This is a genomic window from Bradyrhizobium sp. Pha-3 (assembly GCF_042258325.1).
Classification (GTDB): Bacteria; Pseudomonadota; Alphaproteobacteria; order Rhizobiales; family Xanthobacteraceae; genus Bradyrhizobium; species Bradyrhizobium elkanii.
In genome coordinates, this window is sequence record NZ_CP170151.1 from 7012437 (window position 1) to 7124687 (window position 112251).

At 65.0% G+C, this 112251-nt stretch carries 112 protein-coding genes, 1 tRNA gene and 1 pseudogene (1 of these 114 cut by a window edge); 48 read left to right on the plus strand and 66 right to left on the minus strand.

The annotated features are described in order from the left end of the window. The 5 genes in view from ACE10X_RS33480 to ACE10X_RS33500 are tightly spaced (at most 58 nt apart) and all read right to left on the minus strand, a layout consistent with a single transcriptional unit that may run on beyond the window. Nucleotides 1-228, minus strand: the 5' portion of a protein-coding gene (locus tag ACE10X_RS33480) for an ABC transporter ATP-binding protein (protein ID WP_304556660.1). Its footprint begins 846 nt before the window's first position; the window shows 228 of its 1074 coding nt (coding positions 1-228); it begins with the start codon at nt 226-228; its stop codon lies off the left edge, out of view. A 6-nt stretch (nt 229-234) separates the two neighbouring features. Continuing rightward, on the minus strand, nt 235-1239 hold the full coding sequence (locus ACE10X_RS33485; RefSeq protein WP_038382895.1) for a zinc-binding dehydrogenase: 1005 nt from the start codon (nt 1237-1239) through the stop codon (nt 235-237). A 7-nt stretch (nt 1240-1246) separates the two neighbouring features. Then, entirely contained in the window at nt 1247-2074 is an 828-nt protein-coding gene (locus ACE10X_RS33490) for a carbohydrate ABC transporter permease (protein ID WP_016848476.1), read from the minus strand. A 4-nt stretch (nt 2075-2078) separates the two neighbouring features. Next, on the minus strand, nt 2079-2966 hold the full coding sequence (locus tag ACE10X_RS33495; protein WP_038382894.1) for a carbohydrate ABC transporter permease: 888 nt from the start codon (nt 2964-2966) through the stop codon (nt 2079-2081). Between the two features lie 58 nt (nt 2967-3024). Continuing rightward, nucleotides 3025-4326, minus strand: a complete 1302-nt coding sequence (locus tag ACE10X_RS33500) for an ABC transporter substrate-binding protein (RefSeq protein ID WP_038382897.1) — start codon at nt 4324-4326, stop codon at nt 3025-3027. 181 nt (nt 4327-4507) lie between these two features. On the opposite strand from ACE10X_RS33500, the gene ACE10X_RS33505 reads away from it, so the two are divergent. The 4 genes from ACE10X_RS33505 to ACE10X_RS33520 are packed head-to-tail and all read left to right on the plus strand — an operon-like array spanning nt 4508 to nt 8347. Next, the gene (locus tag ACE10X_RS33505) at nt 4508-5542 is read left to right on the plus strand and encodes a LacI family DNA-binding transcriptional regulator (RefSeq protein WP_038382893.1); all 1035 of its coding nucleotides are present in this window, start codon (nt 4508-4510) and stop codon (nt 5540-5542) included. A gap of 15 nt (nt 5543-5557) precedes the next feature. Further along, complete coding sequence (locus ACE10X_RS33510; protein ID WP_038382892.1) at nt 5558-6292, plus strand: SDR family NAD(P)-dependent oxidoreductase; 735 nt, start codon at nt 5558-5560, stop codon at nt 6290-6292. After that, nucleotides 6289-6555 (plus strand): SUMF1/EgtB/PvdO family nonheme iron enzyme, encoded by a 267-nt coding sequence (locus ACE10X_RS33515; RefSeq protein WP_038382891.1) that lies wholly within the window; start codon nt 6289-6291, stop codon nt 6553-6555. The genes ACE10X_RS33510 and ACE10X_RS33515 overlap by 4 nt, the downstream gene beginning before the upstream one ends. Before the next feature lies 1 nt (nt 6556). After that, nucleotides 6557-8347, plus strand: coding sequence for a chloride channel protein (locus ACE10X_RS33520; RefSeq protein WP_375763412.1), 1791 nt, complete (start codon nt 6557-6559; stop codon nt 8345-8347). 10 nt (nt 8348-8357) lie between these two features. On the opposite strand, the gene ACE10X_RS33525 is transcribed toward ACE10X_RS33520, so the two are convergent. Genes ACE10X_RS33525 through ACE10X_RS33535 form a run of 3 tightly spaced genes read right to left on the minus strand, consistent with a single transcriptional unit; the run spans nt 8358 to nt 11829 of the window. After that, nucleotides 8358-9080: a GntR family transcriptional regulator gene (locus tag ACE10X_RS33525; protein WP_038382889.1), complete on the minus strand. Its 723-nt coding sequence runs from the start codon at nt 9078-9080 to the stop codon at nt 8358-8360. A gap of 26 nt (nt 9081-9106) precedes the next feature. Continuing rightward, on the minus strand, nt 9107-10702 hold the full coding sequence (locus ACE10X_RS33530) for a GMC family oxidoreductase (protein WP_375763413.1): 1596 nt from the start codon (nt 10700-10702) through the stop codon (nt 9107-9109). After that, nucleotides 10702-11829, minus strand: coding sequence for a mandelate racemase/muconate lactonizing enzyme family protein (locus tag ACE10X_RS33535; RefSeq protein WP_038382885.1), 1128 nt, complete (start codon nt 11827-11829; stop codon nt 10702-10704). The genes ACE10X_RS33530 and ACE10X_RS33535 overlap by 1 nt, the downstream gene beginning before the upstream one ends. 122 nt (nt 11830-11951) lie before the next feature. Here ACE10X_RS33535 and ACE10X_RS33540 point away from each other — a divergent pair, with 122 nt between their 5' ends. The 3 genes from ACE10X_RS33540 to ACE10X_RS33550 are packed head-to-tail and all read left to right on the plus strand — an operon-like array spanning nt 11952 to nt 14531. Continuing rightward, nucleotides 11952-12707, plus strand: a complete 756-nt coding sequence (locus ACE10X_RS33540) for an ABC transporter permease (protein WP_375763414.1) — start codon at nt 11952-11954, stop codon at nt 12705-12707. Beyond that, nucleotides 12704-13513, plus strand: coding sequence for an ABC transporter ATP-binding protein (locus ACE10X_RS33545; protein ID WP_028341191.1), 810 nt, complete (start codon nt 12704-12706; stop codon nt 13511-13513). Before ACE10X_RS33540 ends, ACE10X_RS33545 begins: the two co-directional genes overlap by 4 nt. 22 nt (nt 13514-13535) lie before the next feature. Then, entirely contained in the window at nt 13536-14531 is a 996-nt protein-coding gene (locus ACE10X_RS33550; protein ID WP_028335663.1) for an ABC transporter substrate-binding protein, read from the plus strand. Nucleotides 14532-14554: 23 nt separating this feature from the next. Here the strand turns inward: ACE10X_RS33550 and ACE10X_RS33555 are convergent, their stop codons facing one another. The 10 genes from ACE10X_RS33555 to ACE10X_RS33600 form a co-directional block, all read right to left on the minus strand. Continuing rightward, nucleotides 14555-16063: a glycerol-3-phosphate dehydrogenase gene (locus ACE10X_RS33555; protein ID WP_038382883.1), complete on the minus strand. Its 1509-nt coding sequence runs from the start codon at nt 16061-16063 to the stop codon at nt 14555-14557. Continuing rightward, nucleotides 16060-16788: a class II aldolase/adducin family protein gene (locus ACE10X_RS33560; protein WP_038382882.1), complete on the minus strand. Its 729-nt coding sequence runs from the start codon at nt 16786-16788 to the stop codon at nt 16060-16062. Before ACE10X_RS33560 ends, ACE10X_RS33555 begins: the two co-directional genes overlap by 4 nt. 17 nt (nt 16789-16805) lie before the next feature. Next, a complete protein-coding gene (locus tag ACE10X_RS33565; protein WP_038382881.1) occupies nt 16806-17846 on the minus strand; it encodes a 2-hydroxyacid dehydrogenase in 1041 nt (346 codons plus the stop codon). Next, nucleotides 17839-19419 (minus strand): FGGY-family carbohydrate kinase, encoded by a 1581-nt coding sequence (locus ACE10X_RS33570; protein ID WP_038382880.1) that lies wholly within the window; start codon nt 19417-19419, stop codon nt 17839-17841. Before ACE10X_RS33570 ends, ACE10X_RS33565 begins: the two co-directional genes overlap by 8 nt. A gap of 2 nt (nt 19420-19421) precedes the next feature. Further along, complete coding sequence (locus tag ACE10X_RS33575) at nt 19422-20537, minus strand: ABC transporter ATP-binding protein (RefSeq protein WP_375763415.1); 1116 nt, start codon at nt 20535-20537, stop codon at nt 19422-19424. Between the two features lie 12 nt (nt 20538-20549). Then, nucleotides 20550-21653 carry an ABC transporter ATP-binding protein gene (locus ACE10X_RS33580; protein ID WP_038382879.1) on the minus strand — a complete coding sequence of 368 codons (1104 nt, stop codon included), beginning with the start codon at nt 21651-21653 and terminating at the stop codon, nt 20550-20552. A gap of 4 nt (nt 21654-21657) precedes the next feature. Beyond that, a complete protein-coding gene (locus ACE10X_RS33585; RefSeq protein ID WP_018273209.1) occupies nt 21658-22515 on the minus strand; it encodes a carbohydrate ABC transporter permease in 858 nt (285 codons plus the stop codon). Between the two features lie 14 nt (nt 22516-22529). Continuing rightward, entirely contained in the window at nt 22530-23459 is a 930-nt protein-coding gene (locus ACE10X_RS33590; RefSeq protein ID WP_028341200.1) for a carbohydrate ABC transporter permease, read from the minus strand. A 117-nt stretch (nt 23460-23576) separates the two neighbouring features. Further along, on the minus strand, nt 23577-25016 hold the full coding sequence (locus tag ACE10X_RS33595) for an extracellular solute-binding protein (protein ID WP_016846935.1): 1440 nt from the start codon (nt 25014-25016) through the stop codon (nt 23577-23579). A gap of 28 nt (nt 25017-25044) precedes the next feature. After that, the gene (locus ACE10X_RS33600) at nt 25045-26061 is read right to left on the minus strand and encodes a sugar-binding transcriptional regulator (RefSeq protein ID WP_038382875.1); all 1017 of its coding nucleotides are present in this window, start codon (nt 26059-26061) and stop codon (nt 25045-25047) included. 134 nt (nt 26062-26195) lie between these two features. Here ACE10X_RS33600 and ACE10X_RS33605 point away from each other — a divergent pair, with 134 nt between their 5' ends. The 3 genes from ACE10X_RS33605 to ACE10X_RS33615 are packed head-to-tail and all read left to right on the plus strand — an operon-like array spanning nt 26196 to nt 29382. After that, nucleotides 26196-27476, plus strand: coding sequence for an FGGY-family carbohydrate kinase (locus tag ACE10X_RS33605; RefSeq protein WP_038382874.1), 1281 nt, complete (start codon nt 26196-26198; stop codon nt 27474-27476). Next, nucleotides 27473-28342: a TIGR01459 family HAD-type hydrolase gene (locus ACE10X_RS33610; protein WP_038382873.1), complete on the plus strand. Its 870-nt coding sequence runs from the start codon at nt 27473-27475 to the stop codon at nt 28340-28342. Before ACE10X_RS33605 ends, ACE10X_RS33610 begins: the two co-directional genes overlap by 4 nt. Before the next feature lie 11 nt (nt 28343-28353). Continuing rightward, nucleotides 28354-29382: a class II aldolase/adducin family protein gene (locus ACE10X_RS33615; protein ID WP_038382872.1), complete on the plus strand. Its 1029-nt coding sequence runs from the start codon at nt 28354-28356 to the stop codon at nt 29380-29382. Between the two features lie 28 nt (nt 29383-29410). On the opposite strand, the gene ilvA is transcribed toward ACE10X_RS33615, so the two are convergent. From ilvA to ACE10X_RS33640, 5 genes are all read right to left on the minus strand, one after another. Then, nucleotides 29411-30952 (minus strand): threonine ammonia-lyase, biosynthetic, encoded by a 1542-nt coding sequence (gene ilvA / locus ACE10X_RS33620; RefSeq protein WP_038382871.1) that lies wholly within the window; start codon nt 30950-30952, stop codon nt 29411-29413. A 389-nt stretch (nt 30953-31341) separates the two neighbouring features. Continuing rightward, complete coding sequence (locus tag ACE10X_RS33625) at nt 31342-32532, minus strand: Xaa-Pro peptidase family protein (RefSeq protein ID WP_038382870.1); 1191 nt, start codon at nt 32530-32532, stop codon at nt 31342-31344. Nucleotides 32533-32551: 19 nt separating this feature from the next. Next, nucleotides 32552-33970, minus strand: coding sequence for an MFS transporter (locus tag ACE10X_RS33630; RefSeq protein WP_038382869.1), 1419 nt, complete (start codon nt 33968-33970; stop codon nt 32552-32554). 18 nt (nt 33971-33988) lie between these two features. After that, nucleotides 33989-34780 carry an alpha/beta fold hydrolase gene (locus ACE10X_RS33635; RefSeq protein WP_051002806.1) on the minus strand — a complete coding sequence of 264 codons (792 nt, stop codon included), beginning with the start codon at nt 34778-34780 and terminating at the stop codon, nt 33989-33991. Nucleotides 34781-34791: 11 nt separating this feature from the next. Beyond that, on the minus strand, nt 34792-36411 hold the full coding sequence (locus ACE10X_RS33640; RefSeq protein ID WP_375763416.1) for an FAD-dependent monooxygenase: 1620 nt from the start codon (nt 36409-36411) through the stop codon (nt 34792-34794). Nucleotides 36412-36520: 109 nt separating this feature from the next. Here ACE10X_RS33640 and ACE10X_RS33645 point away from each other — a divergent pair, with 109 nt between their 5' ends. From ACE10X_RS33645 to ACE10X_RS33675, 7 genes are all read left to right on the plus strand, one after another. After that, complete coding sequence (locus ACE10X_RS33645; protein WP_051002802.1) at nt 36521-37417, plus strand: LysR family transcriptional regulator; 897 nt, start codon at nt 36521-36523, stop codon at nt 37415-37417. A gap of 248 nt (nt 37418-37665) precedes the next feature. Beyond that, on the plus strand, nt 37666-39039 hold the full coding sequence (locus tag ACE10X_RS33650; protein WP_038382865.1) for an SRPBCC family protein: 1374 nt from the start codon (nt 37666-37668) through the stop codon (nt 39037-39039). After that, the gene (locus ACE10X_RS33655) at nt 39039-39554 is read left to right on the plus strand and encodes an aromatic-ring-hydroxylating dioxygenase subunit beta (protein ID WP_051002799.1); all 516 of its coding nucleotides are present in this window, start codon (nt 39039-39041) and stop codon (nt 39552-39554) included. The genes ACE10X_RS33650 and ACE10X_RS33655 overlap by 1 nt, the downstream gene beginning before the upstream one ends. Before the next feature lie 8 nt (nt 39555-39562). Next, nucleotides 39563-39886, plus strand: coding sequence for a non-heme iron oxygenase ferredoxin subunit (locus ACE10X_RS33660; RefSeq protein WP_038382864.1), 324 nt, complete (start codon nt 39563-39565; stop codon nt 39884-39886). Nucleotides 39887-39926: 40 nt separating this feature from the next. After that, nucleotides 39927-41240: an MFS transporter gene (locus tag ACE10X_RS33665; RefSeq protein ID WP_038382863.1), complete on the plus strand. Its 1314-nt coding sequence runs from the start codon at nt 39927-39929 to the stop codon at nt 41238-41240. 77 nt (nt 41241-41317) lie between these two features. Next, nucleotides 41318-41830, plus strand: coding sequence for a MarR family winged helix-turn-helix transcriptional regulator (locus ACE10X_RS33670; RefSeq protein ID WP_028341210.1), 513 nt, complete (start codon nt 41318-41320; stop codon nt 41828-41830). A 196-nt stretch (nt 41831-42026) separates the two neighbouring features. After that, nucleotides 42027-42308, plus strand: a complete 282-nt coding sequence (locus ACE10X_RS33675; protein ID WP_028341211.1) for a hypothetical protein — start codon at nt 42027-42029, stop codon at nt 42306-42308. A gap of 151 nt (nt 42309-42459) precedes the next feature. Here ACE10X_RS33675 and ACE10X_RS33680 read toward each other — a convergent pair whose 3' ends face one another. Genes ACE10X_RS33680 through ACE10X_RS33690 form a run of 3 tightly spaced genes read right to left on the minus strand, consistent with a single transcriptional unit; the run spans nt 42460 to nt 44249 of the window. After that, nucleotides 42460-42678, minus strand: coding sequence for a hypothetical protein (locus ACE10X_RS33680; protein ID WP_157787876.1), 219 nt, complete (start codon nt 42676-42678; stop codon nt 42460-42462). Between the two features lie 17 nt (nt 42679-42695). Then, complete coding sequence (locus tag ACE10X_RS33685; protein WP_038382861.1) at nt 42696-43688, minus strand: formylglycine-generating enzyme family protein; 993 nt, start codon at nt 43686-43688, stop codon at nt 42696-42698. A gap of 21 nt (nt 43689-43709) precedes the next feature. Beyond that, a complete protein-coding gene (locus tag ACE10X_RS33690; RefSeq protein WP_038382860.1) occupies nt 43710-44249 on the minus strand; it encodes a hypothetical protein in 540 nt (179 codons plus the stop codon). 452 nt (nt 44250-44701) lie between these two features. On the opposite strand from ACE10X_RS33690, the gene ACE10X_RS33695 reads away from it, so the two are divergent. Then, complete coding sequence (locus tag ACE10X_RS33695; protein ID WP_304556686.1) at nt 44702-45655, plus strand: helix-turn-helix domain-containing protein; 954 nt, start codon at nt 44702-44704, stop codon at nt 45653-45655. Between the two features lie 27 nt (nt 45656-45682). Here the strand turns inward: ACE10X_RS33695 and ACE10X_RS33700 are convergent, their stop codons facing one another. Further along, nucleotides 45683-46552 (minus strand): DUF2066 domain-containing protein, encoded by an 870-nt coding sequence (locus ACE10X_RS33700; RefSeq protein ID WP_038382857.1) that lies wholly within the window; start codon nt 46550-46552, stop codon nt 45683-45685. 202 nt (nt 46553-46754) lie between these two features. Here ACE10X_RS33700 and ACE10X_RS33705 point away from each other — a divergent pair, with 202 nt between their 5' ends. Continuing rightward, complete coding sequence (locus ACE10X_RS33705; RefSeq protein WP_038382856.1) at nt 46755-47768, plus strand: NAD(P)-dependent alcohol dehydrogenase; 1014 nt, start codon at nt 46755-46757, stop codon at nt 47766-47768. Nucleotides 47769-48031: 263 nt separating this feature from the next. Here ACE10X_RS33705 and ACE10X_RS33710 read toward each other — a convergent pair whose 3' ends face one another. After that, on the minus strand, nt 48032-48805 hold the full coding sequence (locus ACE10X_RS33710) for an enoyl-CoA hydratase-related protein (RefSeq protein WP_038382855.1): 774 nt from the start codon (nt 48803-48805) through the stop codon (nt 48032-48034). A 104-nt stretch (nt 48806-48909) separates the two neighbouring features. Here ACE10X_RS33710 and ACE10X_RS33715 point away from each other — a divergent pair, with 104 nt between their 5' ends. Together ACE10X_RS33715 and ACE10X_RS33720 are read left to right on the plus strand one after the other, a co-directional pair. Further along, nucleotides 48910-50499 (plus strand): gamma-glutamyltransferase, encoded by a 1590-nt coding sequence (locus ACE10X_RS33715; RefSeq protein WP_304556691.1) that lies wholly within the window; start codon nt 48910-48912, stop codon nt 50497-50499. 123 nt (nt 50500-50622) lie between these two features. Then, nucleotides 50623-51024 (plus strand): PaaI family thioesterase, encoded by a 402-nt coding sequence (locus ACE10X_RS33720; RefSeq protein WP_028335707.1) that lies wholly within the window; start codon nt 50623-50625, stop codon nt 51022-51024. 12 nt (nt 51025-51036) lie between these two features. Here the strand turns inward: ACE10X_RS33720 and ACE10X_RS33725 are convergent, their stop codons facing one another. The 8 genes from ACE10X_RS33725 to ACE10X_RS33760 form a co-directional block, all read right to left on the minus strand. Continuing rightward, nucleotides 51037-51726, minus strand: a complete 690-nt coding sequence (locus tag ACE10X_RS33725) for a trans-aconitate 2-methyltransferase (RefSeq protein ID WP_304556694.1) — start codon at nt 51724-51726, stop codon at nt 51037-51039. Nucleotides 51727-51733: 7 nt separating this feature from the next. Further along, nucleotides 51734-52228: a hypothetical protein gene (locus tag ACE10X_RS33730; RefSeq protein WP_038382850.1), complete on the minus strand. Its 495-nt coding sequence runs from the start codon at nt 52226-52228 to the stop codon at nt 51734-51736. A 48-nt stretch (nt 52229-52276) separates the two neighbouring features. After that, entirely contained in the window at nt 52277-55507 is a 3231-nt protein-coding gene (locus ACE10X_RS33735; RefSeq protein WP_304556697.1) for an adenylate/guanylate cyclase domain-containing protein, read from the minus strand. A gap of 80 nt (nt 55508-55587) precedes the next feature. Next, nucleotides 55588-56880 (minus strand): NAD(P)/FAD-dependent oxidoreductase, encoded by a 1293-nt coding sequence (locus ACE10X_RS33740; protein ID WP_375763417.1) that lies wholly within the window; start codon nt 56878-56880, stop codon nt 55588-55590. Nucleotides 56881-57082: 202 nt separating this feature from the next. After that, the gene (locus ACE10X_RS33745; RefSeq protein ID WP_304557374.1) at nt 57083-58096 is read right to left on the minus strand and encodes an IS5 family transposase; all 1014 of its coding nucleotides are present in this window, start codon (nt 58094-58096) and stop codon (nt 57083-57085) included. A gap of 124 nt (nt 58097-58220) precedes the next feature. Next, the gene (locus ACE10X_RS33750) at nt 58221-58952 is read right to left on the minus strand and encodes an amino acid ABC transporter ATP-binding protein (protein ID WP_038382842.1); all 732 of its coding nucleotides are present in this window, start codon (nt 58950-58952) and stop codon (nt 58221-58223) included. Next, complete coding sequence (locus ACE10X_RS33755) at nt 58949-59602, minus strand: amino acid ABC transporter permease (protein WP_028341235.1); 654 nt, start codon at nt 59600-59602, stop codon at nt 58949-58951. The genes ACE10X_RS33750 and ACE10X_RS33755 overlap by 4 nt, the downstream gene beginning before the upstream one ends. A gap of 197 nt (nt 59603-59799) precedes the next feature. Then, nucleotides 59800-60567, minus strand: a complete 768-nt coding sequence (locus ACE10X_RS33760; RefSeq protein ID WP_375763418.1) for an ABC transporter substrate-binding protein — start codon at nt 60565-60567, stop codon at nt 59800-59802. A gap of 182 nt (nt 60568-60749) precedes the next feature. Between ACE10X_RS33760 and ACE10X_RS33765 the strand changes: the two genes are divergently transcribed. Next, on the plus strand, nt 60750-61397 hold the full coding sequence (locus ACE10X_RS33765) for a cupin domain-containing protein (RefSeq protein WP_038382847.1): 648 nt from the start codon (nt 60750-60752) through the stop codon (nt 61395-61397). A gap of 198 nt (nt 61398-61595) precedes the next feature. On the opposite strand, the gene ACE10X_RS33770 is transcribed toward ACE10X_RS33765, so the two are convergent. From ACE10X_RS33770 to ACE10X_RS33780, 3 genes are read right to left on the minus strand one after another with little or no spacing between them, the layout of a single operon-like run. Continuing rightward, nucleotides 61596-63863 (minus strand): xanthine dehydrogenase family protein molybdopterin-binding subunit, encoded by a 2268-nt coding sequence (locus tag ACE10X_RS33770; RefSeq protein ID WP_375763419.1) that lies wholly within the window; start codon nt 63861-63863, stop codon nt 61596-61598. Nucleotides 63864-63866: 3 nt separating this feature from the next. Beyond that, complete coding sequence (locus ACE10X_RS33775) at nt 63867-64913, minus strand: xanthine dehydrogenase family protein subunit M (protein ID WP_038382839.1); 1047 nt, start codon at nt 64911-64913, stop codon at nt 63867-63869. Further along, complete coding sequence (locus ACE10X_RS33780; protein ID WP_038382838.1) at nt 64910-65407, minus strand: (2Fe-2S)-binding protein; 498 nt, start codon at nt 65405-65407, stop codon at nt 64910-64912. The genes ACE10X_RS33775 and ACE10X_RS33780 overlap by 4 nt, the downstream gene beginning before the upstream one ends. A 153-nt stretch (nt 65408-65560) precedes the next feature. Here ACE10X_RS33780 and ACE10X_RS33785 point away from each other — a divergent pair, with 153 nt between their 5' ends. Further along, on the plus strand, nt 65561-66220 hold the full coding sequence (locus ACE10X_RS33785) for a TetR/AcrR family transcriptional regulator (RefSeq protein ID WP_085970505.1): 660 nt from the start codon (nt 65561-65563) through the stop codon (nt 66218-66220). Nucleotides 66221-66268: 48 nt separating this feature from the next. On the opposite strand, the gene ACE10X_RS33790 is transcribed toward ACE10X_RS33785, so the two are convergent. Both ACE10X_RS33790 and ACE10X_RS33795 read right to left on the minus strand, forming a co-directional pair. Next, entirely contained in the window at nt 66269-66685 is a 417-nt protein-coding gene (locus tag ACE10X_RS33790) for a cupin domain-containing protein (protein ID WP_375763420.1), read from the minus strand. Nucleotides 66686-66958: 273 nt separating this feature from the next. Beyond that, complete coding sequence (locus tag ACE10X_RS33795; RefSeq protein ID WP_038382836.1) at nt 66959-67288, minus strand: hypothetical protein; 330 nt, start codon at nt 67286-67288, stop codon at nt 66959-66961. A gap of 158 nt (nt 67289-67446) precedes the next feature. Between ACE10X_RS33795 and ACE10X_RS33800 the strand changes: the two genes are divergently transcribed. Together ACE10X_RS33800 and ACE10X_RS33805 are read left to right on the plus strand one after the other, a co-directional pair. After that, nucleotides 67447-67650, plus strand: coding sequence for a hypothetical protein (locus ACE10X_RS33800; protein ID WP_038382835.1), 204 nt, complete (start codon nt 67447-67449; stop codon nt 67648-67650). Between the two features lie 383 nt (nt 67651-68033). Beyond that, nucleotides 68034-71165 (plus strand): multidrug efflux RND transporter permease subunit, encoded by a 3132-nt coding sequence (locus ACE10X_RS33805; protein ID WP_375763421.1) that lies wholly within the window; start codon nt 68034-68036, stop codon nt 71163-71165. A gap of 48 nt (nt 71166-71213) precedes the next feature. Here the strand turns inward: ACE10X_RS33805 and ACE10X_RS33810 are convergent, their stop codons facing one another. The 3 genes from ACE10X_RS33810 to ACE10X_RS33820 all read right to left on the minus strand — a co-directional run bounded on the left by ACE10X_RS33810 (nt 71214) and on the right by ACE10X_RS33820 (nt 74484). Further along, on the minus strand, nt 71214-71660 hold the full coding sequence (locus ACE10X_RS33810; RefSeq protein WP_202948911.1) for a GNAT family N-acetyltransferase: 447 nt from the start codon (nt 71658-71660) through the stop codon (nt 71214-71216). 123 nt (nt 71661-71783) lie between these two features. After that, nucleotides 71784-73049 carry a D-amino acid dehydrogenase gene (locus tag ACE10X_RS33815; RefSeq protein ID WP_038382834.1) on the minus strand — a complete coding sequence of 422 codons (1266 nt, stop codon included), beginning with the start codon at nt 73047-73049 and terminating at the stop codon, nt 71784-71786. Nucleotides 73050-73155: 106 nt separating this feature from the next. Next, a complete protein-coding gene (locus ACE10X_RS33820) occupies nt 73156-74484 on the minus strand; it encodes an aspartate aminotransferase family protein (RefSeq protein WP_038382833.1) in 1329 nt (442 codons plus the stop codon). A 160-nt stretch (nt 74485-74644) separates the two neighbouring features. Between ACE10X_RS33820 and ACE10X_RS33825 the strand changes: the two genes are divergently transcribed. From ACE10X_RS33825 to ACE10X_RS33840, 4 genes are all read left to right on the plus strand, one after another. Then, nucleotides 74645-75193, plus strand: a complete 549-nt coding sequence (locus ACE10X_RS33825) for a cupin domain-containing protein (protein ID WP_018273259.1) — start codon at nt 74645-74647, stop codon at nt 75191-75193. Between the two features lie 58 nt (nt 75194-75251). After that, nucleotides 75252-75773, plus strand: a complete 522-nt coding sequence (locus ACE10X_RS33830; RefSeq protein WP_304556710.1) for a hypothetical protein — start codon at nt 75252-75254, stop codon at nt 75771-75773. 159 nt (nt 75774-75932) lie between these two features. Next, entirely contained in the window at nt 75933-76259 is a 327-nt protein-coding gene (locus tag ACE10X_RS33835) for a lysozyme inhibitor LprI family protein (protein WP_304556712.1), read from the plus strand. Nucleotides 76260-76340: 81 nt separating this feature from the next. Continuing rightward, nucleotides 76341-76784 (plus strand): hypothetical protein, encoded by a 444-nt coding sequence (locus ACE10X_RS33840; RefSeq protein WP_038382826.1) that lies wholly within the window; start codon nt 76341-76343, stop codon nt 76782-76784. Between the two features lie 301 nt (nt 76785-77085). Here the strand turns inward: ACE10X_RS33840 and ACE10X_RS33845 are convergent, their stop codons facing one another. Next, nucleotides 77086-77838 carry a Crp/Fnr family transcriptional regulator gene (locus ACE10X_RS33845; RefSeq protein ID WP_038382825.1) on the minus strand — a complete coding sequence of 251 codons (753 nt, stop codon included), beginning with the start codon at nt 77836-77838 and terminating at the stop codon, nt 77086-77088. A 138-nt stretch (nt 77839-77976) separates the two neighbouring features. Between ACE10X_RS33845 and ACE10X_RS33850 the strand changes: the two genes are divergently transcribed. Further along, complete coding sequence (locus tag ACE10X_RS33850) at nt 77977-78408, plus strand: hypothetical protein (RefSeq protein ID WP_051002792.1); 432 nt, start codon at nt 77977-77979, stop codon at nt 78406-78408. Nucleotides 78409-78528: 120 nt separating this feature from the next. Next, nucleotides 78529-78932: pseudogene (locus tag ACE10X_RS33855) on the plus strand (DUF4864 domain-containing protein). Between the two features lie 22 nt (nt 78933-78954). Here the strand turns inward: ACE10X_RS33855 and ACE10X_RS33860 are convergent. The 3 genes from ACE10X_RS33860 to ACE10X_RS33870 all read right to left on the minus strand — a co-directional run bounded on the left by ACE10X_RS33860 (nt 78955) and on the right by ACE10X_RS33870 (nt 83101). Further along, on the minus strand, nt 78955-80097 hold the full coding sequence (locus tag ACE10X_RS33860) for a dienelactone hydrolase (protein ID WP_157787874.1): 1143 nt from the start codon (nt 80095-80097) through the stop codon (nt 78955-78957). Nucleotides 80098-80513: 416 nt separating this feature from the next. Further along, complete coding sequence (locus ACE10X_RS33865) at nt 80514-80987, minus strand: MarR family winged helix-turn-helix transcriptional regulator (RefSeq protein WP_051002790.1); 474 nt, start codon at nt 80985-80987, stop codon at nt 80514-80516. Nucleotides 80988-81544: 557 nt separating this feature from the next. Continuing rightward, nucleotides 81545-83101 (minus strand): porin, encoded by a 1557-nt coding sequence (locus tag ACE10X_RS33870; RefSeq protein WP_038382822.1) that lies wholly within the window; start codon nt 83099-83101, stop codon nt 81545-81547. A 286-nt stretch (nt 83102-83387) separates the two neighbouring features. Here ACE10X_RS33870 and ACE10X_RS33875 point away from each other — a divergent pair, with 286 nt between their 5' ends. Then, complete coding sequence (locus ACE10X_RS33875) at nt 83388-83921, plus strand: MarR family winged helix-turn-helix transcriptional regulator (protein WP_375763422.1); 534 nt, start codon at nt 83388-83390, stop codon at nt 83919-83921. A gap of 28 nt (nt 83922-83949) precedes the next feature. Here the strand turns inward: ACE10X_RS33875 and ACE10X_RS33880 are convergent, their stop codons facing one another. Then, entirely contained in the window at nt 83950-85185 is a 1236-nt protein-coding gene (locus tag ACE10X_RS33880) for an MFS transporter (RefSeq protein ID WP_051002794.1), read from the minus strand. A gap of 109 nt (nt 85186-85294) precedes the next feature. Beyond that, a complete protein-coding gene (locus ACE10X_RS33885; RefSeq protein WP_038382828.1) occupies nt 85295-85741 on the minus strand; it encodes a hypothetical protein in 447 nt (148 codons plus the stop codon). 254 nt (nt 85742-85995) lie between these two features. Between ACE10X_RS33885 and ACE10X_RS33890 the strand changes: the two genes are divergently transcribed. The 4 genes from ACE10X_RS33890 (at nt 85996) to ACE10X_RS33905 (ending at nt 89740) form a co-directional block, all read left to right on the plus strand. After that, nucleotides 85996-86205: a hypothetical protein gene (locus ACE10X_RS33890; RefSeq protein WP_038382820.1), complete on the plus strand. Its 210-nt coding sequence runs from the start codon at nt 85996-85998 to the stop codon at nt 86203-86205. 101 nt (nt 86206-86306) lie between these two features. Further along, the gene (locus ACE10X_RS33895; RefSeq protein ID WP_038382819.1) at nt 86307-86603 is read left to right on the plus strand and encodes a hypothetical protein; all 297 of its coding nucleotides are present in this window, start codon (nt 86307-86309) and stop codon (nt 86601-86603) included. Nucleotides 86604-87021: 418 nt separating this feature from the next. Next, the gene (gene flhA, locus ACE10X_RS33900; protein WP_304496722.1) at nt 87022-89154 is read left to right on the plus strand and encodes a flagellar biosynthesis protein FlhA; all 2133 of its coding nucleotides are present in this window, start codon (nt 87022-87024) and stop codon (nt 89152-89154) included. Between the two features lie 385 nt (nt 89155-89539). Then, nucleotides 89540-89740 carry a hypothetical protein gene (locus ACE10X_RS33905; protein WP_028341260.1) on the plus strand — a complete coding sequence of 67 codons (201 nt, stop codon included), beginning with the start codon at nt 89540-89542 and terminating at the stop codon, nt 89738-89740. A 204-nt stretch (nt 89741-89944) separates the two neighbouring features. Here the strand turns inward: ACE10X_RS33905 and ACE10X_RS33910 are convergent, their stop codons facing one another. The 4 genes from ACE10X_RS33910 to fliI form a co-directional block, all read right to left on the minus strand. Further along, nucleotides 89945-90916 carry an anti-sigma factor domain-containing protein gene (locus ACE10X_RS33910; protein WP_038382815.1) on the minus strand — a complete coding sequence of 324 codons (972 nt, stop codon included), beginning with the start codon at nt 90914-90916 and terminating at the stop codon, nt 89945-89947. A gap of 3 nt (nt 90917-90919) precedes the next feature. Then, complete coding sequence (locus ACE10X_RS33915) at nt 90920-91465, minus strand: sigma-70 family RNA polymerase sigma factor (RefSeq protein WP_038382814.1); 546 nt, start codon at nt 91463-91465, stop codon at nt 90920-90922. A 203-nt stretch (nt 91466-91668) separates the two neighbouring features. Next, a complete protein-coding gene (gene fliJ, locus ACE10X_RS33920; protein ID WP_016848565.1) occupies nt 91669-92088 on the minus strand; it encodes a flagellar export protein FliJ in 420 nt (139 codons plus the stop codon). Between the two features lie 108 nt (nt 92089-92196). Further along, on the minus strand, nt 92197-93522 hold the full coding sequence (gene fliI, locus ACE10X_RS33925; protein ID WP_304556722.1) for a flagellar protein export ATPase FliI: 1326 nt from the start codon (nt 93520-93522) through the stop codon (nt 92197-92199). A gap of 367 nt (nt 93523-93889) precedes the next feature. Here fliI and ctrA point away from each other — a divergent pair, with 367 nt between their 5' ends. The 5 genes from ctrA (at nt 93890) to ACE10X_RS33950 (ending at nt 97107) form a co-directional block, all read left to right on the plus strand. Then, entirely contained in the window at nt 93890-94591 is a 702-nt protein-coding gene (gene ctrA, locus ACE10X_RS33930) for a response regulator transcription factor CtrA (RefSeq protein WP_016848562.1), read from the plus strand. A 167-nt stretch (nt 94592-94758) separates the two neighbouring features. After that, nucleotides 94759-95163 (plus strand): DUF350 domain-containing protein, encoded by a 405-nt coding sequence (locus ACE10X_RS33935; protein ID WP_016848561.1) that lies wholly within the window; start codon nt 94759-94761, stop codon nt 95161-95163. A 16-nt stretch (nt 95164-95179) separates the two neighbouring features. Beyond that, a complete protein-coding gene (locus ACE10X_RS33940) occupies nt 95180-95584 on the plus strand; it encodes a hypothetical protein (protein ID WP_038382811.1) in 405 nt (134 codons plus the stop codon). Continuing rightward, on the plus strand, nt 95584-95916 hold the full coding sequence (locus ACE10X_RS33945; RefSeq protein WP_038382810.1) for a hypothetical protein: 333 nt from the start codon (nt 95584-95586) through the stop codon (nt 95914-95916). Before ACE10X_RS33940 ends, ACE10X_RS33945 begins: the two co-directional genes overlap by 1 nt. Nucleotides 95917-95949: 33 nt before the next feature. Beyond that, nucleotides 95950-97107: a glutathionylspermidine synthase family protein gene (locus tag ACE10X_RS33950; protein WP_038382809.1), complete on the plus strand. Its 1158-nt coding sequence runs from the start codon at nt 95950-95952 to the stop codon at nt 97105-97107. Nucleotides 97108-97257: 150 nt separating this feature from the next. Here the strand turns inward: ACE10X_RS33950 and ACE10X_RS33955 are convergent, their stop codons facing one another. The 5 genes from ACE10X_RS33955 to ACE10X_RS33975 form a co-directional block, all read right to left on the minus strand. Further along, complete coding sequence (locus ACE10X_RS33955; RefSeq protein ID WP_038382808.1) at nt 97258-98130, minus strand: protein-glutamate O-methyltransferase CheR; 873 nt, start codon at nt 98128-98130, stop codon at nt 97258-97260. Next, nucleotides 98127-99293 (minus strand): chemotaxis response regulator protein-glutamate methylesterase, encoded by a 1167-nt coding sequence (locus ACE10X_RS33960; RefSeq protein ID WP_038382807.1) that lies wholly within the window; start codon nt 99291-99293, stop codon nt 98127-98129. The genes ACE10X_RS33955 and ACE10X_RS33960 overlap by 4 nt, the downstream gene beginning before the upstream one ends. Before the next feature lie 130 nt (nt 99294-99423). Beyond that, nucleotides 99424-99789 carry a PleD family two-component system response regulator gene (locus tag ACE10X_RS33965; protein ID WP_304556727.1) on the minus strand — a complete coding sequence of 122 codons (366 nt, stop codon included), beginning with the start codon at nt 99787-99789 and terminating at the stop codon, nt 99424-99426. A 63-nt stretch (nt 99790-99852) separates the two neighbouring features. Next, nucleotides 99853-100323, minus strand: coding sequence for a chemotaxis protein CheW (locus ACE10X_RS33970; protein WP_155262142.1), 471 nt, complete (start codon nt 100321-100323; stop codon nt 99853-99855). 22 nt (nt 100324-100345) lie between these two features. After that, nucleotides 100346-103105 (minus strand): chemotaxis protein CheW, encoded by a 2760-nt coding sequence (locus tag ACE10X_RS33975; RefSeq protein ID WP_375763423.1) that lies wholly within the window; start codon nt 103103-103105, stop codon nt 100346-100348. Here ACE10X_RS33975 and ACE10X_RS33980 point away from each other — a divergent pair. Then, nucleotides 103104-103286: a hypothetical protein gene (locus tag ACE10X_RS33980; protein ID WP_157788041.1), complete on the plus strand. Its 183-nt coding sequence runs from the start codon at nt 103104-103106 to the stop codon at nt 103284-103286. The two genes, ACE10X_RS33975 and ACE10X_RS33980, sit on opposite strands and share 2 nt — an antisense overlap. Nucleotides 103287-103306: 20 nt before the next feature. Here ACE10X_RS33980 and chpT read toward each other — a convergent pair whose 3' ends face one another. Continuing rightward, a complete protein-coding gene (gene chpT / locus ACE10X_RS33985; RefSeq protein ID WP_038386301.1) occupies nt 103307-103954 on the minus strand; it encodes a histidine phosphotransferase ChpT in 648 nt (215 codons plus the stop codon). Between the two features lie 155 nt (nt 103955-104109). Here chpT and cysQ point away from each other — a divergent pair, with 155 nt between their 5' ends. Further along, nucleotides 104110-104937, plus strand: coding sequence for a 3'(2'),5'-bisphosphate nucleotidase CysQ (gene cysQ / locus ACE10X_RS33990; protein WP_038386295.1), 828 nt, complete (start codon nt 104110-104112; stop codon nt 104935-104937). Here cysQ and ACE10X_RS33995 read toward each other — a convergent pair whose 3' ends face one another. Then, a complete protein-coding gene (locus ACE10X_RS33995) occupies nt 104938-105402 on the minus strand; it encodes a YHS domain-containing (seleno)protein (RefSeq protein WP_038386294.1) in 465 nt (154 codons plus the stop codon). Between the two features lie 153 nt (nt 105403-105555). Here ACE10X_RS33995 and ACE10X_RS34000 point away from each other — a divergent pair, with 153 nt between their 5' ends. The 3 genes from ACE10X_RS34000 (at nt 105556) to ACE10X_RS34010 (ending at nt 107870) form a co-directional block, all read left to right on the plus strand. Continuing rightward, entirely contained in the window at nt 105556-106161 is a 606-nt protein-coding gene (locus ACE10X_RS34000) for a DUF1134 domain-containing protein (RefSeq protein ID WP_016843676.1), read from the plus strand. Between the two features lie 237 nt (nt 106162-106398). Continuing rightward, the gene (locus tag ACE10X_RS34005) at nt 106399-107682 is read left to right on the plus strand and encodes a hypothetical protein (RefSeq protein WP_038386293.1); all 1284 of its coding nucleotides are present in this window, start codon (nt 106399-106401) and stop codon (nt 107680-107682) included. A gap of 113 nt (nt 107683-107795) precedes the next feature. Continuing rightward, a tRNA-Val gene (locus ACE10X_RS34010) sits at nt 107796-107870 on the plus strand. Between the two features lie 90 nt (nt 107871-107960). On the opposite strand, the gene ACE10X_RS34015 is transcribed toward ACE10X_RS34010, so the two are convergent. Beyond that, on the minus strand, nt 107961-108266 hold the full coding sequence (locus ACE10X_RS34015) for a hypothetical protein (RefSeq protein ID WP_375763424.1): 306 nt from the start codon (nt 108264-108266) through the stop codon (nt 107961-107963). A gap of 179 nt (nt 108267-108445) precedes the next feature. Here ACE10X_RS34015 and ACE10X_RS34020 point away from each other — a divergent pair, with 179 nt between their 5' ends. Further along, on the plus strand, nt 108446-108817 hold the full coding sequence (locus tag ACE10X_RS34020; RefSeq protein WP_038386291.1) for a DUF4118 domain-containing protein: 372 nt from the start codon (nt 108446-108448) through the stop codon (nt 108815-108817). A 68-nt stretch (nt 108818-108885) separates the two neighbouring features. Here ACE10X_RS34020 and ACE10X_RS34025 read toward each other — a convergent pair whose 3' ends face one another. Beyond that, a complete protein-coding gene (locus ACE10X_RS34025) occupies nt 108886-109026 on the minus strand; it encodes a hypothetical protein (protein WP_016843686.1) in 141 nt (46 codons plus the stop codon). Between the two features lie 180 nt (nt 109027-109206). On the opposite strand from ACE10X_RS34025, the gene ACE10X_RS34030 reads away from it, so the two are divergent. Next, nucleotides 109207-109446, plus strand: coding sequence for a hypothetical protein (locus tag ACE10X_RS34030; protein ID WP_244435883.1), 240 nt, complete (start codon nt 109207-109209; stop codon nt 109444-109446). Between the two features lie 170 nt (nt 109447-109616). On the opposite strand, the gene ACE10X_RS34035 is transcribed toward ACE10X_RS34030, so the two are convergent. The 3 genes from ACE10X_RS34035 to ACE10X_RS34045 are packed head-to-tail and all read right to left on the minus strand — an operon-like array spanning nt 109617 to nt 112032. Beyond that, the gene (locus ACE10X_RS34035; protein ID WP_157788040.1) at nt 109617-109844 is read right to left on the minus strand and encodes a hypothetical protein; all 228 of its coding nucleotides are present in this window, start codon (nt 109842-109844) and stop codon (nt 109617-109619) included. Nucleotides 109845-109897: 53 nt separating this feature from the next. Continuing rightward, nucleotides 109898-110434 carry a hypothetical protein gene (locus ACE10X_RS34040; RefSeq protein ID WP_038386288.1) on the minus strand — a complete coding sequence of 179 codons (537 nt, stop codon included), beginning with the start codon at nt 110432-110434 and terminating at the stop codon, nt 109898-109900. Between the two features lie 50 nt (nt 110435-110484). Further along, complete coding sequence (locus tag ACE10X_RS34045) at nt 110485-112032, minus strand: acetolactate synthase large subunit (protein WP_038386287.1); 1548 nt, start codon at nt 112030-112032, stop codon at nt 110485-110487. Between the last annotated feature and the right edge of the window lie 219 nt (nt 112033-112251).

Below are 112251 nucleotides of genomic sequence, written 5' to 3' on the forward strand. Positions count from 1 at the left end.
GTCGCGCTGTGCAGCTTGCACGCCGTTGACGCGCTTGTCGCCGATGTAGAGGTCTCCGGACGTGATCGGCTCAAGACCCGCGATGATTCTTAGCAGTGTCGACTTGCCACATCCGGATGGCCCTACAAAGACGACGAATTCATGGTCCGCGATCTCCAGATTGAGATCGGGGATCACGGTGAAACTGCCGTAGCGCTTGACGAGGTTGCGGATCGAGATCGAGGCCATGATCGCTTAATCCAGCGCCAGTACCGGCTTGATCAGCTCGCCCTTGGCAAAGCGGGCGAAATTCTCAGGCAGGGCCGACAGGCCGAACTCGCCGTCGACGAGGACGCGGTATTCGTCCTTGAACCTGCGCAGCAGCTCGATGTTCGGCTCGAAATCCGAGACCGGGAAGTAGAAGGTCCGGATCATGTAGAAGTCCTTGCGGCGGAACACCTTGCCTTCCTCGATGGTCCAGGGCGCGGCGTTCTCGCCGACCAGCACCAGCGCACCGCGCGGCAGGACAAGTTCGATGCCGAGATTGCGCGCCGCATGCGCGCCGGAGCATTCCATGATGAGAGCGAAGCGCTTCGAGGTGTCGCCTACGGGATGCGCCTTCGCGCCGAAGGATTGCGCGATCTTCAACCGCGTCGCATTGGGGTCGGCGACGTAGATGTCGTTGTAGCCGAGCGCACGCAGCGCCAGCACGACGCCGAGACCGACTGGCCCCGCGCCCATGACAAGAACAGGTCCGGCCTCACCCGGCGACACCACGCGGCTGACGAAGCGCACGGCGTGGCCCGACGTGCCGATGGTGTCGAGCAGCAGCGGCGCGAGGCTGTCCTCGATATCGTCAGGCACCGGCAGCAGACAGTTTTCCGGCACCGGTACATATTCGGCATAGCCGCCCGGCCGGTTCCAGCCGATCAGGCTGGAGACTTCCAGGCACATCTGGGTGTCGCCGCGTTTGCAGGCCGCGCAATAGTCGCAGTGGAGCGGAATATAGACGGCACAGCGGCGACCATGCAGCCGATGACCGGGCTGCTCGACCACGCCAAAGATTTCGTGTCCGGCGGTGAACTCGGCGCCCTTGTGCCAGAGCTTGAAGTCGGAGCCGCACAATGCGGTGCGCGAAACGCGCACGAGCACTTCACCCGTGCCGACGTCGGGCATTGCCACGCGCTCGATGGTGATGCGGTCGTTGCCGTGGAAGACCGCGGCCTGCATGATCGAATTCGGACGGGGTGACACGTTCATCAGATACCTAGCCTTTCACCGCACCGAGCGTCAGTCCGGACACCAGCCAGCGCTGCACCAGGGCAGCCAGCACCAGCGGCGGCAGCGCGATCAGCGTCGCCGCGGCCATGAGGGCGCCCCATTGCGTCGAGCCTTCGCCGATGAAGTTGAAGGCCGCCGCGATCAGCGTCTTGGTGTCGCCGTTGGAGAGCACCAGCGCAAACAGGAAGTAGTTCCACGAGAAGACGAAGGCGAGGATCGCCGAGACGGCGACGCCTGATGCCACCAGCGGCAGCGCGATGCGCCAGAGGATGCGCGTGACGCTGCACCCGTCGACCTGCGCCGCTTCGAAGACGCTGCGCGGGATGCCGTCGAAGGATGGCAGCAGCACCCAGATCACGATCGGCAGCGTGATAACGGCGTGGCTCAGGATGAGCGCGGTGTAGGAGCCGATCATGCCGATTTGCCGGAACATGACGTACCACGGCAGCAGGAACAGCGTGCCGGGCGCCATGCGCGCGGCGAGCGTCAGGATCGCCGGCCACGATATCCGTGTCCAGGACACGGCGAACGCGGCGGGGATACCAAACAGTAGGCCGAGCGCTGTCGAGCCGACGGTGACGATGAGGCTGTTGAGCGCATAGCTGAGGAACGGCGTGGTCTTCGTCAGCTCGACATAATTGTCGAGCGTTGGCGTGAAGATCAGCGTCGGCGGATAGGCCGTCACCTCGAACGACGGCTTGAACGAGGACAGCACCATCCAGACCGTCGGGGCCATAATGAGCACGCCGGCCAGCACGAGCTGCACGGTGTTGAGCCAGCGGATCCAGCGGTCGGTGTTGGCGGCATCCGTCATGACATCACCACGCCACTGCGCCGCGCAGGCGGTTGAAGGCGAGCACGGCGCCGAACACGATCGCCGTCAGCGTCAGCATCAGGGCGCTGGCATAGCCGATGTTGAAGAACTCGAAACCCACCCGGAAGCCGTAGATGTTGAGCGTGTTCGAGGCGTTGCCGGGGCCGCCCTGGGTCGTGATGTAGATGATGTCGAAGAAGCGCAGGAGATCGACGCTGCGCAGGATGGCCGCGGTGACGATGGTCGGCAAGAGCAGCGGCAGCGTGATGCGCTGGAAGGTCTTGAACGGCGAAGCCCCGTCGATCTGCGCCGCCTCGTAGACGCTCGGCGGCAGGGATTGCAGGCCGCCCAGCACGATCAAGGCGACGTATGGTGTCCACTGCCAGCTGTCGATCAGAGCGACGGTCGGGATAACCCATGTCGGCGACGCCAGCCAGTCCGACGGCGGCAGGCCGAACGACTGGAGGATGTAATTGGCCGCGCCCAGCGAGGGATCGAGGATCACCAGCCACATCATGCCCGCCACTACCGGCGGCATCATGAAGGGGGAGATGAACAGCGAGCGCACGATTCCCGGCAGGCGCTTGGCGTGAAACAACACCAGAGCCAGCCACACGCCGAAGACGAGCTGGAGCACCAACGACAGTACATAGAGCGCGATGGTGACCCAGAGCCCGTGCCAAAACTCGTAGTCGGAGATCAGCTTTGAGTAGTTGGCGAGACCCGCAAAGGACTGCTTGCCGGTCGAGGAGAATGTCTGGAAGCCGAGCCAGATCGTATAGACGACCGGAAACGCGATCATTGCGACCGTGAAGATCACGGCCGGCGCCGATAGCGCCGCCATTTCCAGCTTTTGCCGGTCCTGCGTCAGTGTCGCAGCCGCGTCCGACATGCATCCGTTTCCTTGAGAGTGAGGCGCCGGCAGGCACAAGCCTGCCAGCGTCAAGCAGTTACTTCTGGGCGATCAGCGCATCGAGCGCCTTGTCGGCATCAGCACAGGCTTGGTCGATCGGCTTCTGCTTCAAGATCAGGTCCTGCACGGCCTGGCCGATGAACTCGCGCGATTCCGGGTTAGCGATGATGGGATAGCCGACCTCGGAGGAGCCCTTCGTGGCCAGCACGTCGAGCGCAGCCTGCCATTCCTTGCGCACCGGTTCCTCGTCGATCCACTTGCGATACTCGGGATCCTTGGCAACCGATGGCCGCGGCGGGGCAATGCCCTGGAGCGCCATTTTCTTCTGCACCTCGGGGCTGGTCGCCCACTGCACGAAGTACCACGCCGCGTCCGGCTGTTTGCTGTGCGAGGACACCGCCATGCCCCAGCCGATCGTTGTCGGCACCTGGCCGGCTTCGCCTGCCGGGAACGGCAACAGGCCGGTGTCTTTCAGCCGCGCGCCACCCTCCATCACCGTGCGCAACTCATTCGAGGATTCGAACGCCATCGCGGCGCGGCCGCTGCGGTAAAGCGCCGAAATCTGCTGGAAGCTGTAGTTGACCACACCCGGCGGACCGAAGTCGCGCAGCAGCCGGCTATAGGTGTCGAGTGCTTCCTTGCCCTTGGCCGAGCAGAGGTTCGACTTGCCGCCTGCGACGTAGCTGCCTCCGATGTTGTGCAGCATGTTGCTGAAGGTGTAGGCGACCGCGGGCTTGAGGCCACGCGAGACAAACGGCGTGACAGCGCTGTCGCAGGTCTTGATCTTCTCGGCGGCCGCCTCGACATCCTTGATGGTCTTTGGCGCCTCAAGGCCGCACTTCTTGAAAATGTCGGTGCGGTAGTAGAAGATCGGACCTTCGATGTTCATCGGCATGCTGGTCAGCTTGCCGCCGAAGGTCGCAGCCTTGAGCAGGGCCTGGCTCAAGCCGGCCGGGTCGTATTCCCTGGCCACCTCGCTCTTGGCCATCGCAGTGAGATCGCCGTACCAGCCGGCCGCGGCGAACTGCTCGCCCTCGCGCGAAGGCAGCGTCATGAACACGTCAACCTCGTCGCTGTTCGCATTCATGACGGTGACCAGACGCTGGCGCATCTGCTGTTCCTGATAGCCGTCGACCTTCAGGGTCATGCCGGTCAGTTTCTCGAAATCGGCCTTGTAGGTCAGCAGCGCCTGCGCGACCGGATTGTTATTGGCGAGAAAGGTGACGGTCCTGCCCTTGAACTTCATCCAGTCGAAATCGGCCGCATGAGCCTGCGCGCTGGCGGCGACGATCGCGAGAACGGGCAACGCGACGTGCGTCGCGAGCATCCTGACCTTCATCGAACTCTCCTCCCGGCTGGCCGCCTTAAGCTGGCGGGCCATTTGAACGCGACTTGAAAACGGTTACAATCTAGACCTCACATCGGTTGTGTCAAGCAATGGACAAACCGAATATTCTGCGGCAAATTTACGAGATTACCGCTCCCACGCGGTTTGCCTCATCGAATGTAACGTTACATTGATGCGATTGACCAACGCCAAATCCGTGAAACAGGGCATTCGCGCCGTAGCGGCCCGCGCCGGCGTCTCAACGGCCTCGGTGTCGCGCGCACTCAACAATCCCGATGCGGTAAGCCCTTCCTTGCGGGCGCGCATCGAACAGGCCATCGACGCGCTCGGCTACATCCCGCATGCGCCGGCGCGCATCCTGTCGTCACGGCGCTCGCGCACGCTTGGCGCGATCGTTCCGACAATCGACAACACGATGTTCGCGCGCGGCATCGCCTCGCTCCAGCAGTATCTCTCCTCGGTCGGATACATGCTGTTTCTCACCACGAGCGGCTACGATCTCGACGTCGAATTGCAGCAAGCGCGCAATTTGATCAGCCGCGGCGTCGATGGACTTGTGCTGCGCGGTGATTGCCATCACGACGGACTGCGCAAATTGCTTGCGGACAATGTGGTTCCCTTCATCAATGTCGGCATCTACCAGCCTGACCGACCCCACCCTTGCGTCGGAACGAACAACGAAGCGGCCGCCCATCGCGCCGCCGCGCACGTCATCGAACTTGGCCACCGCCGCATCGGGATCGTCTCGGCGCTCCAGCGCAACAACGACCGCGCCAGCGCTCGCGTCGCCGGCTTTCGCCGCGCGCTCACCGAGAACGGCCTGGAGCTTCCGCCGCAATGGCATGTCGAGGTGCCCTACACGCTGGACGACGCGCGCGAAGCGGCCCGCTATCTCCTCAACCTGAAGGATCGTCCGACCGCCGTCGTCTGCGGCAACGATGTGATCGCCTACGGCGTGTTGCTCGAGGCGGAGCGCGATGGATTTTCGGTGCCGCGCGACCTGTCGGTGGTCGGCTTCGACGATCTCGACTGGAGCCGCCATTTGCGGCCGAGCCTGACCACGATCCACGTACCGACCGGAGAAACCTGGCAGCGCGCCGGGGAATATCTGGTGCGCAGCCTCGCCGGCGAGCAGACCATCATGCATCGCGAGATCGACTTCTCCCTGGTGGTCCGTGAATCGACGGCTCCTCCTCTCAAATCCTGAAGCGAGACCCCTCCAATGCGCTCAAACTTTTCTCTTGCGCCCGGCTTCCATGCCGTGGTGATCGGCGGCGCCGGCGACATTGGCGCCGCAATCAGCAATCAGTTTTGCGACCTCGGCGCGACGGTGACCGCAACGGCAGCCAACGAGACCGATCTGGCGCGCACTTTGCTGAAATCGCGTCCCGGACTCACGCTCGCAACGCTCGACGTCACGAACGACGACGCTGTCGTCTCTTTCGCGCGACAGCACAAGCGCGTCGATGCGCTGGTCAACTGCGCGGGAATTCTCGCCCGCGACAAGGAATACGAGATCGAGACCTTCATGAAGGTGCTCGACGTCAATCTCACGGGCACCTTTCGAACCTGCATGGCGTTCCGTCCGCTTCTCGCCGAGAGCAAGGGCTCGATCGTCAATCTTGCCTCGATGAACGCGACATTGGCGCTGCCGCGAATCCCCGCCTATTGCGCCAGCAAGGGCGGTGTCGTGATGCTGACCAAGGCGCTCGCCTTGGCATGGGCCGAGCAAGGCATCCGGGTCAATGCGGTTGCGCCCGGCTATATCGAAACGGCGATCAATGCAGCCGGCCGCACCGATCGCGCGCATTATCAGCGCATCGCCGACCGCACCGCGTTCAAGCGCTGGGGTCAGCCGGAGGACATTGCGGGAGCCGTCGCGTTCCTCTGCATGCCGGCATCACAATACGCGACCGGCACCGTCGTCGCGGTGGATGGTGGGTTTCTTGCCGGATGAGCCAGGAAACCAACGAATACGGCCTGCATAATGTCGCCGGAAATGTCTGGGACTGGTACGAGGACCGCCTCGCACCGCCGGGAGTCCCCTTGAATCGCGAGCCTGCACCGAACCGCTCGACGCGCGGTGAATCCTTCCTCAGCGACGAGTCCTGCGGCAGCCGCCACCACTTCGCGGCACGAAACCCCAACGCGTCGGTCGGCTCGTCGAGCAAGATCGGCTTTCCTGTCGCGCGCACGGGGCCGCTGCGGAGCCCGGCATAGGATGACGCTGGCGACAAATGCCGCGAAGCCGGCCCCTGCTCCCGGCACCCGTCTGTTGCCGCAGTTCTTGCGCAATTTCGTGCGCAATCGCGAGACTGGCCTCGTGCTGGTCGGCATTGTCGTCGGGTTGCTGAGCGGCGTCCTCGTTGCCGCGATCTCGGGCCTCAGCCAGGTTTCGCACGCGCTGCTGTTCGACATTCCCCTCGACGCGCATCTCAGCGCCACCGGCGTGATTTCCTGGCAGCGCACGCTGCTGATCCCGGCAGTTGGCGGCCTGGTCCTGGCGCTGATCGGGCTGTACTTCGCGCGGCGCGTGAAGGGACAGCAGCTCGCTGACGCCATCGAAGCCAACGCGCTCTATGGCGGCCGGGTGTCCTTCCGCGGCAGCCTGCTGATCTCGATCCAGACGCTGCTGTCCAACGGGTTCGGTGGATCGGTCGGACTGGAAGCGGGATACACGCAGATCTGCTCGATGTTTGGCTCCCATGTCGGCCAGCGCCTCGCCGCCCGCCGCAACGACATGCGGCTATTGGTGGCCTGCGGCGCGGCGGGGGCGATCAGCACAGCGTTTTCAGCTCCGCTGGCCGGCGCCTTCTATGCCTTCGAGGTCGTGCTGGGAGCCTACACTTCGGCCGCTCTCGTGCCCGTCATCGCCAGCGCCGTCACGGCCTGGCTGGTGGCGCGGGAGTTGACGCATCAGTCCTTTCTGATGGTGCCCGGCTTCCCATCGCCCGTGTCCGTCGAGATGATCGGACAGACCGTGCTGATCGGCATCATTTGCGCATTCGTCAGCATCCTCGTCATGCTCGCGGTCGCATTTTCCGAACGTTGCTTTCAGCGCGTCACGCTTTTCAGCGGCTTCATGCGTCCGATCCTCGGCGGCCTGCTCCTCGGCGGCCTCGCCCTGCTGACGCCGACCGTGCTCGGCGCCGGCCATGGCGCAATGCAGATCCTGCTGGTCAGCAATCCGACCTGGCTCCTGCTCACGACGACCATCGTGCTCAAGATCCTGGCGTCGGCCGTCTCGCTCGGCTCCGGCTTTCGCGGCGGCCTGTTCTTCGCCTCGCTGCTGCTCGGCGCGCTGATCGGGCAGCTTTACAGCGTCGTGCTGACCGGCCCCTTCCCCACGCTCGCGCTTCAGCCCGGCACCGCCGCCATCGCGGCTCTCGCCGCACTCGGTACCGGTGTGCTCGGCGCACCGTTCAGCATGGTTTGTCTCGCGCTCGAGATCACCGGCGATTTCTCCGTGACTGTCGGGGCCGTGGTCGCATCATCGGTCTGCGCGCTCATCGTCCGCGAGTTGTTCGGCTACAGCTTTGCGACATGGCGCTTCCACCTGCGCGGCGAGGTGATCCGCGGTCCGCAGGACATCGGTTGGGTCCGTCAGATGAGCGCGGCTTCCCTGATGCGCGCCGACTTCGAGAATGCACTGACGACAATGCCGATCGGCGAGGCACAGAAGCTGTTCTCGCCGGCCCAGGTCCGGCAGGTCGTGCTGCGCGATCCGAACGGCAGCTATGCCGGCATCGTTGCGGCGGCGACGCTGCATTCCGTCACCAATCGGGACGACGATCCGCTCGGGTCGCTGGCCCAGCAGCAGGATGAGTACCTGCTTCCGACCACGTCGGTTCGCGAGATCCTGAAGGCCTTTGAACGGAGCGAAGCCGACGTCCTCGCGGTCATTGACCGTGCCGACCATCGCGTCACGATCGGTACCTTAAGCGAATCCCATGTGCTGCGCACCTATGGGGAAGAGCTCGAACGCCGGAATCAGGAGCTGTTTTCGCGGTGATCCTCGCGCGCTATGGCCTCAGATCCATATCGATCCGCACAAAATCGCCGCGATAGGTGACTTCACCGAGATAGATCACGGTGCGATCGCTGGTCGTGAAGACACGGCGGACTTCGGCAACCGGCGAGTTCAAAGGCACGCGCAGCAGCCGCGCCGCTTCGATGTCTGCGGTTCCGATGGTCAATGTCTGGCGGGCGCTGGCAATCGCCGGCTCCCTGAGATCGTTGAGGATCGGTATCACCGTCTCGTTGCGAAAACGCTTGGGAGACCTGCGAAAGATCTTCTCATCGAGGTAGATGGAAATGACGCAGTAAGGCTGCTTCTGCCACGAGTGCAGACGGCGCATGAAGACATATTTCTCGGCCGGCTTGCCGTCTTCGGGAAGCAACGGCGCATCGCTCCGGCTTTCCGAGATGTTGATGATCTCCGGCGAGGTGTCGCGGTACATGTCCGCGAGATCGGACAGGGTGGTCTCTACCTTGAGCCAGCGGTCCTGCCGTACGGTGCCGGTGACGAAGGTGCCGCGGCCCTGCTGCGCCTCGATGACACCGTCGCGGGCGAGCAGTTCGACGGCCTGCCTGATCGTGACGCGCGAGACGCCGAATTCGGCCGCCAGCTCCTCGTTGGCCGGCAGGCGAAAACCTTGACTCCAGACACCGCGCGCAATCCTTTGGCGAAAAATATCGGCAATCTGCGCGTATTTGGGGACGTGACTGTCGGAACTCAATTCCATCTCGCCCTCCAGAAATCAAGCGGCCATCACGGCATGACAAGGGCTGCACCGCGTTCGCCGATCATCAGGCTGGTCGCATTGGTGTTGGCCGAGGTGATCTGCGGCATCACCGAGGCGTCGATCACGCGCAGCCGCTCGACGCCGCGCACCCGCAGCTGCGGATCGAGTACCGCCCGCTCGTCGCTGCCCATGCGGCAGGTCCCGACGCAGTGAAACACCGTGCCGCCGGTGTTGCGCGCGAAATCCCACAGCCCGGCATCATTGCTTGCGGCCTCGCCCGGCACCATCTCGACATCCCAGAGCGGGCGGAACGCCTTTTGCCGATAGATCTCGCGCAAGATCTTCAGGCCGGCAACGATGGTCTTGCGGTCGATCTCCTCGGCGAAATAGTTGGGCGCGATCAGCGGCTGCTCGAACGGATCGGCCGAGCGGATCGCGAGCTGTCCGCGCGACCGGCCGTGGCATTGCCAGACCGAAGCCGTGAAGCCGGAATAGCTATGCAGGGGTTCGCCGGGCTTGTCGACGGAGAGCGGCATCACGTTGAACTGCACGTCCGGACGGCCACCGACCGCATATTCGGTACAGGCCGCTCCGCCCACCTGTCCCGCCCCCACCGTCAACGGCCCCCGCCCGGCCAGCATCCATTGCAGCCCCATCTTCGCGAGCTCGACCGGATGGCGGACCTGGTCATTGAGCGAGATCCGCTCCTTCAGGCGCACGATCAGCCGTGCCTGGTAATGGTCCTGCAGATTGGAGCCGACTTCGGGCGAGTCGGTGACGACGGCAATACCGTGCTTGCGAAGCAGATCGGCCGGACCGATCCCGGAAAGCTGGAGGATTTGCGGCGATTGCAATGCGCCGCCAGACAGGATGACCTCGCGATCGGCTGTCGCGCGATGAACCTGCCCCTTGCTGATCCACTCGACGCCGGTCGCGACGCGGCCGTTGAAAGTGACTTTGCTCACCTGCGCGTGCGTGATTACGGTCAGGTTGCGCCGGTCGGCGATCGGTCGAAGAAAGGCGGATGCCGAGCTGGTCCGCCAATGCCGCCCGATGCCGAGCTGATAGGACCCGACGCCAAGCGTCGTCGCGCCGTTGAAATCGGAATTGCGCGGAAGGCCGAACTGCACGCCCGCCTCCACCCAGGCCCTCGACGCCGGGTTGTCGTTCCGGAGATCGGAGACCTCGAACTCACCGAGGCCGCCGTGAAACTGGCTCTCGCCACCGCGATAGCGCTCGTAGCGCCGGAAATAGGGCAGGACGTCGCGATAGCTCCAGCCGGCGGCGCCGAGACGTTTCCAGTCGTCAAAATCCTCGTGCTGGCCGCGGATGAAGATCAGGCCGTTGATCGACGACGATCCGCCGAGCACGCGGCCGCGCGGCCAGACGATGGCGCGGCCGCCGCTTCCTTCCGATGGCTCGGTCGTGAACAGGCGCGAGAAGCGCTCGTCGTAGATGGTCCGGTAGTACCCGACCGGCAGCTTGAGCCAGAAATTCCGGTCCGATCCGCCGGCTTCGAGCAGCAGCACGCGGCAGGCAGGATCGGCCGACAGTCTGTTTGCGACCATACAGCCGGCCGACCCCGCACCGACGATGATGTAATCGTAGCCAAGCCCCGACATCAGGCGGTCCGGTATTGTTCGATCGAGGCAAGATCGGGCGTGATGCCGAGACCCGCCTCGTCGCCGAGCTCGATCATGCCATCGCTGACATCAAGCACGGGGCCGCAGAATTGATCCCGCAGCGGGTTCTCATTGCTGTCGACCTCCAGCAATCCCTCGCCGCCGACGCCCGCCAGCAGATGCGCCGAGGCCAACAGGCCGATGCCGGCGCCGAGATAGTGCGGGCAGAACATCTTGCCTGACGTCAGGATGTCGCGGGCGATGCCGGCGCAAGCCGAAAGCCCGCCCCACTTGGCGATGTCAGGCTGGACGACACCGAGAACCGGCTCGCTCAGCATCTCGGCAAAGCCGGCGTGGCTCGCGATGTTCTCACCGGCCGCCAGCGGAAAACGGATCGTCTCGTGCAGCTGCTTCCATTCCCGCCGCGGACGGTCCGCGCGGATCGGCTCCTCGAGCCAGGCAAGGCCGAACGGCTCGAGCTGCGGCGCACGCTCGAGCGCCTGCGCGATGGTCCAACCCTGGTTGACATCGGCCGCAAGCATGCCATCGCCGACGAGGCGGCGCAGCGCGGCGAGGTTGGCCCGGTCGTCTGCCGGATCGAAGCCGATCTTCAGCTTCAAGGCGCGGTAGCCGCGGCCGAGGGCTGCTTCCGCCGCCCGCTCGGATCCGACTGGATTGATGCCGCTGGCATAGACCTTGATCCGCTTCCGCGATCCGCCGAGCAGTTTCCACAACGCAACGTTCCGGCGGCGCGCATGGAGATCCCAGACGGCGAGATCGATGCCGGCGATCGATTGCGCGAACGGGCCCGCTTCGCCGGATTGCAACGCGAGCACCGAAGTTCCCCGCGTCAATCGCTCGAATGCGGCATCAGGTTCGCTTGCCCTGAATCCGACAAGCGCCGGTGCCAGTACCTCGTTGACCAGCCGAACACGATGCTCGGCGCCCGGCGCGGGAAAGTTGCACCAGACCTCGCCCCAGCCCGCGTAACCGTCCGTGTCCTCGACCCGAACGAACACGGCAGGCCGGTCCCCCATCCGCCCGAACGAGGTGATGACCGGCGTCGTCAGCGGATAGCGAAAGCCAAAGGCCTGGACGCTCCGGATAGTGAAAGGCGGCGATGTCATGCGCGGAAATGCCTGCGGCGCCTACGACCAAAGCGGCGCTTGTATGGTCATCCTATTTATAATATGACTTGGCCAAACATCAACTGCAATCTGGGTGGATGCGTCGAATGGACGGAGCTGGCGTGAGACGCTTTGGTCTCGGGTTGATACCGTGGGTCGGTGCGATCCTGCTCTGGTATGCCGTGCGCTGGAGCGGCTTCGTCAACACATCGCTGATCCCCGCCCCGCACCAGGTCGCCGCGAAGTTCGTCGAGCTTCTCACCAACGAAGGCCTTTTGATCGACATCTTCGCCTCGACCAGGCGCGTCTTTTTCGGCGTCTCGCTTGGAATTCTCGTCGCGGTGCCCGTCGGCTTTCTGCTCGGATGGTATCGCCCGGCCCGCACCTTCGCCGACCCCATGATCAACTTCTTCCGCGCGCTGCCGCCGATCGCGCTGATCCCGCTTGTCATCGTCTATTTCGGCGTGGACGAGCTCGCAAAGCTCGTCATCCTGTTCTACGCCTCGTTCTTCTCCGGCGTGATCGTCATGTATGAGGGGGTCTCGCAGATCACGCCGCTCTATATCCGCGTGGCGCAGACGCTCGGCGCCAATCAGGCGGAAATCTTCCGCAAGGTCATCATTCCCCTCACCGTTCCGCACATCCTCACCGCGCTGCGGGTCGCGCTTGGGGTAGCCTGGGCGACGCTGGTGGCATCCGAACTGATCGCAGCCCAGCGTGGGCTTGGCGCCATGATCCAGAATGCGTCGACCTACTTCCTGCTCGACGTCATCTATGTCGGCATCATCTGCATCGGCCTGATCGCGCTGATCATGGACATGATCCTGCGCAAGATCACGGCCCGGTTGCTGGTCTGGCAGGATCGGGCCATCGCATGACCACGCGTGCACGGTTCGACAAGGTTTCGCTTGCCTTCGAGACCCCGAAGGGACGCCTCAACGTCGTCGAGGATGTCAGCTACGATATCAACGATGGCGATTTCATCGCGGTGATCGGCCCTTCAGGCTGCGGCAAGACCACGATGATGAGCATGCTCGCCGGCTTCCAGAAGCCGACGACGGGAAGCGTGCTGTTCGACGGACAGCCCGTCGCCGGTCCCGGTCCCGAGCGCGGCGTCATCTTCCAGGAATATGGCGTCTTCCCATGGCTGACGGTGAAACAGAACATCGCTTTCGGCCTGACGCTCCGGGCCAATCACGTCGCGGCCGGCGAGCGCGATTCGATCTGCGATCACTATCTCGGCCTGATGGGGCTGTCCGACTTCGCCAACTCCTATCCGAAGCATTTGTCCGGCGGCATGCGTCAGCGGCTCGCGATCGCGCGGGCTTACGCCGTCAAGCCGCAGTTCCTGCTGATGGACGAGCCGTTCGGTGCGCTCGACGCCCAGACCCGCTCCAACATGCAGAACCTGCTGCTCAAGGTGCTCCAGACCGAAGGCAAGACGGTCATGCTGATCACCCATTCCGTGGAGGAGGCGATCTATCTCGCGTCCCGTATCGTGGTGGTCACCGCGCGGCCGGCGCGGATCAGGCAGATCATCGACGTGCCGTTCGCCTATCCGCGCGATGAATCGATCCAGGAGCGGCCGGAATTCGGCGAGCTGCGCAGCCATATCAAGCATCTGGTGATGGACGAGTATCGCGCGCAGCAGGCGCAGATGCGTCCGGTCTCATTCTCGGAATAAACAACACAGCGGAGGACGACCTATGGATCGGCGACAGTTTCTGACCACAACGGCCGGGCTTGCCCTCGGAAGCTTCACGGCCGCAGCGCCCGCGATTGCGCAGGCAAAAACAAAAGTTCGTGTCGGCTATCTGCACACCGTTGCCGTCGACGGCCAGATCTGGACCGGCATGGACCGCGGCTCCTTCGAAAAGCAGGGACTGGATCTCGAGCTGCGGCAGTTCAATACCGGCCTCGAAATCTTCCAGGCGCTGATCGGCGGCAGCCTCGACGTGCTGGCGACGGGCGCCGTGCTCTCGAACTTCCCTGCCCGCGGCCAGGGCAAGGTCTTCCTGATCAACGACATCGAGGTTGCGACCGCGCAGCTCTGGGTGCGCGGCGACCAGGGCATCAAGTCATTCGAGGATCTGAAGGGCAAGCGGATCGCAACTGCGACCGGCACCACCGCGCATGTATTCCTGGACACCGCGTTGCGCGCGAACAAGGTCGATCCCAAACAGGTCGAACTCGTCAACCAGACCATGCCGGCCGCCGTAACCGCCTTCATTTCAGGCGCGGTGCCTGCCGTTGCGCTCTGGGTGCCTTTCAACGTGACGGTTCGCGACAAGGTGCCGGGCGCGGTCAAGCTCGCAGACGCCTCAGCCTACTATCCAAAGGCCGCGATCATCGGAGGCTGGGCCGCGGCCAACGATTATTACGAGCCCAACAAGGAAACGCTGGCGAAGCTGATCCGTGGCTGGGCCGATGCCAACGACTACATCATCGCGAACAGCACCGAAGCGATGGAAAAGCTGCAGAAGGGCCATTACAGCCAGACGCCGATGGCCGACATCGACGAATCGTTCAAGGCGCAGAAGATGTTCTCGTCGCGGGACTGGAAGCGGATGTATTCCGACGGCACGGTCACCAACTGGCTGCAGCAATCGACCGACTTCTTCATGGCCAATGCCGGCATCAAGGACTTTACGCCGGCAAGCAAATATTTCGATCCGAGCCTGTATTTGAAAACGATTGCGTGACGCATCTGGATGCGGATGCCCTCCTAGAGAAAGCTCTCGAACGCGAGGCGCTGCGCCGGTGTCAAATGCAGGCCGTGCTTGGTGCGCCGGTCCAGGAAGTCGGCAGGCTTCCTGGCCCACTCCTTCTCTCGAAGATACACCGCTTCGCATTCATAGAACTCACCGCCGAAATGACGGCCCAGGTCGACGGCGCTGCGGACCGGACCCAGCAGCTGGCGCGCGCGCGTCCCATAAAGACGGGCATAGTGATGGATGAGCGTTCGCGGCAAATCGGGATAGTCGCGCGCCAGCCGATTTGCGAATTCATCGAAGCTGCCGCCGATGTCGCCGCCCGGCAGCGGCCGATCCGCGGTCCAGGCCGACGACAGCTTCGGAAACCACGGCGCGAGGCGCTGCAGCGCCTGCTCCGCCAGCCGGCGGTAGGTCGTGATCTTGCCGCCGAAGATCGAGAGCAGCGGCGGAGCATCCTGCGCGCCGTGAACCTCGAACACATAGTCGCGCGTCACGGCCGACGGATTATCGGCGTTGTCGTCGTAGAGCGGCCGGACTCCGGAGAACGCGTGCACGATCGCACTCGCCTGCGGCGGCGTTTGGAAATAGCGGCGCAAGACCTGCAACAGGTAATCGGTCTCGTCCTCGCCGATCGCGACGTCCTCGGCGCGGCCGTGATAGGGAATGTCTGTGGTGCCGATCAGCGCGAGATCGTCCTCATAGGGGTTGACGAAGATCACGCGCCGATCGCTGTTCTGCAGCAGGTAGGCCTGCGGCCCGCTCCAGAATTTCGGCACCACGATATGGCTACCTTTGACCAGCCGTACGCTCTGGGCCGAGTTCAGGCCCGCCACGCCCTGGATGACGTCCTGAACCCACGGACCGGCGGCGTTGACCAGCGCGCGCGACCGCACGACCTGCGTTGTGCCATCATCGCCGTGCATCTCGAGCAGCCAGATCTCGCCGTCGCGGCGCGCACGCACCGCCCGCGTGCGCGGCAGGATGCAGGCGCCGTTCTGCGCGGCATCGATCAGATTGAGGATCACCAGCCTGCTGTCATCGACCCAGCAGTCCGAATATTCGAAGCCTCGCCGGAACTCCTGGCGCAGCGACGCGCCCTCCGGCGCGCGCGACAAATCCAGGCTGCGGCTCGCCGGTAGCTGCTTGCGGCCACCTAGATGATCGTAGAGCAACAGCCCGGTGCGGACCAGCCACGCCGGCCGCTGCTCCGGCGAATGCGGCAGCACGAAGCGCATCGGCCAGATGATGTGCGGCGCCGACGCGAGCAGCACCTCGCGCTCGATCAGCGCCTCGCGCACCAGGCGAAACTCGTAGTATTCGAGATAGCGCAGCCCGCCATGGATCAGCTTGCCCGAGCGCGACGAAGTGCCCTCGGCGAAATCATCCTTCTCGCAGAGCAGCACCTTCAGCCCGCGGCCGGCGGCATCGCGGGCGATGCCGGCACCGTTGATGCCGCCACCGATGACCGCGATATCGACCAGCCCGTGATCCGTACCTGCGACCGGCGCAGAGCCCGTCATCGCTTGCTGCTGCGCCGTTTCTCGGCGCGGCGCGGCGCCGCCTTTGCCGTCGCGCGGGCCTTGCCCGGCTTCGGCGCCTGCAGGCCGTAGGTGGAGAATCCCTTCGCGGTGTCGGCAATCTCCTCGTCGGTCAGGATGACGCGCGAATCGAGCGCCAGCGAGAGGTAGTACTGCCGCGCGATGGTCTCGAGCTCGACCGCGAGCCACATCGCCTTGTCGAGATTGGCGCCGAGCGCGATCATGCCGTGATTGGCGAGCAGGCAGCCATTGCGTCCTTCGAGCGCTGCGATCGCATGGTCGGACAATTCCTTGGTGCCGTAGCGCGCATAGCCGGCGCAGCGGATCTCGGTGCCGCCGAACGCCGCCATCATGTAGTGGCAGGCCGGGATCGGCTTGCGCGCGATCGCGAGCACGGTCGCGTAGGTCGAGTGAGTATGGACGATGGCGCCGACATCGGGCCGGGCGCGCGTGATGTCGAGATGGAAGCGCCATTCGGTGGACGGCTGCAGCGGCCCCTCCCACGTGCCATAGTCGCCCTCGAGCGGCATCGAGGCGATCATCTCCGGCTTCATCGAATCGTAGGGCGTCGCCGACGGCGTGATCAGCATCCGGTCCTTGTAGCGGGCGGAGATGTTGCCCGACGTCCCCTGGTTGAGACCCGACGCATTCATCCACCGGCACTTGGCGATGATCGCCTCGCGCAATTGTCGTTCCTCACGGGTCATACGAACTGCCTTTCTCTTCAGCACGGATTGCGTGGCGGCTCGCCGGCCAGGAAGCGACGAACCTCTTCGGCCGCCTGCCCGGCGGCGACGGTGACGGTACGCACCGAGGCGCCGGCGATGTGCGGCGTCAGCGTGACGTTGGGAAGTCGCAGCAGCGGCCAGTCCGCCGGAACCGGCTCGACCGCGAAGGTGTCGAGCATGGCGCCGCCGAGATGCCCCGATGCCAGCGCATCATGCAGCGCCTCGTAGTCGACCAGCGGACCGCGCGCGGTGTTGATCAGGAACGCGCCCGGCTTGATCCGCGCCAGCGCGTCGCGCCCGATGAAACGGGTGGTCTCGGGCGTCACCCGGGCGTGCAGCGTGACGACGTCGGCGCGGCCGAGCAATTCGCCGAGCGCAACATGCTCGACGCCGTCATTGCGGTCCTGGGCGCTGAGCTGGACATAGGGGTCGGCGACCAGAATCTTGCAGCCGAAGGCCTTCAGCAGCTTGACCACGCGGCTGCCGATCGCGCCGTAGCCGACAATGCCGACCGTCATCTCGCCGAGCTCGCGCCCGGTGCGATCGGCCCGATAGAGATCGCCGCGCCATTCCCCGCCACGCAGCGCCTCGTGGCCGCTGCGGATCAGGCGCGTCTCGGCCAGAATGGCGCCGATGGTGAACTCCGCGACCGCGCTCGCATTGCGGCCGGGCGTATTGACCACCAGCACGTTGTGGTCGCGCGCCGCCTGCATGTCGATGTTGACCGGGCCGCCCCGCGACACCGCGATGAACCTCAGCTTCGGCAGCCGCTCCAGCATCGACCGAGAGATCGGCGCCAGATGCGTGACGAGCAGCTCGGCATCGCCGATGAAGCCGATGATCTCGTCGGGCTGCCCCATGAATTCCTTCAGGCCATCGAGCTTCGAGCCGGCGTAACCGTGCTCCATCGGCTCGTCCGGCCAGGGCTGCTCCAGGGTGCGGATATCGACGCCATCGCCGCAGGCCGATCGGATGTGCTCGGCGAACACCGAGGGCAGCATGAAGCGGTCGCCGACGATGGCGATGGACTTAGACATGATCGCCTCCGGCGCGCAGCGCGGCGAGTTGCTTCCAGACCGGCCGCGACGCCAGCCTTGCCTCGAGATAGGTCGGGAAGATGCTGGCATAGCGCTTCGCCAGCGCAGCGTCCGGCGATTGCGGCGCACTTAGATGCGGCGCGACCCACTGCTCGGCACAGGCGCGCATGTCGGGACAGGCATCGATCGCAACCGCCGCGATCATCGCAGCGCCCGCTGCGCCGGCCTCGGCGCGGCTGCAGATCCGGACGTCGCAATCCAGTGCGGACCCGAGGATGGCGCCAAGCGCACGGCTCTTCGCCGCGCCGCCTGTGATCCTGACGTCGCGCGGCAGCGACCCCATCGCCGCGTAGCAATCCCGTGCGGCGAAGGCCAGGCCCTCCATCACGCCGCGCATCAAGTCGCCATAGCGGTGGCGCGACCGCAGGCCGAAGAACTGCGCGCTGGCCTCATGCGCGACGAACGGACCGCGCTCGCCGGCATCGGAAATGAACGGATGAAACAGCACCTCGCCGGGCCTCGCCCGCAGCACCTGATCGTCGAGCCGACGGATCAGTTCGGCGCGCGTGCGCGTCACGCCTTCCGCGGCCAGCATGTCGCAGGCGAGATCGAGCATCCAGTCGATATTCAGCGTCGCCGCCATGTTGGACTGCATCTGGGCATAATGACCCGGCACCGGGAACGGCATGGTGTAGCCGGTTGCCTCCCGATTCAGCGTCACCGCGTCGGCGCTCGGAACCAGCCGCATATGCATGCCTGTCGAGCCGATGATGGTGCAGCCGACATCGGGCGACGGATCGTAGAGCCCGGCACCGAGCGCATTGCAGATCACGTCGACATAGCCGAGGCAGACCGGCACACCTTCCGGCAGGCCGATCTCGATGGCGGCGGCCGCTGTCAGCGGATGCGTCATCACCGCGCCGTCGACGACCGGCGGGAACAGGCGCGTCAGCTCGGCGATACCGATCAACCGCGCGGTCTCCGCATCGAAGCTTCGCCTGCGGAAGTCGCCGCAGGAGAACGTCGCTTCCGATGGATCGGTCGCGCGCTCGCCGGTAAGCAGGAAATAAAGCCAGTCCTTGCAGTGGAAGGCCGTTGTCGCCCTGGCGATCGCGTCGGGCAGATGGGCCTGCAGCCACGCCAGTTGCGGTCCCTGCTGGCAGGCATTGAGCCCGGAGCCGGTGCGACGGTAAAGGATCGCGTTGTGCTCGCTGCCGCGGATCTCCTCGACCAGCCGCCCGGCGCGCGAATCCAGCCACAGCAGCGCTGGCGCAACCGGCCGGCCGTCATCATCGATCAGCCAGGTGCCGTCGCCCTGCCCGGTCACCGCGATCGCCGCGATCCGCGCCGACAGGTCAGGCACTGACTTCGCCAGCGCGCGAATGACCGCGACCGTATCGCTCCAGGTCTGCGCCATGTCCTGCTCGACATGGCCGCCGGCCAGGCTGCTATACGCATTCGGCCGCGAAACATCGGCAAGCTGCTCGCCGGTCAGCGTGAACGCCACTGCCTTGATCAGCGAGGTACCGGCATCGATGCCGATGATGACGTCGCGGCTTGCGGAAACGGTCATCGTCAGGACACCTCCGCATGGCGAATGCAGGTTCCGTCACTGCCAAAGATGTGCAGGTGACGCGGCTCCAGCGCAAACGAGATGATCTCCCCCGGCCGCGCGGCGACGCGGCCCGGCGTAACCGCGATCAGCATGCGGCCGCCGCAATCGCCGGCGACATGCGATTGATCGCCGAGCCACTGGTTGGACACGACCTTGACCCTAACGTCACCGGTAGCGACCACGATCTTCTGCGGACGAATGCCGATCCGCACCTGCGGCGTGGCCGCGAGCGTCTTCGCCGCCTCAGCATCGAGGCCGGCGCCGGCGATATCGAAACGCATGTCGGTTCCGACCGACAGACGGAAGCCGCCATCCGACTGCGTCACGCCAGCGTCGAGCAGGTTCATCGGCGGCTCGCCGATGAAGCTCGCGACGAACAGATTGGCCGGCCGGTCCTTCAGCTCCTTCTCGCTGGCGAATTGCTGCAGCACGCCGCCTTCCATGACCGCGATGCGGTCGGCCAGCGCGCTCGCTTCGGTCTGGTCGTGGGTGACGAAGATCGCGGTCATACCGCGCTCGGCAAGCAGGCTCTTGATCCGGCCGCGCAGCACCGCACGCAGCTGCGGTTCGAGCTGCCCCATCGGCTCATCGAGCAGATAGAGATCGGCGTGGCGCACCAGCGCCCGCGCTAGCGACACCCGCTGCTGCTGGCCGCCCGAGATCGCGCGCGGATAGCTGTCGAGGATGTCCTCGATCTCGACCAGGCGGGCGATCTCGTCGACGCGACGCGTTACCTCCGCGCGCGGCAACTGGGCGGATTTCAGCGCGAACGCGATGTTCTCGCGGACCGTGAGCGGCGGATAGAGCGAGTAGCCCTCGAACGCCATCGCGACCTTGCGCCGCGCCGGCGGCAGCTCGTGGATCCGCCGCCCGCCGAGCGCGATCGATCCGGCAGAGACGTCCTCAAAGCCTGCGATCATGCGCAATGTCGAGGTCTTGCCGCAACCCGACGAGCCCAACAGTGCGACGATCTCGCCCTTCTCGACCGCCATGTCGAGCGCGCGCACCGCATGCACCGGCTCCTTGCCGCGGCTGCGATAGACCTTGTCGATGCCTCGAAGCTCGAGCATGTCCATGACCATCCGCTCCTATGCCGCCTTGAGCCGGTGCGACGCCCCGATGCGCAGCCCGGTCGCGCGATCGAACAGCATCGCGGCGTCGGGCGCGAAGCGAACGAAAACGGCATCATCGGCCGCGCCTTGCGGTGCATCCGGCGGCAGTGCCGCCAGCCATTCCGTTCCGTCGGCAAGACGGAGCAGCAGCACCGCCTTCTCGTGCATCGGCGTGATCGCGAGAATGCGCGCCGGGACGGCGTCATCGGTGGACGCGGAGGAGACCGCGAGATCCTCGGGCCGGATGCCGAGCCAACATGCACCGGCAGGTGCTGCGCCATCGGCCGCCCCGAGCCGCATCCTGGCGCCGGCGACGTCAGCCGACAGCATGCCGTGCTCCGCTACTGGCGAGACCTCCGCGAGGTTGATGGTCGGATCGCCGAACAGGCGCGCGACCGCGACCGATGCGGGCTGGGCATAGATATCGGCAGGCGTTGCGACCTGCGCGAGCCGGCCGTCGATCAAGACCGCGATGCGGTCGGCGATCGCCATCGCCTCGCGATAGTCCTGGGTCACGTAGAGCACCGCGGCAGTGCCGCGGCGCAGCAGGTTCGGCAACTCGAGCCGCATCTCGTAGCGCAGCTTGGCGTCGACATTGCGCAGGGGATCATCCAGCAACAGGACATCCGGATTGCCGATCAGCGCCCGTGCCAGCGCGGTGCGTTGCTTCTGTCCGTTCGACAATTCGCGCGGCGCGTGGCCGAGCACGTGCTCGATCTTGAGCAGCCTGCTGATCGCGGCAACGCGGCCGGCGACATCGCCGCCGCCGGCCCTGGCGCGCAGGCCGCTTGCGATATTGTCGCGAGCGGTCATGTGCGGGAACAAGGCAAAGTTCTGGAATGCCATGCCGATCCCGCGCCGTTCGGGCGGAGCGCCGACGACCGAGCGGCCGCCGACCAGGATGTCGCCGTCGTCGGGCTCGAACATGCCCGCGATCATGCGCAGCAGCACGGTCTTGCCGCTGCCGGACGGTCCGAACACCGCCACGATCTCGCCGGGCTCGACCGCCAGCGACAATCCGTCGGCGGGCCGTGCCGCACCGAATGCCTTGCTCACCGAGTTGATCTCGAGACGCGCCATCGGATCAGCCTTTCACCGCGCCGAGCGAGAGACCCTCGACCAGATAGCGCTGCGCATAGAGCGCAAGCAACAGCGTCGGCGTCACCGACAGCACGATCGCCGCCGCGATCTGGCCGTACTGGATGCCGGACGCGGTGACGAAGGCAAGCGCGCCGACCGTCACCGGCTGCTTGTCGGCGGAGGCCAGGATCAGCGCGAAGACGAAATTGTTCCAGCAGAAGATGAAGGACAGCAGCCCCGCCGCGGCGATCCCCGGTCCTGCCAGCGGCACCGCTATCCTGGTGAAGGCCTCGCGCCAGGAATGCCCGGCCAGTCGGTAGGCGTGCTCGATGTCGGGGCTGATATCCTCGAAATAGCCGCGCACGATCCACAGGATCAGCGGCAGCGCGATCAACTGATAGACCCAGACGATCCCGAAGTAGGTGTCGTTGAGCCCGAGCTCCTGGTAGTACAGCGACAGCGGCAGCAGCACGAGCAGCGGCGGCGCAAAGCGGAACGACAGCAGCGTGAAGGCGATGCTCTCGCCGAGGCGGAATTTGAAGCGCGCAAAGGCGTAGGCCGCGGGCACGCCGAGCAGCAGCGCCAGCAGCACCGCTGCGCTCGACAGCACGACGCTGTTGAACAGATTGCGCATGAAGGAGATCTGCAGATTGCCGGCCGCGGTGCGCAGCTGGCCGGAGATCAGCGCCTCGTAATTCGCAAGCGTCGGCTCGAACAGGATTCGCGGCGGTATCCTTAAGATCTGCTCGTTGGTCTGGAACGACATCAGGAAGATCCAGACGATCGGGAACATGAAGAAGATCAGGATCAGCGTGAGTGCCACGCCGCGGAAGATGCGACCGGCAAGGCTGGAATGTTCCATCGCTCCCCTCCCCGTCACGCGTGGCCGTGCGCACGCGCGCGCAGCCGCAGCCAGTTCTTGATGAAGATATTCGACAGGATGTTGGTGATGAGCCAGAGGATCATCAACAGCGCCGCCGATCGGCCGACATTGGTGTACTGGAAGAATTCCAGATAGGCCTGCACCTGGAACACCATCAGCCGGTCGCCCGGCCCGCCCTGCGTCATCGCATAGATGATGTCGAACTGCTGGATCGAATCGAGCAGCCGGAACAGCGACGCCGTGATGATGTAAGGCGCAAGCATCGGCAGCGTGATGCGGAAGAAGACGAAGCTCGCCGGCACGCCGTCGAGCGCCGCGGCCTCGAACGGCTGCCGCGGCAGCGAGCGCAGGCCGGCGAGCAGCAGGATCATGATGAAGGGCGTGTAGACCCAGACATCGACCAGCACGACCGTGAACAGCGCGCTCGACGGATCGGAGGCCCATTTGAAATCGGTGACGCCGAACAGACTTACGAAATAGGACAAGATGCCGAAGCTCGGATTGGTCATCAGCTTCCACATCAGCGCGGCGATCGCCGGCGCCGTCATCAGCGGCAGCAGCAGCATGATCGACACCGCGTTGTGGAAGCGGGTCGGCCGGCGCAGCAGCAGCGCAATGCCAAGACCGAGCAGCAGCTCGAGCACGACCGTGACCACAGTATAGGTGATCGAGACCTGGAACGTATTCCAGAACGCCGGGTCGGACAGGAAGTCGATGTAGTTTCCGGCGCCGATGAAGCCGCGCAGATGCGGCAGGTTCAGCCGGTAGCGCTGCAGCGAGTAGACCGCCGCGGTCACGAACGGAACCAGGATCGCCACGCAGACGAGCAGCGCCGGCAGGCTGAGCAGATAGGGCAAGAGGCGCACGCGCGGCCTTGGTTTGGCCGGCGCTGCCTGCGCGTTCGTCTGGAGAAGTTGGACCATGCTCATGATGATAAGAGATCGCGTTCGGCTGGCAAACGCCGCCGGCTCGGATGGGACAAGGGTCCGAGCCGGCGGATGGGTGCGGTGCGGGGGATCAGGCACCGCACAGTTGATCCGTCAGCCGAGACCGGCCTGCTTGAGCTGCCGGTTGATGCTGTCGGCGAGCTTGTCGAGCCCCTCGTCGACACTGACCTCCTTCGCCACCATCTTCTGCAGCGAGGCGGCCCATTCGGTCGTCAGGTCGAAGAACAGCGGCTGCGCCGTGAAGTAGATCTTGGCGCCGGGCGACGACATGTCGTGCTGCTCGAGATAGCCGGGATAGGATTTCGCGATGCGGTCGCGGAATTCGCTGTCTTTCCACACCGATGCACGCACCGGGTTGACGAAGTCCATCTTGCGCGCGCCGAACAGATCGTGCTCGACGGATGCCGCCCACTGCATGAACAGCCAGGCCGCCTCCTTCTGCTTGGAGAAGCTCGACATCGCGAGCGACCAGATCCAGACGTTCGGGGTCGGCGCCTTGGCGGCCGGATTGGCCGCGAACGGCGCATAGCCGAGATGCCCCTTCTCCTTGTTGTCGCCGCCGTTCATGAAGTAGCCGAGGATGTCGGCATCGAAGATCATGCCCGAGGCGCCGGCGCCGAGATCGGTGCCGACCTGGTACCAGGTGTAGGTCGACCAGTTCTTCGGGCCCGAGGTCTGGATCATCTTGACCCATTTGTCGTGGAAATCCTTCGAGGCCTTGGTGTTCATCGCGGCCTTCAGCTTGCCGCCCTCCATCACGAAATCCTTCTGGCCGAAGTTCGAATAGGCCGACAGGAAGCCGGGATGGATGGTCGCCCAGGAGCGCGAGCCGCGCACGCCGACGCCGTAGGGACCGCCGGCGTCCTTGGTGATCTTGGCCGCGACCTCCAGCATCTCGTCGAGGTTCTTCGGCGGCTTGACGCCCACCTTGTCGAAGACGTTGCGGTTGTAGGTGATGTTGTTGAGCTCATAGCCCCAGGGGATGCACCACTGCTTGGCCTTGCCCGAGCCGAGCTCGGAGCCGGCGACGCCGTCCCACGCGGTCGAGGCGCGCAGGCCCGGCAGCACGTCGTCCCAGGCGAAGGCCGGATTGGTCTTGGCTGGATCCTTGATGTAGGTGTTGAGGTCTTCGATCCAGCCCGCCGGACCATAGGTCCAGGTCATGTAGGCGCCGGTCATGAAGGCATCGTACTGGTCCGACTTCGACGACAGCGCCGCCGTCACCTTGTCGAAATAGACGTCCTCCGGGAAGATGTCGTAGGTGACGTTCATGCCGGTGAGCGACTTGAACGCCTCGATGTCGCCGATCATCGCATCGACATAGGGATGCTTGTTGAGCAGCAGCTTGACGCTCTTGCCGCTCTGGGCCTTCCAGTTGAAGTCGGCGGCCATCGCCTTCGACATCGAGGAGGCGAAGGCGGCGTTGGCGGCGATGCCCGCGATGCCGAGCTTGGCGGCGCCGTCCAGGAGATCGCGGCGGCTGATGCGTTTGGCAGCGTAGGAGTCGAACAGATTCTTCTCGCGATCGAACATGTATTTCCTCTCCTTGTTGACGCTTGTTTTATGTGTCCTTCCGGGTCTTGCTTCTTGTCTTGCCGGATGTGGTCTCCGGCTTGTCGGTGGCGAGCGCCTTTGCGGTCGCTTCGTCGATGATGAGGCCGTGCAGCACGCCGCTGCGCAGCACGCCGCGCAGTGCGGTCACCTTGGCCGGCCCGCCGGCGATGGCGACGATGCGGTGCTTCCTGAGATCGGCCATGCTCATGGAGGTGGCACGGGCCGACAGATCGGTGTCCAGCACCGTTCCGTCGGCGCTGAAGAAATGTCCGAGCAGATCGGCGCAGGCGCCGACGCGCTTCAGCTCGACGACCTCGTCGGGCTTGATCATGCCGCTCGACACCAGGAAGCCGTCGCGGCTGACCTGGCCGATGCCGACGAACAGCAGCGAGGCCTTGCGCGCCAGCGCGAACACGTCGGCGATGCCGAATTGCTGCATCAGCACGGCGCGGTCGGCGACCGAATTGGCGAACACCGGCACCGGCAGCAGATAGGCTTCCGCGTCGGTGCGCTCGGCGAGCTTGTGAATCACGTCGAACGGATTGGCGGCAAATTTCCGCGTCAATCCGCCGAGCAACGACACGAATTGCGCGTCGCGTGCCGGCGTCTGCGGCATCTGCTCCACGACCGCCGCGAGCGTGCGGCCATGGCCGAAGCCGATCACCTTGTCCTGGCCGCGCTCCAGGATCTGGCGCAGGAAGCTCGCGCCTTCCAGCGCCAGCGCCTTCAGCGGCAGGTCGCTCTCGCCGAGATCAGGTGCGACGCGGCAGAACGAGAGGCCGAAGCGCTGCACGAGATCGTTTTCCAGCGCGACACATTCGGCGACCGGTCCCTCGACGAACACACGGATCATGCCCTCGCGGCTGGCGCGCGCGATCAGGCGATGCGCTTTGGTGCTCTGGATGTTGAGGCGGTCAGCGACCTCCGACTGGGTGAGCCCCGCCGCGAAATACAGCCACGCCGCGCGCGTCGCGAGCGACGCCTCGCCGTCGATTACCGGCAGCCTGTCGGGCGGGGGTGTCATATCAGGAAAAGTCCGCTTGCAAATTTCTTCACGTACTGCAAAAAATTGCAGAGGCCGAACGGGGCGTCAATCCCCCAAACGTGCTGCAGCGCAACCAATGTCGACGCGCGCGCACCAGAGAGCGATGAGGTCGCATGGGAGGTTTGTATCTCGGCATTGATGTCGGAACCGGCGGCGTGCGCGCCTGCGCCATCGACCCGCAGGCCAGCATCCGTGGCTTCGCGTCCGTCGCGCTGCCCGTACCGCGCGTCGACGGCAACGCCATCGACCAGACACCGGAGCTGTGGTGGCAGGCCGCGGTGGCGGCCATCCGCAAGCTCGGCGGGAGCGTCGGTCTCGGCGACGTCACGCGCATCGTCGTCGACGGTACGTCGGGCACGCTGCTGCTGGTCGACGCCGCCGGTCGGCCCTGCTCGCCGGGTCTGATGTACAATGATGCACGCGCCACGCGTGAGGCGACGCGCGTCGCGGCGGTCGCCCCGCGCGAGAGCGGCGCGCATGGCGCGAGCAGCGCGCTGGCCAAGCTGCTCTATCTGCTGAGCCACGACTATATCGGCGATGCGCGCCACGCCGTTCACCAGGCGGACTGGATCGCCGGCCGGCTCGCGAGCCATCACGGCATCAGCGACGAGAACAACGCGCTGAAGCTCGGCTACGACCCGGTCGCGCGCGTCTGGCCGCCCTGGCTTGACCAGCTCGGCGTGCGCGACGATCTGCTCCCCGACGTGCTGGTGCCGGGCACGCCATTCGCCGAGATCGATCCGCAAATTGCGCGGTCGCTCGGGCTGCCGCCCACAGCGCAGGTCGCCGCCGGCACCACCGATGGCGTTGCGGCCTTCATCGCGACGCGTGCCGACCAGCCGGGCGATGCCGTCACCTCGCTCGGCACCACGCTGGTGGTCAAGCAGCTTGCGACCCAACCGATCTTCGCGGCCGACCAGGGCGTCTATTCGCACCGGCTCGGCGAACGCTGGCTTGCCGGCGGCGCCTCGAACTCCGGCGGCGCCGCTTTGCTGGTGCATTTCACCGCCGCCGAGATGGAGCAGCTGACACCGCAGCTGACGCCGGACCAGCCGACCGGGCTCGACTATTATCCACTTCCAAAACCCGGCGAACGCTTTCCGATCGCCGATCCGGCGCTGGTCGCGCGGGTCACGCCGCGTCCGGCGGAAGATTGCCGCTTCTTCCAGGGTCTGCTCGAGGGTATCGCCTCGGTGGAAGCCCTCGCCTACCGCCAGCTGGCGCGGCTCGGTGCGCCGCGCCTTCGCCGCGTCATCGGCATCGGCGGCGGCGCGAAGAACGACGCCTGGACCCGGATCCGGCACCGCGTGCTCGGCGTTCCCGTCTCGGTCGCCGAACAGACCGAGGCGAGCTACGGCGCCGCGCTGCTCGCGCTGAACGGAGGTCCGCCATGAAGGCCGATGCGACCGCGATCGCCGGCCTCCACGTCATCGCCGACCGCTTCGATCATGTCCTGCTCGACCAATGGGGCACGCTGCACGAGGGCATGGCGGTGTTTCCCGCGGCACTGGATTGCGTGGCAAGGCTGCGCGAGGCCGGCAAGCGCATCCTGATCCTCTCCAACTCCGGCAAGCGCGCCGGCAGCAATCAGCGGCGGCTCGCGACGCTCGGCCTGCCGCCCGACGTCTATGACGGCGTGTTGTCCTCGGGCGAGGTCACCTGGCGCGGCCTGCATGCGCGCGAGCAGGCTCCCTTTGCCGAGCTTGGACGCGCCTGCTTCCTGATCTCGCGCGACGGTGACCGCTCGATCGTCGACGGCACCGACCTTGTGATGGCCTCGAACATGCGCGACGCCGACTTCATCCTGCTCGGCGGGCTCGACGATGACGCGGCCGAGCCCGAACGCTGGCATGAGCCGCTTGCAACCGCTGCCGCACGCCAACTGCCAATGCTGTGCGCCAATCCCGATCTCGTGATGTTCGGAGTCGCGGGGCTGATCCCTGCGCCGGGCGCACTCGCCGCATTCTATCATTCGCTCGGCGGCACCGTGCTGTTCGTCGGCAAGCCGTATCCACCGATGTTTGCCGCTGCGCGCGATCAATTGGGACGGCCGCCGCCGGACCGGATTCTCGTCATCGGCGACTCCCTCGATCACGATATCGCCGGTGGACGCACCGCCGGCATGCTGACCCTGCTGATCGGCTCCGGCGCCCACCGCGCGACGCTATCGCAAGCGAGCGATCTGCCGCGGGCGATCAAGACCGTGGCCGGCACGGCGGCGCGGATGCCGCACTGGACGATGGACCATCTGACCTGGTGAGAACAGCCCCGATGCGACCGCCTCAAATGCTGGATGAACTGCGCCGCATGTCGGCACGCGTCGGCAGGAATATCCTGCTGGTGCAAGGCGCCGGCGGCAATTCGTCGGTCAAGGATGGCGACGTGCTGTGGGTGAAGGCGTCGGGTACCTGGCTCGCTGATGCCGAGGACAGGGAGATTTTCGTGCCGGTCGCCTTGTCGGCCGCGCGCGCGGCGCTGATGCTGGGCGACGAACGCGTGCCGCTGGCGCCGAACGCCGGGACGACGCTGCGCGCCTCGATCGAGACCTCGCTGCATGCGCTGATGCCGCAGCGGATCGTGCTGCACGTCCATTCCGTCAACACCATCGCATGGGCGGTGCGCACCGACGCCCGCGACGAATTTTCCCGGCGCCTGGACGGACTGGCGTGGCGTTATCTCGACTATCACCACCCGGGGCTGCCGCTCGCACGCGCGGTCAGCGAAGCGATCGCACAGGATACGGTCGACGTCCTGATCCTCGGCAATCACGGCCTGGTGGTCGGTGCGGCCACCTGCGATGCCGCCGAGGCTTTGGTCGCCGACGTCGAGCAACGCCTCGCCCTCGAGCAGCGCAGCGCGCCGACCGCAGATCATGACGCGCTCCGCACGATCTGCGCGGGCAGCAACTATCGCCTGCCGCGGGATCCTCGCGGTCACGACATCGCCACCGACCGCTACAGCCGCGCGATCGCGACCAGCGGCTCGTTGTATCCCGATCACGTCGTATTCCTTGGCCCGGGCCTGCCGGTCCTGGAGCATCGCGAGAAGCTGAGCGCCATGATCGCGCAGACCACCGCGAACGGCCTGCCGCCGCCGGTGGCGCTTCTTGTCCCAGACCTCGGCAGCCTTATCCGCGACGATGCGAGCGACGGCGCGGAAGCCATGCTGAGCTGCCTCGCATTGGTCACCTGCCGCCTGCCCCTGACCGCACGGGTCAATTATCTGACGGCGGAGAACGAGCATGCGCTGCTGAATTGGGACGCCGAGCGCTACCGCCAGCAACTGACCGCCGATCGCTGACCGTTGGTCGACGGAAGGGCTCGGTGCTTCATCCCCTCTCGGCGGAGAGAAACAGGCGGTAGGCCGGATTTTCGCTCTCGTTCCAGTAGGGATAGCCGAGCGCATCCAGCGCCTGTACGAACCGGGTGCGCTCGTGAGGCTTGACCTCGATGCCTGCCAAAATGCGTCCGTAGTCGGCGCCGTGATTGCGGTAGTGGAACAGCGAAATATTCCAGTCGGGCGCCAGGCTCTCGAGGAATTTCAGCAACGCGCCGGGACGCTCCGGAAACTCGAAGCGGTAGATGACCTCGTCCTTGAGCAGCGGAGCGCGGCCGCCCACCATGTAGCGCACATGGTCCTTGGCCATCTCGTTCTCGCTGAGATCGAGGATCGGATAGCCCTCGCGCCGAAGCAGTTCCATGACTTCCCGCTTCTCGACCTCGCCGCGGCTCAGCGCGATGCCGACGAACAGTTGCGCCGGCGCGGTGGTCTCGGCAAAGCGGTAGTTGAATTCCGTGATCGCGCGCGAGCCGAGGATGCGGATGAAGTGCCGATAGCTGCCCGGCTTCTCCGGCACGGTCACGGCAAGCAGCGCCTCGCGATGTTCGCCGACCTCGGCGCGGTCGGCAATGGTGCGCAGCCGGTCGAAATTCAGATTGGCCCCGCTGTTGACGGCAATCAGGCTTCCGTCACTTAGCGCGCCGCGCTCGGCGTAAGCCTTGAGGCCAGCGAGCGCCAATGCCCCGGAGGGCTCGGCGACCGATCGCACGTCGTCGAAGATGTCCTTGATGGCGGCGCACATGGCGTCGGTGTCCACCGTGACGACCTCGTCGAGCAGGTCGCGGCAGAGCCGGAAGGTCTCGGTTCCCACCTTGCGGACGGCGACGCCGTCGGCGAACAGCCCGACCTGATCCAGCGCGACGACGTTGTCCTTGGCGAGCGCGGCCGCCATCGATGCGGCGTCCGCCGGCTCGACGCCGACGACCTTGATCGACGGGTTGAGGAATTTCACGAAGGCGGCCACGCCGGCCGCCAGTCCGCCGCCGCCGATCGGCACGAAGATCGCCTCGACCGGATCGGGATGCTGGCGCAGGATCTCCATCCCGACGGTGCCCTGGCCGGCGATCACATCGGGATCGTCGAACGGATGCACAAAGGTCAAACCACGCGCGGCCTCGATCTCCCTGGCCTTGGTCTGCGCGTCGTCGAACGTATCGCCATGCAGGACAACATCACCGCCCAAACGCCGGACGGCCTCGACCTTGATGGCGGGCGTCGTCCTCGGCATGACGATCGTCGCGGGAATGCCGAGCTTGCGCGCCGACAGCGCGACACCCTGCGCATGATTGCCCGCCGAGGCGCAGATGACGCCCAACCTGCGCTGCGCGTCCGGCAGCCTGACGATCTTGTTGTAGGCGCCGCGAAGCTTGAACGAGAAGATCGGCTGGAAGTCTTCCCGCTTCAGCAGCACGGCGCGCGACAGGCGTTCCGAGAGCCGCGGCATGGGATCGAGCGGCGTCTCGACCGCTACGTCGTAGACCCGTGCGGTCAGGATGCTTTGGGCGTAATCGCGGAGCGCGTTAGCGGTCATCGGGTCGCTTCTGTCGATGGGAGGCAATCCTTATCGGTTGCACCTGCCCATCGTCGGCGCCGACCCGGCGAGCAGACGGCACGGAGCCGCCGCTGCATCCAGCTCGAAGCATCGCATGGCCGGAGGCACGAGTGAAGCCAAGACCGCCGGATCAATCGCCTCGCCGAGCGCTTGTGAAGTCATCTGGGCCGTCGCAGGGGGCGCTGCCAAAATATCGAAAACAACCCCATGCAAAGTGGCCGTTGGCGGCCGGCGTCGACCGGGCAACTTGACACGTCGTGCAATTCAGGGGTATATTTCTAGTATTCCGAACTTGGCCGACGAACGCCTCCAGCACCGCAGTCTGAATCGGTGACCCAGCCAAAAATGCCGCCCTGGCGTTGACCGCTTCACGCCATGAGACGCGATGTATTCCATCCCCTGCCATGGTCACCGGGTGCCTCCCAACCTGTTTCGGAGACGATCAGCGTGTCCTCGAGCTTGATGTAGCCACGGGTCGGATGCAGCAGCGCAGTCTCGATCGAGATCACCATGCCGCACTCAAGCGGCCGGTCGGCGTCATACGGCGTGTAAGGCACCGGGCCAGTCGCGGTCAGGCGCGGCGCTTCGTGACTGACAAGCCCAATGCCGTGCGCGGTGAAGTCGAGCACGGCGCGATGCGGGGAAGCTTTGACGGCCACCTCGCCCGCCGCGATGATGTCGCCACCCATGGCGCCCGGCCGGATCGCGCGCCGGGCCACCTGCTGGATGTCCTCGATCTCTTGCAGCAACTCGCTAAGCTCGCTGTCGGGCTCACCCAGGACGCCCATGCGGCTGAGATCGCCGATATAGCCCCGGTAGTTTCCTCCGGAATCGATCGAGATCACGTCGCCCTCCGCAAGACGCTGGTTCGACGGCGCGCGGTTATGGCTCTTGCCCGCGGCAATCAGGCAATATTCGAAGACCAGATCGCGTTCCTGCTCCTCGCGGCGCAGACGAGCGACGACGTCATTCTTGGTCATGCCTGGTGCGCAGACTCTGAATGTGGCCATCATCGCGTCGACGACCCGTTCGGAAGCCTCTCTGATGAGCTCCAGTTCGGCGGGAGATTTGACGGCACGAAGGCGCTCGAGTGTGAAATGGGCCTCACGGAATTCGGCGTTGTTCAAGCCCGAGAGCAGATGATCCCTGGCGTCGGCCGGCAGGAAACCTGTCTCGATGCCGATACGCAGGGCCGCCCCGCCGAGCTTTCTCACATGCTCGATCGCGAGGCCGACCGCATCGATCGTTCCCCACGCCTCTGCTCTGACAGTCGGCGCCCATATCCGTCCGAGCTGCTGCTCGAACTTCTCCATCCGATTGCCGACGTAGATGGAATTTTCCGGGTGCCCTTTCTGATAGACGAACACCGGCAGATAGCGGCTGGTGCCTATCGCCTCCATGACGTCGAAGAAGAAGAAACGATATCCACCGAGCAAATACTGCACATTGTGACGCGAGGTGACGATCAGGATGTCGAGCCCTGCCTCATCCATCAGCCGATCGAGCTTTGCAGTATCGAACGGCGCTGCCGTTGCGATCGTGTCGCGCGCATGGTCCATCGTATGCCCTTTCGTCTTTTCACTGTCCCGCTGCCGCTTTTGCGGCCAGCGACTTCGGTGCGGCGCCCGCGCCCGCGTTTTCGCCGAACAGGGCCACCGGACGCCCGTGCGGCTCGACGCCGAGGAATGTAAAGGCGAGCCCGATCAAGAGGCCTGCGCCGGCAAGAAAGCAGAACGCCGGCATCACTGCTGAGGCGGTCGCACCTGGATGCACGAGATTGTCCGCACCGGCGATCAATGCGAGACACAGCGGACCTACGATCTTGCCTATCCCGTTCGAGAGCTGGGCAAGGCCGACCGCGCGCCCCGAAAGCTGGACCGGGAAGATTTCCGCCGGATAGGGCCCGATGTTCGAAAATCCACCGTCGAAGAACACGGCGCCGACGACCAGGAAGACCAGAAACAACGGTACCGAGCCGGCAAAGTCGTTGTGAAAATAGGCGGCGAGCGCCAGCGAAACCGCGGTGCCGTAGCCCATCAACTGGCCACAGGGCTTGCGGCCGATCCGATGGGCGAGGAAGGCGAAGCCGGTCCGGCCGAGCACGCCGGCGAGGCTGACATAGATGAACATCTTGGCCGCATCCTGGGGCGCGACGCCAAGCAGCAGCGCCACGATCGTCGGTCCCCACAAGAACACACCGTAATTCGCCGTGCTGGCGCCGAACCAGATCAGGACGGTCAGCCAGAAGCGCCGCTGCTCGGCAAAGAGATCGGCAAATGTCGCGGAGTTCGCCGGCGGCAGCGTGGGCAGGACGAACGCATCTCCGCCGACCCGATAGAGTTTTCGGATGCTCGCCTGCGCCTCGCGGACGCGGCCCTTGCTGATGAGCCAGCGCGGCGATTCCGGCATGATGATCATGGTCAGAATCCCGAGGATGATCGGCAAGAACCCGACCGCCGCCAGTCCACGCCAGCCAACCAGCGGCAACAGGAAGCTCGCCGTCACCGATGCCGAAAGCACGCCAAAGGCGACCGGCACGACCACGAGGCTCGTGACCAGCGTGCGATGACGGGTCGGTGCAAATTCGACGATGGCAGGAACCGCCGCCGCCGCGCCGGCGGCAAGGCCGAAGCCGACGAAGAAGCGCAGGATCGCAAACGCAACCCAGCCGTCTTCCGGAATGAACGCGATCGCGCCCGAGGTCAGGCCGCAGAGCAGAACGCCTGATATCGCCAGCGGCTTGCGCCCGAAACGATCCGCGAGGATGCCCGCGACGAACGCCCCCAGCATCGCCCCGATGCCGGCACTCATCAGCATGATCGAGGTCTGCCCAAACGTCAGGTGCCATTTCGGCGCCAGCACCGACACCAGAAATCCGACCACAAAGAAGTCGAAGAAATCGACCACGCCGGTTACGGCGAAGATGATGATCGATAGCCAATAGCGCGCCGTCACCGGCGCTTCATCGAACGGCACGGCGTTCGCTTGCTCAGCCATGGTCTCCCCCTGTTGTTGTCAAGCCGCCTTCTTTTTTGAATTCAGAAATGCCGTCACCGCCTCCGCCACCCGCTCGGGGGCCTGGATCGACGCGACGTGACCGGCGTCCGCGATCGTCTTCATCTCGACGCAGGCAAGGTCGCGGGCGAGCGCAAATGTCTCTGGATTCGGGATCAGCCGGTCGTCGGCGCCCGCCAGCAGCAGCGTCGGGCGATCGAAGCCTGTCAAATCGGCGTCGACAGGCTGCGCGAGCAAGGCGCCGCGTCGCGCCTTTTGGCCGTCGTCGCGGCTGGAGCCACGGAAGATGTCGATGAGTTCTGGCCGCGCGCGCAGATAGTCCGGCGGGAAGAAGAACTCCGCGATCTTCGGTGCGTTGGCGATGGTGTCCGCGCGCCAGGAAGCAAGCTTGCGGAAGACATCCGCATTGACGTCCAGCGGGCTTCTGTTGACCTTCCAGGTGCTGCTCAGGATGAGGCGGTCGATCCTGCCGGGATGGCGGGCCGCCAGCACTTGCGCGATCTGCCCGCCCAGCGAGGTTCCGAAGACATGGGCATGATCGTAGCCGAGCCCCATGATCAAGGCCGCGGCATCATCAGCCAGATCGGCCAGCGAATAGGCCGAGGGAGGATTCCTGGTGGCGCCGGAGTCGCGCTGGTCGTAAGCGATCACCGTGAAGTTTGCCGCCAGGACAGGCGCGAGGCCGTCAAACATCGAATGATCGGCCTCGCCGCCATGCAGCAGCACGATCGGTTCGCCATGTCCGGTTTTCTCAAACGCCGTGACGACGCCGTTGGATTCGAACGATTGCATCTAAGACCCCGTCAATGCAGCAGCGCGGAAAGCGCGCCGGCCAGTTCCTTCGCCGGATCCGACGGAAGCCACGGCATCCGCCACGCCACATGCCCATCGGGGCGCACCAGCACGGCGCCGCGCATGCCCAACTGGAATCCGTCCGCCGGATCGGCTGAGGGCAACTGCTTCAGCGACAGCGGCAAGGCGATCCTCTCGGATACCTGTTTTCCCGCTTCCAGCCACTCGCTGCCGAGTGGGCCCGAGACGACGGTGAATTCCTTGTCGAACCAGTCGAGCGTCGATTTCTTGCGCGAAGGCTCGAGCCACATATGCGGAAAGCGCGCGCCGGGACGGTCGGTCGGCGTGTAGTAGCGTGAGTTCAACGCCTTGGCGACCGTGCCATCAGGGATCACCGCGCCCTCCTCGTAATTGTGGCCGAGGTTCTGACCGATACTGTGCAAATGATTGTCCATATCGTTGATCCAGAACCTGATCCGGTCTGGATCGCGCGACCGCACGGCGTCATCGGTCAGCCCAAAGCGCAATCGGTTCCCGTAGCTGAAATTGGCATTGGATTGCGCGATCGGGCGGCGCTCGCTGGAATAGCTGTCGAGCAGCTTTTCATCCGCCAGACCCTTCAACACGAAGGCGAGCTTCCAGGCGAGGTTATGCGCGTCCTGAACGCCGGAGTTCAGGCCGAAGCCGCCGGTCGGCGGAAAGCGGTGCGCGCAGTCGCCGACGAGAAACACCCGGCCCTTTCGAAAGGTCTCGGCCACCTGCATGCTGACGCGCCAGATCGAGCGGTTCAAAAGCGTGACGTCGAGGTCCCGAATGCCGACATGGCCGCGCGCGATCTCGATGAACTCCTGGTCGGTCCAAGGGCGCTCGCGATCGTCCTTGGTCAGGCCGATTTGTGTCACGGTCAGCCAACGATCGCGGCCATTGGTGTTCAGGATGCCGGCGCGCGGCAGATCGGGCTTGTCCGGGATGATGATGAAGCCGGCGGCCTCGCGCGCGATCGGCAGCCGCGACAGATCGGCCCGCCAATACTCGTTCGACATCACCGCCAGCGTCGAGGGCCCGACCATCTCGATCCCGGCGCTGCGCCGCGTCTGGCTGCCCGCGCCATCGGCGGCGATCAGGTAGGTCGCCGTCCACTGCGTCACCTCGCCGGTCTTTTCGCAACGTGTCGTGACGTTGACGCCGCTGTTGGTCTCCTCGAACGATTCACAGGCCGTGTTGAACAGCACCGTCGCGTGTCGGGACTTCTCGACCACCCGCAGGATTTCCTCCTCGACGGCGTCCTGCGCGACCAGGCTCTTCCAGGCGGGGGTATGCCCGACATTCGGTTCGGGACGGGTGCGGCCGAACTCGTGGCCCGCGATGCTGTCGAGGAACACGAACATGTCGGAATTGTCCTGCAGGCCGCGGTCGCGGATCGCCTGCTCGATCCCCCATTGCCGGAAGATCTCCATGGTGCGGACCCAGCAGCCACGCGACTTGGGATGATCTGTGGTGGTCGGGCTCTTCTCGACCACCACGCAGTCGATGCCGAAGCGATCGAGCAGCAGTGACATCGCAAGCCCGACCGGCCCGCCGCCGGCAATGAATACGGACGTCTGGTGTGCCTCATCGGTGGCGATGCCCATCGTCGTCTCTCCTCCGTTTGATCGTTGGGAGGAGACTGCTCCTTTTTTGGTATCTCACAAGAATATGCTTGATATGGTATCCATCTCGATTTGAGATGGAGTGCCCGTCATGGACCTGCGGCAGATCCGCTATTTCGTCGCCGTCGCCGAGCGTGGCGGCTTTGCCGCGGCGGCGAGCACGCTGAATGTCGCCCAGTCGGCGCTCAGCCGCCACGTCAAGGAACTCGAAGACGAACTCGGCGGCGCCTTGCTCGAACGCGGCGCACGCGGGGTCTCGGTCACGGAATCCGGCAAGGTGCTGCTCGCGCGCGGGCGCTGGCTGCTTGGGACGATCGACGACATCAAGGCCGAGGTGCGCACGGAAAATCGGGAGCCGAGCGGTACGGTGCGGATCGGCGCGCCACCGAGCCTCGGCGATATCCTCTATCCGCCGCTGGCCCAGGCCTTCGTGAAGCAATTTCCACGCGTGCGACTCGAACTGAGTGAGGGCCTGACGGAAAGCGCATCCGAACGCCTGCTGCGGGGTGAACTCGATCTGGCGATCGTAACGACGCCGTCGCCCAACGATCATCTCGACTATGAAACGCTGGTCGTCGAGCAGGTGTTCCTGATCGGACCGTCGCGCGATCCGCTGCTGAAGCGCGGCCGACTGACCCGCAAGGAGTTCGACGCCTTGCCATCCGCGGTGGCCCCGCTCAGTCGCAACCCGTTCCCGTCGACCATGCTCTGCGCGGTGCGGGTCGACAACAGCACGCCGATGAAACGCATGGTGGCATCGGGCCTCGGCTACGCGCTGCTACCCTTCTCGGGCATTCACCAGGAGGTGGCCGCCGGCGTGCTGTCGGCGGCGCTGTTGCCGTGGATGCGCGCCGAGCGCGTGCTGGCGCTGCCGCGCGGACGGCCGGTGAGCCGGGCAACGCGCGAAGCGATCGCCGCGCTGAAGAAGATCTGCCGCGCCCTGATCGATGACGGAATCATCCTGACCGCGCCGGCGCGCAAGAGCTGAACACGCCGCGCCACGGCAAACGATCTGCTCGTTCCGCGCCGTAGCCCGACACGCGGGCCGTATCCGTTGCATCCGGCTCCAGCTTCTGATCGACCAATCGGCGGCTTGACCATAGTTGTCATGACAACTATAGAGTCATTCCAAGATTGGCGATCAAGCCGGCTGTTCCCGCCGTGAGAAGACGCGAGCCGTGACGCGGCTCTGCGGGCGAGTTTTCGCGGCCGGCGGTTAGTCGAAGGGAGGACGTTATGAACGCTGCTTCGCAGACCCACGCGGCACGGTTGCGGGAGATTTCCCGGCTCATCGACGACCGCCCCGGCGAACGCATCTTCGCAGTCGATCGCCGGATCTTCACCGATCCGGGCGTGTTCGACGCCGAGCTGCGATATATCTTCGAGGCCACGTGGAATTTCATCGGCCTGGAATCCCAGGTCGCCCGCCCCAACGATTTCGTCACCACCCATATCGGCCGGCATCCCATTCTGGTGATGCGGAGCGCCGAGGGCAACGTCGGCGCATTCCTCAACACCTGCCGGCATCGCGGAACGATCGTCTGTCCCTTCAAACAGGGCCGGCAGAAGTTTCACGTCTGCCGCTATCACGGCTGGGCCTACGACTCGGGCGGCCGCAACATCTCCGTGACGGAGGAAGCGAGCGGGCAATATCCGCCGTCGTTCTCGAACAGCAATCACGACCTTCTTCCGGTCGCGCGGCTCGGTTCGTATCGCGGATTCCTGTTTGCCAGCCTTTCGGCCGACGTCCCGCAACTGGAAGAGTTTCTCGGCGACACCCGCGCGTTCCTCGATCTCATCATCGATCAGAGCGACAGCGGTGAAGTCGAGTTCGTGCCGGGCGCCAGCACCTACACGTTCGATGCAAACTGGAAGCTGCAGTTCGAGAACGGTCTCGACTACTATCACTTCGCGACCACGCACAGCTCCTACGTCGATATCCTGAAGAAGCGCAATGCCAGCGCCGGACCGGATGCCGGATTCACTGCGGAGCCGGACGGCGAGCAGGAAGGGCAAGGCAGCTTCAGCTTCGACTATGGCCACGCCGTCAACTGGTCGATCAAGCGGACGCAGCTCTATGGCAGGCCGCTCGGCATGGATCCTGCGCGTCTCGACGCCGTGCGGCAGCGCGTCGGCAGCACGCGTGCCAAGTGGATGCTGCGGCAGCGCAACCTCACGATCTTTCCGAACCTGCAGGTCATTGACATCCTGTCGGCGCAGGTGCGGACCTGGCGGCCGCTGGCGCCCGACAAGACCGAGATGGTGTCGCATTGCCTGGCTCCGGTCGGCGAGAGTGCCGCGGCGCGCACGCTTCGCATTCGCAACTACGAAGACTTCTTCAATGCCTCCGGGTTGGCCAGCTCGGACGACAACGTCATGTATGAGTTCTGCCAGACCGGCTACGACGCGACGACCGCCGCACCCACGCAGGGTTATCTGCGCGGCGTCGCGGAGGTCGGCCACGGCGAGAGCGCGCACACGCGCGAGCTCGGCATCACCCCTTCCGAATGGTCGTTCGGTCCCACGAGCTTCGGCGGCGAGACGAACTTCCATCCCGGCTATCGCGAGTGGCGCAGGTTGTTGCAGCACGCCGCCGGGGAGACGGCGTGATGACTGCCAGCGCAATCAGGCAAACCGATGCCCACGCGGTCGCAGCCGCGACCATCTTCCGCGAGGCGCGCCTGCTCGATACCGGCGAATGGGCCGGCTGGGTCGCGATGTACAGCGAGGATGCCATCTATTGGGTGCCGGCCTGGCTCGACGAGTACACCACCACCAACGATCCCGACACGCAGGTCTCGTTGCTCTACCACGATGCGCGGCGCGGGCTGGAAGAGCGGATCGCACGAATCGAGTCGCGCAAATCGATCACCGCGCTGCCGCTGCCGCGCACCGTGCACCAGATCTCGAACCTGGAAGCGTCTGAAACCGGGCCTGACGAGATCAGCTGCCACTCGGTGTTCTCGGTCCATGTCTACGACCCGCGCGTCGCGAAGGAGCACCTGCGCCACGGGCGTTATGAGCACACGCTGCGGCGTGACGGCGAGACCTGGAAGATCGCGCGCAAGGTCATCACGCTGGTCAACGACCGCGTCCCGACCGTGCTCGATTTCTACAGCATTTGAGAGGGCACATGGTGGACGAAGGAACCTGGCACGAAGCTGCCCCGCTCAGCGCGCTGAACGAAGGCGAGCCGTACGGCATCGAAATCGGCAGACATCACGTCGCGCTTTATCGCGTCGGCAACGAGTATTACGCGACGAGCAACATCTGCACCCATGCGGAGGCGCTGCTGTCCGACGGCATGCTGGACGGTTGCGAGATCGAATGCCCGCTGCATATGGGCCGCTTCGACATCCGGACCGGCGAGGCGCTGACCAGTCCGGTCGAGATCGACATCCAGACCTATCCCGTCCGCGTGGCGGGCGACCGGCTGGAAGTCTGCCTGCCGGCATAAGGCAACCGTTCAAAAATCAAGAAAATCGGGGGAGACAGGGATGACCGAAATCGTGATGGACAAGGCGGCGAGTACGACCGCCGATCCGGAAATCGAACGCAGCACGATCCGCAAGGTCGCCCTGCGCCTGATGTGGTTCGTCATGGCGATGTACTTCCTCGCCATTCTCGACCGCGGCAACATCTCCTTTGCCGCGCTGCAGATGAACAAGGAGCTCGGGCTCAATGCCGAGAAGTTCGGCATCGCGGTCGGCATCATGTACTTCACCTATTCGATCTTCGAGATCCCGAGCAATCTGATCCTCAGCAAATACGGCGCGCGCATTACGCTGACGCGGATCGCGATCCTGTGGGGCATTGCCACGGTGCTGATGGCCTTCACGCAGGGCCCGCTCAGCCTCTATGCGTTCCGCGGCTTCCTCGGCTTCGCCGAGTCCGGCCTGTTTCCCGGGGTGATGCTGCTGCTGAGCCTCTGGTTTCCGTTCAGCTACCGCGCCCGCTACAATGCGATGTTCAACTATGCGGTGCCGATCTCCTATATCTTCGCCTCGTTGATCTCCGGCGTCATCCTCGAGCTGAACGGAACGTTCGGCATTTCAGGCTGGAAATGGCTGTTCATCCTCGAGGGCCTGCCGCCGATCATTCTCGGCATCGTCGGCATCTTCTATCTGACCGACCGCCCGCAGCAGGCGAGCTGGCTGTCGACGGCGCAGCGCAACTGGCTGATGGGCGCGCTGGAGCGCGATGCCAAGGCAACCGGCGTGGTGCATGCCGAAGGCGTGCTCAGGACCATCACCAAGCCGATGGTGCTGCTGTTCGGCCTGTGCAATTTCGGCCTGTTCTGCGGCCTGGCTTCGCTGTTCCCGTGGCTGCCGCAGATCATCAAGTCGTTCGGGCTGCCGAATTCACAGGTCGGTTTCGTGACCGCGATCCCGCCCGTCGCCGGCCTGATCGGCATGATCGCATTGTCGCGGCACTCCGACCATGTCGGTGAGCGCTTCTATTATGCGGCCATGACCTTCGTGATCGCAGCGGCCGGCTTCGCAATAGCGGCCTTTTCAACGTCGCCGCTCTGGATCATCATCGGCTTCATGGTTGCCAATGTCGGCGTCTATGGCACGCAGGCGGTGTTCTGGACCATCCCGCAGTCCTACATGTCGCGGCAGAGCGCGCCGGGCGCGATCGGCCTGGTCAGCACCATCGGCAGCATCGGGGGCGCCACGATCCCGATCGTGATCGGACGCGCCAAGGACGCCTCGGGCAGTTTCACCACCGGGTTCCTCGTGGTAACAGGCGTTCTCCTCGTCGCGGCGGCCTTGGTCCTGATCGCGCGCACTCAACTCGTGAAAGAATGAAAAGCCGGACTGCAACAAACCGCACCAGCGCCCCTGCCCCGCGCCGCGCCCCGCAAGGGGACACGGGCTCGGAGCTGGTGATCGACTTCGAACGTTACGTGCCGACGGTGCTCTCGAGCCTGGTCGCGAAGCTGCGCGCCAACGCCAATGCGTTCTTCCCGCAGGCCTACGGCGTATCGCTCGCGGAATGGCGGGTGCTGTCCTTTCTCAGGGAGCATGAGCCGGCAAGCGCCTACGACATCTGGACCAATGCGCAACTGGACAAGGCCGTCGTCAGCCGCGAGACGACGTCGCTGAAGAAAAAGGGGCTGATCGAGCTGACGCCGGTGCGAGGCAGCGCCCGGAACCGGACCGAGATCCGGCTGACATCGCAAGGCGTGGCGCTGCTCGACCGCAGTCTGGATGAAATCCTGCGCCGGCACAGCAACCTCACGGCCGGCCTCGACGCCAAGGCGCTGGACGGCTTCTTCCGGGTCGTGGCGCATATCGAGCACCGCATTCCCCACATGGCCGACCAGACCTCGAATGCCGTGCCGGCCCATGCGCCGGTCAAACGCATCGCGAAGCGGAGACCGCCGACCGGCGCCTAGAGCTTTTCCCGTTCCGATGGAATCGGAACGGGGCTCTAGATTCTTGTTTTGACGCGTTTTCTTCACGCGAACCGGTATCCACTTCGCTCGAAAACGCTCTAGCGACACTTGTCCAGTGAGGAACCCGCGTAATTTATGTTTCAGTAAGCAAGTTGTAGCTAGGATCGATCAGTGAGTTGCGTATGGGAGACTTCCAGTGATCGACTTTGACGAACTTCGTAGTATCGCCGCGGATGTTCGTATCTTTATCGACGCGTCGGAAGACAAGGGTGGCGCCTTGAAGGCCATCGTCGAGGCCTACGACGTCGTTCTGGGGATTTTCCCGGCCGGCCCGGGAATGGAACTTCACGTGGTCAAGGGCACTGAGGTCCTCAATCACATCGCGCAGACCCAGGCCTCGTCGGGCTTTACCCACACCGCCATCGCATTCCAGACCCGTGAGCAGGCTGTTGCGCTTCAGCAATTGATGGCGGCCTAGCCACCGGCGTTGCGCCCCCGCATTGCGCGGCGGCTGAAGCGATCGCATCGGCGATCGCGCGATCCCGATCGATGACCGAAGCGGCCCTGGACCGTCGAGAGATAGTGGTCGGGTCAAAATACATCGACCTGCATCTCAGTGCACCGACAGATCAAGCAGCGGTCGTCGACTGGCCGATGTCGTCGCCGAAGATGACGAGGATGTTCGGCTTCGCCGTGCCCGGCTGCTGCGCGAGCGCGGGCGACCTGCCCAATGGCGACAGGCTTGTCGCAACCAACGCCGCCGCGAACAAGGTGCGAAGTAACGTACCACGGCTACTAGCATTGAGTTTGGCCGCCCCATTGTTCTTCAATTCGGCTTCATCGCTCATTCGTCGCTCCCTACTCTTTAAGCTGGCTGAGACGTCCGCGACCGCACCACGCAGCGGAAGCCGACGTGACTGGTGGACGTGTCGACCGGTTCGGCATGCCGCGCGGCGGGGCGATAGCGGCGGCAATAGTTCGGGGCACAGAGATGCGAGCCGCCCTTCAGCACCTTCCGCGGAATCTTGATCGCGGGCTGGGCGGGGTCGTAGCTTGCTTCCTCGCGGCCGCCGCGCGGATTCTGCGGGATGCAGCAGGGCTTCGCGGCGTCGGCCTCATGACGAGTGGACCACCAGTCGGCGGTCCACTCCCAGACATTGCCGATCATGTCGTGGACGCCATAGCCATTCGGCGGAAACGCGGTCACCGGCGAGGTCCGGTCGAAGCCGTCCTCGCAGAGGTTCTGAATAGGGAAATTGCCCTGCCATGTGTTGGCCATGTGCTTGCCGCCCGGCGTCAAGGCACTGCCCCAGGCGAACTCCTCGGCCTCGAGCCCGCCACGTGCCGCGAACTCCCACTCGGCTTCGGTCGGAAGTTCCTTGCCGGCCCATTTGGCGTAGGCGAGCGCATCGGCATAGGCGACGTGGACGACCGGGTGGCTGCCGAGCACGTTGATGTTGCTGCGCGGGCCGTAGGGTCGGCGCCAGTTCGCGCCCTTCATCAAGGTCCACCATTGGCTCCAGTCGCGCAGGGTGGTGACCCGGCGCGGCGGCTGAAACACCAGCGAGCCGGCGTAGAGCATATGCGGCAGCGCACCCGGATATTGCGCAGGATCCGGCGGCCGCTCGGCGACCGTGATGTGCCCGGTCTCCCGCACGAATTCGCGGAATTGAGCGTTGGTCACCGGGGTGCGGTCGATCCAGAAGCCGTCGACCGACGCCCGATGCGCCGGCGCCTCCTCCGGATAGTGATGGTCGGAGCCCATGCGGAACGTGCCGCCGGGAATCCAGACCATGTCGCCGGTCCGGACGCGGTCGTCACGCTCTGATTCAGCGGAGGCGATCTCTACCCGGGACATGGCGATGCACCTCTTTGCGCATTACCGCGAGCAGTAGTCCCAGAAGCCCTGTGTTCGCGACGGGTCGGTGTAGTACCAGCACATGCCCGCTGCCGGTGGCGGTCCGGCCCAGGCGGCTGCGCTCGCCGCGCTAACGAAACCGATCGCCGCGCCGGCCGCGACCGCGCCCCCGATCGGCCAGCCGTACCAGCCGGGCCGCGCCCAACCTCCCGGCCGCGGTCCGGGCCCGACCCAGCGCGTGCCGCCGCCGTGCCAGCCGGGCCGAACTCCCGGACGCACCACCGTCCGGCTACGATAAGCGACCGCACCGCCGCGCGGTCCGACGGCAACGCCGCCGCGGCGCGCGACAGCGCGCACCTGCACAACGTTACCGCTGCCTTCTTGCTGTTTGACGATCGGCAGTGAAGCGGAAGCGCCGATGCTGACCGCGGACGCTGGGGCCAGTTGCGCGACAATCGCGGCTGCTCCAATGGCGGTCAGACGGAAAATCTTGTTGAAGATCGCGGCCTTATGATCTCGATGACCGAATGTCGTGCCTGATTGCGTCGTGCCTGAGTGCATTGTCGCGCCCTTCCATTTTTCTGTGCTGCACGTTTCGGCAGCGTTGATCCGTCAGGCCTTCTTCCCTTTTCCTCCGTCGCTATCCGTGTGCACATTTGCGTGCACAGGGTTTCTCCATCGTGACTCGTTCCACTGGACGTTGTCACGAGCAAATTCTGCTGTCGGATCAAACGTAGCCGAACGCACCATACAAGTGATGTGCACTTTGTGCCAAACTCAACCCCGAGGCGTGCAGGCTTAACGAAAGATGCTCCAATTCGATCAATCCGATGTGGTCGCCATTGTTGCTTTCTCGAAAAAACAAGCGAAAATCTGCACGTATGCAAATCCATACCACGATCTCGCCATGCGAATCGAACCAATCTAGGCACATTGTCGCGGCCGCACTTTTTGTACCGACTTCAAGCATTTGGTTTTAGTAGATTAATCGCGCTGCAGTTGTGAACGTGGATATGGGCCAGCACCTGACGGTTAGCACCGGCGAGCTTGACGGCTTCGAGGGTCTCCACGATGCCGTCAAAGGCTCGCATGTCGAAGTCATGCAGCTTGAGCGCGGCAAGCTGCGCGGCACATTGTCTCACGTCGGGATCGGTGATTTCTCGCTCAGCATCGGCGCGTTCAATGTCGGGGTCCGCACCCAACGCATCTCGACCGATCCCAAGCTGATCATCGGAATGCTGCTGAACGCGACCGACCGCGTCACGCATTGGGCGTTCGACATGCAGCCGGCCGATGTGCTGGTGATTCCTCCATCGGTCGAGCATGACGGGGTCTTTCACAGCGCCTCCTCCTACGCGGCCATCCGCTTCGACCTGGCTGAGCTGCCCGACATATTCGGCGGCGAGCCGCGGCTCGCCGACGCCGAAACCTGGCAGGCGAAGAACCACTTTCGCGCCGACCCCACGATCGGCATGGGCGCCGCGGACAAACTGCCGCAGATCGTCGCGCATCTCGCGCGCTATCCGGACGCCTTGACGGACGCGTCGGCCGGCTTCTGGAAGCGCGCGATCATCGACTGCGTGACCGCGACGGTCATCACATCGCTGCCGCCCGACGGCACGAGCTATCTGCCGTCGGCGATGCGACTGGTGCGCCACGTCGAGGACTATCTGCACGCCGCGGGCACGCGCCCGGTCCATGTCTCGGAAATCTGCACCGAGCTTCGGCTGTCGCGACGCAGCCTGCACCGCGCCTTCCACGAGGTGTTCGGCGTCGGCCCGGTGACATTCCTGCGCTACAAGCGGCTCTGCATGATCCGTTCGATCCTGCGCGAAAGCACTCCGGACCAGACCACCGTCTCCAAGGTTGCGATCGAACAGGGCTTCATCGAGCTCGGGCGCTTCTCGCAATATTACCGCGCGATGTTCGGAGAATACCCGTCGCAAACGCTCGGCTACGCCGGCTAGCAAATCAGCCGTTGCGCCCGCGCAAGCTCATTTCGATCGCCCCGGATCGCCATTGCCCGACAGCACTTGCGCGGCACCGCCGATGCCGCGGCGGAAGGCTTCGTCGAAGGTGACGCCGCGGAACTGCCATTTGTAATCCTTGCCGTGCCAGGCCATCCGCCATTGCGTGGCCCAGCCGAGATCCTTGTCGTCCCAGACCAGCCGTCCAAGCAGGGTGGCCTCGCCGCCCTGCGGCGCGACGATCGAGCTCAGCTTCGCCGGCGGCGTCTTCGACAGTTCGGCGACGGTGACGCTGGCACTCGTCAACGCCGCTGCATCGGGCAGCACGAAGCGCATGCCGCGTTTGCCGGCCGCGGCCGCAAGCGCGTCGCGTTGCAGGTCGGACTGCGTCCCGTCGGATGTGACGATGTAGTCCTTCGGACCGTGCTGCATCTCGGCGAAGACGCCGAGCACCGGCCGCCGCGACCGCCACGGCTTGAGACCGAGGCTGGCGAGAATGCCGTCGATCTTCTTCTCGTCGAAACCCACCGTCAGGTCGTACGGCCGGTCGCGGGTGCCCTGCTCGTCATGATGCGGCTTGCCGGCATATTGATCGTGATAGTCGAAACTGCTGACGAACGCCTTGGCCTTCGATTTGTAGGCGGCAAGCCGGCGGTCGCCTGCCAGCATTGGCTGACCGGAGACCTTGATCAGCACGTCCTCCAGACATGCACCGAAGCCAATGATGCGGTTCGGCTCGCTCTGGCCGGTGACGACGGTCTGCGCACGGTAGAGGCTGTCGTCTGCTGCGGCCATCGCACTACCGCAAGCGATCCATGCAGCGGCAAGCAGCACGCGAACCGCGCCGCGTGCGAGGGTGGCGATCAGATCGCGCTTCGTCTCAAGCAAGGCAGCCATGGTCACCTCCGCTCGGTCACTTCATTGACGGCACAGATTGGCGGTATTTTCGGGCAGGGCCAACGCGTTCGGACATGGGCGCCATTCCATCGGCCCCGCTGCGCGCTATGGCCACGCGCGGCAGGCCTGACATATGCTCGGAGCATGCGCGGCGGCGCCGCGAGCGCTGCCCAACACAAGGGCACCGAGCAGGGGACGTTCCGTGAAATGCTATGAATTGCAAGGCCCCGGCGGCGTCGACGCGCTGGCGCTGGTCGACAAGCCGGTTCCGCAAGCCGGCCCCGGCGAAGTCCTGGTGCGGCTGAAGGCGGCGACGCTGAACTATCGCGACCTGCTCACGGTCAAGGGCGGCTACGGCTCGCGCCAGAAATTTCCGCTGGTCCCGGTCTCCGACGGCGCCGGCGTTGTCGAGGCGGTCGGCGCCGGCGTCAGAAGCTTCGCACCCGGCGATCGCGTGATCGGCAGCTTCTTCGAAAGCTGGCTCGGCGGCGAGCCGAACGAGGCGCGGATGCGCGCGGCGCTCGGCGGCAGCGTCGACGGTGTGCTGACCGAGTACCGGGTCTTCCCCGCGCATGCGCTGGTGCGCACGCCGGATCATCTGAACGACATCGAGGCCGCGGCACTGCCATGCGCCGGCCTCACTGCGTGGAGCGCGGTGGTCAAGCTCGGCGACCTCAAGCCGGGGCAAACGGTGCTGACCCAGGGCACCGGCGGCGTCTCGCTGTTCGCGCTGCAATTCGCCAAGATGTGCGGCGCCCGCGTCATCGCGACATCTTCCAGCGACGCCAAGATCGCGCGGCTGAAACAGCTCGGCGCCGACGTCACGCTCAACTACAAGACCACGCCGGACTGGGGCAAGAAGGCGCGCGAGCTGACCGGGCGCGGCGTCGATCTCGTTGTCGAGGTCGGCGGCATCGGCACGCTGAACGAATCGATCCGCGCCACCAGGATCGGCGGCACCATCGCCTTCATCGGCGTGCTCGCAGGTCCCGCCCCGTCCGACACGCGGCTGCCGCTGATGGTGATGCAGCAGCAGCGGCTGCAAGGCGTCACCGTCGGCTCGATCGAGGATCTGCAGGCGCTGTGCGACGGCATCAGCCTGCACGGCGTCAAGCCCGTCATCGACAAGGTGTTCGGGTTCGACCAGGCCAAGGCCGCGTTCGCCCACATGGCGAGCGGCGCGCATTTCGGCAAGGTCGCGATTGCGATCGGCTAACGTGGAGAAGAGGCGGAGCATCACGGCCTGAAGCACGAGCTTAAGTTGAACTGGATCCGCATCGAACGTTCACCTCTCCCTTGGGAGAGGTCGATTTGCGCCTGGCGATGCGAAGCGTCGTCCAGCGCAAATCGGGTGAGGGGTTACGGTCCAACGAGAGAGCAAGGCCCCTCACCCGGATTGCTACGCAATCCGACCTCTCCCCGGCGGGGAGAGGTGAACCGAAATCGCGGCCAACCGATTCAACCATAACTCGTCCCGCTCTAGCGCCCTGTGAACTGGGGCTTGCGTTTCTCGACGAAGGCCTGGCGGCCCTCCTTCGCGTCGGCGCTTTCGCGGATCACCTGCTGCAGCTCGATCTCGCGGCGGAACTGATCGGCGTAGCTCGCGTGGTCGCTCTCCTCGAGCAGCTGCCGGGTCGCGACCAGCGCGCGCGTCGGTCCGTCGGCGAGACGGCCGGCGAGCGCCGTCGCCTCGTCGAGCAGTTTTGCATCATCGACCACGTCGCGCACCAACCCCCACTCCTTGGCCCGCTCGGCCGGCAGCGGCTCGTTCAGCAGCATCAGGTCGAGCGCGCGCTGGCGGCCGATCAGGCGCGGCAAGAGCCAGGTCGAGCCGAGGTCGGGCACCAGGCCGATCCGGCTGAACACCTGAATGAAGCTCGCCGAGCGCGCCGCCAGGATGATGTCGCCGGACATCGCGAGGCTGAAGCCGCCGCCGGCCGCGACGCCGTTGACCGCGACCACGACAGGCACGCGGCATTCGCGCAAGGCCTGCATCGCCGGCCAATAATGCCTCATCACGCCGGTGTAGATATTGTCGCCGAGCGACTGGAACGCCTTGAGGTTCTGCCCGGAGCAGAAGCCGCGTCCCTCCCCGGTCAGAATCAGAGCGCGGATGCCGGGATCGAGGCTCATCTCGCCGACGGCGAGTGCGAGATCGCCGAGCAGTTCCGGCGTCATGGCGTTCAGGCTCGCGGGATCGTTGAGCGTCAGGATGCCGGTCTTGCCGTCCCGTTCACGCTTCACACCAGTCATTTTCCGCTCCCTGAAATTGGTTCTTGTTGTTGCACTGACAGTGCCATGCTTGGCATGCTACGCCAACGTGCCCCACCCGCAACAAGAACAGCGAAAGCAACGCCATGTCCGACCAGTTCTCCAACTCGCAAGTGATCCGCAAGCCGGCCGTCAGCGCCAAGGGCGGCATCGTCGCCGCACAGTCGCGCCGGGCGGCCGAGGTCGGCGCGGAGGTATTGGCTGCGGGCGGCGATTGCGTCGACGCCGTGATCGCAACCACCTTCGCGCTTGGCGTCGTGGAGCCGTGGATGAGCGGCGCCGGCGGCGGCGGCGCGATGGTGCTGTATCGCGCCAAGGAGAAACGCGTCGAGGTGATCGACTACGGCATGCGCGCGCCCGACGGCCTGCGTATCGAGGATTATCCGCTGACCGGCGGCGCGGCCTCCGACCTGTTCCCCTGGGCGCGGGTCAAGGACGACCGCAACCTGCACGGCCCCGGCTCGATCGCGGTGCCCGGCGTCGTTGCCGGCATGGAGGAAGCGCATCGCCGCCACGCCAGGATGCCGTGGAAGGACCTGCTGGCGCCGAGCGTCAAGCTCGCCGGCGATGGCCTTTTGGTCGATTGGTGGACCACCGCGATGATCGCAAGCTCCGCGGCCGATCTGCGGCGCTATCCCGCCAGCGCGGCGGCGTATCTGCAGGACGGCCTGCCGCCGAACGCGCAATGGGGCATCAGGTCGGTGGTCCGCATGCCGCAGGACAAGCTCAAGGCCACGATGGCGCAGCTCGCCGCGGCCGGCCCGCGCGATTTCTACGAGGGCGATCTTGCGCGCAGCATCGCCGACGACATCCAGGCCGCCGGCGGCGCGCTGTCGGTACGCGACCTCGCCGCCTTCCGCGCCCATCTGCGCGAGCCGCTGAAGATTCCCTATCGCGGCGGCACGGTCTATGCGACGCCGGAGCTGACCGCGGGTCCGACCATGGCTCGCACGCTCGGCCTTTTGCAAAAGGCGCTCGCGCCCGCGCAAGGCGGCCCGGATGCGGCGGCCTACGCTGCCTATGCCGAGGCGCTGCAAGCCGCCTATCGCGAACGGCTGAAGGACATGGGCGACGTCGACGGCCGCCGCGCGCTCGGCGCCGAAGCGATCGCGCCAAGCTGCACCACGCATTTCTCCGCGGTCGACCGCGATGGCAACATGGCCGCGGTGACGCAGACGCTGCTGTCGACCTTCGGCTCCAAATTCGTGACGCCGAACACCGGGCTGACCATGAACAACGGCATCATGTGGTTCGATCCGACGCAAGGCAATCCGAACTCGCTCGCGCCCGGCAAGCGCTGCCTGACCAACTACACGCCGGTCGTGGCGCAGGCCGCCGACGGCCGCACGCTTGCCGCGGGCGCATCGGGCGGCCGCCGCATCCTGCCGGCGGTTTCGCAACTGCTCTCCTTCGTGATGGATTTCGGCATGGATCTCGACGCCGCGATCCACCAGCCGCGGATCGACGCCAGCGAGGGCGCCGTGGTGATCGGCGACAAGCGCCTGCCCGCGAGCGTACGCGAGGCGCTGCGCGGCCGCTTCGATTTCGAGGAGGCCCGTATCCAGACCCTGCCGATGAAGTTCGCCTGCCCGAGCGTCGTGCTGCGCGACGGCACCACCAACAGCGGCGTCACCGAGCCGTTCCAGCCCTGGGGCGATGCGGTCGCGGAGGGGTGACGGCAAGTCGCGCGGCTCATTGCGGTCGTCGTCCCTGCCTAGTGCGCAATTGCGCACGAGGCAGGGACGACACCGAGTTTATTGCATGAGCCAGCTGATACATTTGGGCCGACAACAATTGCGGTGACCGGCTTGAGTGAAGCAAGCGCAGACGTGCCGCCCGGCGCGCAACTTCTTGGACGCGAGTGGCTGGGCTTCGACGGTGAAATCGCCACAGTCCGTTTCGAGGCGCAACCCTTGTTCACGAACCGCCATGGAACGATCCAGGGCGGTTTCCTTGCCGCGATGCTGGATTCGGCCACAGGCCTCGGCGCTCTCGCAGCGCTGCCGGCAACGCGGACCGTCGTGACGAGGACTCTCACTACGCGGTTTCTCAAACCGGCGCGCATCGGCCCGATCACGGCCAAGGCGAAGGTCATCTCGCAGACCGACCGCGACATGATCGTGGAAGCCGATCTGATCGACGCCAACGATGTGACGGTCGCCAGCGCCACGGCCGAGTTGCGGATTCTGGACAAGCGATAGTCCGCAGCCCGATCAGCAATCCCTGCATCGCGCCAGCAGGGTGACTTCGTTCATTCCGTAGCCGTCGACGGTCTCAACGGTGCAGCCAAGCTCGCGTTCGCAATAATGGATCCACGGCTCGGGGCTCGTGCAATACAGCTGCACCTGCGCCGCATCCGCGGTGGCTGCGGCCTCCCCGGTGACGAAGTTGACGCTGAAGCCGCGCAGGCTGGCGCGGCGCAGGTCGGCCAGCATCTCGGCGACGAATGCCTCCCAGGATCGGCGGCAGCCGCCGATATTGACATTCATGATGCCGCTCGCGACCGAATAGGTCGCGCGGCGCGGGCTGCCCCTCCCGACCTTGAAGCGGCGCCCCGGCGCCGAGAAACGGCGGCGCGCGCGGCTGATCATGGCGAGCGACAGATCGATCCCGAGATAGTCGATCTCCGCCTGCGGATGGCGCCTTGCGAGATAGGCGCACAGCGCGCCGTATCCGCAGCCGATGTCGTTCAGGCTGAACGGTGCGGAGAAGTCGCAGAGCTTCAGCAACTGGACGAAGCGGAGGTCCTGGGTGGCCTGGCAGGACCAGTCCACCCCGCGCGGGGTGGCGCCGTATTTGGCGACCCGCGCGCTGTAGTAGGATTCGACATCGGCATAGAGGTCGGAGAACCGCGCCCGGTCGCCTTCGGCGCCGAAACCTGCGGTCTCCGCCGCGATGCTCACGTCTTGCTCACTTCTTGGCTTTGGCCCGCCGCTGCTTCGCCATCGCGGCAAGCTCCTTGCGGGCGACCTGGCTTGGCTTGGTCGGGATCGACAGAACCCGATACGACTGGGTCGAGTAGATCAGCGGCGTGTGGCCATCGGCTGCAAACGTCACCTTCGGATTTTCCTTCATGGCGTGAACGCTAACCAGCACCGGCAGATACGGACTCTGCGTGAGCGCCTGGCGGAACGCCTGGACCACCCGCTTGTATCCGCTCACATTGGGCTGATCGGACGGATAGTCCTTCAGCGTGCCGAGGAAGGTGTACCAGCGCTTCCGTTCGATCCGGTCGGCCGGCTCGATCCCGATCAGCCGGAACGACTGCTCGAGGGGATGATTGGGAGAGAAGATGTCGAACTCCTTTTGCAGCTCGACCATTTCCATGATCCCGCCGGGACCAAACCGCTTGTTCAGCAGATCAAGGACATCGCGCGTCGTATCGTCTTGAATCATCCGTCCCATTAGAACCCCCTCAATACCTTGTTTCCAGAAATGAAAAAATTGTCGCGTCTAGCGGCGTCGCTCAAGATGCAATCGAAGCTGATCGAGTTGTGGTGTGAAGTAGACTGCCCCCGAGACGTCGAGCAAATTCTGGGCGCCGCCGACAATCTCGTCAAGCTCATCATGTGACGTGCTGCCCAAAGCGCAAATGATCAGGCCGCGCAGCACGGTCGCGTGCAGCTCGGCGATGCGATCGGTCCTTCGCCGCGCGACCATCAGCGCCTCGTCCACTGCTTGCAGGGCCGCATGGTGGTCGGCGGCGCGATAGAGCGCTTCGGCCAGGTCCGCCAGCATGCGGGCCTCGAATTCGAGGCCGGCTCGCGCAGAGCGCGCAAAATCGATCGCTTCCTGAAGCTGGGCGGCGGCAACCTTGAAGTCGCCTGCGGCGCCGCTGGCGAGGCCGGCGCTGGCGAGCGCCGCGACCCGCAGATAGGGCGTGCCGGACTGCTCGGCCAGTTCGGCGATCCTCGCCGCATGCGGCTTGGCGAGTTCCGGCCGGCCGCGGCTCCAGCCCATCTCCACCATCGCAAAATGCGGAATGAACTGCACGACGGCGGCGAAGCGCTCCGGCTCGGCCCGCAGCACCTCGGCGATCCGCCGTTCGGCCTCGTCGAACCGGCCGAGTCGCACCAGAATTCTGGTGCCAAGGCACCTGATCCAGTGCTCGACATCAAAGCCGAGAATCTGGTTCGGGTTGAGACCGAGTGTGACGTTGTTGTGAAAACCGCCCTGCTCGGCAATCGCGGCAACCGCCACCTGCCCGGCGTCGAGCGCCTCGGCAAGACGGCCCGACAGGAAGAACGCCTGGCTCAGCATGGCATTGACCGTCGCAAACCGTCCGACGTCCCCGGTGCCGGAAGTGAGCTTCAAGGCGTCCTGCACGAGATTGACATAGTCGTCGGCCGCCGCGGTCGCGGCGAGGATCCTGCCGTAGGCGCCGAGCAGGATCGGCTCGTGCACCGGGTCCGCCGCGCGCGCGTATTTGATCGCCTCTTCGGCGTAGGGCTTGACCTCTTCGGCGGACATGCCCTCACGCCAGCCGAAGTTGAGGATCTGGCCGCTCGACATCGCCCGCAGCCGGTCGACATATTCGGACTGGGGCTGGTCCTGCAGCAGGGCGCGAACCTTTTTCCAGCTTTTCATTGCCTCGGCGGAGTTGGTCTTGCCGATCCAGCGCGCCGCACGCTGCAAATGGGTGACCGCCTCCAGCGGCTGGCCAGCGGCCTCGTAGTGATAGGCGAGCAGCCCGGCAAACTCGTCGAGCTTGCCCCAGTCGAAGCCCTCGATGGCCTTGGCGACGGTCGCATGCAGCGTGGTCAGCCGCGACCGCAACTGGGTTGCATAGGCGACCTCCTGGATCAATGGATGGCGAAACGCCAGCAGTCCCTTGTCGTAGGGCGGCAGGTCGTACAGCAGCTCGGCCTGGCGGAGCTGCGCGATGGCGTTCTGCAAATCGTCGTTCGGCAGCGCCGCGACCGGGCGCAGCACCGACATTGCGACCAGCCGGCCGATGACGGCCGCCGTCTCGAGCACCTGCTTGGCGATATCCTCGAGGTGATCGATGCGGGCGGCCACGACGGCCTGCACCGTCGCGGGCAACGGCACCGCATCGACGCCATGCTTGAGCCGGTAGTTGCCGCGTTCGCCCTCGACATTGCCGCGCTCCACGACGGTGTTGGCCAGCTCCTCGATGAAGAACGGATTGCCCTGCGCGCGTTCAATGACATTGCTGCTCAGCGAGGCCAGCGAGGGATGCCTGCCGAAATGCTCGCGGAGCAGCTCGTTCGAATCGGACCACGGCAGCGGCGGGATGGCGATCTGACGGTAGTGAGACCGCTGCATGAAAGGTGCCGTGAAGCCCGGCCTGAAATTGACCACCAGGAACGTCGCGGTGCCGACGATGGCATCGACCAGCGTCTCGACGAACTCCTCGCTGGCGGCATCGATCCAGTGCAGGTCCTCGATCATGACGACCGCCGGCGCGTCCCCGGGGCGCGCGTGCACCAGCGTTCGAACGAGATCGAGCAGCTGCAGCCGCAGCGCGCGCGGATCGAGCTTCGGGGCCGGATGCTCCGGATCGGCAAGCCCGAGAAATTCGAGCAGCACCAGCAGCTCCTGCTCCGACGAGGCCATCTCGGCAAAGCGGTCGATGACGCGACGCCGGGATGTCTCGATCGGCTCCTTGACGCGGATGCCGAAGATATCGCGCAGCAGCTCGAGCACGGGCTGGAACGGCGTTGCGCGGCCATGCGCCAGCACGCGCGCCTCGTAGACGCGAATGCCCTTGCGGCGGCAATTTTCGGCGAACTCGAAGCAAAGTCGGCTCTTGCCGATACCGGCATCGCCGACCATGCCGACGACCCGGCCGTCGCCGGCAACCGCACGTGACAGCTCATGCTCCAACGCCGCCATCTGCTCGGTGCGGTTGACCATCGAGGTCAGGCGGCGGCCGCTGCGGAAAACGTCGCTGGCGGGCGCGCTGAGCAGCCCGGTCAGCTTGAAGACCTCCACCGGCATCGAGATGCCGCGAATGGTCTGCATACCGAGCGGCATGACCTCGACGAATTGCCTGGCGCCGAGATAGGTGTCCCGCGTGATGAGGATCGTCCCCTCATCGGCCATCTGCTCCATCCGGTTGGCGATATGGACGTTGGCGCCGGCGGCGTCGTAGGTCTGGTAGATGGTGTTTTCCACCGTCTGAACGACGACTTCGCCGGTATGCAGCCCGACCCGGATCTGCATGCCGGGATCGGCGAGCCTGGCCACCGAATCCTGCATGGCGAGCGCGGCGAGACAGCCGCGGACCGCATGGTCCTCGTGCGGGCGCGGCGGCGCGCCGAACAGCGCCATGACGCCGTCGCCCTGGATCTTGTTGACGATGCCGTCGTAGCGGTGGACGGCCTCCTTCATCAGGTCGAGCACCGGCTCCAGCCGCCGCATGCCGAGCTCGGGATCGCCGAGGCTGTCGATCAGATTGGTCGAGTTGCGGATATCGGCAAACAGCAGAGTGAGGTTCTTGCGTTCGCCGCCCTTGGTGCTGAGCGAACGAAGCAGCCGTTGCGAAGGCGCATCGGGACGGACGCTGCCCGCGGCGAGCGCGGTGCCGCAGCGGCCGCAGAAGCGGCTGGAGGGCCCGTTCACATGCTGACAGGAGTCACATTTGAGGCCTAACGGCGCACCGCAATCTTCACAATAATCGTTGCCAGCCCGGTTTGCGCGGCCGCATCGCTCGCACTGCATGAACAGCCTTTCAGTAAAGACTGCGAATATATCCGACGCGCGAGATTAGCCCAGCACATTCTGTAATTGTGTTAAATGCCTCACACACCGAGCCGGTCCCGCACCCGGCCGGTCAGCACCGCCGTGGTGACGCCGACCCGCCAGAAGGCGTGCATCGGGATCGGTTTGATACCGGTCACGGGCATGTCGATCTCGGCCTTGGGGCCGCCGATCAGGCGGCGGGCCAGCTGTGCGCCCATCGCGGTCGAGAGCGCGACGCCGCGGCCGTTGCAGCCGAGCGAGATCAGCAAATTCTCCGCGGGCTCATGGACATGGGGGTAGTGATCGGCGGTGATGGCAAGGCGGCTGTTCCAGCCGTGGGTCCAGCTGACGCCCCTGAGCTGCGGCCACAGCCGCTCGGCGTAGCGGATCAGATAGGCGACGTCGGTCGGCTTGCTGATCCAGCGCATCGGGCCGCGGCCGCCAGTCAAGAGCCGATTGTGCTGGTCGATGCGGTAATAGACCGTGATGTGGCCGCTTTCGTAGAGCACCGGCCGGGTCGGCATAATCGCGCGCGCGATCGCCTCGGACAGCGGCGCGGTCGCCGCGATCGACGAGAACACCGGCACGATGCTGCGGCGGAGCGCCGGCCAGAGATCATCGGTAAAGCCGTTGGTCGCGAGCAGCACCTTGTCGGCGAGCACGACCGCGCGCGGCGTCGCGATCCGCCAGCGGCCGCCGTCGCGGCGGAGCGACAGCGCCGGGGTCTCGCCATGGACGGCGACGCCGGCCCCGATCGCGGCGCGCGCAAGCCCGCGGGCATAGCTTAGCGGATGCAGGTCGCCGCCGCGCGCATCCAGCATGGCGCAGAGGTAACGGTCGCTGCCGGTCATCTGGCGCATCTCGGCGGCGTCGAGCAGCTTCACCGGCATGCCGCGCCGGATGCACTGCTTTGCGGTGGTCTCGATCGCCGCTGCGCTGGCTTCGTTGTAGGCGGCGCGCAGCGTGCCGTTCTGCCTGGCCTCGCAGGGGATCTGGTAGCGGCGGATCAAATCATGCGTGAAGTTGGTGGTGCCGTAGGAGAACTCGATCATGCGGCGGCCGAGATCGGCGCCGAAATCCTGCTCGATCCGGTCGGGGTCGTGCTTCAGTCCGGGATTGGTCTGCCCGCCATTATTGCCGGACGCGCCCCAGCCCGGCTCCTGGGCTTCCAGCACGGTTGCGAACACGCCCTGCTCGGCGAGGTGCAGCGCGGTCGACAGGCCGGTAAAGCCGCCGCCGATGATCGCGACCGGCACGCTCTTGTCCGATGTCAGCTGAGGCGTCGGCGTCGGCTCCACCGCGGTGTCGGCATAGAGGCTCGGTGGCAGCGGCAGGCGGGTGGAAGAGGTCATTGTAGGATACCGAACTAGATGGATGTTGTGCCGAACGGCGCGTCCGCAGACTCACTCACCTCTCCCGCTTGCGAGGGCTTTGCGCAATCGGGCGTGCGCGAGTGCAGGCCAGTGTCAGGCCTTTTTTTGCGTGGCTTCTGGGGGCGCGGGGGAGTGGACAGCTTGGTTTGGGCGGCCGATTGACGGCATTGCGGAGCGGCGGTCACAGCGCAACTCCCGCTGGACGCAGCATTGCCCATCGTTTGAGGTTCATGGCGAGGCAGAGAAGATGCAGATGGGTCTGATTGCGTGCCAAGCCCAGATAGCGAGCGCGCGCCCAGCCATAGACGCCCTTGAGGCGCGCGAAGACCTGCTCGACCGGGGCGCGGCGCCGTCCCACGGCGTCGTTGAAGCGCTTCTGACGCGCGGTCAGGGGATGATGCTTGTTGGGCCGGAACATCAGCCGCGGCTTGATGCCCCGGGCCGCGAGGAGGGCGCGGCGCTCGTGCTTGTCATAGGCCTGGTCGGCGTAGACCGCCTTCTCGTCGCCGCAGATCAACTCGTCGGCCGGCACCGTGTCGTTGACCGCGGCGTCGGTCAGCTTGCTGCGACGGATGATCGCCGAGCCCTGGTCGACGCCGACATGCGCCTTGTAGCCGAAGTACCGCTTGCCACCCTTCTTGGTCCATCGCGCATCCGCATCCCGCTCGCTGTTGACCAGCTTGCTCGGCGCACGGCCGTCCGGGCCGAGCGGCAGCGGGTCTTTCGGCGGCTTCGGCGGCTTCACCGCCGCCGGGATCAGGCTCGCATCGATCAAGGTGCCCCGGCGCAGCACCAGCCCGCGCGCGTCGATCTGGCGCAGGATCTCGCCGAACAGCCTCTCCTCCAGAGCGGCCTGCTGCAAAGCTTCGCGGAAGCGCCAGATCGTCGTGTGGTCGGGCGTCTCGTCACCGAGCACAAAGCCGCAGAATTCGCGGAACGAGGCCCGATCATCGAGCGCCTCCTCCAGCTCCGGATCAGACAACCCATACCATTGCTGCAACAACAACGCCTTGAACATCACCAGCCGTGGATAGGGCGGCGCTCCACGCTCCGGTTCAGCAAGGCTGCGCAGCACGCACTCCACAGCCGCCCAATCGACCAGCTCGCCAATCCGCCTCAGCACCGAACTCCCTTTCCCCCGCCGCGACACCAGCGCATCTGCGAAGCTCGCTTGACCAACCTGCCGATACGCCATCCCCGCCTCCCCCTTCAGATCGGTCCTAGAGAATCGCAGATTCGCCTTTGCGCAAAGCCCTCGCAAGCGGGAGAGGGGTGCAGTGCCGGTGCGGCTACAGCTCGATCGAGCAACGTCATGATGCTCACAGCGGATGCAGCACGCGGCGCAGGAAATCCTGGGTGCGCGGGTGCTGGGGTTGGTTGAGGACGGATTTGGCGGCGCCCTGCTCGACGATGACGCCGCCGTCGATGAACAGCACGCGGTCGGCGACGTCGCGGGCAAAGCCCATTTCATGGGTGACGACAACCATGGTCATGCCGTCGTCGGCGAGCTTGCGCATCACCGACAGCACCTCGCCGACCAACTCGGGATCGAGCGCGGAGGTCGGCTCGTCGAACAGGATCGCCTTCGGCTGCATCGCCAGCGCCCGCGCGATCGCGACGCGCTGCTGCTGGCCGCCGGAGAGTTTTGGCGGATGCACCTCGGCCTTGTCGGCGAGCCCGACCTGCGCGAGCAGCGCGCGGCCGCGGGCGACCGCCTGCTCGCGCGGCTCCCTCTTCACGTAAAGCGGCCCCTCGATGACGTTCTCGAGCGCGGTGCGATGCGGGAACAGGTTGAAACGCTGGAACACCATCGAGACCTGGGTGCGGATCGCCACGATCGATCGGTCATTGCTGTCGACGCGCGCGCCCTCGACGCTGATCTCGCCGCGATCGTAGCTCTCGAGCCCGTTGATGCAGCGCAGGATGGTCGACTTGCCGGAGCCGGACGGGCCGATGATGCAGACCACCTCGCTCTTCGCGACGGAGGCCGTGATGCCCTTCAGCACCTCGACCTTGCCAAAACTCTTGTGGACGTCGCGGAGCTCGATCATTTGCGGTTCGCCTTGTTCTCGAAGTGCCGAACCAGCAGGATGAGCGGAATGCTCATGGTGAGGTACATCAGCGCCACCAGCGTGAACACGCTGGTGTTCTTGAAGGTCGAGGAGGCGATCAGCTTGCCCTGCAGCGCCAGTTCGGCGACCGTGATGGTGGACGCCTGCGAGGAATCCTTCAGCATCATGATCATGATGTTGCCGTAGGGCGGCAGGATGATCCGAACCGCCTGCGGCAGCACCACGCGGCGCATGGTGAGCCACCAGCCCATCCCGATGGTCTGCGCCGCCTCGATCTGCCCCTTGTCGATCGCCTCGATGCCGGCGCGGAAATTTTCCGCCTGATAGGCCGAATAGGCAATGCCGAGCCCGATGATCGCGGCCTGCAGCGCCGATAGCGCGATGCCGAAATCGGGCATCACGAAGTAGATGTAAAACAGCAGCACGATGATCGGGATGCCGCGGATCACGTTGATCAGCGAGGCGCTGAGGCCGACCAGGAAGCCGATCCCGGACACCCGCATCAAGGCCCACACCAGCCCGAGCACGGTCGAAAGGACGAGCGAGCCGACGGTGACGACGATGGTCAGCCAGACACCCTGCAGCAGGATCGGCACGAACTCGACGGCGTCATGGAAGAATTTTTGCATCGGCTAAACTTATCCCGTCCCGTCATCCTGATGAGCGGCGTCTTCGCCGCGTCTCGAAGGATGAATCGGCCCGGCTGGTGGCCGTCGACCCTTCGAGACGCGCTACGCGCTCCTCCAGCGACAACGGCAAAGCCGTTGCGCGGGGGTGACGGGTCACTCTTGCGTAGCCCGGCAAGCCCAGTAGAAGCACACGCGCGTCAGGACGCGCTGGCCTTCTGGCCCCACTTTTCCAGGATCTTCGCGATCGTGCCGTTGGCCTTCAGCTTCCCGAGCGAGGCGTTGATCTTCGCGAGCAGCTCGGTGTCACTCTTGCGGACGCCGATCGCGACGGTCCCGACGGTAACCGGCTTGTAGCCGTCGACCAGCCGCACGTCGGCGAAATTGCCCTGCTGCAGATTGTAGGCGAGGATCGGATAATCGGCGAAGCCGGCCTTGAGGCGGCCCGCATTCACGTCGCGCAGGATGTCGGGAATGGTATCGTAGACCTTGACCTCGCTGAACAGCCCGGTCTTCTTCAGCGCATCGACGAAGGCAGTGCCGACCTGGGCGCCGACCACGGTGCCCTTCAGATCCTCCTGCGAGGCATAGGCCTTGGTGTCGGCCTTCGGCACCACGAGGCCCTCGCCATAGGCGTAGACCGGCTCGGAGAAGTCGATCACCTCCTTGCGCGCGGCGGTGGCGAACATCGCGGCGGCAATGATGTCGATCTTGTTCGCGGTGAGCGAAGGGATCAGCGCCGAGAACTGCATCGGCTCGATCTGCACGGTGAAGCCGGCATCCTTGCCGATCTCGGTGGCGAGATCGACCATGATGCCTTGAATCGAATTGGCCTTGGTGTCGAGGAAGGTGAAGGGAATGCCGGTTGGGGTCGAGCCGACCTTGAGCACCTGCTGCGCCTCTGACGGCGCGCTCAAGGCAAGGGCAAGCGCCGCCACCGCGGCCTGGACGAGACGCTGAAACGACATCGCAACACCTCCCGAAGCTGGCCCTGGCGCCGCATCGCCCGCGCGTTTCGCGCTTTTGGTTGCGGGCGACGCCGTTCCGGCCTATTTTCACCAATATGAAATTGTGGTCACGAAACCGCGGCCAATGCAAGCGGTTTTCATGCACATGAAGGAAGCGGATTGACGTGAGCGGCGGCAAGAGAATGCGTAAAGGCGCGGCAGCGAAGCCCGCAACGGCACGCCGCGCCGCCAGAAAGCCGGCCAGCAAGCCGGCCGAGCCCGCGATGGATCTCGCGGTCGGGCGCCGCATCCGCGACCTGCGCCGCAGCAAGGAGATGTCGCTGGAGGTGGTTGCCGCGCGCACCGACTTGTCGATCGGCTTCATCAGCCAGATCGAGCGCGGCCTGTCGTCGCCCTCGTTGCGCGTGCTGGCGACATTGGCCGACGTGCTCGGCGTCGGCATCGCCGCGCTGTTCGGCGCGACGCCGAAGGATGACGGCGCCGGCGGCGTCGTGACCCGCGAGGTGCAGCGCGCCGAACTGAAGCTGTGGCGCACCGGAATTTCAAAGCAACTGCTGAGTCCCGCCGGCAGCGAGAGCCGGCTCAATCTGTTCTTGGTGCATCTCGAGCCCGGCGGCAACACCGGCGACGAGTTCTATACCCATGACGGCGAGGAAGCCGGCCTCGTGCTCCAGGGCGAGATGACGCTGACGGTGGACACCGAGACCTGGCAGCTGAAACAGGGCGACAGCTTCCGCTTCGCCAGCCGCCGCCCGCACCGGTTTTCCAACCCGGCGCGCGATGCCAAGGCCGTGGTGCTGTGGGTGAACTGCGTGACGGCGGCGGGGTGACGGCGTCGCTCTCTCCCCGTCGTCCCGGCGAAGGCCATCCTGCGTCGTCCCGGCGAAGGCCGGGACCCATTACCACCAATCTTGATTGTCGAAGGGGAAGCGGCCCCAGCGTCCTGCCATAACTCACATTCGTGGTTATGGGTCCCGGCTTTCGCCGGGACGACACCTGTTATTACGGAGCCCTCACGTCAAGCCGCATCACCTCAACCCCATCACCACTTCCTCGATCTTGATCGGGAAATTCCGCACGCGGATGCCGGTGGCGTGGAAGACGGCGTTGGCGACGGCGCCGGCGCTGCCGGTGATGCCGATCTCGCCGACGCCCTTGATGCCGAGCGGGTTCACATGGGGATCGTGCTCGTCGACCGTGATGACCTCCATCGGCGGCACGTCGGCATTCACGGGCACATGATACTCGGCAAGGTTCGCATTCAGGATGCGGCCGGACCGCTTGTCCATCACCGCCTCCTCGTGCAGCGCGAAGGAAAGGCCCCAGATCATGCCGCCGCGCAGCTGGCTCTGCACCATCAACGGATTGATGATGCGCCCTGCGGCGAACGCGCCGACCAGCCGCGTGGCGCGGATCTGGCCGAGCTCCGGATCGACCGTCACCTCGGCAAAGACAGCGCCATGCGCGTGCATCGCATATTGCGATTGCGCCGCGGGGTCGGCCGCACCCGTGCCGGAGGCCTCGACCTCGGCAACGCCGGCGCGCGCCAGGATCTCGGCGTAGCTTTCGCTGCGCGCGTCATCGTCGCGGCGATGGAGCCGCCCGGCCCGCGCCACCACGCCGGCATTGCCGGCGCCGAACAGCGGCGAGCGCTGGTCGGAGGTCGCAAGCTCGGCGAGCTTTGCGATCACCGCCGCACCGGCATTGTGGATCGCGGCACCGACCGTTGCAGTGTGCGCGGAGCCGCCGGCGATGCCGGCATCCGGCAGGTCCGACGTGCCCGACAGGAACGAGATCTGCTCGAGGTCGAGCGCGAGCGCGTCGGCCGAGATTTGCGTGAGCGCAGTCCAGGCGCCCTGCCCCATGTCATGCGCGCCGCTCTCCATCACGCCGCGTCCGTCGGCGCGGATCACGGCGCGGGCATTGCCCTGGAACATCAGCGCCGGGAATGTCGCGGTGCCCATGCCCCAACCGATCAGAAAGCCGTTCTCGTCGCGCATCTGCCGCGGCTGTAGCGGACGCCCCGCCCAGCCGAAACGTTCGGCGGCCTTGGCGTAGCACTGGCGCAGCGCCTTCGAGGAAAACGGCTTTCCGGTGGTCGGCTCGACCTCGGCGTAGTTCTTCAGCCGGAATTCCAAGGGATCGATGCCGCAGGCGAACGCCGCCTCGTCGATCGCGCTTTCCAGCGCGATCGATCCGGTGGCCTCGCCCGGCGCGCGCATGAACAGCGGCGTGCCGGTGTCGACGCGCACCGCCTCATGCGCGGTGCGGATTGCCGGGCTCGCATAGAGCGTGTGCGAGGCGTCAGCCGCAGGCTCGTAGAAATCGTCGAAGCTCGATGTCGTGACGCGCGCTTCGTGATCGAGCGCGGTCAGCAGGCCGGCATCGTCGGTGCCGATCCGGATGCGCTGGCGGGTCTGCGGACGATGGCCGACCGGGCCGTACATCTGGCTCCGCCGCAGCACCAGCTTGACCGGACGCCCGATCAGCTTTGCCGCCATGACGCCGAGCACCTGCGGCCCGGAGACCAGGCCCTTGGAGCCGAAGCCGCCGCCGAGGAACGGGCTGTTGATGTGGATATTGCCGGGCGGGATGCCGAACAGGCCGCCGATCCGCATCTGCGCCATCGCCATGCCCTGGCTCGGCGTGTCGAGGAACAAACGGTCGCCGTCCCACACCGCGACGATCGCGTGCGGCTCCATCGCGTTGTGATACTGCGCCGGCGTCTCGTAAGTTGCGTCGATCCGCTTCGATGCCGCGGCAAGGCCCGCATCGATATCGCCGTGGCGGACCTCGGCGGGATTGCCGATGCCGACCACCGGCGGCGCATAGGCCTCGCCGGCGTCGAGACCGACGCGCGCGATCTCGACCTGGTAGCGCGGCGACAGCAGTGCCGCGCCTTCGGTGGCAGCCTCCAGCGTCTCGGCGATCACGACCGCGATCGCCTGGTTGGCGTAGCGCACCTCGTCGCTCTGCAGGAGCTCCATGCGGAAGGCGAACGGATTGCCCTTGGCGTCGGGGTCTTCCGCCAGCTCCGGCTTGTGCGCCGGCGTCATCACGTCGAGGACGCCGGGGTGGCGCTTGGCGGCAGCGACGTCGAGCGCGGTGACGCGGCCGCGCGCGATGCAGCTGGTCGCGATCACGGCATAGACCATACCGGGCGGATGATTGTCGGCGGCATAGCGCGCCTTGCCGGTCACCTTCAGCGTGCCGTCGGTGCGGGTCAGCGGCTGGCCGATATTCGAGCCGTGCCTGACATGGGCGGGGTCGCGGGTCAGATTGAGTTCAGCCGTCATGCGTTACGCTCCTGCAACGGATGAGAAGGGAGAGCCCGGCAGCGCGGGAATGCGATCCGGCGTGCCTGCGGCAGCAAGGGTGAGCGCGCGCACGACGATGCGCTGCGCGAGTTCGATCTTGAAGGCGTTGTCGCCGGACGGTTTTGCGCCCGCGAGCGCCGCGCGCGCTGCCTCGCGATAGCTAGCCGCATCCGGCGTGGCGCCCGCGAGCACCTGTTCGGCCTCGCGCGGCCGCCACGGCTTTGCCGCGACGCCGCCGAGCGCAAGCCGCGCCTCGCGGATTTTTCCATCCTCGATGCGCAAGCCGGCCGCAGCCGAGACCACGGCGAACGCATAGGACGTGCGCTCGCGCACCTTGATGTAGCGAGCATGCCCGGAGAAACCTTGCGCTTCGGCCGGCAGCCGCAGCGCGACGATCAGGTCGCCGCGCTCCAGCGCGGTCTCGCGCTCCGGCGTCTCGCCCGGCAGACGGTGCAGCGCCTCGAGCGGCAGCTCGCGCCGGCCGGTCTTGCCCTCGATCTCGACGACTGCGTCGAACGCGACCAGCGGCACGCAGAAATCCGACGGATGGGTCGCGATGCAGCCCTCGTTCCAGCCAAGCACCGCGTGCAGGCGGTTCTCGCCCTTCAGGGCGTCGCAGCCGGCGCCCGGCCAGCGCCGGTTGCAGGCGCTGCCGGCGTCGTAGAAATAGGCGCAGCGCGTCCGCTGCATCAGATTGCCGCCGACGGTCGCGGCATTGCGCAGCTGGGCGGACGCGCCCGACAGCAACGCTTCGGCGACCGCCGGATAGTTGCGCGCGAACCCGGTGTCATGCGCGAGATCGGCATTGCGCACCAGCGCGCCGATCCGCAAGCCGCCGTCGGCCAGATGCTCGATGCGGTCGAGCCCCGGCAGACGCGTGACGTCGACGAGAAGGCTCGGCCGGCTGACGCCGCCCTTCATCAGATCGAGCAGATTGGTGCCGGAGGCGAGATAGCTCGCGCCCTTTTCGGATGCCGCCGCGATCGCGTCCGCGACGCTGGCCGGCCTGACATAGTCGAAGTTCATCATGCGGAGCGCCTCTGCTTGGTCGCGTTGATGTCGGCCTGCGCCTCGAGCACGGCCTCGGTGATTCCTTGATAGGCCCCGCAGCGGCACAGATTGCCGCTCATGCATTCGCGCACGCGCTCCGGATCGTCGCCGGCCTGGCCTTCCTGGATCAGGCCGATGCCGCTCATGATCTGGCCCGGCGTGCAGAAGCCGCACTGGAAGCCGTCATGGGCGATGAAGGCGGCCTGCACCGGATGCAGCTGGTCGCCGCGCGCGACGCCTTCGATGGTTGTGATCTCGGCGCCGTCGTGGCTGACGGCAAGCGCGAGGCAGGAATTGATGCGGCGGCCGTCGACCAGGACGGTGCACGCGCCGCACTGGCCGCGGTCGCATCCCTTCTTGGTGCCGGTGAGATCGAGGCGCTCGCGCAACAGGTCGAGCAGGGTCACGCGGGGGTCGTCGAGGACAATTTCCCGGCGGACACCGTTGATGGTGAGACTGAGTGGGAGATTCATGCAGGGCTCCGATCCGTGTATGGTCGGGTTGAATCGAGGCAACGGAAGCCCGTGGCCGCCGATGCAGGATCGGCGCGCCTTGTCAGGCCCGGTGCTGGTCGCCATATACGGAGGCATCCTCCGTTTACAAGAGAGGGCGAAAAGAAAAAGCCAATGAAAAAACTAATGGCCGGTCGATCACCAGAAATTGCACGCAAGCCCCGCGCCGACGCCGTGCGCAATCGCGAGCGCGTGCTGGAAGCGGCCAAGGCCGTGTTCTCGGCCGGCGGCAGCGAGGCGAGCCTCGAGGCGGTGGCGCGCCATGCCGGCGTCGGCATCGGCACGCTGTATCGCCATTTTCCGACCCGCGAGGCGCTGTATGAGGCGGTCTATCGCCGCGAGGTCGAGCAGCTCGGCGATCTGGCCGAGCAACTGCAATGCGCGCCCGAGCCGGTCGAGGCGCTGCGGCGCTGGCTGCGCGCCAATGTGGAATTCGTCGCCACCAAGAAGGGCATGGTCGCGGCACTGGCGCTGGTCGCGCACGGCTCGACCGAGTTGCATGCCTATTCGTTCGACCGCCTGACCAAGGCGATCGGCACCCTGCTCGCGCGCGCGGTCGCTGCCGGCGCGATCCGCAACGACATCAGCGCCGAGGACGTGCTGCGCGCGCTGATCGGCATGTGCTACATGCACGACCAGCCCGGCTGGCAGACCACCGCGCTCAGGCTGTTGGACGTATTCGTGGACGGCTTGCGGGTGCAGCCGGCGGACAAGGCGGCCTCCCCGGCAAAGCCAGCGAACAAGGCTGCGCGAAAAGCCCCGCGCAAGGCATAGTTACCGGTCAAGAGCGGTCCGATAGAATCGCCGGTTCTGCCGATCGCCTCAGTTCTTTGACTTGAAGATATCGGCCGTGACGAAGATGACGGCATCCTTGCCGTCATTGCGGTGCCAGTGAATTGTCGTTCCAGGCTCGCCCGTCGCATCCCCAGCCTTGAAGGTCTGAGAGGTGCCGTCGTCCCGAATGACGGTGTCGTTTCCCTGCAAGAAATATACGACGGCAGGCCGTTCCTTGTGATCGTGCAGGCCGATGTGGCCTCCCGGCTCGATCGTGAGCAAACGGAGCCTCAGTTGCCGACCTTCCATGCCTGGAAATTCGGGGCCCAGCTCGACTACTGTCGTTTTGCTCGTTGTGTATCCCTTGTTGTCCTTCGGTGCATCTGCGGCCTGCGAGAGGGCGATCTCTACACCAGATGCAAATAAAGAGATTAGGAGGCCATAAGAGAGATTGCGCAAAGTCATGCGAATACTCCTTTCTTGCCAATAGCAGAAGCTTCACCACTTGCTCGATAAACGTCAATCTTAGCGCAATATGGATGATCTGGGCGCTCTGTCGCTACATCCACTATTGGTCTTCGCGATCCGAGCGAGCCGGATGCATACTAATGAGCCAGCGCCCGCCTCACATTTTGCTCGACTTCATATTCGCGATTCAGCCCGGCCATCGTGCCGGGCTTTTTCATTGGCCCATCGCGCGTATAACAAAAAACCCCGCACCAGGCGGGGCTTTTGCGATCATCGCGGATTGGTCCGCGTTCCGCTGTTGTTGCCGGGCAGGTTCGACGTCCCGGTCCCGGTCGCGGAATTGTTGTTGGGGTCGGTCGAGTAATTCGGCGTCGAGGTGCCCGGGTTGTTCATGTTGCCGGTCGTGCTGCCGGGTGGATTGCTCATTCCCGAGCCCTGGCCCATGCCGGTGGTGCCTCCGGTACCGGTTCCCGTACCCGAACTGCCCGTCCCCGCGCTCGCACCGCCCGCCGATCCGCCACCGGCGCCCCCCTGCGCGAAGGCGAACGAAGTCGACAGCATTATCGCCGCAGCGAGACCGATCGTTGCCAGTTTCTTCATGTGAACTCCTTTCCTGGTTCGGACGAGCAACGTGTTCCGCAAGGCGGGCGTTCCTAAGCCGTCGCCGCAGGATGGAGCGGCGTTCCGCGCGGCGCGAGGAACTTGAACTGGCCGGCCTTGTTAGGCCGGAGAACGAACGTTCGGGAGGTGCTCCCCGCATGAAGACACTTCAGATGCAGCACGAGATCACGGCCGAACTGGAAAGACGGTCCGGTGTCACAGGCCTGAAGCTGATCCGGCTCAAGGGCTATACGCCGAGCTGGGATCTCGGCGGCACACGCGAGACCGCGCTGGATGAGGCAAAGGAAAGAGAGCTTCGCGCCACCGTGACGGCGATGCAGGACGAGTTCGACATCGCCTAAGACCGTTGCACGAGCAAGTCGCACCAAACAGCCCGAAGCCGTGCGTGAATGATCATGACGCACCTGGCGGCGTCGAGCCAACCGGGCGCGCAATAATATGTCGTCCCACGATATATTCCACGCCAGGGACATGTTTGACGCTTCCCAAACGGCGCACGCGAATTCCGGCCATTGAACGAACGTCGAATGCGCGATCCGACGTTTCCATTCGCGCGCCGTGCTCCGGAATGATTATGCTGGCTAAAAACAGGTAGACGCGGAGGCAAACTCCGCGATCTGCCGATTGGCCATGGCGAGGAAAACGCGCGTTCGCGCTCGAGCTTTCGAGGACGACTCCCGACATTCGGGAAAAGATGCGCCTGCCGTTCATTTGGATCGCAGAAATGAACGAGAGCATCTCATCTCGGTTTATCCGCTACCCGATCGGCACCTCGCTGCTGATGGCCGGCATTCTGTTCGTCGGAATGGTCGCCTATCCCCTGCTGCCGGTTGCGCCGCTGCCGCAAGTCGACTTTCCGACCATCCAGATCTCCGCAAGCCTGCCCGGCGCCAGCCCCGAAACCATGGCCTCCTCGGTTGCGCAGCCGCTGGAGCGGCAATTCGCGCAGATTCCGGGCATTGCCCAGATGACCTCGACGAGTTCGCTCGGGTCGACCGCAGTCACCATTCAGTTTGATCTGAACCGCAGCATCGACGGCGCCGCCAACGACATCCAGGCGGCGATCAATGCCGCAGGCGGCCAGTTGCCCAAGAACCTGCCGACGCCGCCGACCTATCGCAAGGTCAACCCGGCGGACTCGCCGATCCTGCTGCTGTCGGCGACCTCGGACACCCTGCCGCTCATCACCGTGAGCGATGCGGTCGACGCCCAGCTCGGGCAGCAGATCAGTCAGATTTCGGGCGTCGCCCAGGTGTTCATCGGCGGGCAGCAGAAGCCGTCGATTCGCGTGCAGATCGATCCCGCCAAGCTGGTCGCCAAGGGGCTCTCGCTGGAAGATATCCGCAGCCAGATCGCGATCACGACGGTCGACAGCCCGAAGGGCAACATCGACGGCACGAGCCGTGCCTACACGATTTACGCCAACGATCAGCTCCTGGATGCCAAGGACTGGAATGACGTGATCATCGCCTACCGCAACGGCGGCCCGTTGCGGATTCGCGACATCGGCCAGGCCGTCGCCGGGCCGGAGGACATGAAGCGGGTCGCCTGGGCGGACGGCAAACGCGGCGTGTTCCTCGTCATCTTCAAGCAACCCGGCGCCAACGTCATCGGAACGGTCGACAGGATCAAGGAGCAGCTTCCAAGGCTCGTTGCCGCGATTCCGCCCGCCATCAAGATCAAGATCATCAGCGACCGGACATTGACCATCCGCGCCGCCGTTGAGGACGTGCAGATCACGCTGCTCATCACCATCGTTCTGGTCGTCATGGTGATCTTCCTGTTCCTGCGCAGCTTCTGGGCGACGGTGATTCCCGCCGTGACCGTGCCGCTCGCGCTGCTCGGCGCCTGCGCGCTAATGTGGGTGTTCGGCTACACGCTCGACAACCTTTCGCTGATGGCACTGACGATCGCGGTCGGCTTCGTGGTCGACGACGCCATCGTGATGCTGGAAAACATCACGCGGTACGTCGAGCAGGGCGCGCGGCCGCTCGCGGCGGCACTGCAGGGCGCCGGTGAGATCGGTTTTACCATCCTATCCATCAGTATCTCGTTAGTCGCGGTGCTGATCCCGCTGTTGCTGATGGGTGGCGTGATCGGCCGGTTGTTCCGCGAATTTGCGGTGACCCTTGCGATGGCGATCTTCGTCTCCCTGGTGGTGTCGCTGACGCTGACGCCGATGATGGCATCGCGCTTCCTGCGCGCGCGTGGCGAGACGAAGCACGGCCGGCTCTACCAATGGAGCGAGGCGGCATTCGACAGGATGCTGCATGCCTATGAGCGAGGGCTTGATCGGGCGCTGAGCTGGAGCCGGACCACGCTCTGCATCTTCTTCGCGACGGTCGCTCTGTCGGTCTATCTGTTCGTGATCATTCCGAAGGGATTCTTCCCGCAACAGGACAATGGCTTCCTGAACGCCGTGTCGGAGATGGCCCAGGATATCTCTTTCGCCGACATGGAGCGGCATCAGGAAGAACTCAGCAGGATCGTTCGGGCCGATCCCGCGGTGGAGAGCATGGCCGAGTTCATCGGCGGTGGCGGCACCGCGCTGAATTCGGGTCGCATGTACATCACGCTGAAGCCGCGCGAGGAGCGCGACGCGAGCGCGCAGCAGATCATCGCGCGGCTGCGGCCGAAACTCGAGGCGGTCGAGGGAGCACGTCTCTACTTGCAGGCGTCCCAGGACGTTCGGCTGGGCGGGCGCGCGACACGGACGCAGTTCGAATACACGCTGCAGGATGCAAAGCTCGACGAGCTGAACGAATGGGCGCCGAAGATTCTGGCCAGGATGAAGACGCTGCCGGAACTGCGCGACGTCGCCACCGACCAGCAGACCGAGGGAACGACGCTGACGCTGACCATCGATCGCGACACCGCGTCGCGCTTCGGCATCCAGCCGCAACTGATCGACGACACGCTGTACGACGCGTTCGGCCAGCGCCAGGTGACCCAATACTTCACCCAGCTCAACAGCTATCACGTCATCCTGGAGATCCTCCCCGAATTGCAGGGCAAGCTCGACACGCTGAACAAGATCTACATCAAGTCGCCGACCACGGGGGACGAGGTGCCGCTCTCCGTGTTCTGCAAGTGGACCACGATTCCGGTGCGCCCGCTCGCGATCGCGCACCAGGGGCAGTTTCCTGCGACCACGATCAGCTTCAACCTCGCGCAAGGGGTGGCGCTCGGCCAGGCGACCGATGCGATCCAGAACGCCGTCGCCGATCTCGGTGCTCCAGCCACGCTCAGCTCGAGTTTCCAGGGTACCGCGCAGGCCTTCCAGCAATCACTGAGCTCGGTGCCGCTGCTGATCCTGGCCGCGCTGGTCGTGGTCTACTTGATCCTCGGCATGCTCTATGAAAGCTACATCCATCCGCTCACGATCCTGTCCACACTGCCATCGGCCGGGGTCGGCGCGCTGGCGATCCTGATGGCATTCGGGTTCGATTTCAGCCTGATCGCGCTGATCGGCATCATCCTCCTGATCGGAATCGTGAAGAAGAACGGCATCATGATGGTCGATTTCGCGATCGCCGCCGAACGCGAGGAGCATCTGTCGCCGCGTGAATCGATCCGGAAAGCGGCCCTGCTGCGCTTTCGCCCGATCATGATGACGACGATGGCGGCGCTGCTCGGCGGCGTCCCGCTGATGCTGGGCACCGGAACGGGATCGGAAATTCGCCAGCCGCTCGGCTATGCGATGGTCGGCGGCCTGATCGTGAGCCAGGCGCTCACGCTGTTCACCACGCCGGTCGTGTATCTCTATCTCGACCGGTTCTCGAATGCGCTGTCGAGCTGGACGGCAACGAAGCGAGACGACGATGTCGAACCGCCCGTGAAGAACGCCGCCGAATAGCCCCGGAGCGGACTCGTACCCGCGATCGCAACCGCCCTGGCGAGGCGGTCAAGCCGAGCGGTAGATATCCGGCCGGACGATCTCCATGAAGCGCGACGGGTTGCCGAGCGCCTCGAACCCGAATTGGCGATACAGTCCATGGGCGTCCGAGGTCGCGAGCAGGAAGCGCCTCAGGCCCTGCAGGTCTTCATGCTCGACAACGCAACGCACCAGCCATTTGGACAGCCCCTTGCCGCGATGCGCCTCGAGGATGAACACATCGGCAAGCAATGCGAAGGTCGATCTGTCGCTGACGATGCGCGCGAAGCCAACCTGTGCGGCGCCATGATAGACGCCAAAGCAGAGCGAATTCTCGATCGCCCGCTGCACGGTCGATCTCGGAATGCCCCGCGCCCAATAGCTATCCTCCGCCAGAAACGTGTGAATGACCTCGACGTCCAGGCGGTGCGGATCGGCTGATATCTCGTATTCGGCAAGCATCTGCTGCGCCGGCATGTGCTCTTTCCTTCGATCAAACCACTAGAGCTTCGGTTCTGATTGAATCAGAGCCGAAGCTCTGGATTCTTGTTTGACGCGTTTTCTTCACACGAACCGGTATCCACTTCGCTCGAAGACGCTCTAGCCGAACCGATGGTCGTAGCGCTTGATCGACAGCTCCTTGGTGTCGATCTCGGGCTGCTTGCCGGAGAGCATGTCCGCCAGCACCCGGCCCGAGCCGCAGGCCATGGTCCAGCCGAGCGTGCCGTGGCCGGTGTTGAGGTGCAGATTGGCGAAGCGCGTCGCGCCGATCACCGGCGGGCCGTCCGGCGTCATCGGGCGCAACCCGCACCAGAAGGTGGCCCTGGGCAGGTCGCCGCCGCGCGGAAACAGGTCGGTCAGCGAATGATCCAGCGTCGCGCGCCGCGCGGCGTAGAGCTTGGTCGAATAGCCCGAGATCTCGGCGGTGCCGCCGACGCGGATGCGATCGCCGAGCCGGGTGATCGCGACCTTGTAGCTCTCGTCCATCACGGTCGATTCCGGCGCGCCGGACGCGTCGTTGATCGGAACGGTGATCGAATAGCCCTTGACCGGATAGACCGGCAGCGAGATGCCGAGCGGCCGCAGCAGGATCGGCGAATAGCTGCCGAGCGCCAGCACATAGGCATCCGCCGTCATCATCCCGGCGCTGGTCGCGACGCCGGTGATCCGGGTCGTGTCCGCATTCAACCCGTCGATGCCGACATTGAAGTTGAAGCGCGCGCCGAGCTTCTCGGCTTCCAGCGCCAGGGCCTGCGTGAACATGTGGCAGTCGCCGGTCTCGTCATGCGGCAGCCGCAGGCCGCCGGCGAACTTTTCCTTCACGCCGGCCAGCGCGGGCTCGGCGGCGATGCAGCCCTCGTGGCCGAGCACCTCGAACGGCACGCCGTATTGCTTCAGCACCGCGATATCGTCGCCGGTGTGATCGAGCTGCGCCTGCTCGCGAAACAGCTGCAGCGTGCCGCGCGCACGCTCATCATAGCGGATGCCGATCTCGCTGCGCAGCGCCTGCAGGCAGTCGCGGCTGTATTCCGCGATCGGGATCATCCGGCTCTTGTTCACCGCGTAGCGCGCCGTGGTGCAGTTGCGCAGCATCTTCAAGAGCCAGAGCCACATCACGGGATCGAGCTTGGGGCGGATCACCAGCGGGCCGTGCTTCATCAACAGCCACTTCACCGCCTTGACCGGCACGCCGGGGCCGGCCCAGGGCGATGAGTATCCGGGCGACACTTCGCCGGCATTGGCAAAGGAGGTTTCCAGCGCGGGCTTCGGCTGACGGTCGATCACCGTCACCTCGTGGCCGGCGCGCGCAAGGTAATAGGCGGAGGTGACGCCGATCACGCCACTGCCGAGAACAAGGACCTTCACTTTTCCTCACATCCTGCAGCGAAAACGCAATCGCCGCTGCGAAACCACTCTGCTTCGCAACGGCGACAGCAATTTGTAGAGCCAGCTAAGATATAGCTAGCAATTATCAGGCCACGCGCTTGATGGAGTCGCCGAGGATCGAGACGATGTCGTCGATATGCGACTTCTCGACGATCAGGGGCGGCGACAATGCCAGCGAGTCGCCGCTCATGCGGAAGTAGAGGCCGCGGTTGAAGCAATCGACCATGATGTCGTAGCCGCGCGCGCCGACGGCACCATCGCGCGGCGCGACTTCGACCGCGCCCATCAGACCCTGGTTGCGGATGTCGACCACGTTCGGCAGCCCCTTCAGCGAATGCAGGGCATCGCGCCAGTAGTCGGCGAGCGAGGCGCCGCGGGTCAGCAGAGCTTCGTCCTTGTAGATGTCGAGCGTGGCAAGACCCGCCGCGCAGGCCACCGGATGCGCCGAATAGGTGTAGCCGTGGAACAGCTCCATGGCGTTGTCCGGGCCAACCATCAGCCCGTCGTGGATCTGGCGGCTGGTGAACACCGCGCCGCACGGCACGGTGCCGTTGGTGATGCCCTTCGCGGTCGTCATCATGTCGGGCGTCACGCCGTAGAAGTTGGCGGCGAACGGGGTGCCGAGGCGGCCGAAGCCGGTGATGACCTCGTCGAAGATCAGGAGGATGCCGTGCTTGGTGCAGAGCTCGCGCAGCCGCTGCAGATAGCCCTTCGGCGCCGGCAGCACCGCGGTCGAACCCGGCACCGGCTCGACGATCACCGCCGCGATGGTGTCGGCGCCATGCAGCGCCACCATCCGCTCGACATCGTCGGCGAGCTCGGCGCCGTGCTCCGGCTGGTCCTTGGCGAAGGCGTTGCGGGCGAGATCATGGGTATGACGGATGTGGTCGACGCCGGGCAGATGGGTGGCGAACTGGCGGCGGTTGGCGACCATGCCGCCGACCGACATGCCGCCGAAGCCGACGCCGTGATAGCCGCGCTCGCGGCCGATCAAACGGGTGCGGCCCGGCTGGCCGGCGGCGCGGTGATAGGCCAGCGCGATCTTCAGCGCGGTATCGACCGATTCAGAGCCCGAATTGGTGAAGAAGACGCGATCCAGCCCCTTCGGGGCGATCTCGGCAAGCCGCTCTGCAAAATCGAACGCCAGCGGGTGGCCCATGTTGAACGAAGGCGCGAAGTCCAGCGTCGACAGCTGCCGCTCGACCGCGGCCGCGATCTGCGGGCGGCCGTGGCCGGCGTTGACGCACCACAGACCGGCGGAGCCGTCGATCACCTGCCGGCCGTCGACCGAGGTGTAGTACATGCCCTTGGCGGAGGAGAACAGCCGCGGCGCCTTCTTGAACTGCCGATTGGCCGTGAATGGCATCCAGAACGAGTCGGTCTTGATGGTGTTCGGAATCTGATGAACGGTCACGGCGGCGCTCCATTGCTGACTGATGCTAGTCGGACCACTCTTCCAGGCACTCAACAAGTCCTTTTCTGCCGCACCGCAAGCCATTGATCTTGTTGAGGCGCTCTGCCAATGTTTGTTCGATCCGCAACACCTGCAACAGGGATTTGCCAAAGGAACTGTCATGAGCGTCGACATCGGCGGGCGGCTTCGATTCATCCGCGCGCGGCACAAGCTGTCGCAGCGCGAGCTCGCCAAGCGTTCCGGCGTGACCAATTCGACGATTTCCCTGATCGAATCCAACCAGATGAACCCGTCGGTCGGTGCCCTCAAGCGCATCCTCGACGGGATTCCGATGGGGCTCGCCGAATTCTTTGCGATCGAGCCGGAGCGGCCGCGCAAGGCGTTCTATCGCGCCGACGAGCTGACCGAGATCGGCAAGAAGCCGATCTCCTACCTGCAAATCGGCGACAGTCTGTTCGGACGGGCGTTGCAGATCCTCAAAGAGCGCTACGAGCCCGGCAGCGACACCGGCCGGGTGCCGCTGGTGCATGAGGGCGAGGAAGGCGGCATCGTGGTCTCGGGCCGGCTCGAGGTCACGGTCGACGACGAGCGGCGGGTGCTCAACGCCGGCGACGCCTATTACTTCGAAAGCCGCCGCCCGCACCGCTTCCGCTGCATCGGCGCCAAGCCGTGCGAGGTGATCTCGGCCTGCACGCCGCCGACATTTTGAACCCGGCGCGCGCGGCGGGCGACCTAAGCCGCATGGCGCGGCCGCGCGGGTGACGTCGATGCCTTGCTCTCCACGGCTTGCGGCCGCCGTCGCGGCCATCGCGGTCCTTGCGTCCGGCCCGTCCGTTGCGATGGACGATGATCTGCGGGCATCGAGCAGCGCGCCGACCGCGATCAGGCTGTGCGGCGATAGCGGCGACAGCACGATCGGGACCGCGGACTGCAGGAAGGCCGGCACCGACAGGCTGGTGACGCAGATCGACCGGGCGTTCGACGCGGCGCTCGGCAAGATGCCGGCGAACATCAAGCCGCTCTTGAAGCGCGACCAGGCCTGGTTCAACGAGATGATCATCGACGCCGCCGAGGTGCTGGCCGAAAGCGACGCGGACGAATTGAAGGAGAGTTTTGCGCAAGCCCTGCGGCGCCGCGCCGCCGCGCTCGAGGGAATGGCATCCGGCCGTTCCGGCTTCGCCGGCAACTGGGTCAATGCCTTCGGCAGCCTCACGCTGACGCCGGCCGACGGCGGCGCCTATCGCCTCGCCGCCGATCTGCGCGGCGACTATGGCGGCGACCGGCGGTGAAGCTGCAAGCTCATCGCCGACCTGAAGCCTTCGGGGAGTGGCTGGCTCGCCGGCACCGCGGCGGTCAATACGGACACAGCGGCCGACAAGCCGAAAGCCGACGCAGCGGCCGCTCCCGCCAAGCCGCCGTCACTAAAACTCCGCCGCCAGGGCGAGACCTTGCGGATCGTCGGCACCATCGACGACGAGGAATGGGACGGCCTCGCCGACTGCTCGTCGATGTGGCAGGTCACCGGCAGCTATTTTGCCGCCGGCAAGGATACGGCATCCGACAGTGCGGACACCGCCTTCGTCGTCCCGACCTTCGACTGCACCAGGCCGGAGACGGCGACCGACGAGGAAATCTGCGCCGACCCTGATCTGGCCGACAACGACCGGCGGCTGAACCGCGCCTGGAAGGCGTTGCAGCCGCACCTCGACGAGGCGACGCGGCGCGCGCTGATCGACGACCAGCGCAGCTGGGTGAAGAGCCAGGCGCAGCAATAGCCGGAATTCCTGCACCCGGCCTGGAACAAGCAGAGCTCCCAGGCTCACTTCACCGTCGATGCCCGCGACCACGTCGACGGATTGCAGCGCGAACGCCTGGCGCTGCTCGAAGGCTTTGACGACAAGCGCGGCGGGCTTGCCGGCATCTGGCTCGCCCATAACGCCATCATCAAGATCACCACCGAGAGCAACGGCGCCGTGAAGGCGACCGGATGGAAGTGGGACCAGGGCGACTGGAAGGCCGGCTGCGACTACGAGATGACGGGCAAGATCGTCGGCGGCACGTTTCGCTCCGACGAGCAGCGCAAGAACCCGGACACGCTCGAGCGCGATCACGCCATGCTGATCGTCAACCGGCAGGACGATTTGTTCGCGAAGAAGCGCGACTCGAACAAGGGCGGCACCGAGAACAAGGACGCCGACGAGGCGAAATGCAAGCGCCGGCTCGACAATTCCTCGACCGCGCGGCTGTTTCCCGCCCGGCTCTCGCCGGACATCGATAATTTCAAGGGCTCGATCAGATAGAGCGTCTTCATGCGACGTGCATACCGGTTCGCGTGACGAAAACGCGTCAAGACAACAATCCAGAGACCCGTTCCGATTCAATCGGAACAGAAAGGCTCTGATCACACGACAGTATCACAGATCGCGCGTCTGCCGGTCGCCCCACGCAATAACGGCGGCAATGGTGGCGAACATTGCTGTGACCGCGATCATGACGAGGATGGTGTCGAGAGGCATGGGTCGTCTCCTGCATATGATGGAGAGACCTAGCGCGCCTGCGCGCGTATCGCCTTGTGCTGGATCAAAAGCCGACGCCGGAGCGTCAGCTCGCGCCGCTCAGCTTGAGCCGTTCGAGGTCGAGCAGCCGCACGCCATCGGGCACGATCAACACCACCTTCTCGCGCGCAAGGCGGGTCAGCGTACGGCTCACCGTCTCGATGGTGAGACCGAGATAGTCGGCAATGTCCTGCCGGCTCATCGGCAGCGGCACGGTGACGGACACGCTTCCGATCCGGGCGTATCGCGCCTGCATGTTGAGCAAGAATGCAGCGATCTTTTCCTCGGCACTGCGCCGTCCGAGCAGCAACATCTGGTCCTGCGCCAGGCTCAACTCGTGCCCCGCGAACTCATGCAGGCGGCGCAGCAGATGCGGCTTGCCATCGACATAGGCGAGGAACGCCGATCGCACGAAACGGCAAACCGCGACCTCGTTGACCGCTTCCGCGGTGACGCCGTAGCGGTCCTGCAGCGCAAGTCCGAGGAAGTCGCCCGGCAGCGCGAAACCCACGATCTGACGGCGGCCGTCGGGCAATGATTTGTAGAGCCGCACGACGCCGTCGGTGACATTGAACACGCTCCCCGCCAGCGCACTCTGCTCGAACAGCGTCGTTCGCGCCGGAACCAGCTTTGCCTGGCTGATCCGGTCGAGCTCCTCGAGTTCGGAGGGCTCCAGCGCGGCGCAGACGCTGAACAGCCTGACCTTGCAGTCCTCGCAGCCATTCGTGGCGCGGCCGTGCCTGCAGTCGGACGGCGTCGCGCCGGCACACGAATCCTGCAGTGGCTCGGCAATGCTCATGGCTTCGGGGTCCGCTTGGTTAGGTGCTTCACACTATCAACCCCGATTTGATCTGGATCAACCGCCAACGGCATTGATGCAGATCAATGCTGCGCCGCGCTTTCCCCAGCAGTTTCGCCATCATCGGGGAATCCGGCGATGAACGAGCAATTCCAGGCACTTCCGATCGACCATCAGCATGCGATCGTGGCCTATCCGCTGGTGTTCATGCATGACGCCAGTATTACCACGGATCAGTGGCTGCGGTTCGTGCGCCGGCGCTGCCGCGGCAGCTCGCCCGATACCGGGCTGATCGCGATCCGCGATCGCCGCGGCGTGATCCATGCCCTGTTCAGTTACCGCATCGACAGCGACCTGCGCGTCCGCAAGCGGCTCAGCATCGGCGACCTGATCGTCGCGCATCTGCCCGGCTCGCGGATCGACGACGCGGTGTCGAACGTCATCGCCGAGGTTTCGGCGCAATACGGTTGCCAGATCGTCACCATCGAGCAGCCATTCGCAACGTGTCATGCGCGGCACGCCGGATGTCCGACTGCCGAGGCGCTGCGGCACCGTCGGCGCGTCAACTGACATCGCGCCGCTCGATCGTTCGGAGCCAGCCGCCGAACGCGCCCTGCTCCGTTGCCGCCGTGGTCGTGCCGGAGTAGCCTTGCGGCGACTGGAAGGTCCGACTGTCGACGGTGCCACCGCATGCGCATCATCCTGATGTTCGTCGCTATTCTGCTCGGCTCGCTCGCTCCCGCAGCGGCCGACGACGTCGGCGCCGCGCAGGCCGTGATCCGCGCGCAGGAGCAGGCGTTCGGCCGCGACGACGCCGCGGCTGCCTATTCGCATGCCGCGCCCGCGATCCGGCAGATCTTTCCGCAAGCCGACATCTTCATGTCGATGGTGCAGCACCAATATGCGCCGGTCTATCGGCACAGAAGCTTCGAGTTCGGCGAGGCGCGCAGCGACGGCGACCGGATCGCGCAGCGCGTCCATATCGTCGACGCCAATGGCGAGGCATGGGAGGCGCTCTACACGCTGGAGCGGCAGGCCGACGGCAGCCTGAAGATCACGGCTGCTCATTGCTCAAGGCCGGCCAGTCGGTGTGATCGCAGGGACCGGATCCGCCGCTTAGGCCAGGCCCTTGCTCGGCCGGAGCCTGTCTTCAAGCCAGTCGAAGATGACTTCATTGGCCAATGTCGGGTTATCGATATGTCCCTGCATGGCGGCGGTTTCAGCACGCCGGAACAAGATCAGTCGGGCGTCGCGATGAATGCTGCTCAGCTGGTCGCCAAATTCAATCAGGGCGCCCGGAAGGAGCCAGCCGGCTTCACCCGCCGTGACGAGGAGCGGACAATCGATGCTGCGTGAAATCGGATTGGCTTCCTCGAGCCATCCAGTCTGCTCGTTGCCGCCAGCTTGCCGATAAAAGAAACTCCTTTCGTGCGAGTCCCACATGCCGGCGTCGCAAACCGCCGCGGCAAACCGGGCGTCACTCGCGGCCGCCCGGGCGACCAGCGAGGAATTCCACGCGTCCGCCACGATGGCGATCCGCGTGTTGTCAACGCCGGGCTTCTCCGAAAGAAAGTCCAAGATGCGGCTCATCGCGGCTTCGAACTTGCGACCCTCGAGCCGTTCCGGTGGCAACGCCGTCTGAGTACCCAATAAATCCACGGCGAGCAGCGAGAAGCCGCGCTCATTGGCATGGCCGGCGTATTTGGCGATCAGTTCTTCCTTGTAGGAACCCGGCTCGCCAATGCATACGATCACGGGCCCATCGTCGTGAAAAGCCGAGGGCAGATAGTAGGCTTGAAGCGACAGGTCGTCCGTCCAAGGAATCGACAGCACCTGGCCCGCTGGAACCCGGCTGTTCAGAAAGTTGGTCGCGCAGCGACGCATGCCGTCGACAGCGCATTTCAGCAGATCATTGGCGTATCCAGGAGGCCTCGCGGCTGCGTGAAAGTAAGTGGTGGCGCGAAGCCAGTTGCGACGAGCGGTGATCATGTTTCCGTTCTGCAACGAAATCTCGGCTCTCGCCTCGTTCAGTTCCGCGGTCTTGATCCACTCCCCGGACCACGAGTTCTCCGAACCGAGGTTGATCTTGCTCAATGTCAACCAACATTCGGAAACCGTTGAACCGCCCTCCTGTGCGGCGGCCAACACTTTGACGAACTCCGCCGACAGATCTTCACGATCCCGCCAGACTGGCCAGCCCTGATCATCGAACTCGACGCTGCTTGACGAGGCGCCGTGCACCCCACAGTGGTCATGCATATTTCGTCAACTCGTTCGCACCCGGCTCTGCTGCCGGTACGCGTTATCGATACGAGTCCGCCAGTTCGCGTCGACGAAGCGCCGCTTCGATAGCCGCGTGACGTTGGCGCCGAAATCGCAAACGCCAATCACCCAGCTCTCCCAAGAAACTATTCCAATGCCGGTTCATATAATTGAAGTAATTCGGCGGCGGCAATCGTTGATACGGCGGCGCAGGAATGCGTTGCGCTTATGCCTGACGATCGATTGTTGTCGATTGTTGCTGCCGCAATCGTTTCCGAGCAGATGCTCGGCAACGACCTGAACGCAGCCGCTCGCCTCTCGCGCGCACGTGCCGTCGGCGCCGGCCGCCTCTCACGGAATCGCGAGGACCGCGACGTTATCGGTCACTCCAGCGTGACAGCGAGCCCGCACGGCTAGAAGGCTGCGATGTCGCTGTCCTTAACCAGGTAGTCCTGCATCGCCAGCGCGCGATCGCTCGACCTGATGAATCGCTCGACGAGATCGAGAAAGATCGAGAACTCCTTGTCGTTCATGCAGCCGAGCCAGACGTCGTTGACCTTCGACTGCATCGGCGTGAGCGAGTCCAGAAGGGCGCAGCCGCCTTGGGTGACCGTCAATTTGGTGCGGCGACGATCATCCAGATCGCCGGCCTTCTCGACCAGGCCAAGCTCGGTCAGGTGCTGGATCGCCTTCGTGACACCCGCGCTGGTCAAACGGAGGTACTCGGCGACGGTGACGGGGAAGACGTCGCCCTTGGTCTCGAGATAGCGGATCGTGGTCAGGATCGTGTACTCAACGCCGGCGATGCCGGCATGCGCCGCGTAGCCCTGGGTCAGGTGATGGTGGCGCGACGACAGGGAATGCAAGCAGCCCGCGAGACGCTGCAACTGCAGTTCGCTCGCTTTCGCGATTCGGTTGGTTGAAGCCGTTGCGTGGAACGCCGCCGGAAAGTGGCCCGTCGAAGGTTTACGGTTGCGGTTTGGTTTTGCTGTTGCCTTCGGCATGCCGAGCGACGCTTCCTGATCGGACCGGGCGGCCTTTATATGATATAGTAATATAACTGGCGTGGCATATTCCGTCCAGCTGACGCCGCCGCTTCGCCTGTACCGCAGATCACGATGCACGGCGGTTTTCGATCCCGGGCTTCACGAAGCCGTGCGCCGGTGCCGCGCGCCGAGATGGCCTTGCGCCGCGGCAGCATGCGCCGATCGCACGGGCTCAATAAAAAAACCTCCGGCAGGGCATTGCCGGAGGTTTTGGAGGTTAGTTCATGAAGATGTCTGATATCTCCTCATCATCATGGTCGGCAGAGCAACCGACGCCGGTTTTGTACATGATAGACTAATATTAGTAAATCATACAACGAATCCTTCTTTCAAAATTAAAGCCCCGACAGTTTCCCGCCGGGGCTTTGATGAGCGATCAAGTCAGGATCAACCGGGCCTTACCAATTGCGCTGCGCGCGGAGCAGCAGCATGTAAGTATCCTGGTTGCTGAGAGAGTAGACAGCGGCCGGCTTGCCGATCGCAGCGCTACCCGGGTAGGTGACCGTGCCGGCGTAGTTCTGATCCAGATGGGTGTAGGTGAAGTCAGCCGAGAAGGTCAGGTTCTTCACCGGGGTCCACTGGGTCTGCGTACCGATCTGCGCGATGCTGTAGTCGGGGTTGCACGAGGTCAGGTTCGAGGTGGCACCGATCAGGATACCGAACGATCCCCCCACACCCGTTCCGCCCGGGCCGCAGATGTAGCTCTTGGCGGTGCCGTTGTAGTTAACCTGGGCCCAGGCACCGTAGATGCTGGTGTTCCAGTTCGGATTCCAGTTGTGGACATACGCGCCGCTCACGCCGTAGGTCGTGATCAGCTGCTGCTGGCCGCCAGTGACGAACACGCTGTCCGGTGCCATGCCGAAGCCGATGCTCTGGTAGGCACCGGGAACGCTGGTGTTGCCGAAGTAGGTGAATGCACCGGCACCCGAGAGATCCTGGATGTTGTAGCGCGTTGCGCCGTTGGTATAGACGCCCTGGACGTTGATCGTGTCGCCAGGCCCGGTCGGGATGTTCTTGATCGACAAGGCCAGCGCACCAGCCCAGCCCCATTTGTCGTCGGGATGACCGGTCAACTCGGTGCCACCGTAGTAGGCCGCGTGGTTGTCATGCGCCGCGAACGACGCCTGGAACAGACCCCAGGCCTGGTCGACGCGGAGAGCCGCGATCAGATCCGGAGCAATCGTGCCGGCATAGTCGCTCGCGCCGTAGATGCCGAGAGCACCGGTACCGAGCGCGCCGAGATTCTGCACGCCGGCCTGGGTGTAGGCCGACTGATCCTGAGCCGACAGCGACAGCGACACGCCGTTGCCGAACTGCGCGGTGTAGGTGAACTGGTTCACGCCGGTGATCGTGCCGCCGCCGCCGACGAGACCGTCGAAATTGTTGCCCGGATAGTTGGCCCACGGCGCCGAGAACTGCGAGACCGCCTTACCCATGGTGAAGCCGGCGAACTGGATGAAGGCGTAATAGACGCCGACCGTGCCGTTCGCGACTGTGCCGGAGCTGGCGTTGTTGGGTGCAGCGGACGTTCCGATCGGCGAGTAGACCGTCGAACCGTTGCCGGCGCCACCGTAGCTGTCCGAGGTCCAGCTGAAGGTCGCATCGAAGAAGGTGCGGACCACGCCGTATTCGGTCGCGGTGCGGGTGTCGACATTCAGGTCTTCACGCGAGCGCCAGGTGTAGCCGTTGGTGAAGCGGTTCTGTGCGCCGGCCGCGCCACCGTAGTTGCCGGTGTGGTCTGAGTTGGTGTTCGCCAGCACGTCGACACGCAAATAGCCGCCCAGCTTGATGCAGGTGTCGGTACCCGGAATGAAGTAGAAGCCCGGACCATAGAGCGAGCAGACCTTCACGTACTCGATTGCCTTGGCCTTGACCGGAAGGTCGGCCGCCATGGCTCCACTGCTCGCGACGAGAGTCGCCACCGAGCCCAACAAAAGGCCCTTAACGATTTTCATGCTATCCTCCAAGTGATGCCTTCAAGTGATGCCTTGCACTGCTGGCAAAGCGACAAACGTTTCCCCTCCCAAAAACCGCTGCGGCGCAGCCATTTTCGAGATGCTCGTGGTCAACTCGGCCACTGCAGGCGTGAGATGGTGGATGCCCCCATCTACGGGGCGGAACAATGCTACTGGATAGTCACATATTCAACTTATATTAGTTAGTCATTCTATTGTTTGCGCGGCGATGTGTCATTCAGGCAACGCCTCGACGAACATTTTCGTCAGACGCCCGCTTCATGGATTGCTCGATATCTGTGAAGATGAATTTTTGTTAAGGTGCGTCATGACCGAGCGCAAATCGACCGACAAACTGCAGGACGCGGCTGAGCGATTGGCCTGGGAGATTGTGTCGACCAGCGTGCGCCTGGAGGAGTTGCGCAGCATCTGGGCCAAGATGATCGGAATCACCGGTCCTCAATGGATGATCATGACGGTCCTGGCGAATGCCGACGACCGAAACATCGGCCTGCCCGTCGGCGCGGTTTCTCGGGCACTGCGTGTCGATCAGTCGTTTGTGGTCACGCAGTCAAAATTGCTCGAAAAGAAGAACCTCTTGCGCCGCAAGAATTCGAGCGAGGACGCCCGGGTCGTGAACCTGTCGCTGACGGACCACGCCAAGAAGCAGATCGCGAACCTGTCCTCGCAACGCAAGGACCTGAACGAGTTCGTCTATGCCGAGCTGGATCTGCGGGAGTTGCAGCAGCTGACCGGCAAGATGGATTCCATCAAGAGCCGCCTGGAGAAAGCGATCGCGAGGATCTCGGCCGAGCTTTAGGACGTCGCCGAAATCGCCGCAGTCCGGATCAGGCCAGCGCCACCCGCTGCCGCGCCCGCATCATGAGCAGCACGATGATGCTGACATTGAGCAGGTTCCAGGCGAGGCCGTTGGCGAAGGCGGCGGCATAGGAGCCGGTGGCATCGAAGATCACGCCCGAGATCCAGCCGCCAAACGACATGCCGAACACCGAGGCGAAGATCACGATGCCGATCCGGGTCGCGGCCTCCGACGCCGGCATCGCCTCGCGCACGATGATCGCGTAGCTCGGCACGATGCCGCCCTGGAACAGGCCGAACATCGCCGAGATGACGTAGAGCGAGGTCAGGCTGTCGAAGAACAGATAGAACAACAGCGCCGAGCCCTGCGCGATCGAGCCGATCAAGAGCGTACGGATGCCGCCGATCCGGTCCGCGAGGAAGCCAGAGCCGATCCGGCTGATGATGCCGAAGCCGAGCATCAGCGACAGCATCTCGGCGCCGCGCGCCACGCCGTAACCGAGATCGCCGCAATAGGCGACGATGTGGACCTGCGGCATCGACATCGCCACGCAGCACGAGATCGATGCGAGCGACAGGATCGCGGTCAGCGCATTGGTGGAAAGCTTGAGGTCGACCCGCGGCGGTGCCGCATTGACATGGCTGCGCCTGGTCGCCGCGCCCATCAACACGCGCAGCACCATGAGCGCGAGCAGCATCGAGATCGCGGTGAAGATGCCGATTGCAATATGGGTGGTGCGCCAGCCGACACTCTGCATGCCGAAATTGACCAGCGGCGGCCACACCGTACCACCGACGTAATTGCCGCTCGCAGCGATCGCGACCGCGAGACCGCGGTAGCGCTCGAACCAGTGCGATGCCTCCGCCATCAACGGGCCGAAGGTCGCGGCCGACGACAGGCCGATGGCAAAATGCAGCAGGATGAAGGCCCAGATCGACGGCGCGTAGCCTGCGCCGACATAGCCGAGGCCGAGGATGCCGATCCCGGCGCCGATCGCCGCAACTATGCCGTAGCGGTCGCTGATCTTCCCGGTCACGACCTGGCCGAGGCCGAAGCCGAGCATCACCATCGTAAAGGCGAGCGAGGCCGTTCCACGGGTTGCGCCGAAGTCGGTCTGCACCACGGGCAGCGCCACCACGACCGACCACATGCCGACGCTGCCGAGCGAGCCGATCACCACGGCCACGACAAGGCGCAGCCATGCCCGGCGCGAGTCGGGAATGAACGTAGCGACTTCAGGGGAAAATTCAGAAGAAATTACCACGGCAGGCGGAACTTCGTCGGCATTTGCCTCCGGGTCAAGCCACATTGCCGAGAGATTAGGCATGCGCGAACAACGGGACGCGGGTCCTGCGACGGAAAAGTGAACCGGATCAATTGCCGAAATTGGGATCCTGCGACTGGAACGGGCCGCACTTCGCGCGCTTGGCGAACCGCTGGTCGAAATCGACGGTGCCGCCGGTGACCGGAATGCGGGTCGGCGGAAGGCCCCGGAGGTACTGATCGACGGTCACGGTCTTCTGGTCGGTGCTCAGGGTGACACGGACCGGCTCGAGCGGCTTGCCCTTGTTCACGTCGGTCAGATCGAGCACGTAATAGCCGATGACGGATTGTCCGCCCCGCATATGGCGATCGACCGAGAGCGGCAGATAGACCTCCATCCGGACGCCCTCTCCGTCGCAGGTGATCATGCGGATCATCACCGCCTCGGAACCCGGCGGCTTCGCGGCGGCGGCGGTCGCAACGCAAGCCGAAATCGCCGCGACAAGTCCCAGCTTCGCGAGCCCGTGTCTTCTCTTCAATGCGATGGTGCAGCGCATCGGGTGGCAATCCAGCATCCCTGACCATGACGTGCAATCTGCACTTCGTCGGGCGCAGGCTCCGGCAAGTTCAATCCACCGCCTCAGCAGGTCGGGAATATCGTGCGTCAAATCGCGATCCATGCTGACGAGGAAAAATGATACACTGCGAGCCGGTTCACACTCGCGGCGCGCAACCCGGACTATCATTCCGTAGGGATGGCACGCGGCTCGTAAGGTAAAGGATCGAAGCGCTTAACTGTCGGAGGGTCATCATGCGTTCGTCGTCAGCAGAGTGGTTACCCGTTGCATCAGCGCCGTCGGACCGCGAGCTCGAGGTCTGTGTCCTCGATTATGATGGCATGGTCCACGCGCTCATGTTCCCGTGCCACCGCGACGGCGCCGAATGGGTCGACCATGCCGGCAGCAAGCACCTCGACATCCAGCCGACGCATTGGCGCAGATGGACGCAGTCGGCCAACTAGCGCCGCTGTGATCGGCCGAGGCGGCCGGCGCCGATCTCGCGCCGGTCCGCACCTTGGGCTAGAATGGTGACGTGGGTTCAGGGTGGGCCAGGAGGCTCGTCATGAAATCACACGTGGTCCCTTTCGAAAATCGCTGGACCAACGGCAAGCATGCCTGGGAGTGGCACTGCGAGCTCGAGCGGCTGGGCGTGCCGACGGTCCGGACGATGTATTGCGAGCATGAGACGCACCGTCGGAACAAGTCGGCGGTGGTGTTCGACATCCCCGCGGGCTTTGTCCACGACTGGCTGGCCTTTCATGACCGGCGCGCCGCCCGGCAGCAGTTCTTGTGGCGCGCCAGCGTCATCACGCTCGGCATCATCGCCGCATCGGGCGTCGTGCTCGGTGCGCTCAAATAGAGGCCGCGAGGCCGGCGGCGTCATCCGTGGCCATCCTTCGAGACGCCCGCCTTTGGCGGGCCCCTCAGGATGACGCCGTCTTGCGGGGCAAAATCCTGGTCTGGACCCTCATGATAAGGAGCGCCGCTTGCGGCGCATCTCGACCACGAGGCCCTATCACCCCTGCTCCCGGCCGCGAATCCCCCATGCCCGGCGCCTGCGACGACCCGTGCGGTCGCGCGAAAGCACTTGTTAACCCTTTGCTAACCATACACCCGGCAAGAATTGCCGAGTGAAGTCGAGTGTCGTCGAACGCGTCTAACGGGCGGAGATCCCCGTGAACGCCAGCGCGGTGCCTCACTTTCGGAACGGCGGCCCTGCGGCCGTCGCGCAGACGCTTGGCGGCCGCAGTCGCCAGTCGCGGGGGAGAGCGGCTACCATGGTCGACATCACGGCAGGTCAGGGCACGGCAGGCAAGAGCGGATTGCCGAGCCTCGGCGAGATTGGCGACATCCTGAAGCGCGGCGATATCGCGCTGGCGATCGGCGTCCTCACCATCCTGGTGGTGCTGATCCTGCCGCTGCCTTCGATCGTGCTCGACCTTTTCCTGGCGGTCTCGATCACGGTCTCGATCCTGATCCTGATGACCTCGCTGTTCATCCAGGCGCCGCTGGAATTCTCGTCGTTTCCGACCATCCTGCTGATCTCGACCATGCTGCGGCTGTCGCTGAACATGGCCTCGACCCGGCTGATCCTGAGCCACGGCCATGAGGGCACGGCGGCCGCCGGCCACGTCATCGAGGCGTTCGGCAACTTCGTGATGGGCGGCAACTTCGTGATCGGCATCATCGTGTTCGCGATCCTGGTGATCGTGAACTTCGTGGTCATCACCAAGGGTTCGGGCCGCATCGCCGAGGTCGCGGCGCGCTTCCAGCTGGACTCGATGCCCGGCAAGCAGATGGCGATCGACGCCGACCTCTCCGCCGGCCTGATCGACGAGAAGGCCGCCAAGGAGCGCCGCAAGGCGCTGGAAGACGAGAGCGGCTTCTTCGGCGCGATGGACGGTGCCTCGAAATTCGTCCGCGGCGATGCCATCGCCGGCCTCTTGATCGTCGGCATCAACATCGTCGGCGGCATCATCATCGGCGTCGCCCAGCAGGGCCTCTCGTTCAGCGAAGCCGCCCGCACCTACACCGTGCTGACGGTCGGCGACGGCCTCGTCACCCAGGTGCCGGCGCTGATCGTCTCGACCGCCGCGGGCCTCCTCGTCTCCAAGGCCGGCATCACCGGCGCCGCCGACAAGGCGCTGATGCGCCAGCTCTCGGGCTATCCGCAGGCGCTCGGCATGTCGGCCGGCGTGATGCTGGTGCTGGCGCTGCTGCCGGGCATTCCGACGCTGCCGTTCCTGGCGCTGGGCTCCGGCGCCGCGGTGCTGGCCTGGAACGCACGCAAGCAGAAGCGGGCTGCGAAGGCGGCCGAAACGGCGGCAGCCGCTGCCCCGGCTGCTGCCGCGGCCGCCGCCGCTGCAGCCGCGGAGGAGCCGATCGCCGCCGCGCTGAAGATCGACGACCTCAAGATCGAGCTCGGCTACGCGCTGCTGCCGCTGGTCAACGGCCCCGACGGCACCGACCGCCTGACCGAGCAGATCAAGGCGCTGCGCCGCTCGCTTGCCATCGAGATGGGTTTCGTGATGCCGGCGGTGCGCATCCTCGACAACGTCCAGCTCGAAGCCAACAGCTACGTCATCAAGATCAAGGAAGTCGACGCCGGCACCGGCAAGATCTGGCCGAGCCAGTTCATGGTCATGGACCCCGCCGGCAACCAGGTGCAACTGCCCGGCATCCACACCATCGAGCCGACCTTCGGCCTGCCGGCGACCTGGGTCGACGCCGGCCTGAAGGAAGAGGCCGCGCTGAAAGGCTACACCGTGGTCGACGCCGCCACGGTGCTGTCGACGCATCTGACCGAGCTGCTCAAGACCAACATGGCGGACCTGTTGTCCTACGGCGAGGTGCAGAAGCTTTTGAAGGACCTGCCGAAGGAGCAAGGCGAGCTGATCAAGGACATCGTGCCGGGCCAGGTCACCGTGTCGGGCATCCAGCGCGTGCTGCAATTGCTGCTCGCCGAGCGCATCTCGATCCGCGATCTCTCGACCATCCTCGAGGGCATCGCCGACGCGCTGGCGTTCTCGCGCAATCCGGCCACCATGGTCGAGCACGTCCGTGCCCGGCTGGCCCGCCAGATCTGCGCGCAAAACACCTCGCCGAACGGCTATTTGCCGCTGATCGCGCTGTCGGCGCGCTGGGAGCAGGCGTTTGCGGAATCGATCGTCGGCCAAGGTGACGACCGCAGCCTGGCGATGCAGCCCTCGAAACTGTCGGAGTTCATGACCGCGGTGCGCAACGCCTTCGAGCAGGCGGCGCGCGAGGGCGAGGCGCCGGTCCTGGTGACGTCGGCCGCGATCCGGCCGTTCGTTCGCTCACTGGTGGAACGGTTCCGCTCGCAGACCACGGTGTTGTCGCAAGCCGAGATCCATCCCCGCGCCCGGCTGAAGACGGTCGGCAGCGTTTAGGGTCTCTTGTTCGGAAGCGTTTTCTTCACGTGAGCCGGGCGTCCACTTCGCGCGAAAACGCGCTAGCGGCCGCAAATCATTTGCGTTTTCGTCTGTGTTTTCTCGCCACAGGCAACTGATTTATGTGGAACAGGCCGGAACGGCCCTATCTGGGATGCAACATTCCAGCACCAGTTCAAGACACTGATATTAAATAGCTTTAATGCGTTTCAGATTACCAAAAGGTCATTTTTGATCGCGCCCGATCACGTCTCATCACGGCCTTGTGATGGCCTCTAGGGAACGGAATCGGCAAATCCTACGTTAGCGGGGCACGAGACGTTGAACCGGACAACAGACCGAACCGACAGATTTACTGAGAGCAGGAAGGCGGCAGGAGACTTCCATGAACCACTCGATCTACAGCGCCGATCGTATGACGCACCTGAAGATTGTGGTTGTGGCGTTGTTCGCCGGTATCCTGGTCGCGGGCTTTGGCATCGCGGCACATAATTCGTCGGATGATGGATACACGCAGACGGCGCGGGTCATGAAGGCCGGCAAGCCCGTCGCGATCACCAGCACCAGCAACTCGCTGGTCCGCTAACAGGAGAGTTTCACGAATTCACGTAGTGTTCTTTACAGCCCCCCAAAGTCGCTGCGTGGATATTTAAGACCCCCAACTACCCCCAAGTTGACTATCGAAAACGCCCGCTCCCCACGGGCGTTTTCTTTTTTTTCGGGTGCCCGACGCGACGTCTCATCCACGTCATTGCGAGCACCTGGATTCAGTTGCTGCAGCAGGCGCAAATTATCGCGGCGCCGAACCCGACGCGCCCGGCACGGTCTCGATCAGCTTGCCGGTGAAGATCGGCGCCGAGGTCGGCTGGCCGTCCGGCGAACCGCCGGCCTGCTCGACGGTCACCGCATAGGTGGCGCCGTTGATCACGTCGGGGTCATAGCTCGACAACACCGGGCGCGCGGTGAAATCATCAGCACCGATCACGCCGAGCGAGCGCGGCTGCGGCAGCTTGTCGGAGATCAGCCAGAGCTCAAAACTCTTGCCGGGCTCCGACGCGGCGCCGACCTTGCGGACGGTAAAATTCTTGGTCGCGCCGTCGATCGTCAGGATGAAGGCCGGCCCGCCATTCTGCCCTTGCAACAGCGCGACATATTGTGCCGATGGAGTGAACGCCGGCGCCGGCGTCTTCACTTCCACGGTCTGGATGCGCGGCTTTGGCCTCATCGCGTTCGGCAAGGCGTCGGGCTTGTAAATCTGCAGGCCGAGCATCGCCAGCAGGGCCGCCGCGATCGCCGTCGCAGCCGACGCGATACCGCGCCAGCGCTTCACGCGGTTGGTAAGCGCGGTCACGTTGCGTTCGTCGAAGATGACCCGTGGCTGTCGGGCCTCGGGCAGCCTCCGGATATCGGACGGCGGCTGGGGCTCGTCCGGATCAAACGCCGAGCCGAATTCAGGATCGTCCGTGATTGGCGAAGGCGGCGGCGTCACCGTCGTGGCCGGCGTCTCGGGCAGCACCAGCGGCGCCTGCGGCGCGCTCGCGTGGCCGATCGCCGCCTTGATGGTGTCCCAGACCACCGGACGCGGCTCGACCAAACCGACCATCTGGTTCAGCGGCCCGAGCCTGAACTGCCAGGCCTGCACCAGCGCTGCGAACTCGCTGTCGACGGCCATCATGGTCTCGACCTGCGCGCGCTCCTCGGCATCGAGCGTACCGAGCGCATATTCCGCGGCGAGCGCGATATGGTCTTCGCTATAGGCCATCAATCAGAGTCCAAGACACTCCCGGATATCCATCAGGCTGCGGCGCAGCCAGGTCTTCACCGTGTTCACCGGTGTCTCGAACTTTGCGGCGAGCTGCTCGCGGCTCCAGCCGTTGTAATAGGCGAGCAGCACGAGCTTCTGACGATCCGGCTCCAGACGACCGACGCATTCCAGCAACCGCTTCAACTCTTCCGTCATTTCCCGTCGCGCCAGCGGATCGGGCGAGTCGGCGGCGACCTCCATTGCGGCCGGCTCGTCTTCCAGCGATGCCTCGCCGCGCTTGCGCACCACGTCGATGGCGCGGTTGCGCGCGATCGACGTCATCCACGTGATCGGGGACGACAGGGCTGGGTTGAACTGCCCGGCGCTGTTCCAGATCTTGACGTAAGCCTCCTGGAGGACCTCCTCGGCGAGATCCTGACGCCGCAAGATACGGAGCACGACGCCGAAGAGTTTCGCGCGGGTCGCGGCGTACAGCCGCTCAAAGGCGGCCTCATCCCCCTTGGCGACGGCGGCGATCAGCCAGACCAGCTCAGCCGGCGTCAGCACTTTGCGCCCTCCAAGCCTCGATCCCCCATCGCGTCATTGCCACCGTGCCGCCGATCATCCCGTCCGGAAACCGGTGGTAGCATATTTTGGGACACCACGATCCGCCAAATGGCCGACAGGTCGCCGGCTTGTGGACAGCGCCCAGCAAAAAGCCCGGGCGATCGGCCCGGGCTCTCAATCTGGTCAGCCGAGGGAGCGAAGTCTCAGGCGATGACGCCGAGACGGGCCCGCATCAGGCCGATCGAATCCATGTCGGCTTGTTCGCGAGCGCTCTCCTCCGCGCGTTCGCGCGCCTGGTCGCGCTCGTCGAGCAGCTCGACCTTCTTCAATTCCTCGAATGCCTCCGACAGCAGCGCCTTGGCGTCGTCGAGCTGGGCGCGCAGTTCGTCGGCCGAACGGGTCAGGTTCTCGCGGCGCTGGATCGCGGCCTTGGCATAGGTCGGATAGGCGAAGTGCGTGGGGTCGTTGATCCCGGCGCGCTCCTGCTCGGTCTGGATCTCGCGCTCGAGCTCGACCGACATGCGCTGGAAGTCGGCGATCATGCCTTCGATCTGGGTAACCCGACGGCGCTTTTCGTCGACCTGAAATTTCTTCAGGCGGATCAGCGTTTCACGTGACTTCATCGACTCATACTCCCCAGAAGTCCCAAATCTGAACGCGGGACAGAGCCGGCTCCCCGCTGGGCCCCGCCGGCATAGCTATGGTGTGCCGACGATGATGGCCTGACAAAGTTAGCGTTCCGTTTCCAAACCCGACAGGATTTGAGCCAGTTGCCGGTAGCCGTCGGCAAGGCTGGTCGCCTCGTCCTTGGCCTGGCGCAGGTAGGCCTCGAGCGGCTCATGCAGCCGGATCGCCTCGTCGACCTCCGCGCTGGAACCCGGCCGGTAGGCCCCGAGCCGGATCAATTCCTCCATGTCGGCATAGGTCGCCATCACCTGCCGCGCCTTGTTGATGTAGGGCAGGAAGTCGGGGTCGGCCGACCGCGGCATGGTGCGCGAGACCGACTTGAGGATGTTGACCGCCGGATAGCGGCCGCGCTCGGCGATCACCCGCTGCATCACGATATGACCGTCGAGGATGCCGCGCACCGCATCCGCGATCGGCTCATTGTGATCGTCGCCGTCGACCAGCACCGTGAAGATCGCGGTGATGGTGCCGTCGCCGGTGCCCGGCCCTGCCCGCTCGAGCAGCTTGGGCAATTCAGTGAACACGGTCGGCGTGTAGCCCTTGGCGGTCGGCGGCTCGCCCGCCGAGAGGCCGATCTCGCGCTGCGCCATCGCAAAGCGCGTCACCGAGTCCATCAGGCACAGCACATCCTGTTCCTCGTCGCGGAAATACTCCGCGATGGCGAGCGTCAGATACGCGGCCTGGCGCCGCATCAGCGCCGGCTCGTCCGAGGTGGCAACCACCACGACCGAGCGCGCCAGCCCCTCCTCGCCGAGATCCTCCTGGAGGAATTCCTGCACCTCGCGGCCGCGTTCGCCGATCAGCCCGATCACCGAGATCGCGGCATCGACGTTGCGCGCCAGCATCGACAGCAGCACCGACTTGCCGACGCCCGAGCCGGCGAAGATGCCGAGCCGCTGACCGCGGCAGCAGGTCAGGAAGGTATTGAGACCGCGCACGCCGAGATCGAGCGGCGGGCCGACCCGCTTGCGCGAATGCGCCGGCGGCGGCGAGTTGCGGTAGGACATCGGCGAAGCGCCCTGCACCAGCGGGCCTTTGCCGTCGATCGGCTCACCCATCGCGTTGACGACGCGGCCGAGCCATGCCGGCGACGGCCGCACTTGGCTCGCCGCATTGGCGATCACCGCGCGGCAACCGCGCCTAACGCCATCCAATCCGCCGAACGGCATCACCACCGCGTTCTCGCCAGAGAAGCCGATCACCTCGGCAGGGATGAAGCGGCCCGCGCCGACGTCGATCACGATGCGGGCGCCGACCGACATCGCGTGGATCGGTCCCGCGATCTCGACCATCAGCCCGCGGACGCCGACCACGCGGCCATAAATATTGACGCCGTCGATGTCGCCGATCTGCTCCGCGAGCGCCTTCATTGCGAAAACCTTAAGTTTCCACGATTTTGCTCCGGCCGCTTAACTTCGTGTTTACCCGCATCATTAATCATTGCGTCACTGTCTTTGGTGACTGAGGTCGCTTGCCCATCAGAAGAAGGGCGAGTCGCGAGAGTCGGTTAGGCCCGCCTCTTAATGTGGAAACTGAACGAGCGCGGTTAGGAAAAGCTTCTTCTACGCAACATCTTAGGGCGATTCGACAAAAATTGCACGGTTAGAGCTTGCGTCGAGGAATCAGTTTTTGTTAACCATATCTCGTCAGGATCCGAATCAGTTGTTCAAAGGCGTTTTGTGAGTGCCGCAAGTGCGGCCGACCTGACGCCCGGAGCGGCGACTATAGGGGACTGGCATGCGCGTTTTGCTGATTGAAGATGACAGCGCCGTCGCGCAGTCGATCGAATTGATGCTCAAGTCCGAGAGTTTCAACGTCTACACGACGGACCTCGGCGAAGAGGGCGTCGATCTCGGCAAGCTTTACGACTACGACATCATCCTTCTCGACCTCAACCTGCCCGACATGTCCGGCTACGACGTGCTCAAGCAGCTCCGGGTGTCGAAGATCAAAACTCCCATTCTGATCCTCTCCGGCCTCGCCGGCATCGAGGACAAGGTCAAGGGTCTCGGCGTCGGCGCCGACGACTACATGACCAAGCCCTTCCACAAGGACGAACTGGTCGCCCGCATCCACGCGATCGTGCGCCGCTCCAAGGGCCACGCCCAGTCGGTCATCCAGACCGGCGATCTCGTCGTCAATCTCGACACCAAGACGGTCGAGGTCGGCGGCCAGCGCGTGCACCTGACCGGCAAGGAATACCAGATGCTGGAGCTGCTCTCGCTCCGCAAGGGCACCACCCTCACCAAGGAAATGTTCCTCAACCATCTCTATGGCGGCATGGACGAGCCGGAGCTGAAGATCATCGACGTCTTCATCTGCAAGCTCCGCAAGAAGCTCGCCAACGCCTCCGAAGGCCGCAACTTCATCGAGACCGTGTGGGGCCGCGGCTACGTGCTGCGCGAGCCGCACGAGGCTGACGAGCGCATTCCCGCCTGACCTTCTGGGCCCGCAGAGAACCGCAAGGTTCGCTCCTCACGACCTGAACCCCGCCGCAAATGGCGGGGTTTTTGTTTGGGATTGAACCGGCTGTCGGCATGCGCCGACCAAGGGAACGTGCAATCCTGCCTCGCGCGAATCCCGACGAACTCCCGGACCGCCCCGACATGATCCTGCAATCCCTCGCCGGCCTGCCGGCGTTCCTGGTCTATTTCTGCACGGCACTGATCGCCGTGGTCGCCTACCTCTTCGTCTACACGCGCGTCACGCCGCACGATGAATTCCAGCTGATCCGCGACAACGATCCGGCGGCGGCGATTGCGCTGGGCTTAAGCCTGCTCGGCTTCGTGCTGCCGGTGGTCAGTGCCATCGCCCACTCCGCCAATGTCGTGGACTGCCTGATCTGGAGCATCATCGCGCTGATCGTGCAGATCATCGTCTATTACATCGTGAAGATCCCGGTGCCGAACCTGTCGGCGCGAATCGCCTCCGGCGAAATGGCGCCGGCGATCTGGCTCGGGCTGTCCTCGCTGGCCGCAGGCGCGCTGAACGCGGCCTGCATGATCTACTGAGCCGTTGAGCCAAACCATGGCGCGCAAACCGAACCCGGACTTCGGCAAACGGCGACCGGTCGTGCCGGCGGTGCCCACGCCGCCGCGGCCGGACGCGCCGTCCAAGCGCTCCAACCACGTCGCGCTGCTCTTGATGGGCACGCTCGCGGTCGGCGGCAGTGCCTACGCGCTGATGCCGCGGCCGAATTGCCAGCCGGTGCCGCCGGGCGTCACCGCACCGGGCGTCGCCGCGCCGGTCCCGCCGCAACCGGGCGTCGACTGCACGGCGCGCAGTTCCTCGTCGGGCGGCAGCGGCGGCTCGTCGCGCAGCAGCTTCTACAGCAGCTCCTCGTCGAGCGGCTCCTCTTCTTCGTCGAGCTCGTCGGTGAGCCGCGGCGGCTTCGGTTCATTCGCGCATGCGTTCGGCTTCAGCGGTGGCTGATGCGCATGTTGCTGTGTCATCGCCATGTCATCCCGCTTTCGCTTGCCCGGCGAGCGCAGCTGATGGAAACTCGCCATGGCTCCGCAGACGGCAAGGCAGGGATTGCGTCCATGAAACGCTCGCGCCGCGTATGGCTGAAATTGATGGGAAATATCGCGATCGGCGCGGCGTCGATCGGCCTGACGACAAGCCATGCCCGCAGCCACCATCACCACGCAGGGCACGACGCGAAGCGAAAGCCCGCGGAACGGTCGCCCTCCGGCGGCTTCGGCGGCGCGCCGCGCACCATCGCCCGCTACGGCGACGACGATCCGTCGCATGGCGGAAGCTGACACCAGGCTGACGAGCTAGCGCGGTTTCCCCTCATGCAACGCATCGCATGTCCCGAACGCGACGATTGGCGGACGACCGCCGAGAACGCCGGCTTCACCTTCCACACCATCGACGGCGAACGTTACTGGGACGAGCGCGCCTATTACGCCTTCACGCTGGACGAGATCGAGCGCTCGATCGAGACGCCGACCGGCGAGATCGACGCGATGTGTCTCGAGCTCGCCGGACGCGCGATCAAGGATGAGCGCTATCTGCGCCGGCTGAAGATACCGGAGGCGTTCTGGGATCTGATCGCGGCAAGTTGGCGCCGCAAGAATCCGAGCCTGTACGGCCGGCTCGATCTCACCTTCGACGGCCGCGGCCCGGCCAAGCTGCTCGAATACAATGCCGACACGCCGACCTCGATCTTCGAGGCCGCGGTGTTTCAATGGACCTGGCTCGAACAGGCGATCCAACGCAACATCGTCCCGAAGCGCGCCGACCAGTTCAACTCGATCCACGACCGGCTGATCGAGGCCTGGAAGAGGATCGGCGCGACCCACCCGCTGCATCTCACCGGACTGACCGGAAATCCCGAGGACGCCGGCACGCTCGCCTATCTCGAGGACACCGCGGCGCAGGCCGGGCTGAAGACCACGCTACTCGACATCGAAGAGATCGGACTGCGCGACGACGGTCAGTTCGTCGACCTCGACGAGCGCCCGATCGCGCTCGCGTTCAAGCTCTATCCCTGGGAGTGGATGTTCCACGACGCGTTCGGCAAGAACCTCTCGACCGCGCCGACGCAGTGGATCGAGCCGCCGTGGAAGGCGATCCTCTCCAACAAGGGCATCCTGCCGCTGCTCTGGGAGATGTTCCCGAACCATCCCAATCTGCTGCCGGCCTATTTCGAGGACGACCCGCAGGCCGCCCAACTCGGCACGTCGTTCGTGCGCAAGCCGATCTATTCGCGCGAGGGCGCCAATGTCGAACTGGTCAGCGCCGGCGTCACGCTGGTCGCCGAGCAAGGCCCCTACGGCGCAGAAGGCTTCATCCGTCAGGCGCTGGCGCCGCTGCCGAACTTTTCCGGGCAGTATCCGGTACTCGGCAGCTGGCTGGTCGACGGCACGCCCTGCGGGCTGTCGATTCGAGAGGACGAAAATCCGATCACCGGCAACACCTCGCGCTTCCTGCCGCACGCGATTTTGTAGTGCGTCGACGCGGTTGCGCTTTTAACCCCGTCATCCTGAGGAGCGCGCAGCGCGTCTCGAAGGATGCACGGCCCCGCTGGTGGCCGTCGACCCTTCGAGACGCCGCTTCGCGGTCCTCAGGGTGACGGAGTTAAAGCGAGATGTCTCGCCTCACCGCGCGGCAGACGCAACCGCCTTCAGCACATGCAGCGCGGCGCCGGCGCGCGCGACTGGCGCAGTGTTCGGCTGATACAGCCCGCGCCGGTCGGGATAGGGCCTGAACAGATTGGTGATGCCGACCACGGATTCCGCCGCGCCAAGCGCCAATACGCCGTCAGGCTCGAGCATCCGGGCCACCTTGCCGAAGATGCCGGCCTTGGTCTGCTGATCGAAATAGATCAGCACGTTGCGGCAGAAGATCACGTCGAAGGTGCCGAGATGCGACAGGTCCTGCAACAGATTGAGCTGGCGGTGCTGCACCATGCCGCGGATGTCGGCGTTGAGCTGCCAGAGCTCGCCCTTCTGCGCGAAATACTTCACCAGCAGCTGGATCGGCAGGCCGCGCTGCACCTCGAACTGGCTGAACAGGCCGGCCCTGGCCTTTTCCAGCACCGCCTGCGACAGGTCGGTGGCGATGATCTCGATCCGCCAGCCGGCAAACAGCGCGGTCATCTCCTTCAGCAGCATCGCGATCGAATAGGGCTCCTGCCCGGTCGACGACGCCGCGCACCAGATGCGCAAGCTGCGGCGCGCCGCACGCGCCTGCGCGAGCGCGGGCAGCACCGCTTCCTTCAGATGGTCGAACGGGATCTTGTCGCGAAAGAAGAAGGTTTCGTTGGTGGTCATCGCTTCGACCACCTCCGACGTCAGCAGTTCGGCGCCGCCCTTCATCCGCTGGACCAGCTCGGGAATGCCATTGAGATTCGACCTGCGCGCCAGCAGCAGCAGGCGACTCTCGACCAGATATTGCTTGTCGGCCGACAGATCGAGGCCGGAACGTTCCTTCAGCAGCTTACGCAGATACTCGTAGTCCAGCGGCGTCACGAACGGTCTCCCGCAAACACGCGAACAAGCTTCGGCGCGATCTGATTGAGCGGCAGCACCGCCGCGCAGATGCCGGCATTGACCGCTGCACCCGGCATGCCCCACACCACGCTGGTCGCCTCGTCCTGGGCGATCACGCTGCCGCCGGCGGCGACGATGTCCTTGCCGCCGCGCATGCCGTCGGAGCCCATGCCGGTCAGGATCACCGACATGATGCTGCCCTGCCAGACGTCGATCGCGGAGGTGAACATCGGATCCACCGCGGGCTTGCAGAAATTGACCGGTGGCCCGTCGTCGAGCGCGATCGTCGCATCGACGCCGTGGCGCGCGACGCGCATGTGGCGCCCGCCCGGCGCCAGATAGATCTGGCCCGGCTTGATGCTCTCGCCGTCGATCCCCTCATGCGCCGGCCGCTTGCTGGTGCGCGCCAGATGCTCGGCGAGAATGGTCGTGAAGGTCGGCGGCATGTGCTGGGTGATCAGCACCGGGAAGCGATCGATCACCGCGCCGATCTCGGCGACCAGCGTCATCAGCGCCTGCGGTCCGCCGGTCGACGAGCCGATCAGCAGCACCTTGGGCGGCAGCAGGCCGAACGAACGGCGCGTGACCTGGGCAGGCGCCGTGTGCGCGGCAGCGGGAGCCAACGGACGCGGTCTGTCATGACCGGGCGCAAGCGGCGGGCTTGCGGTCGTGTGCACCGGGCTGCGCCGCGCCTTGGCGCCGAGATGACGGATCTTCTGGATCAGGTCGTGGCGGAAGGTTTCCGCGGCGGTCGCCTCGCGCGTGCTTTCCGGCTTCGGAATGTAGTCAGACGCACCGAGCGAGAGCGCCTTCAGGCTGATCTCCGCGTTGCGGCGGGTCAGCGTCGAGGCCATGATGACGACGAGATCGCGCTTCTTCGCCAGCAGCTGCGGCAGCGCCGAGATGCCGTCGAGGTCGGGCATCTCGATATCGAGCACCGCGACATCGGGGTTGATGCGTTCGAGCTGGTTGACGGCGTCGAGGCCGGTGCGCAGCGAGGCGACGACCTCCATGTCGGGCTCGGCGCCGATCCAGCGCGAGATCATCCCGCGGATCACCACGGAATCGTCGACCACCATCACCCGCACCTTGTCGGAACGGGTCGATGTCGGGACCGCAGTACTTGTCAACGCAACACTCATGACTTCACCAGCGACGCAACACGACGCACAACAACCGTTGAGCCGAAGGCTTCTGCCGCCGGATCGAACGAAGAATCTAAGTCAGCATGATCTTCTCGGAAAACCGGTTCCCACTTTTCCGGATCATGCTCTAAATCAGTCCGACTTCCTGGAACTTCGCGGTGACGATGTCCCGGTCGAACGGCTTCATGATGTACTCGTTGGCACCGGCATGCAGCGCGCGTGCGATATGCGCGACGTCATTCTCGGTGGTGCAGAACACGACCTTGGGCTGATCGCCGCCGGGCATGCGGCGGAGATTGCCAAGAAACTCGTAGCCGTCCATGACCGGCATGTTCCAGTCGAGCAGCACGGCATCCGGCATCGCGCGCTTGCAGGCCTCGAGCGCCTTGGCGCCGTCCTCGGCCTCGACGATCTGGAAGTCGAGCCCTTCCAGGATGCGGCGGGCGACCTTGCGAATGACGCTTGAGTCATCGACAACAAGACAGGTTCTCATCTGCGACCTCTACTTCCTCATCCCCGGTGGGATGTTTCAGTTCTTCAGTTCGGGCGGCCCTGTTCACGCCGCTTTGGCGTCGGGCACCAGTTCGAGCACGCGATCGACATCGAGGACGACCATGAGCTGGCCGTCGAGGCGGTGGACGCCGCCGGCGAGCTTGGCCATGCGGGGATCGAGGTTGACCGGATTGTCCTCGCGGCTGTCGTCGGGCAGCCGCAGCACCTCGCCGATCTGGTCGATCAACAGGCCATAGGATTCGCCGCGCTGGTCGACGCCGACCGCCATCGGAGGCTTACCGTCATCGGCCTTCGGCAGCCCGAGCCGGGCGCGCATGTCGACCACGGTGACGATGCGGCCGCGCAGATTGAGCACGCCGGCGATCTCGCTGGAGGCCAGCGGCACCCGCGTCAGCCGCTCCGGCATGAACACGTCCTGCACCCGCGAGATCGGCAGCCCGAACAGCTGCCCGCCGATCACGGCGGTGACGTATTCGGCCATCGCGCCTTCGCTGGTCTCGGTCTTGCTGGTCATCGGTCTCTGTCCTTATCCCGTGTCAGGCCGCGCGCCGCAGTTCGGCGGTCTGCTCTTTCAGCGCCGCGATCAGCCCGGGACGATCAAACTTGGCGACATAGTCGTGGAAGCCGGCCTGCCGGCCGCGCTCGATCGCCGCCGGCGACACCATCGCCGACAGCGCGATGATCGGCAGCTGGTTGAAGTTGTGGTCACTTCGGATGTTCTCGGCGAACTCAAAACCGTTCATCTCGGGCATCTCGATGTCGGTCAGCACGACGTCGAAGCTTTGTCCCGAACGCAGCGCGGCGAGCCCTTCCTGCGCGCCGCCCGCGGTCCTGACCTTGTAGCCGGCGGCTTTCAAGACCGGCGCCAGCATGTTGCGGAAGAACGCGGAGTCGTCGACCAGCAGCACCGACTGCGCCGAGGCCGACGGGCGCATCTCCTTGCGCGAGAACCAGTCGGCGAACGCCATCGGCAGGAAGTGGCCGACGTCGATCACCTCGGTGGCCTGGCCCTTGATCACGGCCGAGCCGAGGATGCCGTCCTGCGAACCCGCGACCTCGATGTTGAGCCGCTCCTCGACGATGTCGATGATCTCGTCGACCACGAGCCCCATCGAGCGGCCGTCGTCGGCGAACACCAGGATCGGCTGCGAGCCCTGCGACTGCACCTCGACGCCGGCCATCTGCACCAGCGGCATCAGCTGCTCGCGGTACTGCACCATGTAGCGGCCGTTCGAGAGCTCGATCTTGTCGGTTGCGATCTCCTCCAGCCGGGTGACGAGGCCGAGCGGCACCGCCTTGGGCTGCGAGGAGCCGGCGCGGAACACCAGCAGCGAGGTCAGCTGCTCGCCGCTCGCGGCATGCGCCGCGGCATTGTCGTCGGCCAGGTCATGGGCCGAGGAGCCGGACGCGCCGAGGGCTTTCGCGATGCCGTTGGGGTCGATGATCATGATCACCGCGCCATCGCCCAAAATGGTGTTGCCGGAGAACATGTCGATGTGCCGCAGCTTGGTCGACATCGGCTTGACCACGATCTCCTCGGTGTGGAACACGCCGTCGACCACAATGCCGAAGGTCTGGCTGCCGACTTGCGTGACCACGATGAAGCCGTTCTCGGCATCGGTCGTGGTCGCGCCGTCGTCGATCTTGAGCAGCTTCTTGAGATGGATCAGCGGCAGCAGCTTGTTGCGCAGCCGCAAGACTGCGGTGTCCTTGATCCGCTCGATGCGGTGCTCGGAGTTGGCGCGGGCCCGCACCAGCTCGACCACAGACAATTGGGGAATCGCAAAGCGGTCGCCGCCGGCTTCCACGATCAAGGCGGAGACGATCGCCAGGGTCAGCGGGATCTTGATGGTGACCGAGGCGCCCTCGCCGGCCACGCTCTTGATGTCGATGGTGCCGCCGATCTGGTCGATATTGGTGCGCACCACGTCCATGCCGACGCCGCGGCCGGACACCGAGGTCACTTGCGCGGCGGTCGAGAAGCCCGGCGCGAAGATGAACTTGTGGATCTGGGCCTCGGTCATCTTCTCCAGCTCGGCCTCGGTGACGAGACCGTTCTGGAGCGCCTTGGCCTTGATCCGCTCGGTGTTGAGCCCGCGGCCATTGTCGGCGATGCAGATGATGATGTGGCCGCCTTCGTGATAGGCGGAGAGGCGAATGGTGCCCTGCTCTCCCTTGCCGGCCGCGACCCGCTCGGCGGTGGTCTCCAGCCCATGGTCGGCGGAGTTGCGCACCATGTGCGTCAACGGATCCTTGATCAGGTCGAGCACCTGGCGGTCGAGCTCGGTGTCGGCGCCGTGCATCTCCAGCTCGATCTGCTTGCCGAGTTCGCCGGAGAGGTCGCGGACGATGCGCGGCAGCTTCTGCCAGGCATTGCCGATCGGCTGCATGCGCGTCTTCATGACGCCTTCCTGCAGCTCGGCGGTGACGTTGGAGAGCCGCTGCAACGGCACCTTGAACTCGGTGTCCTCGTTGCGCCTCGAGATCTCCAGCAGCTGGTTGCGGGTCAGCACCAGCTCGGAGACCATGGTCATGAGGTGTTCGAGGGTGTCGACATTGACCCGGATCGACTGGTTGGCGATCTTGTCGCCTTCCTGGACGTCTTCACCGGCGGCCTTGCGGGCCGGCTTCTTCGGCGCTTCGGCCGGCTCGGCTGCGGCGGCAGCAGGTGCAGGCTTCACGGCCGGCGCGGGTGCGGCGACTTCGGTCTCGGTCTCGCGGAAGGCGCGCTCGAGCTCGTCGAGCGAGACCTCGCCCGGACGCAGCGGACGCTCCAGCGTCTGCACCACCAGGGTGCCCTCGGTCATTGCCGCCTGCACCGACGGGGCTTCGACGACCGGCACGTCTTCTTCAGCCGCAGCCGGCATCGACTGCGTCGAGCCGGACGATATCGACTGCGTCGAATCGGACATCGCCGCCATGCCGTGCTCGACCATCGCTTCCAGCTGATCGATCAGGTCGCGGTCGTTGCCTTCAGGCTCAGCCTCGGTCGCCTCGAGGCCGCCGAGGATCTCCTTGATGCGGTCGATCGAGGACAGGATCAGCGTCACGGCTTCCGCCCTCACCGGCATGCCGTCGCGGAATTTGCCCATCAAGGTCTCGCCGGCATGCGCCAGCGCCTCGAGCCGCGGCAGCCCGAGGAAGCCACAGGTGCCCTTGATGGTGTGCACCAGGCGGAAAATGTTATCCAGGATCTTCGCGTTGTTCGGATCCTGCTCGAACTGCACCAGCTGATTGTCGACCGTATCCAGGCTCTCGCTGCTCTCCGTCAGGAACTCGCGCAACAGATCGTCCATGAAACCAACCTTCGAAAAACGCCGAAACGCTGCGGCGCGCGACATCGACGCGCCTGACGGGAACCCGGTCAGCTTCTCCGCAAAGCGTTTAAGTTTGGTTGAGCAAATGGAAAAGAACGGGATCAACAAAGAGATAAGACCGCGCGATCGAATCGCGCGGCCGGTCGTAACCTTTGCTTAATGATGTTCCCGCAGCCGCGTTCAGGACGCTGCGATAACGACCTTGTCGCCGTCGAGCGTCAGCGTCACTTTCAACCCGCAGGCTTCAGCCAGCAGGCGCGTGTAATGCGGCTGCACCGCGTGCGCATCGACCGTGTTCGACGAGCTTGCATTGAGCAGGTCGACGATGTTCTGCGGCACCCGCGCATTGAGGCCCGCGGCCAGGATGCGGAAGCTCATCGTCTCCCCCTCGCCGACCGGATCGATCGCGAGCGTGCCGCCGCGCGGGATCGTCTGCTGCGCGATGACCAGCATGTTCAACAGCAGCTTGACCCGGTTCTTGGGCAGCAGCAGCCGCGGCAAATTCCAGGTCAGCGTCACCTTGCCGTCCTCGATATGCCCCTTCGCCATGTTCTGGGCATCGCCGAGGTCGATCTGCGCGCCGGAGGAACCGGCCGCGCCGAACGCCAGCCGGCAGAACTGCAGTCGCGCCGAAGCGGTCTTGGCGCTCTTGCGAATCAGATCGAGCGCGAAGTCGCGATCTTCGGGCTTGGGATTGTCGTCAAGGACCTCAAGCCCATTGACGATCGCGCCGACCGGACTGATGAGATCGTGACAGACGCGCGAGCACAACAGCGCCGCGAGTTCGAGCGCATCGGGAGCGGGACCGGGAGACGAAGTGCCAGACATCAATTGTTTCCTGGAAAGCCGCACGCCGACCGAGGAGTGCGAATCACGCATGCCTGTCGGCTTGATACACCGCGCCGACGGATGCTGCCAGCTTGCGGGGAGGCTGATAAGGGAACACAAACAGGATATGCGACCCGCTGATATGAGACCCGCACATGAATAAGGCACAGCCGTCCTTGATCGGCTGCGAGGCCGCCGCCACGCTGCTCGAATCACTGACCGAACTGGTGATCCGGGCCGGCGAGGCGATTCTTGCGGTCAATCGTTCCGCGATGAATGTGACCGGCAAGAGCGACGGGTCGCCGGTCACCGAGGCCGATCTCGCCGCCGACCACATCATCGTGGAAGGCCTGACGCGGCTCGCGCCGCAGGTGTCGCTGCTGTCGGAGGAGCGCGTCCATCTGGCGACGCCGCCCTACAAGGACAGTTTCTTCCTGATCGATCCGCTCGACGGCACCAAGGAGTTCGTTGCCGGCCGCAATGAATTCACCGTCAATGTGGCGCTGGTCACGCAGGGCGTGCCGCTGCTCGGCATCGTCGGCGCACCGGCGCTCGGCCTGATCTGGCGCGGCATCGTCGGCAAGGGCGCGGAGCGGTTGAGGCTGCAGGGCGGCGCGGTTTCGCAGGCAGTGCCGATCAAGACCCGCCCCTGCCCGCCGCGCGGCGCGCCTTGGACGGTGGCAGTGAGCCGCTCGCATGGCGATGCGCGTACTGAATCCTTCATCGACGAGCGCGGCAGCGCGCTCCGCGCCGTGCTGGGTTCGGCCGTCAAATTCGGCCGCGTCGCCGAGGGCGACGTCGACATCTATCCCCGCCTGTCGCCGACATCCGAATGGGACGTGGCGGCCGGTCACGCGGTCGTCGTTGCGGCCGGCGGCAAGGTCACCGATTCGAAGGGAAGCCCGTTGCATTTCGGGCTCGGCCGCGAAGACTTTCTGGTGCCCGAATTCATCGCCTGGGGCGACCCGGCCGCTGCGCCGTGATCACTGCGCGAGATTGTCTTCCAGTTCCGGCCAACGCGCCGCGGCTTCCTTCAAAAAGCGCGCGGGATCGGCGGCGAACGCGTCACGGCTGCGTTCCCGGTTGAACAGGTAAAGCCTGTTCCCGACCACGGCCCAGAATCGCGGATTGCCCGCGCAGGTGACGCCCCGCACCAGATCGGTCGGATCGTAACCGCCGAATTGCGGGCCATAGATTTCAGGATGCGCCACGAACGAGGCGCGGTTGCCCTCGTTGCGGAAACGCCAGACCACGCCGCTCTCCGCGGCCTCGAATTCCGGCCGCCCCTGGGTGGCGGCGGCGTCGGTGAAATAAGCGACGGGATCGAATCCCTCGATCGCCAGTCCGGAGTAGCGGTTCGTCACCACGCGCTCGGTTGTGGTGGCCCGAACAGGCAAAGAGGGCCAGGCGGCCGCCAAAATGCCCGCCAACAGGCCGAAAAACGCCATCCCCCGGCACGATCCATATCTTTCCTGCCGTTGTGCCGTCATAGTTGATACCGATAACATCCGAGTCGAGGGGACACCGGGCGCAACCTAGAGCCGTGCCTGTTGGCATCAGGTTAAAGGGCAGCGCCCGGATTTCGATAGCAGGGGTTCTTAATGACTTTCGCATCACGCCTTGCCGCGGTCGCGTTTGCCGCGCTGATGTGCTGGAGCGCAGGGGCGTCCGCGCAGCAGGGCCCGCCACCGCAATATCCGCCGCCACAGCGTGAACCAACCCCGTATACTTACGGGCCCGACGAACTGGTCAATGCCGGACACAAGTTCTTCGGAAATGTCTCGCGCGGACTCGCCTCGGTCATCGAGCGCGCCGTCAGCCAGTGGGGCCTGCCCAATGGTTATGTGCTCGGCGAGGAAGGCTCCGGCGCCTTCGTGGCCGGGCTGCGTTATGGCGAAGGCACGCTCTACACCAAGAACGCCGGCGACCTCAGGGTCTACTGGCAGGGTCCTTCGGTCGGCTTCGACTGGGGCGGCGACGGCGCGAGGACCATGACGCTGGTCTACAACCTGCCCTCGACCCAGGCGATCTATCAGCGCTTTGTCGGCATCGACGGCTCGGCCTATATCGTCGGCGGCTTCGGCATGACGGCGCTGACCGCCAACAACATCGTGCTGGTCCCGATTCGCTCGGGCATCGGCTTGCGGCTCGGCGCCAGCGTCGGCTATCTCAAATTCACCCCGCGCGCGACCTGGAACCCGTTCTAGAGCGTTTCCAGCGAAGTGGACGCCGGTTCGCATCAAGAAAACGCGTCGAGACAGAATCCAGAACCTCGTTCCGACTCAGTCGGAACGAGGCCCGAGGTCGTGGCCCTGATCGGGCGATGAGGCCGGCGCTCCGGCACGGTTGGCAATTCAGGTTAACGCGGCAATCGGGCTGGCCTTTGGCCGGCCCGCCGTGGCATTGTGATTAACAAATTCCTTCTTTCCTTGGAGTGACCCTTCATGATCGAGCCGATCATGTACGCGGCGATCGGTTTCCTGATCTCGATGCTGTGCGGCCTGATGATCGTTCCGCTGGTGCATAACCGGGCGGTGCGGCTGACCACGCGCCGCATGGAGGCGGCCACCCCGCTGTCGATGGCCGAGATCCAGGCCGACAAGGACCAGCTCCGCGCCGAATTCGCCATGTCGGCCCGCCGGCTCGAGATGAGCGTCGACCAGCTCAAGAGCAAGACCACGAGCCAGCTCGCCGAGCTCGGCAAGAAGACCGATGCGATCAACCGCATGAAGATCGAGCTCGGCGAGAAGAACGCCGCGATCTTCGCGCTGGAGGCACGCGAGAAGGCGATGAAGGAGCAGCTTCGCGCCACCGAGGAAGAGTTCTCGGCCAAGACCGAGCTGTTGCGCAACGCCGAGCAGGCGCTGACCGACAAGCAGGGCGAGCTTGGCAAGATCAACGCCGAGCTCAACGACCGCGCGATGACCGCCGACAGCCGCCAGATCGAACTGGTCGCGGTGCGGACCCAGGTCGAGGAGCTGAAGAACCGGGTCGGCGATGCCGCCAGGGAATTCGCGGCAACCGAAGCCCGCCTCGCCCAGGAGCGCAGCCAGTCGGAAACCGCGACGCGCGATCTCACCGACGCGCGCGGCCGGGTCGAGAATCTGAGCCAGCGCGTCACCGATCTCGATCGCCAGCTGGTCGCCCAGGTCAACGAAGCCGAGATGCTTGGCAACCGGGTCAACGACCTCGAGACGCGGCTTGCGACCCAGGGCAAGCTGCTCGCCGAGCGTGAATTCGAGAACGGCCAGTTGAAGCAGGCCAACGCCGCCGCGGAGCGGACGGTGCAGGAGCTGCGCGAGGAGATCGCAGCAGTGGGCGGCGGCAAATCGTCCGCGCTCGACAAGCTGCGCCAGGAGAAGGCCCAAGTCGAGGAGCAGCTGCGCACCGTCAGCGACGAGCGCGGCAAGCTGCAGCGCGACATCAACGCGATCCAGCAGCAGGCCGAGAGCTCCTGGGCCACCGAGCGGATGGAGAATGCGCTGCTGCGCGAGCGCATCAACGACATCGCCGCCGAAGTGGCCAAGCTCGCGATCCAGCTCGAGGGCCCCAATTCGGCGATCGAGGCCATGCTGGCGGCGGAGCCGACGCTGCCGGCCAAGGCGGCGGCCAAGCCCGCCAACGGCGCCTCGCCGGGCAGCGGGATGCCCGAAGGCGGCGGGACGCTCGCCGAGCGCATCCGGGCGCTGCAGTCACACGCCTCCCGCGCCCGCCAGCAAGGGGCGTGATTCCCGCAGGGTTTGGCTTGACACCGCTACCCGGCACTTCGTAAATCGCACGCTCTGACGAAGCGCCTTCATCGACCGGCCGCCGACCAGCGGCCTTTGGCACGTCACATCCCGGACGCATAGCTCAGCGGGAGAGCGTTCCCTTCACACGGGAGAGGTCCAAGGTTCGATCCCTTGTGCGTCCACCATTCCCCTTCGGGACCGCCTCATCAAAAATATCGAAAACAACCCCATGCAAAGCAGCCGACGCGTTAGCGGCGGCGGCCGGCGTTTCCGACTCACTGCCGGCGGCGCTGCGGCGCGGATGACGGCTTGGCGGTGCGGCGGCTGAGTTCGCCGAGCAGGTCGCGAACCGCGCCGTCGAGTTCATCGGGTTGCGGAGTGGCGTGATCGGCGGGCTGCGTGCCGGTCGGCCGATACCAGCCGCGGGCGGAGCTGTCGTCATTGGCGGCGCGAACCTGCGGCGCGCGAACGCGAACGCGCGGGGCGGACCGCCGCCGGCGGCGCGAGATCAGCTCGCGTACGCCGTACCCCGATACGAATCCGCTCCCGGCGACGAGAACGACAATCAGAAATTCCAGCATTGCGGTGCCCCACAATCACCCTGCTGCGATGCAATAAGCGCGACAATGCGGCGGAGGCTTGACCGGGACGGTTCCTTTTCACGCTGTCGAGCAGAACGCCGCTCCACGGAGTCCTACGGGGTTTTGTTTGCGGGCCTCCTCGGCTACCTTCCGGGAACTCGCGGGGGCCGGGAGTCTCGATGCGCAAGGGCAACGACTACATTTTGAAGCTGCGGCCTTGGTCCTTGTCGACATTCGTCGTCGCCCTGCTTGCGGTGGTGCTGGCCACCGCGACGCAGGAGATGTTCGCGAGCTTCGGCATGCAGTTCTATTTCGCGGGCTTCGTGCCGGCGATCCTGATCGCCGGCCTGATGGGCGGCGCACCCGCCGGCGCCTTTGCCACGATCATCACGGTTCCGATCGTCTGGTGGGCGTTCATGCCGCCCTATTTTGAGTTTTCCTGGCCGACGCCCGACGACTACGACAGCCTGGCGATGTTCCTGCTGTCGAGCGCGCTCTTGGTCTGCTTCTCGCAGCTCTATCGGGAAGCGCTGGCAATTCTGCGGAAGTAGCGGACGGCGCAGACCGCGACCGGCCGCCGGCGGTGCCGGGCCGGTTGCCTATGGTGGATCGTTCGCTCTCAGATCCCGAACATCCAGATCGCGACGATGGTGGCCAATGTCGCCACGCCGCTGATGGTCCAGCCCACCGCGTAGAAGCTGTCCTCGGGGGCGGTGTCGAGCACCGTATTGGTGGTTTCCGTCATTGACCGCCAGCGCATGGCGTCTCTCCTCGGAACTCCTGCCCGGCCAGATAACGCGGCGCCCGGTTCCCGGTTCCGCCGGCTTCGCGGCGGCCATGCCGTTCACGCACAGCTCACGGACTGCTGATCGGCGCCGCGGAACCCTGCGACATTCTGTCCCGTTGAGGATCGCCGGAAACCAACTTGGGAGAATATCCGATGCGAACACTGATCCTCGCCGCCACCGCCCTTGCCTTCGTCTCGTCCACCGCGCTCGCCCAGGACAAGGCGGGCGGCAGTCCGGCCCCCGCCGCGCAAAGCGGCGACACGGCGACCAAGGGCGAGGCGGCCAAGGCGCCGAAGAAGAAGGCGAAGAAGACCGCCAAGAAATCGAGCGCCAAGACCGGTGCCGCCGCGACCGGCGCTGCCCCGGCCGGCAGCGATGCCACCAAGCAATAAACCGAAACAATCGCGCTCGGTGATCCACTTGGCGATCACGGACTTGTCGAGCACGGACTCGGCGATCACGGACTTGGCGATCACGGACTTGGCGATCACGGAAAAGGCCGCCCGAAGGCGGCCTTTTTACTGTCTCGGTGCGGATGCTGCCTCGGCCCGTCACGTCGCAATCAAGTGCGCCGACCACCTCGGGCAGTGGAAGTTGGATCTGCAAGTTTGATCAATGCAAGTTGGACCAGCGAGAGTTGGACCAGCGAATTGAAGTGCGGGAGGGGGAGCGAAAGAGTTGCGGAGCTGATAATCCGCACCGCCATCGGATCGTTCTGAAAATTGACCACCAGCTCCAGTAATTGCTCCACCTCCCGCACCTTCTGTTGTGCCGCGCGTGCAGGGGCCACGCATGATCCAAACGGGCTATCACTGCAACGCGGAGCAAGATTCATCGATAGACTTAATGCGGAGCGCCATTGTCGCGCCTGTTCGCGAGCCCGCCCTCGCGTAGCCGCTCGGCAAACCAGAGCGAAGTCGCGCTATCGATGGCTCCGCCAACATAGACCTCGGTAAAGCTCACCCCGCTTTGTCCGACGATCACCAGTACGCCCATCGCATAGGCAAACCAGACATTCGGATCGGTCAGCGCCTGCAGCTTGCGCTGATCGTGCTCGATCGGCTGGTGATTGCTGTCCTTGCGCAGTTCGATGGCCAGGAGATTGTTCGGGATGTCGCGCTGGTGCACGACGATATCCGGATAGATCGACTTGCCGAGATGGTCGTCGGTCGAGCTCCCCGAGCCGCGCGGCAGCCGCAGCGTGCGCTCGCCGAGCCGGTCGTAGTTGCAATCGACCTGCCAGCCGGAAAATTGCCGCTCGACATAGACCGCCAGCCGGTGAGTGAGCGTTCGCTCGCCGAGATCGCGCTCCAGCAGGAACATCTCCTGCGCATAGAATTCCTCCACGGCGGCGATCACCTTGTTCAGCTCGGTCTGCATCGACGCCTCCGACTGGACTTGCCACCGCCGTGGCTATTGAACTCGCGCCCCTACATCTGCACTTCGATCAGCCGCGGTCCCGGCTCCGCAACGGCTTCCGCGAGCGCCTTGTTGAACTCGTCGGCCGACGTCACCGCCCTGCCCGGCACCCCCATGCCCCTGGCGAGCGCGACGAAGTCGAGCGTCGGCCGGTCGATCTTCAGCATGTCCTGCGCCCGCTTGCCCGGCTCGCCGGCGCCGACGCCGTCGAACTCGCCGCGCAGGATCTGGTAGATGCGGTTGGCGAACACGATGGTCACCACGTTGAGCCCTTCACGCGCCTGGGTCCACAGCGACTGGATCGTGTACATCGCGCTGCCGTCGCCGACCATGCAGATCACCTTACGGTCCGGACAGGCGACCGCGGCGCCGGTCGCCACCGGCGTCGAGAAGCCGATCGAGCCGCCCATGTTCTGCAGCCAGTCATGCGGCGCGGCCGCCGCCGTCGGCGGGAAGAAGCCGCGGCCGGTGGTGACGGATTCATCGACCATGATGGCGTTCTCGGGGATCGCGCACGCGATCGCCTGCGCGATCGTGGCATGGTTGAGCGCGCCGGTCGGCTTGACCAGCTCCGGGTGCTGCTGCGGCTTGACGTCCTGCGCGGTCGCATGCAGCGCATTGGCCAGCGCCTCGAGCGCTGCGACCGAATTCTCGCCCCAGGCGGTCATGCGATGCACCTCGCAGCCTTCCGCCTTCAGCATGCTCGGCTTGTTCGGATAGGCGAAGAACGCCACGGGATCGTTGGCCTCGACCAGCACGATGTGACGGAAATTCTTCAGGATCGGCAGCGCCTGCTCGATCACATAGGGAATGCGGTTGATCGAGAAGCGGCTGCGGCCGCGCGCCATGCGCGGGTGATAGGTCTGGCCCATCACCGTGCAGCCGGTCTTGCCGGCGATGCGCTCGGCGAGCGCCAGTCCGTGCTCGGTCAGCGCGCTGCCGGTGACGAGCAGCAGCGTATGCGCGGCATCGCCATGCAGGATCTTCGCCGCGGTATCGACCGCCTGCGGCGAGTAGCTCGGGCGCTGCGTGTCCACGGGCACCTCGGCGATGCCGCCGGCTTCGTTCCAGGCGGTGTCGGCCGGCAGGATCAGGGTTGCGATCTGCGGCGGCGCGCTCCTCGCGGCGGCGATCGCGGCGGCGCCGTCGGCGGCAACCGACTTGGCATCCGGCGAGGTGCGCACCCAGGACGACATCGGCCGCGCCAGGCCCTCGATGTCCGATGTCAGCGGCGCATTGTAGCCGATGTGGTAGGTGGCATGCTGGCCGACGATGTTGACGATGCCGGAATGCGCCTTCTTGGCGTTGTGCAGATTGGCAAGGCCATTGGCGAGGCCGGGCCCGAGATGCAGCAGCGTCGAGGCCGGCGTTCCCTTCATGCGGAAATAACCGTCGGCCGCACCGGTCACCACGCCTTCGAACAGACCGAGCACGCAGCGCATGCCCGGGACCTTGTCCAGCGCCGCGACGAAATGCATCTCCGAGGTGCCGGGATTGGTAAAACAGACATCCACGCCGCCTGCGACCAATGTCCGCACCAGACTTTCCGCACCGTTCATGCTCTCGCTCCCGTTTCGAGATGTTCTTGAGATCGCTCAGAGCATGGTCCGATCCGATTGAATCGGATCATGCTCGTATCCTTTTGTTTGGTCGCGTTTTCTTCACGCGAACCGCTGCCCACTTCGCTTGAAAACGCTCCAGCTCTTGTTTGGTCGCGTTTTCTTGACGCGAACCGGTACCCGCTTCGCTCGAAAACGCTCCAGATCAACCACTCTTCA

Coding starts and splice junctions, on each gene's coding strand:
- ACE10X_RS33485 (WP_038382895.1), bottom strand. CDS start 1,239: ATGAACGTGTCACCCCGTCCGAATTCGATCATGCAGGCCGCGGTCTTC.
- ACE10X_RS33490 (WP_016848476.1), bottom strand. CDS start 2,074: ATGACGGATGCCGCCAACACCGACCGCTGGATCCGCTGGCTCAACACC.
- ACE10X_RS33495 (WP_038382894.1), bottom strand. CDS start 2,966: ATGTCGGACGCGGCTGCGACACTGACGCAGGACCGGCAAAAGCTGGAA.
- ACE10X_RS33500 (WP_038382897.1), bottom strand. CDS start 4,326: ATGAAGGTCAGGATGCTCGCGACGCACGTCGCGTTGCCCGTTCTCGCG.
- ACE10X_RS33505 (WP_038382893.1), top strand. CDS start 4,508: ATGCGATTGACCAACGCCAAATCCGTGAAACAGGGCATTCGCGCCGTA.
- ACE10X_RS33510 (WP_038382892.1), top strand. CDS start 5,558: ATGCGCTCAAACTTTTCTCTTGCGCCCGGCTTCCATGCCGTGGTGATC.
- ACE10X_RS33515 (WP_038382891.1), top strand. CDS start 6,289: ATGAGCCAGGAAACCAACGAATACGGCCTGCATAATGTCGCCGGAAAT.
- ACE10X_RS33520 (WP_375763412.1), top strand. CDS start 6,557: ATGACGCTGGCGACAAATGCCGCGAAGCCGGCCCCTGCTCCCGGCACC.
- ACE10X_RS33525 (WP_038382889.1), bottom strand. CDS start 9,080: ATGGAATTGAGTTCCGACAGTCACGTCCCCAAATACGCGCAGATTGCC.
- ACE10X_RS33530 (WP_375763413.1), bottom strand. CDS start 10,702: ATGTCGGGGCTTGGCTACGATTACATCATCGTCGGTGCGGGGTCGGCC.
- ACE10X_RS33535 (WP_038382885.1), bottom strand. CDS start 11,829: ATGACATCGCCGCCTTTCACTATCCGGAGCGTCCAGGCCTTTGGCTTT.
- ACE10X_RS33545 (WP_028341191.1), top strand. CDS start 12,704: ATGACCACGCGTGCACGGTTCGACAAGGTTTCGCTTGCCTTCGAGACC.
- ACE10X_RS33550 (WP_028335663.1), top strand. CDS start 13,536: ATGGATCGGCGACAGTTTCTGACCACAACGGCCGGGCTTGCCCTCGGA.
- ACE10X_RS33555 (WP_038382883.1), bottom strand. CDS start 16,063: ATGACGGGCTCTGCGCCGGTCGCAGGTACGGATCACGGGCTGGTCGAT.
- ACE10X_RS33560 (WP_038382882.1), bottom strand. CDS start 16,788: ATGACCCGTGAGGAACGACAATTGCGCGAGGCGATCATCGCCAAGTGC.
- ACE10X_RS33565 (WP_038382881.1), bottom strand. CDS start 17,846: ATGTCTAAGTCCATCGCCATCGTCGGCGACCGCTTCATGCTGCCCTCG.
- ACE10X_RS33570 (WP_038382880.1), bottom strand. CDS start 19,419: ATGACCGTTTCCGCAAGCCGCGACGTCATCATCGGCATCGATGCCGGT.
- ACE10X_RS33575 (WP_375763415.1), bottom strand. CDS start 20,537: ATGGACATGCTCGAGCTTCGAGGCATCGACAAGGTCTATCGCAGCCGC.
- ACE10X_RS33580 (WP_038382879.1), bottom strand. CDS start 21,653: ATGGCGCGTCTCGAGATCAACTCGGTGAGCAAGGCATTCGGTGCGGCA.
- ACE10X_RS33585 (WP_018273209.1), bottom strand. CDS start 22,515: ATGGAACATTCCAGCCTTGCCGGTCGCATCTTCCGCGGCGTGGCACTC.
- ACE10X_RS33590 (WP_028341200.1), bottom strand. CDS start 23,459: ATGGTCCAACTTCTCCAGACGAACGCGCAGGCAGCGCCGGCCAAACCA.
- ACE10X_RS33595 (WP_016846935.1), bottom strand. CDS start 25,016: ATGTTCGATCGCGAGAAGAATCTGTTCGACTCCTACGCTGCCAAACGC.
- ACE10X_RS33600 (WP_038382875.1), bottom strand. CDS start 26,061: ATGACACCCCCGCCCGACAGGCTGCCGGTAATCGACGGCGAGGCGTCG.
- ACE10X_RS33605 (WP_038382874.1), top strand. CDS start 26,196: ATGGGAGGTTTGTATCTCGGCATTGATGTCGGAACCGGCGGCGTGCGC.
- ACE10X_RS33610 (WP_038382873.1), top strand. CDS start 27,473: ATGAAGGCCGATGCGACCGCGATCGCCGGCCTCCACGTCATCGCCGAC.
- ACE10X_RS33615 (WP_038382872.1), top strand. CDS start 28,354: ATGCGACCGCCTCAAATGCTGGATGAACTGCGCCGCATGTCGGCACGC.
- ilvA (WP_038382871.1), bottom strand. CDS start 30,952: ATGACCGCTAACGCGCTCCGCGATTACGCCCAAAGCATCCTGACCGCA.
- ACE10X_RS33625 (WP_038382870.1), bottom strand. CDS start 32,532: ATGGACCATGCGCGCGACACGATCGCAACGGCAGCGCCGTTCGATACT.
- ACE10X_RS33630 (WP_038382869.1), bottom strand. CDS start 33,970: ATGGCTGAGCAAGCGAACGCCGTGCCGTTCGATGAAGCGCCGGTGACG.
- ACE10X_RS33635 (WP_051002806.1), bottom strand. CDS start 34,780: ATGCAATCGTTCGAATCCAACGGCGTCGTCACGGCGTTTGAGAAAACC.
- ACE10X_RS33640 (WP_375763416.1), bottom strand. CDS start 36,411: ATGGGCATCGCCACCGATGAGGCACACCAGACGTCCGTATTCATTGCC.
- ACE10X_RS33645 (WP_051002802.1), top strand. CDS start 36,521: ATGGACCTGCGGCAGATCCGCTATTTCGTCGCCGTCGCCGAGCGTGGC.
- ACE10X_RS33650 (WP_038382865.1), top strand. CDS start 37,666: ATGAACGCTGCTTCGCAGACCCACGCGGCACGGTTGCGGGAGATTTCC.
- ACE10X_RS33655 (WP_051002799.1), top strand. CDS start 39,039: ATGACTGCCAGCGCAATCAGGCAAACCGATGCCCACGCGGTCGCAGCC.
- ACE10X_RS33660 (WP_038382864.1), top strand. CDS start 39,563: ATGGTGGACGAAGGAACCTGGCACGAAGCTGCCCCGCTCAGCGCGCTG.
- ACE10X_RS33665 (WP_038382863.1), top strand. CDS start 39,927: ATGACCGAAATCGTGATGGACAAGGCGGCGAGTACGACCGCCGATCCG.
- ACE10X_RS33680 (WP_157787876.1), bottom strand. CDS start 42,678: ATGAGCGATGAAGCCGAATTGAAGAACAATGGGGCGGCCAAACTCAAT.
- ACE10X_RS33685 (WP_038382861.1), bottom strand. CDS start 43,688: ATGTCCCGGGTAGAGATCGCCTCCGCTGAATCAGAGCGTGACGACCGC.
- ACE10X_RS33690 (WP_038382860.1), bottom strand. CDS start 44,249: ATGCACTCAGGCACGACGCAATCAGGCACGACATTCGGTCATCGAGAT.
- ACE10X_RS33695 (WP_304556686.1), top strand. CDS start 44,702: ATGGGCCAGCACCTGACGGTTAGCACCGGCGAGCTTGACGGCTTCGAG.
- ACE10X_RS33700 (WP_038382857.1), bottom strand. CDS start 46,552: ATGGCTGCCTTGCTTGAGACGAAGCGCGATCTGATCGCCACCCTCGCA.
- ACE10X_RS33710 (WP_038382855.1), bottom strand. CDS start 48,805: ATGACTGGTGTGAAGCGTGAACGGGACGGCAAGACCGGCATCCTGACG.
- ACE10X_RS33715 (WP_304556691.1), top strand. CDS start 48,910: ATGTCCGACCAGTTCTCCAACTCGCAAGTGATCCGCAAGCCGGCCGTC.
- ACE10X_RS33730 (WP_038382850.1), bottom strand. CDS start 52,228: ATGGGACGGATGATTCAAGACGATACGACGCGCGATGTCCTTGATCTG.
- ACE10X_RS33735 (WP_304556697.1), bottom strand. CDS start 55,507: ATGCAGTGCGAGCGATGCGGCCGCGCAAACCGGGCTGGCAACGATTAT.
- ACE10X_RS33740 (WP_375763417.1), bottom strand. CDS start 56,880: ATGACCTCTTCCACCCGCCTGCCGCTGCCACCGAGCCTCTATGCCGAC.
- ACE10X_RS33745 (WP_304557374.1), bottom strand. CDS start 58,096: ATGGCGTATCGGCAGGTTGGTCAAGCGAGCTTCGCAGATGCGCTGGTG.
- ACE10X_RS33750 (WP_038382842.1), bottom strand. CDS start 58,952: ATGATCGAGCTCCGCGACGTCCACAAGAGTTTTGGCAAGGTCGAGGTG.
- ACE10X_RS33755 (WP_028341235.1), bottom strand. CDS start 59,602: ATGCAAAAATTCTTCCATGACGCCGTCGAGTTCGTGCCGATCCTGCTG.
- ACE10X_RS33760 (WP_375763418.1), bottom strand. CDS start 60,567: ATGTCGTTTCAGCGTCTCGTCCAGGCCGCGGTGGCGGCGCTTGCCCTT.
- ACE10X_RS33765 (WP_038382847.1), top strand. CDS start 60,750: ATGCGTAAAGGCGCGGCAGCGAAGCCCGCAACGGCACGCCGCGCCGCC.
- ACE10X_RS33770 (WP_375763419.1), bottom strand. CDS start 63,863: ATGACGGCTGAACTCAATCTGACCCGCGACCCCGCCCATGTCAGGCAC.
- ACE10X_RS33775 (WP_038382839.1), bottom strand. CDS start 64,913: ATGATGAACTTCGACTATGTCAGGCCGGCCAGCGTCGCGGACGCGATC.
- ACE10X_RS33780 (WP_038382838.1), bottom strand. CDS start 65,407: ATGAATCTCCCACTCAGTCTCACCATCAACGGTGTCCGCCGGGAAATT.
- ACE10X_RS33785 (WP_085970505.1), top strand. CDS start 65,561: ATGAAAAAACTAATGGCCGGTCGATCACCAGAAATTGCACGCAAGCCC.
- ACE10X_RS33790 (WP_375763420.1), bottom strand. CDS start 66,685: ATGACTTTGCGCAATCTCTCTTATGGCCTCCTAATCTCTTTATTTGCA.
- ACE10X_RS33795 (WP_038382836.1), bottom strand. CDS start 67,288: ATGAAGAAACTGGCAACGATCGGTCTCGCTGCGGCGATAATGCTGTCG.
- ACE10X_RS33800 (WP_038382835.1), top strand. CDS start 67,447: ATGAAGACACTTCAGATGCAGCACGAGATCACGGCCGAACTGGAAAGA.
- ACE10X_RS33805 (WP_375763421.1), top strand. CDS start 68,034: ATGAACGAGAGCATCTCATCTCGGTTTATCCGCTACCCGATCGGCACC.
- ACE10X_RS33810 (WP_202948911.1), bottom strand. CDS start 71,660: ATGCCGGCGCAGCAGATGCTTGCCGAATACGAGATATCAGCCGATCCG.
- ACE10X_RS33825 (WP_018273259.1), top strand. CDS start 74,645: ATGAGCGTCGACATCGGCGGGCGGCTTCGATTCATCCGCGCGCGGCAC.
- ACE10X_RS33830 (WP_304556710.1), top strand. CDS start 75,252: ATGCCTTGCTCTCCACGGCTTGCGGCCGCCGTCGCGGCCATCGCGGTC.
- ACE10X_RS33845 (WP_038382825.1), bottom strand. CDS start 77,838: ATGAGCATTGCCGAGCCACTGCAGGATTCGTGTGCCGGCGCGACGCCG.
- ACE10X_RS33850 (WP_051002792.1), top strand. CDS start 77,977: ATGAACGAGCAATTCCAGGCACTTCCGATCGACCATCAGCATGCGATC.
- ACE10X_RS33860 (WP_157787874.1), bottom strand. CDS start 80,097: ATGCATGACCACTGTGGGGTGCACGGCGCCTCGTCAAGCAGCGTCGAG.
- ACE10X_RS33870 (WP_038382822.1), bottom strand. CDS start 83,101: ATGAAAATCGTTAAGGGCCTTTTGTTGGGCTCGGTGGCGACTCTCGTC.
- ACE10X_RS33885 (WP_038382828.1), bottom strand. CDS start 85,741: ATGCGCTGCACCATCGCATTGAAGAGAAGACACGGGCTCGCGAAGCTG.
- ACE10X_RS33890 (WP_038382820.1), top strand. CDS start 85,996: ATGCGTTCGTCGTCAGCAGAGTGGTTACCCGTTGCATCAGCGCCGTCG.
- ACE10X_RS33895 (WP_038382819.1), top strand. CDS start 86,307: ATGAAATCACACGTGGTCCCTTTCGAAAATCGCTGGACCAACGGCAAG.
- flhA (WP_304496722.1), top strand. CDS start 87,022: ATGGTCGACATCACGGCAGGTCAGGGCACGGCAGGCAAGAGCGGATTG.
- ACE10X_RS33905 (WP_028341260.1), top strand. CDS start 89,540: ATGAACCACTCGATCTACAGCGCCGATCGTATGACGCACCTGAAGATT.
- ACE10X_RS33910 (WP_038382815.1), bottom strand. CDS start 90,916: ATGGCCTATAGCGAAGACCATATCGCGCTCGCCGCGGAATATGCGCTC.
- fliJ (WP_016848565.1), bottom strand. CDS start 92,088: ATGAAGTCACGTGAAACGCTGATCCGCCTGAAGAAATTTCAGGTCGAC.
- fliI (WP_304556722.1), bottom strand. CDS start 93,522: ATGAAGGCGCTCGCGGAGCAGATCGGCGACATCGACGGCGTCAATATT.
- ctrA (WP_016848562.1), top strand. CDS start 93,890: ATGCGCGTTTTGCTGATTGAAGATGACAGCGCCGTCGCGCAGTCGATC.
- ACE10X_RS33935 (WP_016848561.1), top strand. CDS start 94,759: ATGATCCTGCAATCCCTCGCCGGCCTGCCGGCGTTCCTGGTCTATTTC.
- ACE10X_RS33940 (WP_038382811.1), top strand. CDS start 95,180: ATGGCGCGCAAACCGAACCCGGACTTCGGCAAACGGCGACCGGTCGTG.
- ACE10X_RS33945 (WP_038382810.1), top strand. CDS start 95,584: ATGCGCATGTTGCTGTGTCATCGCCATGTCATCCCGCTTTCGCTTGCC.
- ACE10X_RS33950 (WP_038382809.1), top strand. CDS start 95,950: ATGCAACGCATCGCATGTCCCGAACGCGACGATTGGCGGACGACCGCC.
- ACE10X_RS33960 (WP_038382807.1), bottom strand. CDS start 99,293: ATGAGTGTTGCGTTGACAAGTACTGCGGTCCCGACATCGACCCGTTCC.
- ACE10X_RS33965 (WP_304556727.1), bottom strand. CDS start 99,789: ATGAGAACCTGTCTTGTTGTCGATGACTCAAGCGTCATTCGCAAGGTC.
- ACE10X_RS33970 (WP_155262142.1), bottom strand. CDS start 100,323: ATGACCAGCAAGACCGAGACCAGCGAAGGCGCGATGGCCGAATACGTC.
- ACE10X_RS33980 (WP_157788041.1), top strand. CDS start 103,104: ATGAAACCAACCTTCGAAAAACGCCGAAACGCTGCGGCGCGCGACATC.
- ACE10X_RS33975 (WP_375763423.1), bottom strand. CDS start 103,105: ATGGACGATCTGTTGCGCGAGTTCCTGACGGAGAGCAGCGAGAGCCTG.
- chpT (WP_038386301.1), bottom strand. CDS start 103,954: ATGTCTGGCACTTCGTCTCCCGGTCCCGCTCCCGATGCGCTCGAACTC.
- cysQ (WP_038386295.1), top strand. CDS start 104,110: ATGAATAAGGCACAGCCGTCCTTGATCGGCTGCGAGGCCGCCGCCACG.
- ACE10X_RS33995 (WP_038386294.1), bottom strand. CDS start 105,402: ATGGCGTTTTTCGGCCTGTTGGCGGGCATTTTGGCGGCCGCCTGGCCC.
- ACE10X_RS34000 (WP_016843676.1), top strand. CDS start 105,556: ATGACTTTCGCATCACGCCTTGCCGCGGTCGCGTTTGCCGCGCTGATG.
- ACE10X_RS34005 (WP_038386293.1), top strand. CDS start 106,399: ATGATCGAGCCGATCATGTACGCGGCGATCGGTTTCCTGATCTCGATG.
- ACE10X_RS34015 (WP_375763424.1), bottom strand. CDS start 108,266: ATGCTGGAATTTCTGATTGTCGTTCTCGTCGCCGGGAGCGGATTCGTA.
- ACE10X_RS34020 (WP_038386291.1), top strand. CDS start 108,446: ATGCGCAAGGGCAACGACTACATTTTGAAGCTGCGGCCTTGGTCCTTG.
- ACE10X_RS34025 (WP_016843686.1), bottom strand. CDS start 109,026: ATGCGCTGGCGGTCAATGACGGAAACCACCAATACGGTGCTCGACACC.
- ACE10X_RS34030 (WP_244435883.1), top strand. CDS start 109,207: ATGCGAACACTGATCCTCGCCGCCACCGCCCTTGCCTTCGTCTCGTCC.
- ACE10X_RS34040 (WP_038386288.1), bottom strand. CDS start 110,434: ATGCAGACCGAGCTGAACAAGGTGATCGCCGCCGTGGAGGAATTCTAT.
- ACE10X_RS34045 (WP_038386287.1), bottom strand. CDS start 112,032: ATGAACGGTGCGGAAAGTCTGGTGCGGACATTGGTCGCAGGCGGCGTG.